The 115,343-nt window shown below is 56.4% G+C and carries 82 protein-coding genes, 1 tRNA gene and 1 riboswitch (2 of these 84 cut by a window edge); of the genes, 41 read left to right on the top strand and 42 right to left on the bottom strand.

Annotation, left to right across the window (positions count from 1 at the left end; genetic code table 11):
• Positions 1–807: the 3' portion of an NADH-quinone oxidoreductase subunit NuoN gene (gene nuoN / locus F3I20_RS00905; RefSeq protein WP_150010536.1), read on the top strand. 651 nt of this gene lie to the left of the window's left edge; the window shows 807 of its 1,458 coding nt (coding positions 652–1,458); its start codon lies off the left edge, out of view; the stop codon is at positions 805–807.
• 129 nt (positions 808–936) lie between these two features.
• Positions 937–1,395: a GNAT family N-acetyltransferase gene (locus F3I20_RS00900; RefSeq protein WP_150036981.1), complete on the top strand. Its 459-nt coding sequence runs from the start codon at positions 937–939 to the stop codon at positions 1,393–1,395.
• Between the two features lie 32 nt (positions 1,396–1,427).
• Here F3I20_RS00900 and F3I20_RS00895 read toward each other — a convergent pair whose 3' ends face one another.
• On the bottom strand, positions 1,428–3,086 hold the full coding sequence (locus F3I20_RS00895; RefSeq protein WP_150036982.1) for a glucan biosynthesis protein D: 1,659 nt from the start codon (positions 3,084–3,086) through the stop codon (positions 1,428–1,430).
• A gap of 335 nt (positions 3,087–3,421) precedes the next feature.
• Here F3I20_RS00895 and elaB point away from each other — a divergent pair, with 335 nt between their 5' ends.
• Complete coding sequence (gene elaB / locus F3I20_RS00890) at positions 3,422–3,733, top strand: stress response protein ElaB (RefSeq protein ID WP_010258091.1); 312 nt, start codon at positions 3,422–3,424, stop codon at positions 3,731–3,733.
• A 243-nt stretch (positions 3,734–3,976) separates the two neighbouring features.
• A complete protein-coding gene (locus F3I20_RS00885) occupies positions 3,977–5,173 on the top strand; it encodes a nicotinamide mononucleotide deamidase-related protein YfaY (protein ID WP_150036983.1) in 1,197 nt (398 codons plus the stop codon).
• Positions 5,174–5,445: 272 nt separating this feature from the next.
• On the opposite strand, the gene yfaE is transcribed toward F3I20_RS00885, so the two are convergent.
• The 4 genes from yfaE to ubiG all read right to left on the bottom strand — a co-directional run bounded on the left by yfaE (position 5,446) and on the right by ubiG (position 10,450).
• Positions 5,446–5,706, bottom strand: coding sequence for a class I ribonucleotide reductase maintenance protein YfaE (gene yfaE, locus F3I20_RS00880; RefSeq protein WP_150010528.1), 261 nt, complete (start codon positions 5,704–5,706; stop codon positions 5,446–5,448).
• A 2-nt stretch (positions 5,707–5,708) separates the two neighbouring features.
• Positions 5,709–6,839, bottom strand: coding sequence for a class Ia ribonucleoside-diphosphate reductase subunit beta (gene nrdB / locus F3I20_RS00875; RefSeq protein ID WP_150036984.1), 1,131 nt, complete (start codon positions 6,837–6,839; stop codon positions 5,709–5,711).
• A gap of 72 nt (positions 6,840–6,911) precedes the next feature.
• Entirely contained in the window at positions 6,912–9,197 is a 2,286-nt protein-coding gene (gene nrdA / locus F3I20_RS00870; protein ID WP_150010524.1) for a class 1a ribonucleoside-diphosphate reductase subunit alpha, read from the bottom strand.
• Between the two features lie 527 nt (positions 9,198–9,724).
• Positions 9,725–10,450, bottom strand: coding sequence for a bifunctional 2-polyprenyl-6-hydroxyphenol methylase/3-demethylubiquinol 3-O-methyltransferase UbiG (gene ubiG / locus F3I20_RS00865; RefSeq protein WP_150010522.1), 726 nt, complete (start codon positions 10,448–10,450; stop codon positions 9,725–9,727).
• A gap of 177 nt (positions 10,451–10,627) precedes the next feature.
• Here ubiG and gyrA point away from each other — a divergent pair, with 177 nt between their 5' ends.
• A complete protein-coding gene (gyrA, locus tag F3I20_RS00860) occupies positions 10,628–13,300 on the top strand; it encodes a DNA topoisomerase (ATP-hydrolyzing) subunit A (RefSeq protein WP_150010520.1) in 2,673 nt (890 codons plus the stop codon).
• A gap of 630 nt (positions 13,301–13,930) precedes the next feature.
• Positions 13,931–16,783 carry a two-component system sensor histidine kinase RcsC gene (gene rcsC, locus F3I20_RS00855; protein WP_150010518.1) on the top strand — a complete coding sequence of 951 codons (2,853 nt, stop codon included), beginning with the start codon at positions 13,931–13,933 and terminating at the stop codon, positions 16,781–16,783.
• 53 nt (positions 16,784–16,836) lie between these two features.
• Here the strand turns inward: rcsC and rcsB are convergent, their stop codons facing one another.
• The 3 genes from rcsB to F3I20_RS00840 are packed head-to-tail and all read right to left on the bottom strand — an operon-like array spanning position 16,837 to position 21,320.
• Positions 16,837–17,487, bottom strand: coding sequence for a response regulator transcription factor RcsB (gene rcsB, locus F3I20_RS00850; RefSeq protein ID WP_003854204.1), 651 nt, complete (start codon positions 17,485–17,487; stop codon positions 16,837–16,839).
• A 1-nt stretch (position 17,488) separates the two neighbouring features.
• The gene (gene rcsD / locus F3I20_RS00845; RefSeq protein WP_150036985.1) at positions 17,489–20,146 is read right to left on the bottom strand and encodes a phosphotransferase RcsD; all 2,658 of its coding nucleotides are present in this window, start codon (positions 20,144–20,146) and stop codon (positions 17,489–17,491) included.
• 19 nt (positions 20,147–20,165) lie between these two features.
• Positions 20,166–21,320, bottom strand: coding sequence for an MFS transporter (locus F3I20_RS00840; protein ID WP_150010514.1), 1,155 nt, complete (start codon positions 21,318–21,320; stop codon positions 20,166–20,168).
• A 729-nt stretch (positions 21,321–22,049) separates the two neighbouring features.
• On the opposite strand from F3I20_RS00840, the gene F3I20_RS00835 reads away from it, so the two are divergent.
• The 6 genes from F3I20_RS00835 to ompC all read left to right on the top strand — a co-directional run bounded on the left by F3I20_RS00835 (position 22,050) and on the right by ompC (position 49,013).
• Complete coding sequence (locus tag F3I20_RS00835) at positions 22,050–40,055, top strand: Ig-like domain-containing protein (RefSeq protein ID WP_150059902.1); 18,006 nt, start codon at positions 22,050–22,052, stop codon at positions 40,053–40,055.
• A gap of 344 nt (positions 40,056–40,399) precedes the next feature.
• A complete protein-coding gene (locus F3I20_RS00830) occupies positions 40,400–42,316 on the top strand; it encodes an Ig-like domain-containing protein (RefSeq protein WP_150036987.1) in 1,917 nt (638 codons plus the stop codon).
• Between the two features lie 303 nt (positions 42,317–42,619).
• Positions 42,620–43,975, top strand: a complete 1,356-nt coding sequence (locus F3I20_RS00825; protein WP_150010508.1) for a TolC family outer membrane protein — start codon at positions 42,620–42,622, stop codon at positions 43,973–43,975.
• A 16-nt stretch (positions 43,976–43,991) separates the two neighbouring features.
• The gene (locus F3I20_RS00820; protein ID WP_150036988.1) at positions 43,992–46,136 is read left to right on the top strand and encodes a type I secretion system permease/ATPase; all 2,145 of its coding nucleotides are present in this window, start codon (positions 43,992–43,994) and stop codon (positions 46,134–46,136) included.
• The gene (locus tag F3I20_RS00815; protein ID WP_150010504.1) at positions 46,133–47,302 is read left to right on the top strand and encodes a beta-barrel domain-containing protein; all 1,170 of its coding nucleotides are present in this window, start codon (positions 46,133–46,135) and stop codon (positions 47,300–47,302) included. Before F3I20_RS00820 ends, F3I20_RS00815 begins: the two co-directional genes overlap by 4 nt.
• 598 nt (positions 47,303–47,900) lie before the next feature.
• Positions 47,901–49,013, top strand: a complete 1,113-nt coding sequence (gene ompC, locus F3I20_RS00810) for a porin OmpC (protein ID WP_150010502.1) — start codon at positions 47,901–47,903, stop codon at positions 49,011–49,013.
• Positions 49,014–49,043: 30 nt separating this feature from the next.
• Here ompC and F3I20_RS00805 read toward each other — a convergent pair whose 3' ends face one another.
• Positions 49,044–49,238: a hypothetical protein gene (locus F3I20_RS00805; protein ID WP_150010500.1), complete on the bottom strand. Its 195-nt coding sequence runs from the start codon at positions 49,236–49,238 to the stop codon at positions 49,044–49,046.
• A gap of 432 nt (positions 49,239–49,670) precedes the next feature.
• Between F3I20_RS00805 and apbE the strand changes: the two genes are divergently transcribed.
• The 3 genes from apbE (at position 49,671) to F3I20_RS00790 (ending at position 53,106) form a co-directional block, all read left to right on the top strand.
• Positions 49,671–50,717: an FAD:protein FMN transferase ApbE gene (gene apbE, locus F3I20_RS00800; RefSeq protein WP_150010498.1), complete on the top strand. Its 1,047-nt coding sequence runs from the start codon at positions 49,671–49,673 to the stop codon at positions 50,715–50,717.
• Positions 50,717–51,358 (top strand): DNA oxidative demethylase AlkB, encoded by a 642-nt coding sequence (gene alkB / locus F3I20_RS00795; protein ID WP_150036989.1) that lies wholly within the window; start codon positions 50,717–50,719, stop codon positions 51,356–51,358. The genes apbE and alkB overlap by 1 nt, the downstream gene beginning before the upstream one ends.
• Before the next feature lie 95 nt (positions 51,359–51,453).
• Positions 51,454–53,106, top strand: coding sequence for a multidrug ABC transporter permease/ATP-binding protein (locus F3I20_RS00790; RefSeq protein ID WP_150010496.1), 1,653 nt, complete (start codon positions 51,454–51,456; stop codon positions 53,104–53,106).
• 155 nt (positions 53,107–53,261) lie between these two features.
• Here the strand turns inward: F3I20_RS00790 and F3I20_RS00785 are convergent, their stop codons facing one another.
• The 5 genes from F3I20_RS00785 to F3I20_RS00765 all read right to left on the bottom strand — a co-directional run bounded on the left by F3I20_RS00785 (position 53,262) and on the right by F3I20_RS00765 (position 56,848).
• Positions 53,262–53,978 carry a 4'-phosphopantetheinyl transferase family protein gene (locus F3I20_RS00785; RefSeq protein ID WP_150010494.1) on the bottom strand — a complete coding sequence of 239 codons (717 nt, stop codon included), beginning with the start codon at positions 53,976–53,978 and terminating at the stop codon, positions 53,262–53,264.
• A gap of 72 nt (positions 53,979–54,050) precedes the next feature.
• Positions 54,051–54,254 carry a hypothetical protein gene (locus tag F3I20_RS00780; RefSeq protein WP_150036990.1) on the bottom strand — a complete coding sequence of 68 codons (204 nt, stop codon included), beginning with the start codon at positions 54,252–54,254 and terminating at the stop codon, positions 54,051–54,053.
• Between the two features lie 439 nt (positions 54,255–54,693).
• Positions 54,694–54,770 (bottom strand) — tRNA-Pro (locus F3I20_RS00775).
• Positions 54,771–54,843: 73 nt separating this feature from the next.
• On the bottom strand, positions 54,844–56,598 hold the full coding sequence (gene yejM, locus F3I20_RS00770; RefSeq protein ID WP_150010492.1) for an LPS biosynthesis-modulating metalloenzyme YejM: 1,755 nt from the start codon (positions 56,596–56,598) through the stop codon (positions 54,844–54,846).
• Positions 56,599–56,620: 22 nt separating this feature from the next.
• Positions 56,621–56,848 carry a YejL family protein gene (locus tag F3I20_RS00765; protein ID WP_010248348.1) on the bottom strand — a complete coding sequence of 76 codons (228 nt, stop codon included), beginning with the start codon at positions 56,846–56,848 and terminating at the stop codon, positions 56,621–56,623.
• Positions 56,849–57,006: 158 nt separating this feature from the next.
• Between F3I20_RS00765 and yejK the strand changes: the two genes are divergently transcribed.
• The gene (gene yejK / locus F3I20_RS00760) at positions 57,007–58,011 is read left to right on the top strand and encodes a nucleoid-associated protein YejK (protein ID WP_150036991.1); all 1,005 of its coding nucleotides are present in this window, start codon (positions 57,007–57,009) and stop codon (positions 58,009–58,011) included.
• A 119-nt stretch (positions 58,012–58,130) separates the two neighbouring features.
• Here yejK and rplY read toward each other — a convergent pair whose 3' ends face one another.
• Together rplY and radD are read right to left on the bottom strand one after the other, a co-directional pair.
• Positions 58,131–58,415, bottom strand: a complete 285-nt coding sequence (gene rplY, locus F3I20_RS00755; RefSeq protein WP_098052785.1) for a 50S ribosomal protein L25 — start codon at positions 58,413–58,415, stop codon at positions 58,131–58,133.
• Between the two features lie 164 nt (positions 58,416–58,579).
• Positions 58,580–60,334: a DNA repair helicase RadD gene (radD, locus tag F3I20_RS00750; RefSeq protein WP_150036992.1), complete on the bottom strand. Its 1,755-nt coding sequence runs from the start codon at positions 60,332–60,334 to the stop codon at positions 58,580–58,582.
• A 155-nt stretch (positions 60,335–60,489) separates the two neighbouring features.
• Between radD and rsuA the strand changes: the two genes are divergently transcribed.
• The 3 genes from rsuA to F3I20_RS00735 all read left to right on the top strand — a co-directional run bounded on the left by rsuA (position 60,490) and on the right by F3I20_RS00735 (position 63,055).
• On the top strand, positions 60,490–61,209 hold the full coding sequence (gene rsuA, locus F3I20_RS00745; RefSeq protein WP_150036993.1) for a 16S rRNA pseudouridine(516) synthase RsuA: 720 nt from the start codon (positions 60,490–60,492) through the stop codon (positions 61,207–61,209).
• Positions 61,210–61,258: 49 nt separating this feature from the next.
• Positions 61,259–62,455 carry a Bcr/CflA family multidrug efflux MFS transporter gene (locus F3I20_RS00740; protein ID WP_150036994.1) on the top strand — a complete coding sequence of 399 codons (1,197 nt, stop codon included), beginning with the start codon at positions 61,259–61,261 and terminating at the stop codon, positions 62,453–62,455.
• A gap of 282 nt (positions 62,456–62,737) precedes the next feature.
• Positions 62,738–63,055: a YejG family protein gene (locus F3I20_RS00735; RefSeq protein ID WP_150010484.1), complete on the top strand. Its 318-nt coding sequence runs from the start codon at positions 62,738–62,740 to the stop codon at positions 63,053–63,055.
• On the opposite strand, the gene yejF is transcribed toward F3I20_RS00735, so the two are convergent.
• The 9 genes from yejF to yeiP all read right to left on the bottom strand — a co-directional run bounded on the left by yejF (position 63,042) and on the right by yeiP (position 73,865).
• Positions 63,042–64,646 carry a microcin C ABC transporter ATP-binding protein YejF gene (yejF, locus tag F3I20_RS00730; RefSeq protein ID WP_150036995.1) on the bottom strand — a complete coding sequence of 535 codons (1,605 nt, stop codon included), beginning with the start codon at positions 64,644–64,646 and terminating at the stop codon, positions 63,042–63,044. The genes F3I20_RS00735 and yejF overlap by 14 nt on opposite strands.
• Positions 64,647–65,669 (bottom strand): ABC transporter permease, encoded by a 1,023-nt coding sequence (locus F3I20_RS00725; protein WP_150036996.1) that lies wholly within the window; start codon positions 65,667–65,669, stop codon positions 64,647–64,649.
• On the bottom strand, positions 65,666–66,760 hold the full coding sequence (locus F3I20_RS00720; protein ID WP_150010478.1) for a microcin C ABC transporter permease YejB: 1,095 nt from the start codon (positions 66,758–66,760) through the stop codon (positions 65,666–65,668). The genes F3I20_RS00725 and F3I20_RS00720 overlap by 4 nt, the downstream gene beginning before the upstream one ends.
• Before the next feature lie 11 nt (positions 66,761–66,771).
• On the bottom strand, positions 66,772–68,580 hold the full coding sequence (locus tag F3I20_RS00715; RefSeq protein WP_150036997.1) for an extracellular solute-binding protein: 1,809 nt from the start codon (positions 68,578–68,580) through the stop codon (positions 66,772–66,774).
• A gap of 44 nt (positions 68,581–68,624) precedes the next feature.
• Positions 68,625–70,187, bottom strand: coding sequence for a cyclic di-3',5'-guanosine monophosphate phosphodiesterase PdeN (gene pdeN, locus F3I20_RS00710; protein ID WP_190286136.1), 1,563 nt, complete (start codon positions 70,185–70,187; stop codon positions 68,625–68,627).
• Positions 70,188–70,409: 222 nt separating this feature from the next.
• On the bottom strand, positions 70,410–70,985 hold the full coding sequence (mepS, locus tag F3I20_RS00705) for a bifunctional murein DD-endopeptidase/murein LD-carboxypeptidase (protein WP_013358530.1): 576 nt from the start codon (positions 70,983–70,985) through the stop codon (positions 70,410–70,412).
• 513 nt (positions 70,986–71,498) lie between these two features.
• Positions 71,499–72,206, bottom strand: a complete 708-nt coding sequence (locus tag F3I20_RS00700) for a phosphatase PAP2 family protein (protein ID WP_150010474.1) — start codon at positions 72,204–72,206, stop codon at positions 71,499–71,501.
• A 42-nt stretch (positions 72,207–72,248) separates the two neighbouring features.
• The gene (locus F3I20_RS00695) at positions 72,249–73,217 is read right to left on the bottom strand and encodes a CobW family GTP-binding protein (protein WP_150010472.1); all 969 of its coding nucleotides are present in this window, start codon (positions 73,215–73,217) and stop codon (positions 72,249–72,251) included.
• 75 nt (positions 73,218–73,292) lie between these two features.
• Positions 73,293–73,865, bottom strand: a complete 573-nt coding sequence (gene yeiP / locus F3I20_RS00690) for an elongation factor P-like protein YeiP (RefSeq protein WP_003854146.1) — start codon at positions 73,863–73,865, stop codon at positions 73,293–73,295.
• A 343-nt stretch (positions 73,866–74,208) separates the two neighbouring features.
• On the opposite strand from yeiP, the gene F3I20_RS00680 reads away from it, so the two are divergent.
• Entirely contained in the window at positions 74,209–74,463 is a 255-nt protein-coding gene (locus tag F3I20_RS00680; RefSeq protein WP_150010470.1) for a YkgJ family cysteine cluster protein, read from the top strand.
• A gap of 34 nt (positions 74,464–74,497) precedes the next feature.
• On the opposite strand, the gene F3I20_RS00675 is transcribed toward F3I20_RS00680, so the two are convergent.
• Together F3I20_RS00675 and vapB are read right to left on the bottom strand one after the other, a co-directional pair.
• Positions 74,498–74,914 (bottom strand): type II toxin-antitoxin system VapC family toxin, encoded by a 417-nt coding sequence (locus F3I20_RS00675; RefSeq protein WP_150010468.1) that lies wholly within the window; start codon positions 74,912–74,914, stop codon positions 74,498–74,500.
• Positions 74,911–75,141, bottom strand: a complete 231-nt coding sequence (gene vapB / locus F3I20_RS00670; protein WP_150010466.1) for a type II toxin-antitoxin system VapB family antitoxin — start codon at positions 75,139–75,141, stop codon at positions 74,911–74,913. Before vapB ends, F3I20_RS00675 begins: the two co-directional genes overlap by 4 nt.
• A 510-nt stretch (positions 75,142–75,651) precedes the next feature.
• Between vapB and fruB the strand changes: the two genes are divergently transcribed.
• From fruB to fruA, 3 genes are read left to right on the top strand one after another with little or no spacing between them, the layout of a single operon-like run.
• A complete protein-coding gene (gene fruB / locus F3I20_RS00665) occupies positions 75,652–76,782 on the top strand; it encodes a fused PTS fructose transporter subunit IIA/HPr protein (RefSeq protein ID WP_150010464.1) in 1,131 nt (376 codons plus the stop codon).
• Positions 76,779–77,717, top strand: a complete 939-nt coding sequence (gene fruK / locus F3I20_RS00660) for a 1-phosphofructokinase (RefSeq protein WP_150010462.1) — start codon at positions 76,779–76,781, stop codon at positions 77,715–77,717. Before fruB ends, fruK begins: the two co-directional genes overlap by 4 nt.
• A gap of 16 nt (positions 77,718–77,733) precedes the next feature.
• Positions 77,734–79,440, top strand: coding sequence for a PTS fructose transporter subunit IIBC (gene fruA / locus F3I20_RS00655; RefSeq protein ID WP_150036998.1), 1,707 nt, complete (start codon positions 77,734–77,736; stop codon positions 79,438–79,440).
• Between the two features lie 313 nt (positions 79,441–79,753).
• Here the strand turns inward: fruA and nfo are convergent, their stop codons facing one another.
• Entirely contained in the window at positions 79,754–80,599 is an 846-nt protein-coding gene (nfo, locus tag F3I20_RS00650; RefSeq protein WP_150010458.1) for a deoxyribonuclease IV, read from the bottom strand.
• A gap of 51 nt (positions 80,600–80,650) precedes the next feature.
• Positions 80,651–81,706, bottom strand: a complete 1,056-nt coding sequence (locus F3I20_RS00645) for a YeiH family protein (RefSeq protein WP_150010456.1) — start codon at positions 81,704–81,706, stop codon at positions 80,651–80,653.
• 106 nt (positions 81,707–81,812) lie between these two features.
• On the opposite strand from F3I20_RS00645, the gene F3I20_RS00640 reads away from it, so the two are divergent.
• The 5 genes from F3I20_RS00640 to F3I20_RS00620 all read left to right on the top strand — a co-directional run bounded on the left by F3I20_RS00640 (position 81,813) and on the right by F3I20_RS00620 (position 86,794).
• The gene (locus tag F3I20_RS00640) at positions 81,813–82,187 is read left to right on the top strand and encodes a YkvA family protein (protein ID WP_150010454.1); all 375 of its coding nucleotides are present in this window, start codon (positions 81,813–81,815) and stop codon (positions 82,185–82,187) included.
• A 9-nt stretch (positions 82,188–82,196) separates the two neighbouring features.
• Positions 82,197–83,063 (top strand): DNA-binding transcriptional regulator YeiE, encoded by an 867-nt coding sequence (gene yieE, locus F3I20_RS00635; RefSeq protein WP_150019231.1) that lies wholly within the window; start codon positions 82,197–82,199, stop codon positions 83,061–83,063.
• A 117-nt stretch (positions 83,064–83,180) separates the two neighbouring features.
• The gene (locus F3I20_RS00630; RefSeq protein WP_150036999.1) at positions 83,181–84,641 is read left to right on the top strand and encodes an amino acid permease; all 1,461 of its coding nucleotides are present in this window, start codon (positions 83,181–83,183) and stop codon (positions 84,639–84,641) included.
• A 288-nt stretch (positions 84,642–84,929) separates the two neighbouring features.
• On the top strand, positions 84,930–86,006 hold the full coding sequence (locus tag F3I20_RS00625) for a FecCD family ABC transporter permease (protein WP_150010448.1): 1,077 nt from the start codon (positions 84,930–84,932) through the stop codon (positions 86,004–86,006).
• A complete protein-coding gene (locus F3I20_RS00620) occupies positions 86,006–86,794 on the top strand; it encodes an ABC transporter ATP-binding protein (protein ID WP_150010654.1) in 789 nt (262 codons plus the stop codon). Before F3I20_RS00625 ends, F3I20_RS00620 begins: the two co-directional genes overlap by 1 nt.
• Positions 86,795–86,880: 86 nt before the next feature.
• On the opposite strand, the gene fghA is transcribed toward F3I20_RS00620, so the two are convergent.
• From fghA to ptrR, 3 genes are all read right to left on the bottom strand, one after another.
• A complete protein-coding gene (fghA, locus tag F3I20_RS00615; protein WP_150010446.1) occupies positions 86,881–87,723 on the bottom strand; it encodes an S-formylglutathione hydrolase in 843 nt (280 codons plus the stop codon).
• Positions 87,724–87,735: 12 nt separating this feature from the next.
• A complete protein-coding gene (locus F3I20_RS00610; RefSeq protein WP_150010444.1) occupies positions 87,736–88,860 on the bottom strand; it encodes an S-(hydroxymethyl)glutathione dehydrogenase/class III alcohol dehydrogenase in 1,125 nt (374 codons plus the stop codon).
• A 74-nt stretch (positions 88,861–88,934) separates the two neighbouring features.
• Positions 88,935–89,846: a putrescine utilization regulator PtrR gene (gene ptrR, locus F3I20_RS00605; protein WP_150010442.1), complete on the bottom strand. Its 912-nt coding sequence runs from the start codon at positions 89,844–89,846 to the stop codon at positions 88,935–88,937.
• Positions 89,847–89,963: 117 nt separating this feature from the next.
• Here ptrR and F3I20_RS00600 point away from each other — a divergent pair, with 117 nt between their 5' ends.
• From F3I20_RS00600 to F3I20_RS00565, 8 genes are all read left to right on the top strand, one after another.
• Entirely contained in the window at positions 89,964–91,091 is a 1,128-nt protein-coding gene (locus F3I20_RS00600; RefSeq protein WP_150010440.1) for a YbfB/YjiJ family MFS transporter, read from the top strand.
• 124 nt (positions 91,092–91,215) lie between these two features.
• A complete protein-coding gene (gene folE / locus F3I20_RS00595; RefSeq protein WP_013358511.1) occupies positions 91,216–91,881 on the top strand; it encodes a GTP cyclohydrolase I FolE in 666 nt (221 codons plus the stop codon).
• 50 nt (positions 91,882–91,931) lie between these two features.
• Positions 91,932–93,092, top strand: coding sequence for a DUF418 domain-containing protein YeiB (gene yeiB, locus F3I20_RS00590; protein WP_150010438.1), 1,161 nt, complete (start codon positions 91,932–91,934; stop codon positions 93,090–93,092).
• A 147-nt stretch (positions 93,093–93,239) separates the two neighbouring features.
• Positions 93,240–94,280, top strand: a complete 1,041-nt coding sequence (gene galS / locus F3I20_RS00585; protein ID WP_150059901.1) for an HTH-type transcriptional regulator GalS — start codon at positions 93,240–93,242, stop codon at positions 94,278–94,280.
• Positions 94,281–94,589: 309 nt separating this feature from the next.
• Positions 94,590–95,585 carry a galactose/glucose ABC transporter substrate-binding protein MglB gene (gene mglB / locus F3I20_RS00580; protein ID WP_150010434.1) on the top strand — a complete coding sequence of 332 codons (996 nt, stop codon included), beginning with the start codon at positions 94,590–94,592 and terminating at the stop codon, positions 95,583–95,585.
• Positions 95,586–95,653: 68 nt separating this feature from the next.
• The gene (gene mglA, locus F3I20_RS00575) at positions 95,654–97,174 is read left to right on the top strand and encodes a galactose/methyl galactoside ABC transporter ATP-binding protein MglA (protein WP_013358507.1); all 1,521 of its coding nucleotides are present in this window, start codon (positions 95,654–95,656) and stop codon (positions 97,172–97,174) included.
• A gap of 19 nt (positions 97,175–97,193) precedes the next feature.
• Positions 97,194–98,204 carry a galactose/methyl galactoside ABC transporter permease MglC gene (gene mglC, locus F3I20_RS00570; RefSeq protein ID WP_150010432.1) on the top strand — a complete coding sequence of 337 codons (1,011 nt, stop codon included), beginning with the start codon at positions 97,194–97,196 and terminating at the stop codon, positions 98,202–98,204.
• Positions 98,205–98,612: 408 nt separating this feature from the next.
• Positions 98,613–98,864, top strand: coding sequence for a hypothetical protein (locus F3I20_RS00565; RefSeq protein ID WP_150019232.1), 252 nt, complete (start codon positions 98,613–98,615; stop codon positions 98,862–98,864).
• A gap of 123 nt (positions 98,865–98,987) precedes the next feature.
• On the opposite strand, the gene sanA is transcribed toward F3I20_RS00565, so the two are convergent.
• The 6 genes from sanA to metG all read right to left on the bottom strand — a co-directional run bounded on the left by sanA (position 98,988) and on the right by metG (position 106,158).
• Positions 98,988–99,707: an outer membrane permeability protein SanA gene (sanA, locus tag F3I20_RS00560; RefSeq protein WP_150010428.1), complete on the bottom strand. Its 720-nt coding sequence runs from the start codon at positions 99,705–99,707 to the stop codon at positions 98,988–98,990.
• Positions 99,708–99,842: 135 nt separating this feature from the next.
• The gene (locus F3I20_RS00555; RefSeq protein WP_150037000.1) at positions 99,843–101,540 is read right to left on the bottom strand and encodes an NAD-dependent malic enzyme; all 1,698 of its coding nucleotides are present in this window, start codon (positions 101,538–101,540) and stop codon (positions 99,843–99,845) included.
• 269 nt (positions 101,541–101,809) lie between these two features.
• Entirely contained in the window at positions 101,810–102,700 is an 891-nt protein-coding gene (gene cdd / locus F3I20_RS00550; protein WP_150053158.1) for a cytidine deaminase, read from the bottom strand.
• A 119-nt stretch (positions 102,701–102,819) separates the two neighbouring features.
• Entirely contained in the window at positions 102,820–103,512 is a 693-nt protein-coding gene (locus F3I20_RS00545; protein WP_150010422.1) for a CidB/LrgB family autolysis modulator, read from the bottom strand.
• Positions 103,505–103,897 carry a CidA/LrgA family protein gene (locus F3I20_RS00540; RefSeq protein WP_150010420.1) on the bottom strand — a complete coding sequence of 131 codons (393 nt, stop codon included), beginning with the start codon at positions 103,895–103,897 and terminating at the stop codon, positions 103,505–103,507. The genes F3I20_RS00545 and F3I20_RS00540 overlap by 8 nt, the downstream gene beginning before the upstream one ends.
• A gap of 227 nt (positions 103,898–104,124) precedes the next feature.
• Entirely contained in the window at positions 104,125–106,158 is a 2,034-nt protein-coding gene (metG, locus tag F3I20_RS00535) for a methionine--tRNA ligase (RefSeq protein WP_150037001.1), read from the bottom strand.
• A 177-nt stretch (positions 106,159–106,335) separates the two neighbouring features.
• Here metG and apbC point away from each other — a divergent pair, with 177 nt between their 5' ends.
• Entirely contained in the window at positions 106,336–107,448 is a 1,113-nt protein-coding gene (gene apbC / locus F3I20_RS00530) for an iron-sulfur cluster carrier protein ApbC (protein ID WP_150037002.1), read from the top strand.
• Here apbC and F3I20_RS00525 read toward each other — a convergent pair.
• Entirely contained in the window at positions 107,445–107,900 is a 456-nt protein-coding gene (locus F3I20_RS00525; RefSeq protein WP_150037003.1) for a GNAT family N-acetyltransferase, read from the bottom strand. The genes apbC and F3I20_RS00525 overlap by 4 nt on opposite strands.
• Before the next feature lie 234 nt (positions 107,901–108,134).
• On the opposite strand from F3I20_RS00525, the gene ahpC reads away from it, so the two are divergent.
• Together ahpC and ahpF are read left to right on the top strand one after the other, a co-directional pair.
• Entirely contained in the window at positions 108,135–108,698 is a 564-nt protein-coding gene (gene ahpC, locus F3I20_RS00520) for an alkyl hydroperoxide reductase subunit C (RefSeq protein ID WP_013358496.1), read from the top strand.
• Positions 108,699–108,769: 71 nt separating this feature from the next.
• A complete protein-coding gene (gene ahpF / locus F3I20_RS00515; protein WP_150037004.1) occupies positions 108,770–110,338 on the top strand; it encodes an alkyl hydroperoxide reductase subunit F in 1,569 nt (522 codons plus the stop codon).
• Between the two features lie 54 nt (positions 110,339–110,392).
• Here ahpF and F3I20_RS00510 read toward each other — a convergent pair whose 3' ends face one another.
• Positions 110,393–111,352: an AEC family transporter gene (locus F3I20_RS00510; RefSeq protein ID WP_150037005.1), complete on the bottom strand. Its 960-nt coding sequence runs from the start codon at positions 111,350–111,352 to the stop codon at positions 110,393–110,395.
• Positions 111,353–111,944: 592 nt separating this feature from the next.
• A riboswitch (TPP riboswitch) is annotated at positions 111,945–112,041 on the top strand.
• A 34-nt stretch (positions 112,042–112,075) separates the two neighbouring features.
• On the opposite strand from F3I20_RS00510, the gene thiM reads away from it, so the two are divergent.
• Together thiM and thiD are read left to right on the top strand one after the other, a co-directional pair.
• Positions 112,076–112,873 (top strand): hydroxyethylthiazole kinase, encoded by a 798-nt coding sequence (gene thiM / locus F3I20_RS00500; RefSeq protein ID WP_150037006.1) that lies wholly within the window; start codon positions 112,076–112,078, stop codon positions 112,871–112,873.
• Positions 112,860–113,660, top strand: coding sequence for a bifunctional hydroxymethylpyrimidine kinase/phosphomethylpyrimidine kinase (gene thiD, locus F3I20_RS00495; RefSeq protein WP_150037007.1), 801 nt, complete (start codon positions 112,860–112,862; stop codon positions 113,658–113,660). Before thiM ends, thiD begins: the two co-directional genes overlap by 14 nt.
• Before the next feature lie 51 nt (positions 113,661–113,711).
• On the opposite strand, the gene F3I20_RS00490 is transcribed toward thiD, so the two are convergent.
• Both F3I20_RS00490 and F3I20_RS00485 read right to left on the bottom strand, forming a co-directional pair.
• Positions 113,712–114,398: a GntR family transcriptional regulator gene (locus F3I20_RS00490; RefSeq protein WP_150010403.1), complete on the bottom strand. Its 687-nt coding sequence runs from the start codon at positions 114,396–114,398 to the stop codon at positions 113,712–113,714.
• Between the two features lie 87 nt (positions 114,399–114,485).
• Positions 114,486–115,343, bottom strand: partial view of a mannitol dehydrogenase family protein gene (locus tag F3I20_RS00485; RefSeq protein ID WP_150037008.1) — the 3' portion only. 603 nt of this gene lie beyond the right edge of the window; the window shows 858 of its 1,461 coding nt (coding positions 604–1,461); its start codon lies beyond the right edge, outside the window — the gene reads right to left on this strand; its stop codon occupies positions 114,486–114,488.

Below are 115,343 nucleotides of genomic sequence, written 5' to 3'. Positions count from 1 at the left end.
CTCTCACTGGTTCCGTTCCACCTCTGGACGCCCGATGTTTATCAGGGTGCGCCTGCGCCAGTTTCAACCTTCCTGGCGACCGCCAGCAAGATTGCGATCTTCGGTGTCATCATGCGTCTGTTTATGTACGCGCCAGTGACCGACAGCGAAGCGGTGCGCACGGTGCTGGCCATGATCGCCTTCGTGTCGATTCTGTTCGGTAACCTGATGGCGATTTCGCAGAGCAACATTAAGCGTCTGCTGGGTTACTCCTCTATCGCCCATCTCGGTTATCTGCTGGTCGCGCTGATTGCGGTGAAAGATCATCAGCTGTCGCTGGAAACCTCGGGTGTTTACCTGGCGGGTTATCTGTTCAGCAGCCTGGGTGCCTTTGGTGTGGTGAGCCTGATGTCCAGCCCGTATCGTGGCCCGGATGCCGACTCGCTCTACTCCTATCGTGGTCTGTTCTGGCATCGTCCTATCCTGTCAGCGGTCATGACGGTGATGATGCTGTCGCTGGCGGGTATCCCGATGACGCTGGGCTTCATCGGTAAATTCTACGTTATCGCGTCGGGTGTGAGTGCTCACCTGTGGTGGCTGACTGGAGCCGTGGTCGCAGGCAGTGCGATTGGTCTCTACTACTATCTGCGCGTGACCGTAAGTCTCTACCTCAGCCCGCCGGAACTGCACACCCGTGACACCCCGGCAAACTGGGCGTTTACGGCCGGTGGTGTGGTCGTGCTGATCTCCGCCATCCTGGTGCTGCTGTTAGGGGTCTACCCGCAGCCGCTGATCAGACTGGTGCAGATGGCACAGCCGCTGATGTAAGCAGGTATCTGCAACTGATTAATCAGGCCTCCGGGCCTGATTTTTTTTGCCCTGAAGACGAGGTGACCCGCAGATGCTGGATGGCGACACCGTTCTGATGTAGCGTGTTTTAATTAGTAAGGAGAGACCATGAACATTGACTGGCAGGATAAACATCATAGCGAACTCACCACCCGGGAACTTTACAACTTACTGGCATTGCGCAATGCCGTGTTCGTCGTGGAACAGCAGTGTGTATATCAGGATGTGGATGGCAAAGATTTGCAGGCGGGAAACCGGCATCTGCTGGGCATAGCGGATGGTCAGTTAGTGGCCTATGCGCGACTTCTCTCGCCAGAGGATAAGACCAGCCCGGTAAAAATCGGACGGGTGATTGTGTTCGATCGGGTGCGTGGTGCGCGGCTGGGCAGCCGTCTGATGGAGAAGGCGATCAGCCGTTGTCAGTTGCACTGGCCAGGGCACGATCTGTTTCTCTCCGCTCAGGCACATCTGGAAAATTTTTACGGGCAGCATGGGTTTGTGGCGGTGGGAGAGAGCTACCTGGAAGATGGCATTCCGCACGTCGATATGCTGAAGAACGCGCCATAAAAAAGGCGAGGCCTGAGCCTCGCCTTTTTCCATCAACCCACCGTCATCTGACGGTCATCGACATATTTGCGCTGATCCGGCGCAGGCGGGAAATACTGATAGAGCCAGGTTTCGCTCAGTGTCTCCTCTTTAGTACGCAGGAACAGACGCATCTCCACCGGCTGGGTGGAATCACTGTTCGGATACCAGTCAAACAGGATGCGGTAACCCTTCAGCGGATCGACATACAGAATCTCAACCTGCTTCACGCTGCCGGATGAGACAGTAATAACCGGCTCAATGCCTTTCGGCGCGGCAGCCTGCAGATCACCACCAATAAAATCGATGGCGAAGCGACGGCACCAGGTTTCAGGGAAGTGCTCGCCAGGCGCCCAGCCTTCCGGGAAGCCACCGATACCGGTACGGGTGGCATCCACGCGTGCCAGACCACTTCGCACCGGCGGCAGACCACTCCAGTAGAGTTTGTAGGAGAAGTTCAGCTCGCTGCCCGCTTTGACCGGTTCCGCCGGTTGCCAGAAGCAGACGATGTTATCCAGCGTTTCACCCGTGGTTGGGATCTCCATCAGGTTGATTGCGCCTTTGCCCCACTTGCCGACCGGCTCAACCCACAGGCTCGGACGTTTGTCATACCAGCCAATCACATCCTGATAATCTTTGAAGTCGTGATTCAGCTGCAGCAGGCCAAAGCCACGCGGATTCTCATCTTCATAAGCATTGAACTGCAGACGCTGCGGATTATTCAGCGGGCGCGCAATCCATTCGCCTTTACCGGTCCACATCGCCAGACGATCGGAGTCGTGGATCTGCGGATGGTAGGTATTGCACATGCGACGTTCGTTGGTACCGCAGCTGAACATGCTGGTCATCGGTGAGATGCCGATCTGACGGATCTCTTTACGGGCAAACAGGTGATTTTCTACTTCCATCACCACGCGTTTCTCTTCGCAATGAATGATGAACTTGTAGGCACCGGTCAGGCTGGCACCATCCAGCAGGGCGTAACAGGTAAAGGTGGTATCTTCCGCTTTTGGCGTTTCAAACCAGAAGGCGGTGAAGTCCGGGAACTCTTCCTGACCGTTGCTGAAGGTGTTTATCGCCACGCCACGTGCCGAGAGACCGTACTGGTAGGTATCGTCAACTGCACGGAAGTAGCTTGCGCCGAGAAAAGAGACGATGTCGCGGCGGGCCAGCTCCGGCTTTTTAAAGGCGCGAAAACCGGCGAAGCCGAGGTCAGTTTTGCCCTCCAGCTGCTTTGTATCCACGTGGGCGTTATTGTAGTTGAACAGCTCGGGGCGGAAATGAATTTCGCGCGCCTCGCGGCTTGCGCCGTCAACAGAGAACATACGGATGCGACGCTTAAAGCCCATACCGACATGGAAGAACTGCACATCCAGCTGACGGTCGGGCAGGTTATTCCACAGTGAGTGGTTAGCGTCATACTGAATTTCGTTGTACGCCTGTGGGGTCAGTGTAGCCAGCGTCTCCGGCAGCGCGCCTGGCGCACCGCCCCAGGGTTTTTTCGCCAGCGCAGCCGCGTTTTTCTTCAGTACGTCAAAATCGAAGCGTACGGCGGTTCCGTCAGCAATGCCATCTTCTGCCCATGCGGATTGCGCAAACAGCGTTGACAGGCCGGTCATGCCGCTGACGGCGGAGAAGGCCATTGACGCTTTCATAAACATTCTTCGATTCATGCCAGAGATCATTCCTTAGCTGTTCGAGTGTGTCGTGACTGTCGTGCAAAATGCACTTTTATGGCCCGATAATCACAGGCAACAGAGGGGTACGACAGTAGGGTTACTGGAAAATTCAGTCCCGACAAAATTTATCAGATTAATCAAAGAAGCGAAGCGAAATTCGGCGGTTGCCGTGGTGTCTTACACTTCTTTGCGCAGCGAAACGGCGCACCGCCTGAGCTGAGCAACTTTAGCAGATGAAAAATCAGGTGATTCCTGGAGCAGGAAAACAGCAGAGCGCCAGATTATGACTATAGTTAATGAACTGCTTTGCAATTCACACGGAGGAAACGATGGTAAATCAGACAAATCAATTCGAAACGGGCCTCGATGACGATATTGCGTTACTGACTGAAACGCTGGAAGAAGTACTTAAGGCATCAGGCGATCCGGCCGATCAGAAGTACATTGAGCTTAAAAGCAAAGCCGAACAGGCGCTGAACGATGTGAAATCCCGTGTCAGCCAGGCGTCAGATAGTTACTACTATCGCGCTAAACAGGCGGCTTACCGCGCTGACGACTACGTGCATGAAAAACCGTGGCAGGGCGTGGGTATTGGCGCAACTGCTGGTCTGGTACTCGGTCTGCTGCTGGCGCGTCGTTAATCGCGACGCGCTGTTTGAGTTTAGCTGTCAACAGCCGTAAAAAAGCGGCGGGGAAAATCCCGCCGTTTTTATTGGTTTTTAACGTCTTTAACGCACCCACCTCACCTTAATCCTGCTTTGCCCTCACTATCTTTATAGGCAATATGCTGCCTCTGGTGCAATGGTCATAATCACTGGTGATGCCGATTGTGTTTCGCGAGCGGACTTCCTACAGTTAAGCAAACGTGAAAAGGAGAACCCGACGTGATTAGAGTAGAGATGCTATCGACCGGGGATGAGGTGCTGCATGGCCAAATCGTCGACACCAACGCAGCCTGGCTGGCAGATACGTTGTTCCAGCAGGGTTTACCGATGACCAGCCGTACCACGGTAGGGGATTCACTGGCGTCGCTAATCGCCACACTGCAGGCGCGCAGTCATGAGGCCGATGTGCTGATTGTCAATGGCGGCCTGGGGCCAACCAGTGACGATCTCAGTGCGCTGGCTGCGGCCCGTGCCTGTGGGGTTGAACTGGCGATGCAGCAGGAGTGGCTGGAACAGATGGAAGCCTGGTTCGCCAGTCGCGGGCGTATAATGGCGGCCAGCAATCGCAAACAGGCTGAAATTCCGGCGAATGCGGAGCTGATTGATAACCCGGTCGGAACCGCCTGTGGTTTTGCCCTGCAACTTAATCGCTGCTGGATGTTTTTCACGCCTGGCGTGCCGTCCGAATTTAAAGTGATGGTGGAGCAGCAGATCATTCCCCGCCTGAAAGCAAAATTCTCGCCACCCGAGCCGCCGGTTTGCCTGCGGCTGACGACCTTTGGTCGCGGTGAAAGTGATATTGCCGCTGAACTGGAGCCGCTGGCGTTGCCTGAAGGCGTGGTGATGGGGTATCGCTCATCGATGCCGATTATTGAGATCAAACTCACCGGCCCGGCCAGTCAGCGGGTGGCGATGGAGCAGGTATGGCAGCAGGTGCGTCTGCTGCTGGCAGAGTGCACTATTTTTGAAGGCACCGAAGGTCTGCCGGCCCTGCTGGCCCGCGAGCTGGAGCAGCGCGGTGAACAACTGGCGGTCAGCGAGCAATACACCGCCGGTCTGCTTTACTGGCAACTGGCCACCGCCAGCGTGCCGTTGCGGGGGGCTGATATTCTGCCACCGCAGCAGGAGACGCTGGAGCAGCAGGTGACGCGCACCCGCGATTTTGCCGCGCAGCAGCAGGCGACTCTTGCGCTCTCTGTTGGCAGTCTGGAGCAGGAAGAGATTTCGATAGCGCTGCATACGCCGGAGGGCAGTTTTGGTCAGCGCGTGAAGTTCAGCACCGGCCGCCATAACCTTGAAACGCGGCAGAAGGTGGTGGCGATGATGGGGATGAACATGCTGCGCCGCTGGTTGCACGGCAGCGAAGTCAGCACCGGTCACGGCTGGATTGATGTGGTTGAAACTGTCAGACAGTGAGAACAGGGAAAATAAAACGGGCACCTGAGGTGCCCGTTTTATTCTGACTGCTGGCCAGATTAGCCCTGATGGCTGACAGATCGAGCCTGCGCAGGGAACCCTGTCAGATCGGAAAGACGCAAGCAGCGTCATCCCTGACAGCTCGGCCCGCGCCGTCCATGGCGCGGGACGCTTTCCTTTATTGACCGGGTTCCCTGCGCTTTTGCTTAGCCATTGCGGTGAGTTTCACCCGCATTCAGGCAGCGTCGCAGTCAGAGAGATAGCTACCTCAGTTACAACTCAAGCTCAATCTCGCCTTTGGCCTTGCAGCAGCAGGGCAGGATCTCATCCTGCTGCACAAAGGCCAGCGGCTGCTGTGGGTAATGCACTTCGCCTTTCAGCAGTCGCATCCGGCAGGAGCCGCAATAGCCTTCACGGCACTGAAACTCCACGCAGAGATTATTGGCTTCCAGCAGCGTCAGCAGACTGGTGTGCTCGTCTGTGCATTCCAGCCGGGTGCCGGAACTGCGCAGAATAACAACGTCACGGCTCATGATTAAAGCTGGAAGTCATCGAAGTCGTTAGCGCCCACTTCAGAGTCAATCTGACCCACCAGATAAGAGCTCACTTCCACTTCCTGCGGCGCGACCTGAACGTTGTCAGACACCAGCCAGGAGTTGATCCATGGAATCGGGTTAGAGCGCGTCTGGAAGGGCAGGTCAAGACCCACCGCCTGCATACGGATATTGGTGATGTACTCAATGTACTGGCAGAGAATGTCTTTGTTCAGGCCAATCATTGAGCCGCCGCTGAACAGATAGTCTGCCCACTCTTTCTCCTGCTCGGCAGCTTTCTTAAACAGCTCGAAGCACTCTTCACGGCACTCTGCTGCAATCTCTTTCATTTCTGGATCGTCTTCACCGCTACGCAGCAGGTTCAGCATATGCTGGGTGCCGGTCAGATGCAGCGCTTCATCGCGGGCGATCAGCTTGATGATTTTGGCGTTACCTTCCATCAGCTCTCGCTCGGCAAAAGCGAAGGAACAGGCGAAGCTGACATAGAAACGGATTGCTTCCAGCGCATTGACGCTCATCAGACAGATGTAGAGCTGCTTCTTCAGCGCACGCAGGCTGACCACAACCTGCTTACCGTTGACCTGATGCGTGCCTTCGCCCAGCAGATGCCAGTAGTTAGTCATCTCGATCAGGTCATCGTAATAGCGTGAGATATCCTGGGCACGCGCCAGAATCTGCTCATTGGTAACGATATCGTCAAACACTACCGCCGGATCGTTAACGATGTTACGGATGATATGGGTGTATGAACGGGAGTGAATTGTCTCAGAGAACGCCCAGGTTTCAATCCAGGTTTCCAGCTCAGGAATTGAAATCAGCGGCAGCAGGGCAACGTTCGGGCTGCGACCCTGAATCGAATCCAGCAGCGTCTGGTATTTCAGGTTACTGATGAAGATATGCTTTTCGTGATCCGGCAGCGCCTGGTAGTCGATACGGTCGCGTGAGACATCCACCTCTTCCGGACGCCAGAAGAAGGAGAGCTGCTTTTCGATCAGCTTTTCAAAGATGTCATATTTCTGCTGGTCAAAGCGTGCCACGTTGACGGACTGACCGAAAAACATCGGCTCTTTCAGCTGATCATTTTTGTTCTGTGAGAAAGTAGAGTAAGCCATAAAAGTTGTCCAAAAGTAGACGAAGCCAGGCCTCGTGAAATGAATGAGGCGGGAGAGTCTCCCGCCTGACCATTAGATCTTACAGGCGCCGCTCTCGCAGCCATCATCCTGGATAGAAGGTGCCAGATCATCCTGCGCATCTTCCGCACCGTCACGGGTGTTCTGATAGTAGAGCGTCTTCACGCCGAACTTGTACGCCGTCAGCAGATCTTTCAGCAGCTGTTTCATCGGCACTTTGCCGTTGGCAAAGCGTGATGGATCGTAGTTGGTGTTGGACGAAATCGCCTGGTCGATGAATTTCTGCATCAGACCCACCAGTTGCAGATAGCCATCGTTGTTCGGCATTTCCCACAGCAGTTCGTACTGATCTTTCAGACGCTCATACTCCGGCACCACCTGACGCAGGATGCCATCTTTTGATGCTTTAATACTGATGTGGCCACGTGGTGGCTCAATGCCATTGGTGGCATTGGAGATCTGTGACGAGGTTTCAGACGGCATCAGCGCGGACAGGGTCGAGTTGCGCAGGCCATGCGTCTTGATCTCTTCACGCAGGCTCTCCCAGTCGAGATGCAGCGGTTCGTTGCTGATCGCGTCCAGGTCTTTCTTGTAGGTATCGATCGGCAGAATGCCCTGCGCATAGGTGGTTTCATTGAACCACGGGCAGGCACCTTGCTCTTTCGCCAGCTCGTTTGACGCTTTCAGCAGGTAGTACTGAATGGCTTCAAAGGTTTTGTGGGTCAGGCCATTAGCGCTGCCATCGGAGTAGCGCACACCGTGCTTCGCCAGATAGTAAGCGTAGTTGATGACGCCAATGCCCAGGGTACGACGACCCATGGCACCACGCTGTGCAGCCGGAATCGGGTAGTCCTGATAGTCGAGCAGGGCATCCAGCGCACGCACCGCCAGAGTAGCCAGCTCTTCCAGATCGTCGAGGCTTTCGATGGCACCAAGGTTGAACGCAGAGAGCGTACAGAGAGCGATCTCACCGTTTTCGTCGTTAACATCTTCCAGCGGTTTGGTCGGCAGGGCAATTTCCAGGCAGAGGTTAGACTGGCGAACCGGCGCGATGCGCGGATCAAACGGGCTGTGGGTGTTGCAGTGATCGACGTTCTGGATGTAGATACGGCCAGTTGAAGCACGTTCCTGCATCATCAATGAGAAGAGATCGACCGCTTTAACACGCTGCTGGCGGATGCTCTTATCCTGCTCATATTTGGTGTAAAGGCGCTCAAACTCATCCTGATCGGCGAAGAACGCGTCATACAGGCCTGGCACGTCAGACGGGCTGAACAGGGTGATCTCTTCGCCTTTCAGCAGGCGCTGGTACATCAGCTTGTTAAGCTGAACGCCATAGTCCATGTGACGCACGCGGTTGCCTTCAACACCACGGTTGTTTTTCAGCACCAGCAGGCTTTCGATTTCCAGATGCCACATCGGGTAGAACAGCGTCGCCGCGCCGCCACGTACGCCACCCTGAGAACAGGACTTCACTGCGGTCTGGAAATGCTTATAGAACGGGATACAGCCGGTGTGGAACGCTTCACCGCCGCGGATCGGGCTGCCCAGTGCACGGATGCGACCGGCGTTGATGCCGATACCGGCACGCTGAGAGACATATTTCACAATCGCACTGGAGGTGGCGTTGATGGAGTCCAGGCTGTCGCCGCACTCGATCAGTACACAGGAGCTGAACTGACGCGTCGGGGTACGTACGCCCGACATGATTGGCGTCGGCAGCGAGATTTTAAAAGTAGAGATCGCATCATAGAAACGCTTGATGTAATCCATACGCGTGTCGCGCGGGTAGCCAGAGAAGAGGCAGGCAGCGACCAGAATGTAGAGGAACTGCGCGCTCTCATAGATTTCACCTGAGACGCGGTTCTGGACCAGATATTTTCCCTCCAGCTGCTTCACTGCGGCATAGGAGAAGTTCATGTCACGCCAGTGGTCGAGAAACTCGTCCATCTGAGCAAACTCTTCCTGGCTGTAATCTTCAAGCAGGTGGCGATCATATTTGCCCAGGTCGACCATCTTAACGACCTGGTCATAAAGCTTCGGCGGCTCAAACTGACCATACGCTTTTTTACGCAGGTGGAAGATCGCCAGGCGGGCAGCCAGGTACTGATAGTCAGGGGCATCGCGAGAGATGAGGTCTGCTGCGGCCTTGATGATGGTCTCATGAATGTCAGAGGTTCTGATGCCATCATAGAACTGAATGTGGGAACGCAGCTCCACCTGTGAAACTGAGACGTTGTTCAGCCCTTCAGCTGCCCAGTCCAGCACACGGTGAATTTTGTCGAGATCAATGCGCTCCTGGCGGCCATCGCGTTTAGTAACGAGCAGACTCTGGTTCATGTCGCGTTTTTACCTTTGCGTGAGTATACAAAAATTAAAAGAAATCCCGATTTATGCACAGCATATTCATTGTGAATAATGTGTGGATAAACACTACATCTTGGGGGTGATGGGAAGTACCATAACTACATGGGGGCTTATTTTAGTATTTTACGGCCGCTTAACAAGAGCAAAAAATGATGGATAGAGGGGTTGTATTTTTGGCGAAAATTCTTAGGCCATGCCTTGTAAGGCCTGGCAACATGTCAACCAGATCACACTTTTTTTTCTAACTTTGATCGGACGCGTATTTCTTATTCAATCCTCTCTTTTCGGCCCTCTAGGGGAGGAAAAATAGCGAAAAGAGACTACCTCCCCGGCGCATTGCCAGATGGCGGGGGCTGAAAACGAAAGCAGAAGTGAGTGGGTGTGACGTAACCCACTGGCAGATAACACTATGCCTCTGTTGCGGTCGATTTCGGGGGGAGCAGGCGATGAAAAGTGGAAAGGTAAGAACAAGCCCGCCCTGATTCAGGCGGGCCGATTACTTATACGGTGCGGTGGGTGTGCACCATATAATTGACATCAGTACCCGGGGCCAGTTTGAAGCGGTTGGTCACCGGATTGTAGTGCAGTCCAATGATGTGACGTTCACGTAGCGTCGTTTCATCGACCCAGCCCAGCAATTCGGAAGGGCGGATGAATTTCTTCACGTCATGGGTGCCGCGCGGAACCATGCGCAGTACATATTCCGCGCCGAATACTGCCAGCAGCCAGGCTTTAGGATTGCGGTTCAGCGTCGAGAAAAAGACTTCGCCGCCGGGTTTGACCAGCTTCGCACAGGCGTGAACCACCGAGCGCGGATCCGGCACATGCTCCAGCATCTCCATGCAGGTCACCACATCATATTTTCCGGCGTGCTGCTCCGCATGCTCTTCTACGGTCTGCTGCACGTAGTCCAGCGTCACGCCGCTCTCCAGAGCATGCAGTCGCGCCACGGCCAGCGGTTCAGCGCCCATATCCAGGCCCGTCACCACTGCGCCTTCACGCGCCATACTTTCAGCTAAAATGCCGCCGCCGCATCCCACGTCGAGCACGGTTTTACCAAACAAACCGTTGCTGTGCTGCGCGATGTAGCCCAGGCGCAGCGGGTTGATGCGGTGCAGGGGTTTAAACTCACCCTCCAGATCCCACCAGCGCGAGGCAACCGCCTCAAACTTGGCAATTTCCTGCGCATCGACGTTCTGCTGATGATTCTGCGGTTGTGCATTCATTGAATCGTAACTCCTGACAAAATGTGCCCACAGTATAAACGCTTAACCGCAGTTGGCACACCTTTCAGGGGCAATGAAAAGCGGGGGAAATCGGTGGTTAACGTTCACCAGAGCATTGCAGTGTGATATACTTTCGCACCTTTAAAATCCGGGATTAAGTAGAGGGATAGCGGCTCCATGAGCGACCTTGCGAGAGAAATTACACCGGTCAATATCGAAGAAGAATTAAAGAATTCTTACCTCGGTTACGCCATGTCGGTCATCGTTGGCCGAGCTTTACCCGATGTGCGTGATGGCCTGAAGCCGGTTCACCGTCGCGTACTTTATGCGATGAGCGTACTGGGTAACGACTGGAACAAACCCTATAAAAAATCTGCCCGCGTCGTCGGTGACGTTATCGGTAAATATCACCCGCATGGTGATTCCGCCGTTTACGACACCATTGTACGTATGGCCCAGCCTTTCTCCCTGCGTTACATGCTGGTGGACGGACAAGGCAACTTCGGTTCCATCGATGGCGACTCCGCTGCAGCGATGCGTTATACCGAAATTCGCATGTCGAAAATCGCCCACGACCTGTTAGCTGACCTGGAAAAAGAGACCGTCGATTTCGTACCGAACTATGACGGCACTGAGCAGATCCCTGAAGTTCTGCCGACTAAAATCCCTAACCTGCTGGTGAACGGTTCATCCGGTATCGCCGTGGGTATGGCAACCAATATTCCGCCACATAACCTGCGTGAAGTGATTAACGGCTGCCTGGCGTACATTGAAGATGAGAACATCAGCATTGAAGCGCTGATGGAGCACATTCCGGGGCCTGATTTCCCGACCGCCGCCATTATCAATGGTCGCCGTGGCATCGAAGAAGCGTACCGCACCGGACGCGGCAAGATTTACATTCGCGCACGTGGCGAAGTGGAAGCCGATGCGAAAACAGGCCGCGAGACCATCATCATTCATGAGCTGCCGTATCAGGTGAACAAAGCACGCCTGATTGAGAAGATTGCGGAGCTGGTGAAAGAGAAGCGTGTTGAAGGCATCAGCGCACTGCGCGATGAGTCTGATAAAGACGGCATGCGCATCGTGATTGAGATCAAGCGTGATGCCGTCGGCGAAGTGGTCCTGAATAATCTCTATTCACTGACCCAGCTGCAGACCTCGTTTGGCATCAATATGGTGGCGCTGCATCAGGGCCAGCCGAAGATTATGGCGCTGAAGGAAATTCTGGATGCCTTCGTTCGCCATCGTCGTGAAGTCGTCACGCGTCGTACCATCTTTGAACTGCGTAAGGCCCGTGACCGCGCGCATATCCTGGAAGGTCTGGCGATTGCGCTGGCGAATATCGATCCGATTATTGAGCTGATTCGTCGTGCGCCAAATCCGGCAGAAGCGAAAGCGGGTCTGATTGCACAGGCGTGGGATCTGGGTAACGTGTCAGCGATGCTGGAGCGTGCAGGTGATGACGCCGCGCGCCCTGAGTGGCTGGATCCGCAGTACGGCATCCGTGATGGTCAGTACTATCTGACCGAGCAGCAAGCTCAGGCGATTCTGGATCTGCGTCTGCAGAAACTGACTGGCCTCGAGCACGAGAAGCTGCTGGATGAGTATAAGGCACTGCTGGAGCAGATCGCTGAGTTGCTGCACATTCTGTCGAGCGCCGAGCGTCTGATGGAAGTGATTCGCGAAGAGCTGGAGCTGATGCGCGATCAGTTTGGCGACGATCGTCGTACAGAGATCACCGCCAACACCGCCGATATCAATATCGAAGACCTGATCAATCAGGAAGATGTTGTGGTGACATTGTCGCATCAGGGCTATGTGAAGTATCAGCCGCTGACCGACTATGAAGCGCAGCGTCGTGGTGGTAAAGGCAAGTCAGCCGCACGTATCAAAGAAGAGGACTTCATTGATCGTCTGCTGGTAGCGAATACCCATGACACGATTCTTTGCTTCTCAAGCCGTGGTCGTCTCTACTGGATGAAGGTTTATCAACTGCCGGAAGCAAGTCGTGGCGCGCGTGGACGTCCAATCGTCAACCTGCTGCCGCTGGAAGCCAACGAGCGTATTACGGCGATTCTGCCGGTACGTGAGTATACCGAAGGCTTCAATATCTTTATGGCGACCGCGCTGGGTACTGTGAAGAAGACGGCGCTGAAAGAGTTCAGCCGTCCGCGTAGCGCCGGCATTATTGCCGTGAATCTGCGTGATGACGATGAGCTGATCGGTGTGGCGCTGACCAACGGTAATGACGAAGCGATGCTGTTCTCCGCTGCCGGTAAAGTGGTGCGCTTCGCAGAAACCGCCGTTCGTGCCATGGGTCGTACCGCTTCCGGCGTGCGCGGCATCAGGCTTGCTGAAGGCGATCGTGTGGTGTCGTTGATTGTGCCGCGTGAAGAGGGTGCCATTATGACCGTGACGCAGAATGGTTACGGTAAGCGGACTGCCAACAGCGAATACCCGACCAAGTCGCGTGCGACGCAGGGTGTTATTTCAATCAAAGTGACTGAACGTAATGGTCCGGTGATTGGCGCGGTTCAGGTTGTCGATGGCGACCAGATTATGATGATCACCGATGCCGGTACGCTGGTGCGTACTCGCGTTTCAGAAGTGAGCGTCGTGGGTCGTAATACCCAGGGTGTGATCCTGATTCGTACCGCAGAGGATGAGAACGTAGTCGCTCTGCAACGTGTTGCCGAGCCGGTTGAAGAAGAAGAGCTGGATTCAATCGACGGCAGCGTGGCGGAAGGCGAAGATGATATTGCGCCGGAAGCTGAGATTGACGATGAAGAGGTTGCACCGGAAGCGGATCTGGAAGACGAAGACGACGCGGCTGAAGACGAAGAGTAATTTGTCTGAGGTAAGCTGAGGTTCGTTGCAGAAACGGCAGGTCAGGGGAAACCCGGCCTGCCGTTTTTTTTGGGGCGCATCGGCGCTGGATTGCAGTGGCTGTGAGTTGGGGGCCGGGAGCCGGTTGCTGTGAGCCGGGAGCCGCCGAAAGACCCGCTATGCCCGACCGCAAAGGATTCCCGCATCCCTGCGGATCGGCCACGCCATCCGTGGCGTGGACGCTTTGCTCTCCGGGCTTAGCGGATCTTTCTTTTTGGGATTACTGCGTCGCTTAAAGTGGGGGCAGGGTTGGGGAGGCTGTGAGTCAGAAGCCGCCGAAAGACCTGCTATGCCCGATCGCAAAGGATTCCCGCCTCCCTGCGGATCGACCACGCCATCCCTGGCGTGGACGCTTTGCTCTTCGGGCATAGCAGGTCTTTCTTGTTTAAACAGCATTGTCGCTTTTAGTTCTTACGGGCAGGCCTGTACGCAAGCCTTCTTGTTCACTGATACTAGCTGCTTTCGCTATCCTGAAAGTTTCCCAAACTTTCCGCTAAGCCTGCGGCTGGCTGGCTTTTTTCGCCTGATAAAGCTAGTGTATGGGCATTAAAAATCGATGATGCGACTAACCTTGCCAACTGCGAGTTACCTTTGAAATATCCTGTCTCTTTCCGCACTACGCTTCGCATCTCGCGCTATCTTTTTCGCGCGCTGGCGCTGCTAATCTGGACGCTGGGTGCCGTTCTGACGGCGTTTTACATCATCAGCGTGCTGCACAATAAAGAGACGCAGGTCCGGCAGGAGTTCGCCAGCAACTACGGCACGATACAGTGGTATGTGCGCCATTCGGCGGACATGATGCGTGAGCTGAAATATATCACCGAAAACCGCTTATCCAACGCCAGCAGTGGTCTGGATGTGCTGACCGGCATGATGCCGGGCAAAACTACCCAACCGCAGTTTACGCCGCTGTTCTCGGATGGCGACTGCACCTCAATGAGCAATACCTGGCGCAATTCGCTCGATTCACTCAGCTACTACATCAATTACTGGAAAAGTAACTTCGCCTCATCGTATGAATTAAATCGGGTGTTCTTTATCGGTGGTGAGAGCCAGTGTCTGGCCGACTTTACCATTGGCAGCAGTAATGCCGATCGGGAACGCAGCCTGAAATCACTGCGTGAGAATGTGCTGCGCTATCGCAACAGCAGTGAGGAAGATCGCCGCAATCCGATGTACTGGATCAACAGCAGTGCTCAGCCTGGTGTCGGCACCTTCTATATGGTGGTGCCGGTTTACGTCGCTAACAAACTACAGGCGCTGCTGGGTGTTGAGCAGAATATCCGGCTGGATGAGTTTATTCAGCCGGGTAGCCTGCCGATTATTGCGTCCATTACCGACGAAAATTATCGTCCACTGCTTAACTCGCGGCGCGGCGGGCTGGGATTCTCGCTCGATAATCTGCCGGATGATAAAACCTGGTTTGGTTATCTGAATGGGTATCGTCAGCTGGTGCTCAAGAAACCGCTGCCGCCATCCGATCTCAACGTGGTGTGGTCGATACCCACCGACGTGATGGTGGATCAGCTCAAGCTGATGATTATTAATGCGCTGCTGCTCAATATTTTCAGCGCCGTGATCCTGTTTACCCTTGCATGGGTGTTTGAGCGACGGATGTTCCTGCCGGCGGAGGAGAATGCCCACCGGCTGGAAGAGCATGAGCAGTTCAACCGTAAGATTGTTGCTTCTGCGCCGGTCGGGATCTGTATTTTACGCACCAGCGACGGCACCAATATTCTGAGTAACGAACTGGCGCATAACTATCTGACATTGCTGACGCAGGAAGATCGTCTGAAGCTGAATGAGATAATTGGCGGGCAGCAGGTCAATTTTGTCGATGTGCTGACCGGCAGTAATACCAACCTGCAGATCAGCTTTGTGCATTCGCGCTATCGTAATGAGAACGTGGCGATTTGCGTACTGGTCGATGTTTCGGCGCGCGTACGAATGGAGCAGTCTCTGCAGGAGATGGCCCACGCGGCAGAGCAGGCCAGTCAGTCTAAATCGATGTTCCTGGCTACCGTCAGTCACGAACTGCGCACGCCGCTATATGGCATTATCGGTAATCTTGATCTGTTACAGACCAAAGAGCTGCCCAGCGGCATCGACTCGCTGGTGACGGCGATGAACAACTCCTCCAGCCTGCTGCTGAAGATAATCAGCGATATTCTCGACTTCTCGAAAATTGAGTCTGAGCAGCTGAAAATCGAACCGCGTCCGTTTGCCCCGCGCGAAATCGTGACCCACATCGTCGGCAACTATCTGTCGCTGGTGGTGAAGAAGCGGCTGACGCTCTACTGCTTCATCGAACATGACGTGCCGCAGGTGCTGGACGGCGATCCGCTTCGTCTGCAGCAGGTGATCTCGAACCTGCTGAATAACGCGATTAAGTTTACGCACACCGGCTGTATTATCCTGCATGCCTGGGTTGCTGAGGGCTATCTGGCCTTCCGCGTCCGCGATACCGGTGTCGGCATCCCTGCGAAAGAGCTGCCGCGCCTGTTTGATCCCTTCTTCCAGGTGGGAAATGGCGTGCAGCGTAATTTCCAGGGCACCGGGCTGGGACTGGCCATCTGTGAAAAGCTGATCAACATGATGGATGGTGACATTGAGGTCGACTCAGAGCCAGGCATGGGCAGCCAGTTCATTGTGCGTATTCCGATCTACAAAGGGCAGAAGCCGTTGCTGATGCTGCTTGAGGATTTACAGGATAAGAAAATCTGGCTGGCGATGCGCAACGACTATCTGGCGCAATTTATCACCCGTCAGATTCAGCAGCAGGGCATTGAGGTTGCGGAATATAACGGTAAGCCGGGTTACGACGATGTGGTGATGACCGATTACGAACTGGAAATTGACTTACCGCTGCGGGCGCTGATCACCTTTGACGGCTCGCATGTGGATATGCCGCGTGAACGTCAGCCGGGACGCTGGATCCACTCGACAGCCACGCTGCACGAGGTGCCGGCTCTGCTGGCGCGCATCTATCGTATTTCGCTGGGCCACGATGCGGCGGATGCATTGCTGCTGACTGCACCGGTCGAAGAGAAAGTGCATAACGATGACATCATGGTGCTGATTGTCGATGACCATCCCATTAACCGCATGCTGCTGTCGGAACAGCTTGGCACGCTGGGCTATCAGGTCAAAACCGCGCAGGATGGCGTGGATGCGCTTAACGTACTGAGTCGTCATGAAATCGACATCGTGCTGACTGACGTGAACATGCCAAACATGGATGGTTATCGCCTGACGCAGCGTTTACGTCAGCTGGGCCATCTCTTCCCGGTCGTCGGCGTGACGGCAAATGCGCTGGCGGAAGAGAAGCAGCGTTGTATGGATGCGGGTATGGATAACTGTCTGTCGAAACCGGTGACGCTGGATGTGCTGAAAGTGACGCTGGCAATCTATGCTGATCGGGTACGTAAAACGCGGCCGGGATAAAGCAGGATAGGGCAGAGAAGAGGCGGTGCAGCCTGCACCGCCTCAGACGTAACTTAGTCTCTTTCGACCTGACTCTGGCTGACAGACGACAGGTAGTTCAGCAGCGCGATATCGTTATCCACGCCCAGTTTCATCATTGCTGATTTCTTCTGGCTACTGATGGTTTTGATACTGCGGTTCAGTTTCTTGGCGATTTCGGTCACCAGGAAACCTTCTGCGAACAGACGCAGTACTTCGCTCTCTTTCGGTGACAGGCGTTTGTCGCCATAGCCACCTGCGCTGATCTTCTCCAGCAGCTTCGCAACGCTTTCCGGCGTATATTTCTTGCCTTTCTGCAGTGCAGCCAGTGCTTTTGGTAAATCGGTAGGCGCGCCCTGTTTCAGGACAATCCCTTCGATATCAAGATCCAGCACAGAACTCAGAATCGCCGGGTTATTGTTCATGGTCAGAACAATAATTGAGAGATCCGGATAGTGGCGTTTAATATATTTAATCAGCGTAATGCCATCGCCATACTTCTCACCTGGCATAGAGAGATCGGTGATCAGGACGTTAGCGTCTAGCTTAGACAGATTATTGATCAGTGCTGTTGAGTCTTCGAACTCACCTACAACGTTGACCCATTCAATTTGTTCCAGAGACTTTCGGATACCGAAAAGGACAATTGGATGGTCATCGGCAATAATTACGTTTAAGTTATTCATCTTATTGGTTACCTTGCTGCAGCAGTTGATTGACGTAAGCGTCAATATCACTGGTGGTATTTGTAATGTTTGAATCGTCACACGCTTTAATGTGGTGTTCTAACTCTTCACAAAGCTGTTTGCCGGGAGTCAGATTGAGCATGGCAAACACGCCCTTTAGGCGATGCGCTGTCTGAGCAAGCGAGGCGTAGTCCTTTTCCGCCGACTCAGTATACAGTCTCTTCACATCAACCGGTACTGTCTCCGTAAACAGCTGGAAATAGCCGCCGCTCATCAATGGCGTGGCCGCGTCGTCTTCCATGTCGTTATCCATCACATCATGCGACAGTTGTTTCTCAATCAGGGCCAGTAAGGCATCGAGCATCGCATTACTGAGATTGAAATTGACCCGATACTGCTGGTCGTTCAGTGCATGATGACCCAGTTCATCTTCCGCCAGCAGCAGTGCCCAGCCGCTAAGCTTTGTGGGGTCGTCGGTCACCAGCACATCGTGATCCTGACCGGAAATGCGCTCATCGGGAGTCAGACACCGCGCGCCCCAGTTTTCCAGATGGCGGCAGACGATTTTATGCACGTCCTCCACGGTGATCTCCACCAGCGCGGTCACACCATCCAGAATCTTTTCCTCTTCTTCTTGGTGCTTCTGCTCCAGCACCAGCGGCAGCTGCATGTTATAGCGCGTGCCGATATCCGCTTTTGCCACGATATCGAGACTGCCACCCATCTGCTTGCAGAGCTGCTTACACAGGAAGAACGCCATGCCGGAGGCCTGTCCGTAGCGATCCTGACTGGTATCGCCCAGGAACGGGAAGTCGACATTCGCCAGCTCATCCACTGTCAGGCCCGCTCCGGTGTCCACCAGTTCGATGATCACTCTATCGGCCTGTTTGTCCGCAGCCTTAACTTCCAGGGTGATTTTTCCCCAGCGGGTAGTGGTCAGAGCATAGTGCATCAGCGTGGTCAGCACTTTGCGCAGTGCGCGACGGTCGCCAAATCGCGTCTCGTCATTCGCCAGATGATTATTCACCACCAGCGACAGCCCTTTGCGACGCATCAGCGGCAGGCTTTCCAGTGCAATTTCGTCCAGCAGCTCCTGCAGGTTAAAGACGGTCGCATCCGGTGACCAGTCATGTGCCTCAAGCCGGTTGAGCAGCACGATATCATCCACCAGTCGCGCCAGACCCTGGCTCTCATCGAGCAGGTCCAGCACGGTCTCATCGGCATCACGCTGGCTGAGTTGCACCAGTTGCGTCACCATCTTCTCCAGAGGCTGATTCAGCGCATGGCCCAGATTGTGCAGCAGTTGCTGACGCATCTGATGGTTGCGATCCAGCACCTGCTGCGCTTTCTGCAGTTTCTTGTTCACCAGCAGCTCACGATCCTGATCACGCATCATAAACAGCTGAGTATGTGGCGACAGCACGCTACGGGCGTGGCGGATTTCATACACTTCGTTATTGATAGTGGCCTGCAGCACGCCCTGATGCTGGTCGGACATATTAATAATCTTCTGCAGATTGAGATGAGGCAAAAGATGTTCAGCAATCTTATTGCTCAGCAGGGTGCGGTTGCTGGCAAAGTCATACACCAGCAGACCCACTGGCAGACTGGCCACAATCTCTTCATTCAGTACCCGTAGCGAATCGAGTTCAGCGCTCTGATTCTCGCTGGGACGCAGCGACTGCTGGCGCAGCAGCACGATACCCGCCAGCGACAGCAGGAACAGCAGCAGGTTGATTAGCAGCGGCCAGAGCAGGTTGTGCAGGCTGTCGATAATCAGGCGGTTAATGGGCACCTGATAGACCAGTTGCAGCGACGTACTGGGCAGGGTGGCCGTAATCTCAATATTGGGATTAACCAGTGTGATGCGGGTGTTTTCCACCTCCTGCTGATCGGCTGTCGTGGCAGGCATTGAGCTGTCCTGACGCAGCTGGAAGTTTTCCAGCGGCATGTTCTGCGGAACAATATCGTTAACCGGCAGATCAAAGGCGACCACCGTGGCCAGATGGCCCGGCTGATTAAAGGTGGTGCGCAGCGTGAAATAGTGGTCGTTCTGGAAGGCGAGGTGGCGCAGCGGCGAGAAGCTCTCGCGTTCATCCAGCGCATTAGCCTGTTGCAGCATCTCCGCGCGGCGGCTATCGACCATTGAGCTGATAGCGCTCTCTTTATAGCGCGTCGCCATATCTTTCAGCGGCAGGGTCGAGATCATAATCAGGCTGTTGTCCTGACCATTTAAAAAGTACATCGACCAGGTGGGATTTTCTGCGCCCCACAGCGTGTCGAGATAGTTCGACATCCGCATGGTCATATCCAGCGTGCTGCTGTCGTGTGAGCCGAAAATCAGCGCCTCGGTTTTACGCCGGGTTTTTTCCAGGTAATAGACATCAGGACGCAGCCGCGTCTCCTGCAGATTGCTGCCGGGCGTTGCGCCTGCCGCACTGGTGGAGAGATTTTCATAGATCTGCCAGGTGGCAAAGCGGTAGGCGTCGATGCGCTTCTGCACGTCACGCGCCAGATCGTCCATCGCATAGCGTTTGCTGGTCAGCCAGGCATTGACCGAGTTGTGCACCATAAAGCCCAGCGCCAGCAGCAGCACCAGATTGAAAACCACAAAAAAGCGGGTGACATTGCCGGAGGTCAGTGGAAACTTATACAACATAGCGTGTCAGGTACCTGAATTATCGCGCAACTTTTCGCGCACTGGCGGCTACCGCTAACAGCAACAGCGCGATCATTAAAAATGCGCCGCTGAGGCTGATCCATTGCGAAATGAATCCGATTAAAGCCGGACCTGAGAGAATACCTGCATATCCCAGCGTTGTCATGGCAGAAATCGCCAGGTTCGCAGGCATATCCTGTTGATTCCCGGCAGCATTGAACAACATCGGCACCGTATTGGATAAACCAAAGCCCACCAGCAGGAATGCCAGCAGGGCGATCTCCGGCCACGGTAACCAGACAGCCAGCGTCATGCCCGCTGCGGCAGTCAGTGCGCCCGTCAGCATAACCGGATAGCGACCAAAACGCTGGATGATCTTATCGCCGCTAAAACGGCCCAGCGTCATCGCCACCGAAAAGACCGCATAGCCCAGACCGGCGTAAGCGGGTGACATCGCCGGATTCTGCAGCAACAGCAGCGCGCCCCAGTCCAGTACTGCCCCTTCCGCCAGGAACAGGATAAAGCAGAGCAGGCCAAGAAATGCGACCCAGCCGCGTGGGATCACCAGCCAGGGCTGATCGGGCTGATGCAGGCGCTGGCTCATTAACACCGGCAGTCGCCATAACAGCAGTAACAGCATCACGGCCATCACCACCAGGGTCGCGTGCAGCGGCGTAAATGAGCGACTCAGCAACAGGCTCACCGTACCCGCACCGAGAATCCCGCCCAGACTGAAGAAGCCATGAAAGCCGGACATCATCGGCTTATCAGCAGCCTGCTCAACCTGTACGGCCTGATAATTCATCGCGACATCCAGCATGCCCAGACCAGCACCAAACAGCATCAGCGCTGCTGCCATCACCAGATGAGAGTCAGCCGTGGCCAGCAGCGGCATCATAAGCAGTACTAACAGCGTGGAGAAGCCCATGACCCGACGGCAGCCAAAACGTGCCACCAGCGTGCCGGTCACCGGCATCGCGGCCAGCGAACCAATTCCCAGGCAAAGCAGTAACGCGCCTAAGGAGGCACCGCTGAGCTGCAGACGATCGCGGGCAAACGGCACCAGCGGTGCCCAGGCTGACATCCCTAAGCCATTAATCAGAAAGATAGTGCGCGTGCCCCAGTTCAGGCGGCTCTGATGCTTATGTTGTTGTGCAGCGTCCAGTGCAGTCATAGGTCAGATTCATCAAAGATAAAGCGGAAAAGTGTAGCACTGGCCGCGAGTTCAGTGGCCGTTGCGCCTCTTATCAAAGTGGTGCAGTAACATCGTTTAAATGGCAAAACCGGGAGTTTACCGACTTTTACTGCGCCGCGAATTTTTTCCAGAACTTTCCTGGTATGACCACCCCCTTCGTGGCGTGACTTAACTCAAATTTCAATACTGTTTTTCAACAACTTGCTGCTCAGCAGGACCAGCCATAAATGATGGCTGAATCGCATAATTAATAAATTTATTTTTATGGTCTCATGTTTTCTGAAGGGTGGTTTTTTAACCTTTTTGCATCATTTATGGAAACAGTCAGCAATAAATTGGCATGAAAAAACAAGGGCAAAGCACATTTTTTGAAAACTGAAATTCAGCCATGGCTAATGTAATTAAGATTAAATCATAATGAAATCTGTACATTGACGTTGATTTTTAGCGCGGTTACGCTAAAAATCATTCTGTCAGAACCGTTACGTTTCGCGTCAGTCTGTACAGCTAAATCTAACAATAATACCGCCACGCTTCGCTTTTTCAGGGGCGTGTGACGCAGTTTTGTTTTGCCGTTTCTATATACACCAGGTTGAGACGCCTTCTGTTGTTCAGAGGGTGAAACTATGTGTGAAGGCTAAAAGCATAAAATAATTTTATGTTTATAGATTCAGTATATTAGCCAATCTGGTGGAATAGAGGTTACAAATGGCAGAACTCACGCAAGGCCGTGTAGACATTATCTCGCGCGAAAACGGCACACTCCTCTCACAGACCGCTGGCGGTTCGTCACAATCCATTAACCTCACCGAACCCAGCGTTGTGCGCATCAGCGGCACGCGCGACATGGTGACGCAGTTCGAGCGCCAGGGTAACGATCTGGTGCTGAAAATGCGTGACGGCAGCACGGTACGCTATCAGAAATTCTTCCTCGACGACGCCGATGGTCAGCACAGCGAACTGGTGTTCGATGATGGGGTCAATCCACCGGAACATGCGCTCTTCCCGCAGACTGCCGAAGGTGCTGAACTCGCCTCCAGTTCGGTTACGCCCACCTATGAATCACTCGACAGCGTAGAGCCGCTGCTCCTGGCGGATAACACCAACACCTCAATGGGCGTGATTACAGCGGGCGGTCTGGGTGTGCTCGGCTTAGCCGGGCTGGCCGTGGGCATCGGCGGCGGCGGGGGGGGTGGTAACGGCGGCGGCAATGATGGCGGCACCGATCCCGGTACACCGGTTACGCCAGGGACGCCTGCCATCACTCTGAATACATTCGCTGGCGATGATGTACTGGATAACGCAGAAAAAGCCACCGATCAGGTGCTGAGCGGCACCACCAGCAATGTTGAAGCGGGACAGATTGTCACTGTTACGCTGGGCGGCCAGACCTACAACGCCACCGTAGGTGCGGACGGCAGCTGGAGCGTTACGATCCCGGCAGCGGCGCTGGCGGGACTTGCTGCTGGCACCACCACCATCGATGTCAGCGTCACTAACACAGCAGGCACGGCGGCCACCGGCAGCCTGCCGATAACCGTCACCGCCGCCGATCCTGGCACGCCTGCGACGCCAGCTATCAGCCTGAACCCGTTTGCGGGCGACAACCTGCTGGATAACAGCGAAAAAACCACGCCACAAACGGTATCCGGCTCCACCAGCAATGTTGAGGCAGGCCAGATTGTTACCGTCACGCTGGGTGGCCAGACCTACAATGGCACCGTGGGTGCGGATGGCAGCTGGAGCGTTGCGATTCCGGCTGCGGCGCTGGCAGGACTCGCGGCAGGCACCACCACCATCGGCGTCAGCGTCACTAATGCCGCAGGCACGGCGGCCACCGGCAGCCTGCCGATAACCGTCGCCGCTGCCGATCCCGGCACGCCTGCGACGCCGGTCATCAGCCTGAATCCGTTTGCGGGCGATAACCTGCTGGATAACAGCGAAAAAACCACGCCACAAACGCTGTCCGGCTCCACCGGCAATGTTGAGGCAGGTCAGATTGTTACCGTCACGCTGGGCGGTCAGAGCTACAGCGGCAGCGTAGCAGGCGACGGCAGCTGGAGCATCACCGTGCCTGCCGAGGCACTGAGCGCGCTGGCCTCCGGCACTACCACCGTCACGGCAACGGTCACTAATCAGGCGGGAACGGCCGCCAGCGGCAGCCTGACTCTTACCGTAGAGGCACCGCTGACGCAGCCGGGTACGCCGGTCATCACCATCGACCAGTTTGCCGGGGATGACATCCTCAGCAATGCTGAGAAAAGCGGTGAACAGCTGCTGAGCGGCTCGACCACCAACGTCGAAACCGGGCAGATTGTCACTATCACGCTGGGCGACCAGACCTATAGCGCGCTGGTTGATGCGCAGGGCAACTGGAGCATCACGTTGTTGCCTGCACAGCTGAATGCGCTGGCCGCCGGGACGGTTGCCATTTCGGCGGTCGTCACCAATCAGGCTGGCACTGAGGCCAGCGAAAACCGCGCCATCAGCGTCGATACGCCAGTGGTTACGGGCCCGCCAGCGGTCACAGTGGATGACTTTACCGGTGACAATCAACTGAGTAACGCGGAGAAAGCCGCCGACCAGACGGTGACCGGCAGCACCAGTAACATCGAACCCGGCCAGCTGGTGACGGTGACGCTGGGCGGTCAGACTTACAGCGGCAGCGTGGACGCGCAGGGCAACTGGAGCGTCACATTGCCATCAGCAGCCCTGAGCGCACTGGCGGCAGGTGAAACCACCCTGTCGGTTTCGGTCAGCAATGCTGCCGGCAACACCGTGACCGGCAGCCTGCCGATCAGCGTGGAAGCGCCAGTGACGCAGCCGGGTGAACCGACCGTGACCATCGGTCAGTTTGCCGGAGATGACATTCTCAGCAACGATGAAAAAGGGACGGCCCAGACACTCTCCGGCACGACCACCAATATCGAAGCGGGCCAGACGGTAACCGTCACCCTGGGGGGGCAGACTTACCTGGGCACTGTCGATGGCAGTGGAAACTGGAGTGTGATTATTCCGGCAGCCGCGCTGGGCAATCTGCCCGCTGGCTCGAATGCCATTGGCGTCACCGTCAGTAACGCCGCTGGCGTAACCACCAGCGAAACCCGCGATATTTCGGTGGATGCGCCGACAACAGAGCCAGGCGTACCGGCCCTGACCCTGAATGATTTCGCGGTCGATAACGCTTTGAGCAACGACGAAAAAGCGGTTGATCAGCTGGTCAGCGGCACCACCAGTAATGTTGAAGCCGGACAGCTGGTGACAGTTACCCTGGGCGGCCAGACTTACAGTGCCAGCGTGCAGGGTGATGGCAGCTGGAGCGTCACCGTTCCGTCAGCTGCGCTCAACGCGCTGGCAGCCGGCACGACCACACTCACCGTTTCGGTCAGTAATGCGGCGGGCGATACGGCAACTGCCGCGCAGCCGATCACCGTCGAAGCTCCGGCAACGCAGCCGGGTCAGGCCACTGTGACCATCGACGCCTTTGCCGGGGATGACATCCTCAGCAACAGCGAGAAAGCCAGCGACCAGTTGCTGAGCGGCACCACCACCAATATCGCTGAGGGGCAGCAGGTTACTGTCACGCTGAACGGAGAGACCTTTACCGCCACGGTTGGCGCAGATGGCAGCTGGAGCGTCACGATTCCGGCCAGCTCGCTGGCCGCGCTGACAGCAGGAAGTGCGACCCTGAACGTCACCGTTAACGATCAGATCGGCACGCCAGTCAGCGAAACCCGCGACTTCCTCGTAGAGGCATCGGGCACCGCGCCAGGCACGCCGACATTAACCATCAATGCCTTCGCTGATGACAACGTCCTGAGCAACGATGAGAAGCTGGACGCTCAGGCGGTCTCCGGCAGCACGACCAATGTCGAAGCGGGACAGATTGTCACGGTGACGCTGGGCGGCCAGAACTACAGTGGTACGGTCGGGGCCGATGGCAGCTGGAATATCGCTATCCCTGCCGATGCACTCGGTGCGCTGGCGGCGGGCGCGGCCTCGCTGGTCGTGACGGTCAGCAATGCGGCAGGCACCACCGTCAGCGATACGCTGGGAATTATCGTGGAACCACCGGTTACTGAGCCGGGCCAGCCGGTGATCACGATCGATCAGTTTGCCGGTGATGATGTCCTGAGTAACGATGAGAAAACCAGCGACCAGCTATTGAGCGGTACCACTACCAACGTTGAGGCGGGTCAGACTGTCACGGTCACGCTGGGCGATCAGACCTACAGCGCCACGGTTGGTGCGGATGGCAGCTGGAGCCTGAGCGTCCCTGCCAGCGCGCTGGCGGCCCTGGCGACGGGCAGTGCCACTATCGCGGCCACGGTCACCAGTCAGGCGGGTGTAACGGTAAGTGAAGATCGGGTGATCGCGGTGGAAGCGCCTGCGGAGCCGGGCACGCCGACAGTCACGATCGCCCTGTTTGCCGGTGATGATCTGGTGGATAACAGCGAGAAGGCCGTCGATCAGACGCTGTCCGGCAGCACCAGCAATGTGGAGGCGGGCCAGACGGTCACTATTACCCTGGGCGGTCAGAATTACAGTGCGCTGGTCAACCCGGACGGCAGCTGGAGCGCGCAGATCCCGTCTGCGGCGCTCAGTGCCCTGGCGGCAGGCACCACGGCCATCACGGTCAGCGTCACGTCGGTAGCCGGTGCCTTAGCCACCGATAGCCGTGACATCAACGTCGCGCCGGCAGCCGGTGAACCGGGTGTGATCTCTATCAGCGAGCCTGTCAGCGTTGATGGTTTCCTCAACCTGCAGGAGTTGAGCAGCGATCTGATCATCGGCGGCTCGGCGGTGGGCGTCAATCCGGGCCAGGCGGTGCAGCTTAACTTCAACGGCAACAATTACAGTGCGGTGGTGGGCAGTAACGGCTTCTGGAGCGTCACCGTTCCGACGGGCGATCTCAATGGTATCACCGACGGTGTGAAACTGATCTCCGTCACCGCAACCGACGCCAGTGGTGCGCTGCTGACCGACTCCGCTCAGTTGAATGTGGTCACCACCACACTGCCGCAAATCACGCTGAATGAAAGCGCGCTTACCGATGGCATTCTTAATCAGACCGAAGCGGACAGCGATCTGCTGATCGGTGGCAGCACCGGTAAAGCGGTGGCGGGCCAGTTGGTCGAAGTACAGCTCAACGGCAAAACCTACAGCACTACGGTCAATGACGACGGCAGCTGGAACCTGACGCTGCCTGCCGCGGATCTCGCCTTACTGCCGCAGGGCGCTAACGGCCTGACCATTACTGCGATTGATGAGGCGGGCAACCGCGTGGATGAGACGCTGAACTTCAGCGTCGACACGCTGCCACCGAACCTGATTGTGGCGGAAGTGGCAGGCGGCGATGGCATCCTTAACAGCACGGAAGTGGCGGCAGGCGTGCCGGTCAGCGGTTCAGGTGCGCTGCCGGGCGAACAGGTAACGGTCTCGCTGAACAACGTTATTTACAGCGCAACCGTGGATGAGCAGGGCAACTGGACGGTGGATCTGCCGCCAGCGGCGCTGCAGGCGCTGTCAGATGGCAGCAGCTATACGCTGGTGGTTACCCTGACCGACGCCAGCGGCAACATCGCGACCCAGGCGCAGACGCTGGCCGTCAGCACGCAGCCGCCGGTTGCCACCGTTACCGCACCGGGCGGGGATGGCGTTCTGACCAATAATGAACTCACTGAGCCGCTGCTGATCAGCGGTACCGGCACCGCGGGCGACAGTGTAGCGGTCGGGTTAAACGGTAAAACGTACGCGGCTATCGTGGACGAAAACGGTAACTGGCGTGCATCCGTCCCGGTTGCCGATCTTGCCACGCTGAGCAACCAGACTTATCCGGTCACCGTGACTGTGACCGATCCGGCTGGTAACAGCAGCACGCAGGATACCGATCTGCGGGTTGCTACCGAAGCGCCAGCTCTGACTCTGAACCCTCTGGACGCTGACGGCGTGATCAACATCAGTGACGCGCAGCAGCCGCTGATTGTCAGCGGAACCGGCGACGAAGGTGACATCATTCGCGTCACGCTGAATAACCTGACCTACAGCGCCGTAGTGGCGCAGGGTGGCAACTGGAGTGTAACCGTTCCGGCTGCCGACCTGGCGGGGGTGCCCAATGGTACTCAGGTGGTCTCGGTTGTCGCGACGGACGCGGATGGCAATACCACGCCAGCCAGCAGTTCACTGATTTTCGCGACCACGCCGCCACTGCTGGAGGTCTCGACGCCGGGCAGTGATGGTTATATCAACATCGCTGAACACACGCAGGATCTCACCATCGACGGGCGCGGGGGGACACAGGGCGACACGGTGGCCGTCACTTTCAATGGTGAGACTTACACCGCCACGGTTGACACCAATGGTGCATGGAGCGTGACGGTACCCGCCGCCATCATCAGTCAGCTGGGAGACGCTCTCTACCCGGTTGACGTGGTAATCAGCGACGCTTACGGCAACAGCTCCACCGTCGCCTCCAGTGTCACGGTGCTGGCGGCAACGTCACCGGCGCTGACCATTGATCCTGTGACCGGCGACAATCTGGTCGACAGTGCGGAACAGCTCACTGACATTCTGGTCACCGGTAGCGTCACTGGCGTACCGGCCGGTCAGCCGGTATTACTGACCATTAACGGTCAGTCTTACGACGGTGTAGTGCAGGCAAACGGAAGCTGGAGTGTGACGCTGCCCGCCGGATCGCTGGGTGCCGCAGGCGATAAAACCTTTACCGTGGCGATTACCGACGTGGCCGGAAATCCGGCGCTGCCTGCCGAGGGGCAGTTCACCGTGATCGCGACCAACGTGCCGTCGCTGTCGATTGCCCCGATCAGTGACGACAACGCACTCAACGTGCTGGATGCGCAGAGCGATCTGATCCTTAGCGGCGGTTCTGCAAACCTGCCGGTGAACAGCCCGATCAGCGTGACGCTGGTGCCTGGCGGCACGCTGTACACCACCACAACCGATGAAACCGGTAGCTGGACCCTGACCGTGCCAGCCGCCGACCTGGCGAACCTGGCGCAGGGTAACACTACCGTTACCGTCTCCTCAGGGGATGTACTGACCAGCCAGACGCTGCTGGTGGCAACGACGCCGCTGGCAGAACCCCAAATCAACACGCCTTTCACTGACGGCATTCTTAACACTGAGGAAGCCAGCACAGCGCAGACGCTGACCGGCTCCGTCCAGCCAGGCCAGGCCGTCAGCGTGACCCTGGGCGGCATCAGCTATCCGGCAACGGTAGCGGGAAATGGTGACTGGAGCGTCACGCTGCCGCCAGATGCGCTACAGGCACTGGCGCAGGGCAGCAATCCCGTTACCGTGACGGTGAGCGATGTCGCGGGTAACAGCACCAGCATCAGTGAACCGCTAACGGTGGATACCGGGGTACCGGTGCTGACCGTTAACCCGATTGCCACCGACGGCATTATCAATGCGGCTGAAACAGCGACCGATCTGATCGTCAGCGGCACCGTCGCCCCGGGCAACAGCGTCAGCCTTGTGCTGAATGGTGAGACCTACAGCGCCACGGTTGCCGCGGATGGCAGCTGGACCGCCACCGTGCCCGCTGCCGATCTGCAGCAGCTGACTGATGGCCGTTACGATCTTAACGTGACCGTGACCAGCATCAGTGGCAACGTTGCCACCACGCCATTGCCGGTCACCGTGGATACCACCGCACCCGACTTCAGCATTAATGCGCCCGCTGGCGATGGCGTGCTGAACATCGCTGAGCAGGCTGCTGGTTTCAGCTTCAGCGGCGCAGGCAGTGAAGGCGACCGCGTCAGTGTGACGCTGAATGGCGTCACCTACACCGGCACGGTTGATGCTGACGGAAACTGGGCGCTGGCCGTACCGCCTGCTGCGCTTGCCGGTCTGACCAACGGCAGCAGCTATCCGGTGGTGGTCACCGTCACCGACGCGGCGGGCAACAGCAGCAGCCAGAACAGTGCGCTGACGGTTGCCACCACGTCGCCTCCGCTGGTGGTCGCGCCGGTCAGCGGTGACAACGCGCTGAGCACCGCTGAACTGGCGGAGCCGCTGGTTGTCAGCGGCAGCGGTCAGAACGGCGACATTGTCACGGTCCAGCTTAATGACCAGCTCTACAGCACCACCGTCGGCGTGAATGGGCAGTGGACGCTGCAAATCGATGCTAATGATCTGGCGGCTCTGCCTCCGGGCACGAATCCGCTCACCGTTACTGAAATCAATGCTAACGGCAACCAGAGCAGCCAGGTGGTTGATCTGAATGTGGCAACTTCACCGGACGTGCAGCCTGTGCTGACCGTCGATAGCAGCACCTTTGCCGGTGACGGTATCGTCACGGCCGCCGAACAGTTACAGCCGATTACGGTGCGGGGCAGCAGCAGTAATGTTGAGGCAGGGCAGCAGGTGATCATCTCCCTGAATGGCACCGACTACAGTGGCGTGGTCGGGGCCAGCGGGAACTGGAGCATTACGCTGCCTGCGGGCGCACTGGCGGAACTGGGCGAGGGCAGTCAGACGCTGAACGTCAGCGTGATCAACGCCGTCGGCAACAGTGCCAGCAGTCCGCTTAACTTCAGCGTGGACAACACGCTGCCCTCGATCGCGCTGGCACCGATCAGCGACGACAACTACCTCAATGCCCAGGAGCTGGGCGGTACCGTTGTGGTCAGCGGCAGCACCAACGGCCTGCCTGATGGCAGCATTATTACCGTGCTTGCCAACGGCACCACAGCCAGCACCAGCGTGGCGGCCGATGGAAGCTGGAGCCTGACCTTACCGGCAGGCACCTTTAACGGCGCGTCCGATGGCGCGCAGACGATTACCGCCACAGCCAGCGACGGCAGCGGACAACAGCTTGCCACCAGCGATGCTACCCTGACGGTGGTGGCCAGCACACTGCCGGTGGCCACCCCAGGCGTGGCCTTTAATGACGGCATTCTCAACGGCGAGGAAGCCGTCAGCGGCGGCGTGATCACCGGTAACACCGGCGTGCCCGGTGACGGCCAGACGGTTATCGTCACGCTGGGCGGCACTAACTACAGCGGCACGGTCGACGCAGCGGGTAACTGGCAGGTCGCGGTTCCGCCAGCGGCGCTCTCTGCGCTGCCACAGGGCACCACGCCTTACACCGTAGTGGTCAGTGATGTGGCAGGCAACAGCAGCCAGGCTGACGGCAGCCTGGTGGTGGATACCCTGCCACCGGTACTGAACTTCATCACCCCATCCGATGGCATTATCAACGCCGCTGAGAGTCAGCAGCCGCTGACGCTGACCGGCAGCAGTGAAGCCAATGCACTGATTGTGGCCAGCTTCAACGGCACCAGCCTGAGCACCACAGCAGACGTCAACGGCAACTGGTCGCTGGATCTGCCCGCCACGGTTTATACCGGGCTGGGCAACGGCACCTATCCTCTGACCGTGACCGCCAGCGACGCAGCAGGCAATGCCACCACCACCAGCCGCGATCTGGCGCTGAAAGTAGAGGCGGGCACGCTGCCGACTCTGACGCTGGATGCCTTTGCCGGTAATAATGTGGTTGATGGTGCGGAACGCCTTACCGATCAACGTCTGACTGGCTCCACGTCCAACGTCGAAGCGGGCCAGCTGGTCACCGTGACCATTGATGGCACGGTCTACAGCGCCGCCGTGCAGGCGAGCGGAGCATGGAGCCTGATCGTGCCAGCCGGTGCGCTGGCGGCGATTGCGGATGGCAGCGCCAGTTTCACCGTGGCGGTCAGCGACGTGGCGGGCAACACCACCACCAGTAATCTCACCTTTGACATTAACAGCAATGCGTCTGGCCTGGCGATGGATGCCATCAGTCAGGACAACTATCTGAATGCGCAGGAGCTGGGTCAGCCGCTGATTGTCACAGGCACCTCGGCGAATGTGCCTGAAGGCAGTCTGGTCACGCTGCTGTTTAACAACATCAGCTACACCGCGCAGGTCTCGGCCAGTGGTCGCTGGAGTGTGATTGTTCCGGCTGAGTCACTGACAGCACTCGCCGACGGGGCTTATACCGTCACGGTCACCGCGACAGACAGCGGCGGGGCAACCCTGAGCAGCGAAGCCGCGCTCAGCGTGCTGGCGACACTGCCAGCACCGCAGATCGTCTCTGCTTTTGGCGATGGTCTGCTTAACAGCAGCGACATCACTACGTCACAAACTCTGAGCGGCACCACAGGTGTGACAGGGGACGGCCAGACGGTGAGCGTGGTTCTCAACGGCGTGACCTACAACGGCACCGTCGACAGCAATGGCAACTGGCAGATCAGCGTGCCTGCCTCTGCGCTGGTCGATCTGCCGGAAGAGACGCTTAACTACACCGTTAACGTACAGGATGCGGCGGGTAACTCGGGCAGCAGCCAGGGCAGCGTCACGGTCGATCTGACGCCACCGACCCTGTCGCTTGATCCGGTTGCGGGCGATAACAGCGTCAATATCGCCGAAAGCACCGCGCCGATTGTGCTCAGCGGCAGCAGTAATGCCGAAGCCGGTCAGCAGGTCACTCTTACCCTTAACAACCAGATCTGGACCACCACCGTGACCCAGGATGGCGACTGGAGCCTGACGCTGCCCGCGGGTGCCCTGGCAGGGATCCCGGCCGGTGCGTATACCCTGACCGTGACGGTCAGTGATGCGGCGGGCAATCCGGTTACGGAGACGCGTGAAATCACCGTCGCAACCGGTGCCCTGTCGGTCAGCATTAATACACCCTTTGGCGATGGCTATCTTAACCAGGCTGAAACGACGGTCAGTCAGACGCTGAGCGGCAGCACCGGCGTTGCGGGCGCGGGTCAGACCGTCAGCGTGACGCTGGGCGATAATGACTACCCTGCCGCAGTCGATGCGCAGGGCAACTGGACGCTGACCTTAACGCCAGCGCAGGTGCAGGCACTGGGTGAGGGTGTGACGACCCTGGTGGTCAACGCCAGCGATGCCGCCGGTAACAGCGGTTCGCTGACCAGCGCCGTCACGGTCGATCTCACACCGCCTCCGTTAAGCATTAACCCTATCGGCGGCGACAACATCATCAATTCAGTTGAGGTGCTGGAAGCTGTCGCTATCAGCGGAACAGCCTCTGTCGCGGATGCCGGACAGACGGTCACCGTCAGTTTCCAGAATACCGATTACACCACCCGGGTACTCTCTGATGGCACGTGGCAGGTGACCCTGCCTGCCGGTGTCGTGCAGGGGCTGGCGGATGGCAGCTATCCGGTCGATGTGACGATCAGAGATGCGGCGGGTAACCTGACCACGGCGACCCAGACGCTGACGCGTGATGCGGACAGCCTGAATCTGCCGACCCTGACCATCGGGGCAATCAGTGACGATAACTTCCTTAATCAGGCAGAGTCGTTGCAGGATCTAAGCATCGGCGGCACCAGCACTAATCTGGTGGAAGGCCAGCTGGTAACGGTAACGCTGAACGCCATTCAGTACAGCGGCACGGTGGCGGCGGATGGCAGCTGGACCGTGATCGTTCCGGCCGCCGATCTGGGCAATCTGCCGGATGGCGATCAGCTGCTGGTCGTCGTCTCAGCGGATACGTCTGGCAATCCGGCCAGCGCCAGCGCCAGCCTGGTCGTGCTGGCCAGCCCGCTGGTTCAGCCAACGCTGACGATGAACGTGGTGGCTGGTGATGATGTGATCAATGCCACCGAGGCGACCGCGGATGTGGCGGTCAGCGGCGGCAGCACCCTGCTGGCGGCAGGAACGCCGGTGACCGTATCGTTTAACGGTACTGACTACAGCACCACGATTGACGCTGACGGTAACTGGACGGTGACGGTACCGTCTGCGGCCTTCATCAATGTCGCGCCGGGCAGCACGCAAACCTTTACCGTCACCGCCATTGATGTCGCCGGTAACCCGGCGGTCGCCACGCAGGAGGTCAGTTTCAGCACCACACCGCCTGTGCTGGCGGATATTACGGTCAGCGCGGGTGACACCCTTAACCTGGCGGAGTCGCTGCAGGATCTCACCATCAACGGCACTACCACGGGCGGCCTGCCGGTGACGGTGACGCTGAATAACGTCAGCTACACCACCACGGCGGATGCGGACGGGAACTGGACCCTCACCATTCCCACAGCCGACGTGCAGCAGCTGGCAGACGGCCCTAATGCGATCACTGTTTCGGTCACCGACGCGGCGGGCAATATCACCACGGATACCACTACCTCACTGGATGTCGCGTTTAACACGCTGCCAGCGCTGACCCTGAATACGCCGTTTGGCGATTCGCTGCTCAATCTGGCAGAAACTCAAGGTGCGATAACGCTGAGTGGTGACAGTACCAACCTGCCGGAAGGCAGCGTCGTGAACATCACTGTCGGCGATCTGACTTTCACTACCACCACCGATGCCAGCGGTACCTGGACGCTGAATCTGGCTCCGCTTGCGCTGGATGCCCTCGACAATGGTGTGACGCAGGTCGTCGTCACCGCGGCAGATGCTGCCGGAAATCCGGCGCAGGCCACAGCTGACGTTGAGATACTCCAGACCCCACCAGTTTCCGCAAACTTCGCTGCAACACAGTTCGGCGATAACGTGATTAACATCAGTGAAGCGGGTTCCGTTCAGCTGGTCACGGGCACGTCTAATCCTGTTGCGGGCCAGACCCTCAGCGTCACAGTCGGCGATGACAACATCCCGCTGTCGGTAACGGTCGATGCCAGTGGCAACTGGACGGCCAGCCTGACGCCGGAGGTGATCGCCAGCCTGGGGGCCGGTGAACACACGCTGACCCTCACCACCACGGATCGGGCCGGTAACAGCATCACAGAGACGCAGACGTTTGTCTCAGCGATTACCCCGATTGCCTCGCCAACGCTCGATACGCCATTTACGGATGGCCGTCTTAACGCGGCGGAAGCGGCAACGGACGGGACGCTGACCGGTACGGTCAACAGTGATGATCCGGCTTCGGTGGCGGTGACCATCAATGGCACCGTCTATGCCGCGACGCTCACTGATGGCGGTACAGGCTGGTCACTGACTCTGCCGCCTGCCGTATTGCAGTCACTGCCGGATGGAACCCTGCCGGTGACGGTAACCGTTACCGACGAGAACGGCAACATCGGCTCCACCACCGGCACGCTGCTGGTGGCGGTCAACACGCTGCCGGATGTCACGCTGAATCTGCCGTTTGGTGATGGTGCGCTGAACGCGGCGGAAGCAGGCAGCGAACAGATCCTCAGCGGCACGACCGGCATTACGGGTGCAGGACAGACGGTATCGGTGCTGATCGCTGGCTTTAATGGCGACCAGCCGCTGGCCGCCACGGTGCTGAACGATGGCAGCTGGTCGCTGGCTCTGTCTCCGGCACAGTTAGCCACCTTCACCAGCGGCACGCATACCATTACCGTGACCGCTACCGACATTGCGGGTAACAGTGACGTGACGGCCCTGAGTGTGGTAACCGAAGTGGCTGTGCCTGTGCCAACCTTCAATACTGGCGCGTTTGGCGGCGATAACGTACTGAATATCAGTGAAGCCGCGGCAGGCGTCACCCTGACCGGCAGCACCGGCAGCGTGGGGGATAATCAGGCGGTCAGCATCACTGTTGATCTCAATGGCAGTCTTTATTCCGGCTCGGTGGATGGCAACGGCAACTGGACCGTTGATCTTCCTGGCAACGCGCTGAGTTCTCTGGGTAACGGGACGCAAATCCTGACGGTTAACGTCGTGGATGCGGCGGGTAACAGCGCATCGGCACAGCTGCCGTTCACCACCGATCTCAGCGCGCCGCTGCCTGCGGTTAATCCGGAATTCCTCGGCGGCTATGTGAATAGCGATGATGTTGCTACAGGTATTACGCTCGGCGGCACCACCGGTGAGGCGGGCGCGAATCAGACGGTGCAGTTAACGCTGGGCGGCACGACTTACCCTGCAACAGTGGATGCCAATGGCAACTGGACAGTGCCACTGACACAGGCGCAGCTTTCAGCGCTGCCGGATGCCACCTATCCGGTCACCGTGACGGCAACGGATGCGGCGGGCAACAGCACGACCATTAACAGTTCGCTGGTGCTCGATAAAACCCCGCCGGTGCTTAGCTTCACAGCCTTTACTGGCGATAACGCACTGAACTACGCCGAGAGCATTCAGCCGCAGATCCTCAGCGGCACCGCGACAGGCGCTGAGACCGGTGCCGTTGTCACGGTGTCGCTGAATACCACCACCCTCGGCACAGCAATCGTTGACGGTAACGGCAACTGGAGCGTGACGCTGACGCCAGAGCAGATGGCCACCTTTACGCCATCGACCACCCTCGCGCTGGCAGTGACCGATCTGGCAGGCAATACCGCAACCAGCAGTGTCCCGCTGACGGTGGATCTGACGCCACCGCCAGGTCCGCTGGTCACGCTGGGCACGGTGTCAGGCGACAACATCATCAGCACCCAGGATGTCGCGGGTGGCGTCGTCCTGAGCGGCACCTCGGCTAACCTCGGTGCAGGTGGGGTGGTAACGGTGGTGGTCAACGGTCAGACCTATGCCACTACGCTGGATGCAGCGGGCAACTGGTCAACGGCTGCGTTGCCGGTCACCGCCTTCGGCAATGCGGACGGCAGCGTCGCCATCACGGTAAATGCCACTGATGGCACGACCCCTGTCACCGTCAGCGGTAATGTGCTGGTTGATCTGACGCCACCGGCTCTGACGATTAATGCCTTTGCGGGTGATAATCAGGTCAATGGTAATAAAAGCGCCACCAGCCAGGCAATTAGCGGCACCGCCGATGTCGGTGAAGCAGGCCGTACGGTGGTTGTGACCTTCAACAACCAGACTTACAGCGCCGTAGTGCAAAGTGACGGCACCTGGTCCACCACCGTTCCTGCCAGCGCGATGCAGGCTCTGACCGATGGCAGCACGCCGGTGATCACCGCGCAGTTGGCGGATGTCGCCGGTAACGTGACGACCGTGACACAGCAGGTGACGGTAGATACTGCTGCGCCACTGGTGCAGGTTGACGCGCTGGCGGGTGATAACGTGCTTAACGCCGCTGATCTGGCCGTCAGTCAGGTGCTGACCGGCAGCGCGCAGGGCGCAGAAGGGCAGACCATCGGTCTCTATCTGGGCGATGCCGCGCCGATCGCCACCGCAACGGTGGGTGCCGACGGCCGCTGGAGCATCAATCTTGAACCGAATGTCCTGTCAGGACTCACTGACGGTGCGCTGGTGTTTGGCGTGCGGGTCAATGATTTAGCCGGTAACCAGACTGACGCCACGCTGACAGTCAACAAAGTGGTTAACAGTGCGCTGACGCTGGTGGTTGATTCGGTATTCGGCGACGGCACGCTCAGCGCGCTGGATACCACGGTGGCGCAGACCATCTCGGGAACCGCGACGTCGGCGGGCGTCGGGGCCACGGTATCCGTGGTACTGGGCGGCACCACGCTCTCTGCTTCTGTGGGACAGGATGGTAAATGGGCCATCGTGGTGCCCCCTGCGGTGCTGGATCTGGTCACCGACGGCAATCTTGCGGTTGACGTTACCCTGACGGATGCGGCAGGAAACACCCGCACCGTGGGTGAGACCGTCACGGCGATTGTCGATGCGGTGCCGGTGGTGGGCGCACTCACCGGACTGTTTGGCGGCGATAACCTGCTGAACATTGCGGAAGCGGCAGCCGGGCAGCTGGTAGGTGGCGTGATACAAAATGCGGCGGCAGGTTCACAGGTGACGGTGACCTTTGGCAGCAAGAGTTACAGCACAACGGTGCAGGCAGGCGGAGCGTGGAGTGTTAGCCTGCCGGGCAGCGATCTTACCTCACTGCTGGATGGCAATCTGACGCTGGGCGTCAGCGTCCGGGATGCGGCGGGTAATGTCGCCTCGAATAGTGCGACGATCGGCATCTTTACTCAGACACCATCCATCTCCCTGACCTCTCTGTTTGACGATGGCGTACTGAATCTGGCTGATATCGCCACGGGCCAGGTCATCAGCGGAGTGGTGAACAACGTTGCGCAGGGCAGTGTGGTGACGCTTTCAGTGGGCAACAGCCAGCTGACCGTGACCGTGGGTGCGGGCGGAGCCTTCAGCGCCACGGTGACGCCGGATATCCTGGGCACCCTGGCGCAGGGCAATCTGACGGTCGGCGCGTCAGTAACGGATGCAGCGGGGAATACCGCCAGCACCAGCGCCGGTATTCGCGTCGATACGCTGCTGCCAACCATCACGGTTAATCCACTGTTTGGTGACGGTCTGCTGAACGTGGCGGATGCGCTGGTAACGCAGGTGATTGGCGGCGTCGTCGGTGGTGCAGAAGCGGGATCGCGGGTTGTCGTATCGGTGGGATCACAGCAGTTTGTGACGGCAACCGATGCCAGCGGCAATTTTAACGTCTCACTGACGCCCGCGCTGTTGCAGGGGATTGCGGATGGCAATCTTACCGTTGGCGTCAGCGTCACCGACAGCGCCGGTAACACCAGCAGCACCACCGCCGGCGCGCTGGTGGGCATTCACAATCTGCCGAAGGTTACGCTCAATCCATTGTTTGGTGATGGCGTGCTGAACCTGGCGGAATCGCTGGTTACCCAGACCATCAGCGGCACGGTCTCCGGCGTGGCAGCGGGCAGCAGCGTCAGGCTGGCCATTGGCAACACAACGGCCACCGCGCTGGTCAACGCCGATGGCACGTTCTCGACTACCGTTTCGCCCGCTGTGCTCTCGACGCTGCTGAACGGTAACTTTACCGTCAGCGCGGCGGTCACCGATCCGGTCGGCAACGTCAGCAGCACCAGCGCAGGCGTATCACTGGGACTGGTGCAGCCAACCCTGACGGTGAATACGGTGTTCGGCGACGGGGTTCTGAGTGCCGCCGATCTGGCCTCGAACCAGACCCTGAGCGGAACCTCCAGCCTGTCGGCCGGTTCCACCGTCAGCGCCACGCTGAACGGCCTGACCTACACCACCAAAGTGGTGAGTGGCGGCAACTGGAGCATCAGCGTTCCGAAAGCGGATCTTGCCGCCATCACTGACGGCAGTAAAACCGTGACGGTGACCGGCACCGATGCCTACGGTAACGTGGCAAACAGCAGTGGAACACTGAGCGTTATCAGTCAGTCAACGCCTGTGGTCGCCATTACCTCACTGTTTGGTGACAATGCGCTGAGTGCAGCCGATGTCAAAACCGCGCAGACTATTTCAGGTACCGCCAGCAACGCCGAAGGATCAGTGATACGCGTTACGCTGGGTGGCCAGACTTACAGCACCACGGTGAGCAGCAACGGCAACTGGAGCCTCTCTGTACCGGCGGCCAATCTCGCTGCGATTGCGGATGGTCTGCAGACCGTGACGGCCAGCGTCATCAACGGCGCGGGCAGCACTGGTTCTACCTCGGCGTCACTGGGTGTTGTGAGTCACACCACGCCGACCGTCAGTGTGAACAGTTTCTTCGGTGGCGATGGTTATCTCAACATCGCGGAAGCCAATACGGCTGAAACCATCAGAGGAACCAGCACCAACGCGGCGGGCGGTACGGTTACGGTTAACGTGGCAGGCAATGTCCTTACCACGACCATCGGCGCGAATGGGGCATGGAGCATCAGCGTGCCGTCAGCGACGCTGAAAGGGATCGCAGATGGCAGTCATCCGCTGACCGTCACGGTGACGGACATTGGGGGCAATACCGCGACCAGCAGCAGCAGCTTTACTGCGCTGTCCCATAATCAGCCGGTGGTCGGGGTTGATCCCGTGCTCAGCATCGTGGGTTCTCTGCTTACCGGCCTGGTCGTGCAGGGGGGATCGCTGAATGCCGCTCAGGGATCGAAAGTCAGCGTGACGCTGCTGCTCTCCAACGGCAGCAACGGACCGACGCTGAACACCACCACCGATGCGCTGGGACGTTACGCGGTTAACTTCTCACCATCACTGCTGTCGGTGGGCGGCCTGCTGTTGTCGCTGAACACGCTGGCAAAAGTCTCCATCACTGACGTGGCCGGTAACAGCTATACCACCACCAATACCCTGTTGCTGGGTTCGCTGCTGCCGGTCACGCTGGCGGCCACCGAATCGGTGGCGCTCTTCTCGGTGGTGGATGACAGCGCTACCGTCGCCAGTACCAGTGTGGAAACGCAGCATAACAGCAGCATCAGCAGCGACGATAACAGCGCCCATGTAGCCGTGGCCTCGACGCTGATTACCGAAGCGGATGCGGTGACGCCGGTCAGCAGCAGTGAAACCGTGGTGGCCAGTGACACTGCTGTAGCGGCGGCACCGGCAGAGGAGGTGGGTTACACCATTGGCGGCGTCGTGATTACGCTGGCCGATGGCAGTACGGCAGAAGGTGCTTCGGTGACCGGCAGCAGCGGTGCGGACACTGTGACGGTCAGCGATCTTAACTTTACCCATATTGATGGCGGCGCAGGCACCGATACTCTGGTGCTGAATGGTGAGTATCTCAATCTGGATCTCACCGCGCTGGGCCTGAAAGTTGAACACGTTGAAGTGCTCGATTTGGGTAAAACCGGCACCAACTCTGTGAAACTCGATCTCAATGAGGCACTCACTATTACGGACAAACAGAGTGATGATTTGCTGATCAAAGGCGCAGATGGCAGTCAGGTCACACTGGCGAACAGCAACGGCGGTATCTGGGAAGTGACCGGCGAGCGCACGGTGGAGGGCAGAGTCTTTGAGATCTACCACAACTCGGCGCTAACCAGTGAAAACACCCTGGGTGATGTGCTGGTGCAGCAAAACCTGCAGGTCCATGTGGTGTAGTGACGACAGTTCTGCCTGGCCAGTCTGAGAAGCGGGTGCGTAAGCACCCGCTTTTTTTGTTTTAGTCACGTAATAATTTCACTTTCCAGATTATCGCCACTATTCATTAGCAGAATGAAAGATTAGGGTAAGCGCAGCAAACGGCGTTACGCCGTAAATCAACATTCTGGCTCCATTTGTCGCTTTTATTAGCGTCCTCTTTCTTTATCCCTGTTACCTGCGGGTAATCAGTTCCGACCAGCGGAAACGGGCAGCGTCAGCTGACCCACTCTCTATCGACAGCCTTAACGTCCGGTTTATCCGGGCCTTTTGGCCTACGTTTCTGTTCTGAACTGAGGTTACCTATGTCAACACGCGATACGCTTCGTTCCGTCCGGTTCGAATCCATTTTTCAGACGGCGGTGAGCGACTTTGCCGTCGCCGACAGCGCGCTGCCCGCCATTGCGCCAGTCTCAACGCAGAGTCTCACTCTTCCCGTTACCCCTTTCTCTGCGGCGTCACCGGATAGCAGCCCGCTCAACTACAGTGCCCTGGCGGTCAGCGCGGTTGAGAGCCCCCCTCCTGCTGCGCTACGCCCCTATGAATCGCTTGCTGGTGATGGCGTCATTGCTGCCTGGGAAGCACAAAAGCCGGTACATCTGCGCGGCCGGGCGGAAGGCGAAGCAGGCTCGACGGTCACACTGACGTTCAACGATCAGAGCTGGCACAGCACGGTGAATAAGTGGGGCTACTGGAACGCTTCGATGCCGGCTGAGGCGCTAAAAGGTGTGCCGGATGGTAATCACACTCTGACGCTGACCATTACCGATAAAGCGGGCCATAGCACCACTACCAACGTCGATTTTGGACTCTATGTTGATCGCACCATCAAACCGACCCTGACAGTGGACACGATCAGTGGCGACAACGCGGTGAATATTGCTGAGAGTATTTACGGCGTTGAAATCAGCGGCAGTGCAACGCATCTGCCTGCAGGGGCGGTGCTGAAATTATCGTTGGGTACGCAAACGACCACCGCCACCATGGGAAGTGATGGTAAGTGGTATGGCACGTTCCAGGAAAGCGATATGCAGGCGCTGCCGGATGGCGTCTACAGCCTCAACGTGACGGCGACCGATCCGAATGGTAAAACCGTAACCGACTATCACGACCTGACGCTGATTACCCACCTGAGCAGCCTGCCAAAAATTACCTTTGATAAGGTTACGTCGGACGACGTCATTAATCTGGCGGAAACTCAGCAGGATCTGTTGTTGAGCGGCACACTCTCTGCCGTGATGCCGGGCCATCGGCTGGTCATCACCGGTGCCAATCAGAAAGATTATGCAGCAACCCTGGACGAAGGCGGGCACTGGCAGGTGGTGATTCCGGCAGCAGAGGTGAACGCGTTTATCAACGTTGGTGAGATCCGCGCCTGGTCGATTGACGGGGCCAATAATTACACCGACGCCACGCATGAGCTGAATATTCACACCGGCTTTATTCCGGTTTACACCGAAATGGATCTGGGCGATGACATGACGCTTAACTATCAGGAGGCGCAGCACGATCTGAGCTTCTACGTTGAGGGGTGTAATTCCCTGGAGATCAACGGCAAAACCTATCAGCCTGATGCTCAGGGCATGGTGACGCTTACCTCCGGCGAGCTGATGGCGCTGCCGGATGGGCCGGTCGCCGCCACCTTCCATCGCTGGGATCAGTATGGCAACAGCGACACGCAGAACTGGGACGCCCTCTTTACCGTGGCCGTGCATCAGCGGCCAACTCTGACGCTGGACACTGCCTTTGATGACAACAAAATTGATGCTGCCGATGTGAACAGCTGGCATCTGATTCAGGGAAGCTCCAGCCATCTGCAACCGGGCAGCCTGGTAGAATTAACGCTGGGCGATCAGCACTACAGCGCCAGCGTAAAAGCAGATGGGGGTTGGGCGCTGACCATTCTGGCCGGACAGCTGGCACCGCTGGATGATGGTGAATACCAGATGACGGTCAGTGGCAAAGACAGTGCCGGGAATCTGGCCACGGCCAGCCAGACGGTACAGGTGGCATCGCATACCGAAACGGCCAGCCTGATGGCGGACAAGACGGTGGATAATCTGCTCGAAACCGTCACGCTGACTCAGCAGGCCGAGGCCGCGCACGTGGCGCACGCCTCTACGGCTTCTGCCGCTCCGCAGGAGAGTCATCTTTTCTCTGACGTTCCTTATACCCTTGCCGATCATCTGCTGCAGCATCCTGCGGCACAGCCGATAGTCTGACGCCGACACATTAGCAAAAGCACCGCCTTCCGGACAGGTCTGTTAAGCCTGTCTGGATTGGCACAGATTTATCTTATGGCTATTTTTCGTCCGTTCAGGAGAAATATTAAAGAATTCATCTGTTTTTAGCAGGAATATGCGCGGGATATGATCTAATAATGTTAAGGGTCGTTTAGCGTCCCGCTTGCGAATCATAAATAAAATAACGCAATAATGCTGTCTGGCGCTGAGATACACCCTTTTTGCTCGCTTTGTTCACCAGGAAAAACACCATGATGATAAGAACCCCTGCTGGTATGGATAATGAACAAAGCGCGATTAACTTTTTTGTTGTGCGCCCTGAGTGGCGTGGCAGTGCCCGCGGCTTTTGCCGCACCGTTACCTAAAGCCGAATTTAACTGGCGCGCCGCGCCAACCGAAGAACAGATTGCCAGCTTAACACTGCGCGACGCTATTCTCCGGGCCTTTGCCCGCAATCCGAAAATCTCGGAAGCGGCGGCACAGATCCACGTCGGTGAGGGTGATCTGGATGCCGCCCGCAGCGCCTGGTATCCGCAGATCTCACTGCAGGGTGCCGCGGGACGCTCTCACCAGACCGACTCCGCTGGCAGTCTGAACAATAATGGCTCCGGTGGTATCACGCTCAGTCAGCTCCTTTATGACTTTGGCCGCACCGGCAGCGCCATCGATGAACAGCATGCCCTGTCAGAGGCTTATCGTTTCGGCCTGTTCGATTCGATGACGACCGTGGCGGAAGATACGCTGCAGGCCTACCTCGAAGTTAAACGCTACCAGGCGCTGTCTGAAACGGCGCACACCAATATCGCCTCGCTGCAGCGGGTACGGGATATCGCAAAACTGCGCGCCGATGCCGGGCTCAATTCCCAGTCAGATGTTTTGCAGGCGGAAACCCGCATCGCCGCGATGCAGGCCACGCTGGAGCAATATCGCGCCCAGCTGCGTTCCGCCACCGCGCAACTGACCGTGCTGACCGGTGTCGTGCCCGCCACGCTGCCCGAACTGCCCCAGGCGCTGCTGAAACAGCAGATCACCCTCGACAAAATTGCCTATGAAAGCAGCGCTGCAGTACGCAGCGCGCAGTCTAAACAGGAGGCCGCCCGTGAGCGGGTGCGCCAGGCGCAGTCCGGCCACTGGCCGACCATCAAAGTGCAGGCAGGCCGGACCCGCTATGAAAACGATCGTTCGTCTTACTGGGATGATGAAGTGCAGCTGCAGGTGGAAGCGCCGCTTTATCAGGGCGGCATGGTGAATGCCAGAACCGAGTCAGCGGAGGGCGATCGTGAAGCAGCACAGGCTGCAGTTCAGCAGGCCAAACTCGCCATCAATCAGAATGCTTCCACCGCTTATGCCGACATGATTGGCGCGCAGCAGCGGCAGGCCGCCGGGGAAGTACAGCTGGCCAGCGCCGACCATACCCGTAATGTCTACGCCGATGAATATCGTCTGAGTAAGCGCAGCCTGAACGATCTGCTGAGCGTGGAACAGGATGTGTTTCAGGCGGACAGCTCACGTATCACCGCGCTTTATGACGGCTGGGATGCCACCGTGCGTTATGCCGCCGCGGTAGACAATCTGCTCGATATCATGGGTATCGATCGCCAGCAAAGCAGCGGCGATCTCCTTCCTTCGCTGCAATAGCGATAAGGCATTAATAATGAGTACATCAACCCTGAACACCGATAACTGGATTGCCGCCATGCTGCGCGTCGCCGCGCGATTCGGTAAACCTGCCGATGGCAAAACCCTGCGTCAGCAGATGCGCTGGTTTGAACATCTGCCGGTGTCGCAGCAGCTGGAGCGGCTCTCCGGGCTGCTGGGACTGCATCTGACCATGGTGCCGCAGAATAAACTGCGCTGGCGTCAGGAGATCACCCCGGTAGTGCTGGTGCTGGAAAATGCCAGCGTGGCGGTGCTGGAGAGCATTGATGCCGACGGCAGCGCGCGCTACTGGCTCAGTGAAGGCGGCGATGTGGTACGTGAAAGCGCCTTATCGGAACTGCTGGCACGTGCTCAGGGCGATGTCGGGGTGATCGGCGTGGCGGCGCGTGGCCGGGATGCGCGTATCGACGAATTCGTTCAGCCCTATGAGCCGCACTGGTTCTGGAAAAACTTTCGTGGCATGGGTCGCCGTATTACCGAGATCTCGCTGGCCTCGGTGATCAGCAATGTGCTGGCGCTGGCCGGTATTCTCTTTTCGATGCAGGTCTACGATCGGGTCATTCCGGCACAGTCGCAGTCCACGCTCTGGGTGCTGTTTGTCGGGGTGCTGATCGCCGCAGCCATTGAGTATCTGATTCGGCTGATGCGAACTCAGGTGTCAGACTTAATGGGCAAACGCATCGACCTCAAAGTCTCGGCCATGCTGTTTGCCCGGGCGATGAGCATCCGAAATGAGGCGCGGCCAAAATCGACCGGATCCTTTATCTCGCAGCTGCGTGAGATCGACCAGGTGCGCGAGTTGCTGACCTCAACCACGGTAGGTGCAGCAGCCGATCTGCCGTTTGTCATCCTGTTCCTGTTTATCATGTCGTTTGTGGGGGGCTGGCTGGTGCTGATTCCGCTGGCGGCGATCCCGCTGATCGTCATTCCCGGCCTGCTGGTCCAGATTCCGATGGCGAAGCTGGCCAAAGAGGGGCTGCGCGAGGGCGCGCTGCGCAATGCGGTGCTGGTGGAGACGATCGAAGGGATTGAGGATATTAAGGCGCTGCAGGCGGAACCCTATTTTCAGCGTCAGTGGGAACAGACCCACGAAGTCAGCGCTTCAATCAGCAATCAGCAGCGGTTATGGGGCGCACGTCTTACCGGCTGGGCGTCAACCGTGCAGCAGCTCACTTATGCCGGAATGCTGGTGTTTGGCGTCTATCTGGTGCTCGATTCGCAAATCACCACCGGTACGCTGGTCGCCTGTAGCCTGCTCTCATCCCGTACCATCGCCCCGTTAATGCAGCTGACGATGGTTTTCTCACGCTGGCAGCACGCCAAAATGGCGATGAAAGGGCTGGATGAGTTGCTGAAAAAGCCGCTCGACCAGCCTGAAGCCGCCACGCTGGCGCACTGTCCGACGCTTACCGGCCAGTACGATCTGCGCAATGTCCATTACAGCTATGACGAAGAGAATGAAAAGAATGTGCTCAACGTGCAGCAGATGCAGATTAAACCCGGCGAGAAGATTGCCATTCTGGGCAAAGTCGGGGCAGGGAAGTCGACGCTGCTGAAGATCCTCGCCGGTCAGGCGCAGGCCACTCAGGGCAAGGTGATTGTCGATGGCGTCGACATTGAGCGTATTGATCCTGTCGATTTACGCCGTCAGCTCGGCTGGCTGTCGCATGACTCCCGTCTCTTCTTTGGCACGTTGCGGCAGAACCTGATGCTGGGTAATCCCCACGCCAGCGAACAGGAGATGCTGCAGGCGCTGCGCATCAGCGGCGCGCTGTCGCTGGTCCAGCAGGATGCCGCCAGTCTGGATCGCATTATCAATGAAGGCGGACGCGGACTGTCAGGCGGGCAGCGTCAGATGGTGATGCTAAGCCGGATGATCCTGCGACAGCCGCAGGTCGTTCTGCTGGATGAACCTACGGCGGCCATGGATGAACAGCTGGAAGAGCATGTGATCCGTCAGCTACAGGGCTGGATCAGTGGCCGGACGCTGGTGCTGGTGACGCACCGTCCGGCGCTGCTGAAAATGGTTGACCGCATTGTGGTGATGGATAACGGCCGGATTGTGGCCGATGGTCCGCGTGACGAGATCCTGCGCCGTGCGACGACGCCAGCGACGCCTGGAAAAGGAGATGCCGCATGAGTCTGGTTATTGTTGATAAAGATCTTGCCCGTCATGAGCGCCGGACATCGGCAATTATCTGGCTCTGCACCGCCGCGCTGGCAATTTTTCTCATCTGGGCGCACTTCGCTATTCTGGATGAGGTGACCGTCGGCACTGGCAAGGTGACACCTTCCAGTCGCGCGCAGGTAATCGACAGCCTGGACGGCGGCATCGTCAAACAGCTGAATGTGCATGAGGGCGATATTGTTGAGAAAGGACAGGTGCTGGCGACGCTTGATCCGACGCGCTTCCAGTCCAACTTCGGCGAAGCGCAGGCCAAAGTGCGCACGCTGCGTGCCTCATCCGAAAGGCTTGAGGCGGAATTGTCAGGCACGCCGCTGACGTTCAGCGCCGAAACCCTGAAGGAGCCGAATCTGGTCACGCGCGAACGGCAGCTCTACGAGTCGCGTCGTCGTAATCTCACCGAAACCATCAGTAACCTGCAGCAGTCGCTGAGACTGGTACAGGATGAACTGCGGCTGACGGAACCGCTGGTGGCAAAGGGCGCGGCAGGGCAGGTCGAGGTGATTCGTCTGCGCCGTCAGGTCAGCGATCTGCGCGGTAAAATTGATGAAGCGCGTAACGACTATCTGGTGCGCGCCCATGAAGAGCAGGTGAAAAACAATGCCGAACTGGATGCACAACTGCAGGTTGCTGCGGGCAAAGAGGATCAGCTGACGCGTGCCACGCTCTACTCGCCGGTACGCGGCATCGTCAAAGATATTCAGGTCACCACGGTCGGCGGCGTACTGGAGCCAGGCGGTAAACTGATGGAGATCGTGCCGCTGGAGGATCAGTTGCTGATTGAGACGCGCATCAATCCACGTGATATCGCGTATATCCGTCCCGGTCTGCCCGCCACCGTAAAAGTGACCGCCTATGACTCTTCTATCTATGGTGACCTGTCCGGCGAAGTTGAAACGGTGTCGCCCGATACTCTGCAGGATGAGGTAAAACGCGATCAATATTACTATCGTGTTTACGTTCGTACCCAGAAAGCAGAGCTGACCAACCGTGCCGGACGAAAATTTCCGATTGTGCCGGGTATGGTGGCTAACGTAGAGATTAAAACCGGTCAGAAATCGGTCATGGACTATCTGATTAAGCCGCTGAATAAAGTCAAAGAATCGCTGCGCGAGCGCTGAAAATCAGCACCATCCCCACTATCCGCCTGCTTAATTACGGTGATAAATTAACATGGCGGATATTTCATCATTCTTGGTGCAAAGCGTGCGCAATTTAACACTCTGTGCGGAAGTGAGGCGGAGTTAATTTAACCCGCGTAAGAAAGTTTACGCAGATATAACGGAACGGTAAATTTCAGGCAAAAAAAAGCCGGACAATGTGTCCGGCGGGAAATAATAAGTTGTACATCTCATTCGGGGAGAATGAAGGTAATAATGGAATAAATGATGATAGCGGGGACTATTCTATTACCAGATCCCGCAAAAGTTTTATCATTCAGTGCTTCAGAAGGATATGATGCAACCTCTTGATAACAAACAATACAAATTGAGATTAACGATTCGTGCGCCGATTTTTATCGATCCGTGCTGGTTATTAGTTCCCCGATATTTACATTAAGAAATAACTGTTTCGATCTGTGAAACACTTTTGGAGATTTAGTAGCATTTTCATGGTGGATTATTGCCCGCTATAAAACAACAATGGCCTGCCGGCTGAATTTTTAATCATTCAGTTAGCAGTGGCAAATAATAAAGGCACATAACAGAGGGTAATAAAATGAAACGTCGCGTTCTCTCCCTGGTGATCCCTGCATTGCTGGTTGCAGCAGGATCAGCAAACGCAGCTGAAATCTATAATAAAGATGGCAACAAATTAGACCTCTTCGGTAAAGTTGACGGTCTGCACTACTTCTCTGATAACGACAGCTCTGACGGTGACCAATCCTACGTTCGCTTCGGCTTCAAAGGCGAAACCGAAATCAGCGATCAGCTGACCGGTTACGGCCAGTGGGAATATCAGGCCGCGCTGAACAACGCCGAGTCTCAGGGCACTGCCGACAGCTTCACCCGTGTCGGCTTTGCCGGCGTGAAATTTGGGGATGCGGGTTCGTTCGACTATGGTCGTAACTACGGCGTAGCCTACGACATCGGCGCATGGACCGACGTGCTGCCTGAGTTCGGTGGCGATACCTATGGCGCGGATAACTTCATGTATCAGCGCGGTAACGGCATGGCGACCTACCGCAACAATAACTTCTTTGGTCTGGTGGATGGCTGGAACTTTGCTGTCCAGTATCAGGGCAAGAATGGCAACAGCAGCGAATCACCAAATGGCCGCGATGTACTGGGCCAGAACGGCGACGGCTGGGGTCTGAGCACCACCTATGATCTGGGTCAGGGCTTCGGCATTGGTGCAGCGGCTTTCCAGTCTGACCGTACCAACGATCAGAACAGCGCAACGTCAGGTATTCTTGGCCGCGGCGATAAAGCGGAAGTGTACACAGGCGGTCTGAAATATGACGCGAACAACGTCTATCTGGCCGCAATGTACTCACGTTCATTTAACGCAACCCGCTTCGGCAGCAGCGACTCTGAAGCCTATGGCTATGCGGATAAAGCGGATAACTGGGAACTGGTTGCACAGTATCAGTTCGACTTCGGCCTGCGTCCATCCCTGGCCTATGTCACCTCACGCGGCACCGATGTTCAGAACTGGGGCAAACAGAATCTGAAAAAATATATCGATGTTGGCGCGACGTACTACTTCAACAAAAACATGTCTACCTATGTTGATTACCAGATCAACCTGCTGGACGACAACGCGTTCACCGACGCAGCCGGTATCAATACCGACGACGTGGTGGCACTGGGTCTGGTTTACCAGTTCTGAGTTATCAGCGTAAGTTGTCCGGGAGCGCAGTTACCGCTGCGCTCCTGCATCGCCTTCCGGGCTGAGCGCTTCAGCCTTTTGCCACTTCGTGGGTTCCGGTGCTGTCGTTACAGACGACACAACACTGCCAAATCGCGCACCTTCAAATGCGACACCTGCCAGCGTAAAGGCTGAAAAGCTCAGCCAGTGATGCCATGCCGACGGCCACTTCTGTGAATTTTTCATTCTGCACCTCTCAGAGATAAACACTGTTTCAACAGTGCAGAATTCATGCCAGCTTTACCGCTCTCATAGCCACTGACGGCGCGCCCGTTTTGGTACACTTGCCGCGCGCGTCAGAGAGGCATTGCCCCAATCAGGTGCAGCCAGGCCTGTTAATGGCGCGGTCGGGAGGGTGTCATATGACGATGACGACGCTGTTCGACCACTTTATAACTTCCATAAACAAACAGGCCCAGGGCCATAACGAGAATCGCATAAATCATCTGTAGCTCCTTACTTTGAAATAATGTTTATCGCCTGTCGGGAGGCGGGGTCAGGATAGATGACCGGTGAATGTTCTCGTGCTTCAGAAAAATATTCAACGCTATTTAAGCTAATTTACCCGAAGTTTATGCTTTGTAGCAGAGCTTAATAAAGTGTTACATGTGAGGAAAGATGCGTTATCAGATTAATCTGCTGCTTATAGCGATGTCAGCACTGATGTTAGCAGCCTGTGATAAGCCAGCGGCAACTACCGCACAGGTACTGGAAGGAAAAACGATGGGAACCGTCTGGCGTGTGAGCCTGGCGGGTGTGGCGATCGAACGTAAAGCGGAGCTGCAGCAGCGCATTCAACAGCAGCTGGACGCGGACGATGCTGAACTCTCAACCTGGAAAGCCGATTCCGTGCTATCGCGCTTCAACCAGAGCCGGGATCTGTCACCACAGCCGGTGAGTGAAAATATGGCGGATATTGTTACCACCTCTCTGCGAATTGGCCGTAAAACCGGTGGGGCGATGGATATCACTGTCGGGCCACTGGTTAACTTATGGGGTTTTGGCCCGGCCAAACAGCCTGGTCATACGCCGGATGCGGCACAGATCGCTGCTGCCCGGGCGCAGACCGGGTTACAGCATCTGCGGGTGGTGCAGGGTGCAGACGGGCAGTGGCTGCAGAAAGATCTGCCTGACCTTTATGTCGATCTCTCAACCGTGGGCGAGGGCTTCGCAACCGATCATCTGGCGCGGCTGATGGAGCAGCTCGGCATCAACAACTATCTGGTGTCGGTCGGGGGCGCAGTGCTGAGCCGTGGTCTGAATGCGCAGCAGCAGCCGTGGCGGGTAGCGATTCAGAAACCGACCGATCGCGAAAATGCGGTTCAGGCGCGCGTTGATTTGCAGGGACACGGTATCAGCACCTCCGGCAGCTATCGCAACTATTATGAACTGGACGGCAAGCGCATTTCTCATGTGATCGATCCCGTTACCGGGCGGCCCATTGAGCATAAACTGGTTTCCGCCACGGTGATCGCTACCACGGCACTGGAAGCCGACGGCTGGGATACCGGATTGATGGTACTCGGCACTGAAAAAGCCAAAGCGCTGGCGATAAAAGAGCATCTGGCGGTCTATCTGATCAGTAAGCAGGGCGATAAATTTGTCAGCTGGATGTCGCCGCAGTTTGCAGCCTTCCTGATCCCCGACAAATCCGGAGAACCCTGATGTTAGATCTTTTTAGTGAAGAGCAACCCTGGCAGGAGCCGCTGGCTGAAGGTGCCGTGATCCTGCGGCGTCGCGCGCGCGAAGATGCAGAAGCGCTTTATCAGCAGATCATGACCATTGCGGAACAGAACCCGTTTGCCCATCGCATTACGCCCGGCGGTCATCGCATGTCGGTGGCGATGACCAACTGCGGCGATTTTGGCTGGTCGGTGGATTCACGTGGCTACAATTATCAGCAGCAGGACAACCTGAACGGACGTCAATGGCCACCCATGCCGCCCCTGTTTCGTACTCTGGCACAGCAGGCGGCATCAGAGGCAGGGTTCTCTGACTTTAATCCGGATGCCTGCCTGCTTAATCGCTATGAACCGGGCGCGAAGCTGACGCTGCATCAGGATAAAGATGAGAAAGATCTGCGCCAGCCTATCGTTTCGGTGTCGCTGGGCTTGCCTGCGGTTTTCCAGTTTGGCGGCTTCGAGCGCGGTGACACAACTCAGCGTGTGCTGCTGGAACATGGTGATATTGTGGTATGGGGCGGGCCGTCGCGCCTGCGTTACCACGGCATTCTGCCGCTGAAGCCAGGCGTTCATCCGCTGGCCGGTCCATGGCGTTATAACCTGACGTTTCGCCGCGCCTTTTGACCCGTCACGCCGGTCATGGCGTGGTGAGAATAACTATTGCTATCATTTGGCATCCCTTTACACTGCAGGCTGTTTTTAGCTGATGGATTGCCTGCATGACGTTGTTAAGCGTTGTTTTTCGCCAGTTCCGCTGGCCTTTTATCGGGGTGATTGCGCTGACGTTGTTAAGCGCCGTGCTGGGTATCGGCATGATCGCCTTTATCAACCGCGAAATGATTGTTGCCATTAACACCTCCTTTGCGGTATTGCCGCAGTTTCTGTTGCAGCTGGTGGTGCTGATGGCGGTGACGCTGGCCTCGCAGCTGGCGCTGACGATGCTCGGCCATCAGTTTGTCTGGCGACTGCGCGGCGAATTTATTAAGCGTATCCTCGATTCCCGGGTTGAACGCATTGAGCAACTTGGCAGTGCGCAGTTGCTGGCAGGACTGACCAGCGATGTGCGGGCGATTACACTGGCCTTTGTGCGCCTGCCGGAGCTGTTTCAGGGCGTCATCATTACGCTTGGCTCGGCACTTTATCTCGCCTGGCTGTCGCCAAAAATGTTGCTGGTGACCAGTCTCTGGCTGGCTGTCACGCTGGTGGGCGGCTGGATGCTGGTTTCACGCGTCTATCAGCACATGGCAAAGCTGCGTGAAATCGAAGATAACCTCTATCGCGATTACCAGACGGTGATTGAAGGGCGCAAAGAGCTGCAGCTTAACCGCTCCCGTGCACAGCAGGTCTATGACACCGTGTATCAGGAGGATGCCCGCGCCTGGCGTCACCATATTGTACGCGCAGATACATACCATCTCAGTGCGGTTAACTGGTCAAATATCATGACCTTAGGCGCTATCGGCATGGTCTTTTTTATGGCCAACAGCCTGGGCTGGGCTAATACCGCCGTCGCCGCCACCTTTTCCCTGACGCTGTTGTTCTTACGCACGCCGCTGCTCTCGGCGGTGGGTGCGTTACCGACGTTGCTCAGCGCCCAGGTCGCTTTCCGTAAGCTCAACGCCTTTGACCTTGCGCCTTATCAGCCCGGCTTTCACGCGCCATCTGCTGTCTCTGACTGGCAGACACTGGAGCTGCGCGATGTCTCTTTTCACTATGGTGATAATGGCTTCCAGGTTGGACCAATTAACCTGACGCTGCGCCGCGGGGAACTGGTGTTTCTGATTGGCGGCAACGGCAGCGGGAAATCGACGCTGGCGATGCTGCTGACCGGGCTGTATCAGCCGCAGTCCGGCACGCTGCTGCTGGATGGTAAAACGATCACGGCAGACGAGCTGGATGTGTGGCGCAGTCAGTTTTCGGCGGTCTTTACCGACTTACATCTGTTTGACCGGTTAATCGGGCGGGACGGGGTTGCGGCCAATCCGGCGCTGGTGCAGCAGTGGCTGGAGCGGCTGAAGATGCAGGATAAGCTGAAGATTGAAGGCAACAAAGTGCTGAACCTGCGGCTATCTAAAGGGCAGAGTAAGCGACTGGCACTGCTGCTGGCGGTGGCGGAAGAGCGCGATGTGCTGTTACTGGATGAATGGGCGGCAGATCAGGATCCCCATTTTCGCCGCATCTTCTATCGCGAGCTGCTGCCGTGGTTGCAGCAGGCCGGTAAAACGGTGTTTGCCATCAGTCATGACGATCACTACTTCATTCATGCCGATCGGCTGCTGGAGATGCGCGAAGGCCAGTTAACGGAGCTGACCGGAAATGAGCGCGATCTCGCCACGCTCGACTCGGTAAAGCGCACCGACACCGGGCTTTGACGGCAGCTGGCAAAACTTAGCAGAAAAGCGCACTGGCGTGCTGCGCGTCAGACAGGCTACTTTAGCAATCAGCAGAAACGTCGGTTTCTGCCATCCTGAAACGTCTTCTTTCGTCTGTGTTTACCCCGGCTAAATATTCTTGTTTAGCCGGTTTTTTAAAGCCTATGCGAGACCAGGGTGATCACCTGAGTCTCCTGCCACATAAAGTCCGCTTCCAGTAACGTCCCCCTCGCAAAACGCTCACTGAAGTGCTGAGTCAGGCGCAACGTGGCACTTTGCTGCGCGAAATCTACGGACGTCAGTGCCGCATCCAGAAAGTCCATCGGCTGATGCAGTTGTGGCCATAGCGCTTTATATACGCTCTCTTTGAGCGAGAAGAGCAGGGTAGCGGCCGCACTGAAGGAGATGGGCAGTGTCTGCAACAGCTGCTGTTCCTGCTCATTCATCAACAGCGTTGCCGTTTCCTGCGCGGTGGTCTCCGACATGAGCTGCTCGACGTCGACCCCGATAGCACAGGGCTGACGGGTAGCCGCCACCACGACGATACCGGCGCTGTGAGACAGTGACGCCTGAATGCCAGCGGGCCAGCAGGGAGATCGGTCAGGCGCGTTGGTCAGAATGAAATCATCAATGCCCAGTTCTGCCATTACTGACCGGGCAAGCAATCGGCTGGCGAGATATTCCGCACGTCTTTTATTGACCGCCTGCTGCAGTCGGGCGGGCAGCGGAATACGCCATTCGACAGCCAGCGCGTCATGATATTTTTGTGGGTCAAAGTGACTCACTGCCAGCAAAGGATCGCTGTGGTTAAGATGACAGGAAAGGATAAAGCCGCCTGCAACAGGCGGCAGCGGCAGGTCAGGATAGCGCATGCGAAACCATCATCAGAACCTAAAAAGGCATTTAATCAGGCGCGATGGTCCAGGGCAAGCAGTCCGCCGCAATCAGTCGTTGGGAGGAATGGCAAAACCCTTGAGAGAAACAACGAAATGGTGGTGACCCCTGCTGATGCGTGCACCCCGGTCGCACCAGTGGCTCGCCAGACGAAAGAAATCGTCGCTGCCAATGTCATACGCCAGTTCCACTTTGCTAATGCCTGAATGAAGTAACGCTTCTGCATCTTTCAGGCTTTTCGCTTTGATCGCCATAAAAATTATCCGTCAATTTCTGGGAAGTTCAGAGTAGTTATTTTATGTGACATTTTTGTTTCACTTTGATGAAAAAGCGCAGCGGGCGACGACTTTTGTGAAGCGGGTCAGGCTTTTTTGCAAGAGATAACCTGCTGATTTCATGAGGAATGCTAACCCCGTTCGGGATTAATCTGAATGTGAAGCCATGAGACGTCGTAACAGAGAAAGGCCGCGTTAATCGCGGCCCTGTGGGTTACTTTTCGTCTGGCGGAGAAGGTTGCTTATCGCCGGACTCGGGTGCTTCTGTTGGATCGTCTTTTTCGATGAATGTCATGAACTCTCCTCTTGTTACCCACATGCTTTTAAGTATAGGTCGGATTATTGGACGTGCGAGGAAAGTTAAAGTCTGATGACAGAAACGAAAAAAGCAGCCTTTTGGGCTGCTTTTCGGGGAATTTGGTCGGCACGAGAGGATTTGAACCTCCGACCCCGGACACCCCATGACCGTGCGCTACCAGGCTGCGCTACGTGCCGAACACTGGAAGATAAGTCTACTGGTTATCGTCATGAATGCAAGATACCTGCAAACTATTTGCCTGATAATTAATCAGTTAGCGATAAACCGCTTCTCCTCGGTGAGTACCTGCAACAGCAATGCCAGCTCTGGCTTGTGATCTTTCAGCGCGTTGCCCTGGGCATCATAAGCGCGATAGCTGCCGTTGTTGTTAAGTACCAGCGTCACCTGCGGCGTGGTAATAACCAGTTTATTCTCTTCACTGCTGGCGACCCAGTCATGGCGGCGACGCGCTGCAAACAGATCTTCACCCTGCGAGTAATTCACCGGATTGGTGCGCACATGCAGCAGGCGCTGCATCAGCGTTGCCATCACATCCTGGTGATCAGAAAGGCGATCAACAGTCTGCGCGGGGGTATCAGGCCAGTGAATCACTAACGGCACCTGCAATGTCTGGCGGTTTCCGGCACTGTCAGGATTGCCGTCCAGCGCCAGACCACGCTGCGCGGTGATCACCACGACGGTGTTCTTCAGTAAATCACGTGCCTGCAGGCTGTTAAGTACCGCCTGAATCTGTTCATCAACAGCCGGAGCCTGACGCAGATAGCTGCGCTGACGGGCTTTAGCACTGTCGCCGGTCACATCAGGGCCGTTCAGGGCAATCCATGAGAACCAGGGTGCCTGCGAATCCTTCTGTTTCTCCAGCCAGTTCTGCCATTGCGCCACGGTGCTGGCGTTGGACTGACTGTTGGTTGCCGGCAGTGAATAATCGGTCAGTAGTGCCTGTCGATAGAGCGGCGGATTAAAGCCTTCGGAGGAGAACAGGCCAAACTGATAACCCTGGGTACTCAATGCACCCAGCAGAGCAGACGGCGTCCGGGAGGCCAGAATTCCGTTCATATAGCTGGAGGAGATACCGTAGAACAGGCCGAATAAGCCTTTCTCCGGCGTATCACCCGCGCTGTAGTGCTGCGTGAAACGCACGTTCTCGCTGGCAAACTGATTGAGTTGCGGTAGCGCTTTGGCCAGCGTGGCATTGTTCAGACCATCGACAGTCAGCACCAGCAGGTTATTGCGTGTCCCGGCGTCACGGAACGTAATGTCGCTCAGCGGATACTCCACCGCCAGCGCTTCCGGGTCGCCTTGCTGAATCAGCCGGCGTTGATATTCCTGCGCATCCAGCAAGCCGTGACGTTCCAGGAAGCGGCGAGCGGTCATCGGATAGGAGAGGGGCAGATTGGCACGCTGCATGGTAATCGGGCGATAGAAGTTGGCATCAGCCCAGATATACATCAGGTGACTGGCAAAGAAGGCGCTGATAAACAGCGCAGCCACAGGTTTACCAAATGAACGGCGATTGAGGCTGCGGAGCTTCTGCCAGCTCCAGGTCGCAAACAGCATCTCGACCAGGAAAATCAGTGGCACGCTGATAAACATCAGCTGCCAGTCACGCGCCATCTCGCTCTGGTCAGGGTTAATGACCAGCTCCCACACCACCGGATTAAGGTGCAGGTGGAAGCGGCTGAATACCGCACTGTCGACCATCACCAGCGTTAACCCGGCAGTAGCGACCACCGCAGATAACACCCGCATCAGCCGTTGCGACATCACCACAAAGGTCAGCGGGAAGATAATCAGCAGATAGGCGGCAAACACGACAAAACTGAAATGGCCAATCCAGCTGGTATAGGCGTAAATACGCCCCGCCAGCGAAGAAGGCCAGTCGGCGACCAACAGGTAGCGACTGCCTAAAATCAGCGCGAATAAGATATTAAACAGAGCAAACCAGTGCCCCCAACTGATCATCTGGGAGACTTTTTCGCGGTAGCGCTGCCGGTTGGTTACCATATTATGAAGTCAAATCAGCCAATTAATGAGCGTTGTCATCACGCACAGATGCCTGAAGGGCATCGGCGAAAGAGCGTGCCAGAGAACGACGTTGCGCCGGAGCGACATCGCTGTTAATTAAGTTGGTCACCATATTTCCCAGTACCATCAGGGAGAGGTCGGTGGGGGCTTTGTCCTTGTGCAGGATTTGGGCCATTTCCGCGAGGAGTTGTTCCACGCGTTCGTCACTGTAGCGTGATGATTGTGCCATATCGTCGTCTAAGCTCATTTCAAAAGGCGATATATTACCGGAACAGCGCACTTTTTACCGCAATTTTATCGAAAGTACCGCGTTCGCTTTCAGCATGGAGTTGAAAGCCGATGCTGGCGGTGTTTGAATACGCGCCTGTGCTAAAAGGAGAGTCTACCATGAGTCTGGATATCGACCAGATTGCCCTGCATCAGTTAATTAAACGCGATGAAAACCAGCTTGAACTGGCGCTGCGCGATTCGCTGTTGCCTGCCACCAACACGGTTAACGCGATGGTGGAGGAGTTACACCGGGTTTACAGCGCAAAAAGCAAAGCCTATGGCCTGTTCAATGCTGAGAGTGAACTGGCAGAAGCGCTGCGTAATTGTCGTAAGGGCAACGATGATTTTCTCGCTTTTAGCCGTGCCGCGACCGGTCGTCTGCGCGATGAGCTGGCAAAATACCCGTTTGCAGAAGGCGGCGTGGTGCTGTTTATTCACTATCGCTATCTGGCGGTGGAGTACCTGCTGATTGCGGTGCTGAACAGCCAGTCCAGCATGCGCGTCAATGAGCAGCTGGATATCAGCAGCACGCATTATCTTGATATCAATCATGCGGACATCGTCGCGCGTATCGACTTAACCGAATGGGAAACCAACCCGGAATCGACCCGTTACCTGACCTTCCTGCGCGGTCGCGTTGGCCGTAAGGTCGCTGACTTCTTTATGGACTTCCTCGGGGCCGAAGCGGGTTTAGACACCAAGGCGCAGAACCGCGGTCTGTTGCAGGCGGTCGACGACTATTGCAATGAATCGGAACTGGATAAGCAGGAGCGGCAGAATTACCGCCAGCAGGTCTACAGTTACTGCAACGAGCAGTTACAGGCGGGCGAGGAGATTGCGCTGGAAGATCTGTCGAGCGAACTGCCTCCGCTGGGCGAAAAAACCTTCCAGGCCTTTACCCAGGAGCAGGGCTACGAACTGGAAGAGAGCTTCCCGGCGGATCGCAGCACGCTGCGCCAGCTGACAAAGTTTGCCGGGAGCGGCGGAGGACTGACCCTGAATTTCGATGCGATGTTGCTGGGCGAACGCATTTTCTGGGATCCGGCCACGGACACCCTGACGATTAAAGGCACACCGCCTAATCTGCGCGATCAGCTCCAGCGCCGCACCAGCAGCAAATAAAAAAGCCGGGCTTAGCCTGGCTTTCATTTCCTGCCCTCGGCGATAATCTTCACCTGGCAGCGACAAAATAAAAGGGCCGGTTTCTCAACCGGCCCTTCTGTTTTCAACGTAATTCGCGATTAAGCGCGAACGAAGTCGATATGGAACAGTTTTGGCTTGAACGGGTGACGCTGAACAGCCTGAACTTTCACTTTCGTTTCTTTGCCGTCAACGGACAGGGTCAGCACTTCGTCGTAGAAACCTGGCTTAGCTTGCAGGTTCATTACGGAGTCGTGATCCAGATCGATGGCAACAGCCGCTTCAGAACCACCGTAGATGATGGCCGGGAAACGGTTTGCTGTACGCAGGCGGCGGCTCGCACCCTTACCCTGCTCTTTACGTTCTACTGCATTGATAGTGAACATTAATATATCTCTTTATTTAAATCCTGCTACAGGCGACCCAGTAACAGGCAGGTTATTCAATCCCGCTGATGCACATGCAAAAGCGGGCGGCAGTATAGCCGTTATGCCGGGTGGTAGCAAACGATATACCCGCCCGCCGGGTTCCGGATCGGCTGTGTCGTCCATTAACGCAGCTCATTGGCGCGGCGATAACGACCCTGGTAATCGAACATTTTCTCGCGGATTTGCCAGAACTGGCCTTTGGCACGCGCCACGACAAAGTCGGGATGACGCAGCAGGGGCTGCAACGCCAGCACGTCAGCGGCGGTCTGCCAGCCCAGCGGTACGCCGGGCGCGCGCTGATGCGGACGCATAAAGAGCTGTTCAAACGCTTTACGCTGGGCGGGTGTCTGCAGACGAAACCGTTCGCTGACGCTGGTGCCTTCCTCATCAAAATAGGTTGCCTTCAGCCATTCACCTTTGGCGTCGCGGCCCTGTTCCAGCGTCATACCGCCACAGCGCAGCACCAGTGCATCTTTCAGTTTCAGCGCCGCTTTAAGCATATCGTCCGGATCGACCAGAATTTTGTCGCACTGATGACAGCGCCGGGCGGCAATATCATTCTCTGCGCCACAGTCAGGACAGCTTTTAAAGCGGAAGCGGAAGTCACACTGTTCGCGCCCGCCCTCATCATCTTCCAGCACGCCCTGACAGCGTCGGCCAAAATGCTCAATCACCATGCCATCGGCGGTCGCCTTACCCCAGAAGGTATTGGCGAAACCGCAGGCGGGGCAGAAAACCTGAACCGGCTGATTGTCGCTGGCCCCTTTAGGCGCGCCGACTTCGGGCGTAAAGAGATCGTGCGGATTACCGGCATAATCCAGAATCAGACAATCGGTTTTACCGGGCGAGAGCCGCAGCCCGCGTCCGACAATCTGCTGGTAGAGGCTCACCGACTCGGTCGGGCGCAGGATCGCAATCAGATCCACGTGCGGGGCATCAAACCCGGTGGTCAGCACCGCCACGTTCACCAGGAATTTCAACTGCTGCGCTTTAAACGCCAGAATCAGGGCATCACGCTCGCGGGCTGGGGTTTCGGCGGAGACCAGTGCGCTGTTTTCAGGCAGCAGCAGCAGAATTTCCCGCGCATGCTCTATCGTTGAGGCGAAAATCATTACCCCCAGCCGATCTTCAGCGAACTCCACAATCTGACGGATGATATGGGGCGTCACGCGCTGCTGCTGCTTCAGTTCGCGATTCAGATCGGCTTCGCTGAACAGACCGTTAGACTGTGCCGTCAGGCGGCTGAAATCATACTGTACCACCGGCATATCCAGCCGCTCCGGCGGCACCAGGAACTGATGCTTGATCATATAGCGCAGCGGCAGTTCATAGATGCAGTCGCGGAACAGCGACTTTTCGTCGCCCCGCACCATGCCGTGATAGTGGAACTGATAAATCCAGCCTTTACCCAGTCGGAAGGGCGTGGCGGTCAGGCCGAGTAAACGTAGCTGCGGATTGTGCTGGCGCAGATGATTGAAGATCTGCTGATACTGGCTCTCTTTGTCATCGCCGATGCGGTGACACTCGTCGACGATCACCAAAGAAAAGGCGCTGTCAAACTGGTCGAGGTTGCGCGCCACCGACTGTACGCTGCCAAACACCACTTTGCGCTGGCTCTCTTTGCGCTGCAGGCCGGCGGCAAAGATATCCGCCTCCAGCCCGTAGGCCTGATATTTGCTGTGGTTTTGCGCCACCAGTTCTTTGACGTGCGCCAGCACCAGCACCCGGCCACGCGCCAGCCGTGCCAGCTCGGCAATCACCAGACTCTTTCCGGCACCGGTTGGCAGCACAATAACGGCAGGCTCCTGATGGCGACGGAAATGCGCCACGGTGGCATTCACCGCATCCTGTTGATAGGGGCGTAAGGTAAAAGACATGTTGCTCACTTTTATAAAACTGGGGGTAATTATGCCATGAAAGGGCGGTAAACGCGCTGTCAGGCTGGCGCGGATCACGTTATACTTCCCGCACATTTTCAACGGTTAACCAGGCCGTTTCAGATTCCCTCCGCAGTAACAGGCAAAACGAATTCATGCGACTCGACAAATTCATCTCTCAGCAACTGGAAATCAGCCGCGCTATCGCTCATCGCGAGATCCGTGGACAGCGTGTCACCGTCAACGGTGAAGTGGTGCGTGACACCGCGTTTAAACTGCTGCCCGATCACGAAGTCGCCTACGACGGCAACGTGCTGCAGATGCTCACCGGCCCACGCTACTTTATGCTGAACAAACCGCAGGGCTACGTCTGCTCTACCGACGATCCCGATCATCCGACTATTCTCTATTTCATCGAAGAGCCAATGTCATTCAAACTGCACGCGGCAGGGCGTCTTGATATTGACACCACCGGGCTGGTGCTGCTGACAGATGATGGCCAGTGGTCACACCGCATTACCTCGCCTCGTCATCATTGCGAGAAAACCTATCGCGTCACCCTGGAATCGCCGATCGGTGACGATACGGCCGCGCAGTTTATCGCGGGCGTACAGCTGCACAATGAGAAGAGCCTGACGAAACCGGCACAGCTGGAAGTGATTACCCCCACAGACGTGCGGCTGACCCTGAGCGAAGGCCGTTATCACCAGGTGAAACGGATGTTTGCAGCCGTCGGTAACCGGGTCATTGAGCTGCATCGCGAGCGTATCGGTGACATTGCGCTGGACGACGATCTGGAACCGGGCGAATACCGGGCGCTGACGGAAGACGAAATCGCCAGCATCGGTCTGCCAAAAGAGCTGCAGGCAAAATAACCGGGCGGGCCAGGTGGCCCGTACCTGATTCATTCGTGCAGGAGAGTGTGTGCGTAAGGAAAAGAATTCGCCAACAGGATTGGTGGTTATCCTTGGTCTGTTAGCGATGCTGATGCCATTGTCGATCGACATGTATCTGCCTGCGATGCCGCAGATAGCACGGGAATTTGGCGTTTCAGCCGGTAGCGTGCAGATGTCGCTGAACCTCTACATTCTTGGCTTCGCGATCGGCCAGATTATTTATGGGCCACTGGCAGACAGCTATGGACGTAAGCCGGTAATTGCACTCGGCACCCTGATCTTTGCCTGTGCCGCCGCGGCCTGTGCGTTGTCGCAGAGCATCGACCAGCTGATTCTGATGCGCTTCCTGCACGGGCTGTCGGCTGCCGCAGCCAGTGTGGTGATCAATGCTCTGATGCGTGACAGCTACTCGAAAGAGGACTTCTCCCGCATGATGTCCTTTGTCATGCTGATTACCACTATTGCGCCGCTGCTGGCCCCGATCATCGGCGGCTGGCTGCTGGTGCTCTGGAGCTGGCACGCTATCTTCTGGGCGCTCGCGGGTGCGGCACTGGTGACGACCGTGCTGGTCACCACGCAGATCCGTGAAACCCTGAAGCCGGAGCAGCGGCAGCGGTTTCACCTGCGCACCACGCTGGGCAATTTCGTGACGCTGTTTCGCCACAAACGAGCGTTCAGTTATATGCTGGCGAGCGGCTTCTCTTTTGCCGGGCTGTTTACCTTTCTCAATGCCGGCCCCTTTGTTTACATCGAGCTGAATCACGTTTCACCGCAAAACTTTGGCTACTACTTTGGCCTTAACGTGGTGTTTCTGTTTCTTCTGACGCTGGTTAACAGCCGCGCCGTGCGCCGCTTTGGTCCGGTGGCGATGTTCCGGCTGGGCCTGCTGATACAATTCTGCATGGGGATCTGGCTGCTGATTGTCAGCGCCTTCAGCCTCGGCTTCCTGCCGCTGGTGATGGGGATTGCGCTGTTTATCGGTTGCGTGTCGATGGTCTCATCAAATGCGATGGCGGTAATTCTGGATGAGTTTCCGCACATGGCCGGTACGGCTTCATCCCTGGCGGGCACGCTGCGTTTTGGCGTCGGTGCTTTTGTGGGGGCGTTGCTGTCACTGATAAGTTTTAACAGCGCCTGGCCGATGGTCGGCACTATCGCGCTCTGCGCGACAATCTCTCTGCTGCTCTTCTTCTACGCTTCACGTTCCCATACTGCGTCCCGCTAGCCGGGCGCAGGTTTTTTTCTCCGTAACAGCTGGCTCTGTTAGCCGCCTTTCTGGTTATGTTTCTTTATTGTGAAAATCTTTAGCTAAAAAAGTAATCATAATGCGTCTAAAATGATTGTTAACGGCGTGTGAACGCGGTACATATAGCCAGAAGTGCGATGCGAGTCGCAAAAAATACGCGCGGGCAGACGATTAACACGCGTCCGGACTCAGCGGTTGTCGGTCAGCTTTCAGCGTCGGTTGCTGTGTGTTGCGACATAACTCATTCGGGGAGAGTAAACGATGCTGCAACTTTCAATTGTGCATCGCCTGCCGCAGCGTTTCCGCTGGGCCAGCGATCGCCACAGTGCTATTGAGCCTGATGAAGCTCTGGATGAGCAGGAGTTCGTGGCGTTGCGTCTGATCAGCCACGATGGCATTCCGGCGTGGGAGATCCTGCAGCAGCTGAAAGAGGTGCTGGCAGAGATTCAGGTCGACTGTAAAGTGGCCGAATGTGAAGGGCAGCCCTGCCTGTTTATTCAGCGTCGCGACGAAAGCGCCACTAACTGCTGCCTGAAAAATCAGGGCGTGGCGATTGCGGAAACCTTTATCGCGGGTTGAGTTGCGCCGACTGCAGCAGCTCGCGGGTATAAACAGCCGTCGGTGACGCAAACAACGTTTCACACTCTCCCTGTTCCACTACCTCCCCCTGACGCAGCACGATAAGCTGGTGACACAGGGATCGAACCACATCGAGATCGTGACTGATAAACAGATAGCTGAGCTGACGCTGCTGCTGTAAGCGGCGCAATAGTGTCAGAATCTGTTTCTGCACCGTGCGATCCAGCGATGAGGTGGGCTCATCCAGTATCAGCAGCTCCGGCTCCAGAATCAGTGCGCGTGCGATAGCAATCCGCTGTCGCTGACCGCCAGAGAATTCGGCCGGATAACGATGGCGACTTTCGGCTTCCAGTCCCACTTCCTCCATCACCGCAATCACCCGCTGCGCCTGCTGCGCACTGGTCAGTTCGGGTTGATGCACCGCCAGACCTTCAGCAATAATCTGCTGCACCGTCATACGCGGATTGAGAGAAGAATTCGGGTCCTGAAACACCACCTGAATGCGCTGACGCAACGGCAGAAGTTGCCGGCGCGACAGCTGATGCAGCGGCTGGCTGTCAAACCAGACTTCGCCACGTGAGGCAATCAGCCGCAACAGTGCCAGGCCGGTGGTGCTTTTACCCGACCCGGACTCGCCCACCAGACCCAGACTTTCGCCGCGCCGCAGGCTGAAACTCAGCCCGGAAAGCACCTGCTTTTCACCGGTCTGCCGCCGGAACAGTCCGCGCCGCTGCGCAAAACTGACCTGAAGCTGTTCGACACGAAGAATGACCGGCGCGTCTGCGGGTAGCGGCAACGCTTTTCCTTCCGGCTCGGCGGCCAGCAACTGCTGGCTGTAAGGGTGTTGCGGCTGGTTCAGCAGAATCTGACCGCGATTCTGTTCCACGATGTGACCCTGACGCATCACGCTGACGTTGTCCGCCAGCTGACGCACGATATTCAGGTTATGGGTGATAAACAGCATGCCCATATTCAGCTCCCGCTGCAGTTCGCAAAGCAGCGCCAGAATCTGCGCCTGCACCGTCACATCCAGTGCAGTGGTCGGCTCATCGGCAATCAGCAACTGCGGCTCGGTCAGCAGCGCCATGGCGATCATTACCCGCTGGCGTTCCCCGCCGGAAAGCTGGTGGGGGAAATCGTTGAGCCGGGTGACAGGCTGACGGATACCGACCCGATCAAGCACGCTGAGAATCTCACCGCGTGCTGCCGGACGACGCAGCCCGCGATGCAGCGACAGCACTTCATACAGCTGCTTTTCCACGGTGTGCAGCGGATTCAGCGATACCATCGGCTCCTGAAAAATCATTGCGATCTGGTTACCGCGAATCGCACGCAGACGTTGCTCACGGGCGCGCAGCAGATCTTCACCGTTAAACAGAATCTCTCCGCGGGGATAAACCACCGCCGCTTCATGCAGCAGTCGCATTACCGACAGCGCCGTGACGCTTTTGCCGGAACCCGACTCGCCCACCAGCGCCAGCGTTTCGCCCGGGTCGATGTGTAGTGAAACGTCATCCACGACCTGGCGAAGCTGCTCGCCCTGACGAAAGGCGACCGAGAGATGATTGATGGCAAGCAGTGGTGTCGTCATTCAGGCTCCTTTGCCCGGATCAAAGGCGTCGCGCACCGCTTCGCCGATAAAAATCAGCAGCGACAGCAGGATCGCCAGGGTGAAAAAGCCCGCCAGGCCTAACCAGGGTGCCTGCAGGTTATTTTTGCCCTGCAGCAGCAACTCACCCAGCGAGGGCGAACCCAGCGGCAGACCAAAACCGAGAAAGTCGAGGGAGGTGAGCGTGGTGATCGATCCGCACAAAATAAAGGGCAGAAAGGTCAGGGTAGCCACCATCGCGTTAGGCAGCATGTGACGCAGCATAATCCGGCCATCGCTGACGCCCAGCGCCTGTGCTGCGCGGATGTAATCAAAGTTTCGGGTGCGCAAAAACTCAGCCCGGACCACGCTCACCAGGCTCATCCAGCCGAACGCGACGGTGACCAGCAGCAGCCACCAGAAACCGGGCTGAATGACGCTGGAGAGGAGGATCAGCAGAAACAGCGCAGGCATGCCGGACCAGACTTCAATCATCCGCTGCCCAATCAGATCAATTCTGCCGCCGAAATAACCCTGCACCGCGCCAACCACAATTCCGATGACGCTGGACAGGAGCGTCAGCAGTACGCCGAACAGCAGGGAGATGCGTGTGCCATAGAGCAGCCGTGCCAGTACGTCGCCACCGTTGGCGTCCGTACCGAGCCAGTTCTGTGCCGAGGGCGGAGAGGGGAAGGGCACATGGGTGGCAAAATTGATGGTGCTGTCGCTGAAGCGAATCGGTGCCCATAAAGCCCAGCCGTTCTGTGCAATGCGCTGCCGCAGCCAGGGATCCTGATAATCCGCCGCTGTCGCCAGTACGCCGCCATAGTCGGTTTCGCTGTAGTCAAACAGCAGCGGCACCGTCCAGCGCTGCTGATAATGCACCACCAGTGGCTTGTCATTGGCGATCAGTTCGGCACAGAGTGACAGCAGGAAAATGACCAGAAAAATCCACAGCGACCAGTAGCCGCGCCGGTTATGGCGAAAGCGCTGCCAGCGCTGGTGATTCAGTGGAGAGAGCGTCATGAGCGGCTCCCGAAATCGATGCGCGGATCGACCAGCGTATAGGTCAGATCGCTAAGGATATTCATCAGCAAACCGATTAGCGTGAAAATATAGAGCGTGCCAAACATCACCGGATAGTCACGTTGCAGCGTCGCGTCATAACCGAGCAGGCCGAGTCCGTTGAGTGAGAACATCACTTCGATCAGTACTGAACTGGTAAAGAACATGCTGATAAACGTGGCGGGAAAGCTGGCAATCACCAGCAGCATCGCATTGCGAAACACATGGTGATAAAGGATACGGCGCTCCGGCACCCCTTTGGCGCGCGCGGTGACGACATAGAGCTTGCGGATCTCATCCAGAAAGGCGTTTTTCGTCAGCATCGTCAGTGTGGCAAAGCCGCCAATCACCGTTGCCAGTACCGGCAGGGCGATATGCCAGAAGTAATCCAGCACTTTGCCATACCAGGGCAGGGTGTCGTGCTGTGCCGAGGTGAGTCCGCGTAGCGGGAACCAGTCGAGATAGCTGCCACCGGCAAACAGTACGATCAGCATGATGCCGAACAGAAAAGCCGGAATGGAGTAGCCAATGATAATAAACGCGCTGCTCCAGACATCAAAGACACTGCCGTTGCGCACCGCTTTGCGGATCCCCAGCGGGATCGACACCAGATAGATGATCAGGGTGCTCCATAATCCCAGACTGATCGAGACCGGCAGGCTCTCCTTAATCAGCCCGATTACCGAGGCACTGCGAAACAGGCTGTCGCCAAAGTCAAAACGCAGGTAGTTCCACAGCATCTCGCCGTAGCGCTGCCACAGCGGTTTATCGAAGCCGTAACGCTTTTTAATCTCCGCAATCACTTCGGGATCCAACCCGCGCGCGCCACGGTACTGATTATCAGCAGGATTAATATGACTGACGCTGGCGCGTGAACTGGCGCTCTCCGCACCGCTGCCGGGCAGGCCAGTTGTCTGACCAAACTCAATATTTGCCAGCGCCTGATCGACCGGTCCGCCGGGCGCGATTTGCACGATAAAGAAGTTGAGCGTGATGATTGCCCATAAGGTCGGGATAATCAGCAGCAATCTGCGCAGAAAGTATGCGGCCAACGGTCATCTCCTTAGCGTTTGCTGGCCGGCAGGCGTCCGGCTTTGTTTGTGTCGTACCACCAGTTTTCCAGCCCGTTGCTGTAGGCAGGCTTGCGGACAGGGTGAGAAAACTTATCCCAGTACGCCAGCCGCTGTTCAGCGTTGTACCACATCGGGATCATATACGCATTCCACAGCAGTACCCGATCCAGCGCCTGTGCCAGCGGCCGCAGTGCGGCAGGGTCGCCCTGATGCGCCACAATCTGTTTCACAAAGTGATCGACGATAGGATCTTTGACCCGCGCGGTATTCCACGACGAGGTGATGTAGTCGGAATGCCAGAGAATCTGCAGACTGGAGGTGGGGATCGGCATCGCCCCATAAACGGTGGCGATCATGTCATAGTCGCCTTCACGCAGGCGTCGCAGATACTGCGAGCTGTCGATCTGCCGCAGATCAAGCGTAATGCCGAGCCGTGCAAGGTTGTGCTGCAACGGTAACGCCCATTCGGTACTGGTGCCACCGCGCAGCAGCAGTTCGACCGTAAATGGCTGACCGGTTTTATCGTTAACCAGTCGGCGATGTTTAATCTGCCACCCCGCCTGTTTTAGCAGCTCAAACGCGCTTAACAGACTGGCGCGGTCATAGCCGCTGCCATCGGTTTTGTGTGGCAGGTAAGGCTGGCTGAACAGCGCAGGTGGCAGCTGCGCGCGCCAGGGTTCAAGCAGCGCCCGTTGCTGTGCATCCGGCACCCCGTGGGCAGCATACTCTGTATTCTGGAAATAGCTGCTGGCACGCTGCCAGGCACCGTAATAGAGCGCTTTGTTCATCCACTCGAAATCGAACATCAGTGACAACGCCTGGCGTACCCGGCGATCGTGGAACAGCGGTTTTTCATTGTTGAATGCCAGCCAGCGGGTATCGATAGCGGCTTCATTGGGCGTGGTTTCTTTTACGATGCTGCCATTGTCGAAATTGCGACCACGATAATGGGTCGCCCATTTCTTCGCTGATGTCTCTTCACGCCAGTCGTAAGCACCTGCTTTAAAGGCTTCGAACGCCACATTGTCGTCCAGATAGTAGTCATAGCGCATGCGATCAAAATTAAAGCGTCCACGATTCACCGGCAGATCGGCAGCCCAGTAATCTTTTACGCGGCTAAACTCAATAAACTGGCCCAGCTTCCAGCGCGTGATGCGATAAGGCCCGCTCGACAACGGTGGTGCGCTTAACGGCTCGTTGAACTTCTTATCGCGCCAGAACGACTCGGGGATAATCGGAAACGTCAGTAACCCAAGCAGCAGATCTTTATCCGGTTTCTTTGCCTCGATGCGGACCGTGATATCGTCCAGCGCCCTGACGGTCACGCCACGATAGGCGACGCGGAACTGAGGCACCCCTTCGGTCATAAACTTCTGAAAGGTGAACGCTACGTCGCGGGCGGTGACTGGCGTGCCGTCATGGTATCGGGCGTGCGGATTCAGGCGGATCTCAATCCAGGTAAAATCGCTGGCGTAGCGGGCTGATTCAGCAATCAGTGGATAATAACTGCCCGGTTCATCGTCTGAGCTGGTGTAAAGACCGTCATAAAGCGTGCCGGTGTTGATGCCCGGATTGCCGCGTGAGGCGTAGCGGTTGAAGTTGTCGTAAGTGCCCACCACCGCCAGCGTAATGCTGCCGCCTTTCGGCGCGCGGGGATCAGCGTAATCGTAATGGCTGAAGCCGGGCGGATATTTCGCTTCGCCAGCCTGTGTGAAGGCGAACGTTTGCAGGACTGTGGCAGCCAGCAGCGGGGCGCTGAACAGGCCGCACAGCAGCAGAAATCCCAAGCGAAATAACATGTTCTCTCCTGTTGGATGTCCGGCGCGATTAGGGTCACAGCGTCTCAGGCGTTATGACGCCGGAAATAGTCTATCAGCGTTTCCGGTCGCAGCGGACGGCTGTAAATATAACCCTGCAGATGGGTCACACCTCGATGGATCAGCCAGGCGGCCTGTTCACCGGTTTCTACCCCTTCCGCCACACTTTTCAGATTCAGCTTCTTTGCCAGCTGCAGCACGGTGTCCAGCACCGGCGAGGTCAGGGTTTCTGTGCCGATGCTCTGGACAAAGCCGCGATCAATTTTCAGGTAATCAAACGCATAACGTTCCAGATAGATCAGCGCACTGTGGCCGGTGCCAAAATCATCAATGGCAATGTTGATATGCTGCTGATGCAGCCAGTCAAACAGTTCTCCGACGTTTTCGTCGCGTACCATGGCCCGCTCGGTAATCTCGAACACGTAATTAAAATGAGCCGAAGGCATGGTATCAAGCCAGCGCAGTACATCCTGCCGGAAACCGCTGTCAGCCAGATGCAGCGGAGAGATGTTGAGGCTGAGGCAGGCATGACGGGGAATGGTATGACAGAGCTGGTGTGCGTCGCGGGAAACCAGCTGAAACAGATGTCGGGTCAGAGGAATAATCAGGTTCTGCGACTCAGCATACTGAATAAACACATCCGGCGGGATCGGGCCTTCAGTCGGATGGGTCCAGCGCAGTAACGCTTCCATGCCATAAGGCTGACCATCATGGGAGGTGACCAGCGGCTGATATTCAACGTGAAACTCGCCGCGCTTCATGCCCCGAATCAGCTCTTTCCCCGGACGCTGATAAACAGACAACAGCAGCCAGCAGCCGCCGGAAACCAGCAGTGACAGCAGCAGGCTGCACAGCAGGATATTCTGATAATCGCTGAACGCCAGAACAGAACCGAACAATACAAACTGCAGCGGATAGCCTGTCAGCGCCTGCTGGTACAGCGGCGGCGGCAGGTTTTTATTCGCCATCACGCCAGACTGCCAGCTGGTTAAGGCACTCTGCTGCGCCATCAGTGCCATACCGGTAATTTCCGGATGCCCGGAGATCTGTAACTGGTAGAAAGTCAGGCTGATATTCAGCGTCGCGAAGACACCTGACGGCTGGCTGCCAGGATTTTTAATCCACAGACCCAGCGCGGGTTTATTTGGCTGAAGCGGCGTGCCTGACATGAGCTGCAGATCAAAATCGCGTGAGGTATCACTCTGAGGCGAAATCACATTGATCGGCAGACTAAAACTGCCCGTGGCCGAGGAGCAAAAGGCATTGCCATTGTTAACCAGCAGGATGGCGCGCAGGTTACCGGCAAACGCGGCGCGTGAGGTCAGTTCACGATTAATGGTATGACAGGCAGTGTGGGTGAACGGAAGCAGGGGACTGAGGGTACTGTTGAGCAGGCTGGAAAGCGTTTGCTGTAATGCTGTGCGGCTGTTCTCCAGCAGTTGCTGATGCTGTCGTTCGCGCTTCTGCCAGGTCTGGTGAAGTGACAGTGCGGCAAACAGAAGAAAGAATACACCACCGGCCATCGCGCTACTCCATGCGATTCGGCGAGGATAGGTGGCATGGCGTCTTAGCGCCCCCGACAGTGGCATGAGGAACTTCCCCTGATCAAATTATTATTATGTTATTGCACACGACTGCTTCGGTTTAAGCGACCGAGAATATAACGACAGTGTCCGAAATGTCTCGTTATTAATCTGAAATACAATGCTTTTATCTTATAAAGCGGGTGGTGCTAAGAATAAGGCACGAAAAAAAACGCTGCGTAAGCAGCGTTTCATGTTCTCTGGCTGGGAGAAGATCGAAAGTGATAATCAGGTCGGGTTACGACTTAATACACGGCGTCCTTCACGGTAACGCTTCTTCCAGTAATCATCATTGAGACTGGAGATCATGACGCCACTGCTGGTGGAGGCATGAACGAAATTGTCGTTACCCAGATAAATACCTACATGACGACCTGTTGAGCCGGCACGGAACATCACCAGATCGCCAGGACGCAGTTTACTGCGGGTAATCTCTTTACCGGTGTCCTGCTGCTCAGAGGTCGAGCGTGGTAATTCTAAGCCAAACTGATCGCGGAAGGTGCGTTGTACAAAGGCGGAACAATCGATCCCGCGTTTGGTATCGCCACCGAGGCGATAGCGCACACCTTTCCAGACGGCGTATTGTTCCATGATGCGCGACTTAACGTCGACGTTACGCACCATTTCTTCAAACTCATCCTGAGACGCCTGAAGTAAAAAACCATTGTGGTTGTTAACTTCATGATTCTCGTTATTCGCGTTTTGACTGCTATGGGTACTGCTACAAGCTGAGAGGAGTGTGGCCAGCGCCAGTGCGGGCACAATCCGCAATATATATCTCAGTATTGGTTGAGACTTGACCATTATTCGGGTTTTCCTTCGATTTCCTTACGACAAAATTGTCGCCAGCCAGATGACAAAACAGGGAGATTAATAAGCGAAACAGCCTAAGACAAATCCTTAATGACTAAAATGTGTTAATGGACACATTTTAACGGTAAAAAATCCGAATTTTCTGCCGCTGTAGCCTCACTGCGACTGAGGTTAACTGATTACAGACGCCGTGGCGAGTGCTTTTGATCAATTTTATATAGGTTTTTTTGATGTGAAATCAAACCGTAACACACTGACTACAATAGCTACAATTGTGGTGAAATGATGATGAGAACAGGCAGTGAAAGGGGCGTCAATTCAGGGCATAGCCTCGGTTTTTAGCGTTTTCTTTATTGACAGAGGATATCGATGGCTATTTAACCTGCCAGCAGGGTCATAACCTTTTCTTTTCGTGATTTTAATTAGCAGGCTAATAGTGGTGGGCTGTTTTTTATAAGCGCGGACGGTTAAGACCAGGGCGATTAAATCGTCCGCGCTTAACATTTACGTCACGGGCTTATATTTACCCGGTAATTTGCGATAAAACCAGTTAACCAGCACGTCACTGGCCGGCGTTAATAACCACCAGCTCAGCCCCACTAAAATCACTGACATTGAACCGACAGCAATATCGGTAAACCAGTGTGCACCCGCCATGACGCGCGGCAGTGAAAATATCACCACAATAGCGGCCGCAATTAAAAAGCGGTTGAAACCAAAATACCGCCAGATAAAGCAGGCGAAAATAATCAGCATCATACCGTGGTCGCCAGGGAAGCTGTCTTTCGAGGCATCTTTAGCAGGGATACCGGTCAGTTCGCTGACGCGATGCACGTTCTCAAAGAACAGCGTCGGACTAGAGTGCTTCACCGGCAACAGATGACCCAGCTGATTGAGCACTACGGCGGTGAGCAGCATAGTGATACCAATAGCCAGCATCCGCCGCTGCGCCTGTGGCGTTTCACGTCGCCAGATCGACAGATAAAGCAAGCCCATTGCCAGCAATGACACCGCATCAAAACCGCGAAAATTGGTGATAGCAACGATCAGTGCGAACAGCGGATGGCTCACCATCTGATTATTAAAGCCATAGAAAATAGCCTTATCGATGCCGAACCAGAAACCATGTTCTGGCGGCAGGTACCACGAAAGAAAAAGCACTACGCCCAGTGCATTAAGTAGCAGGATAGTAATAAGGCGGGTTGCGCGCATAATCAGAACTCATTTAAAAAATAACCGCCGACAATACCTGTGTTAGCGTAAACGGCACTTCAACAACGTCGATTGTAGCCGATTCCAGTCAGCCTGCTGAGAATGAATGATCTCAATACGGCTATCGGGTGGCGGTGTAGCGAGGCTTTCACTCTGCAACGCTTTTGCCTGGCAGTTAATACGCATTGTGCCTTCTGGCGTGCGCATCACACCTTTAATACGATCGACCGCTGCCTGCCGCACCCATTCCAGCAGCGCACCGCTGTCGAACAGCGTAGCAGCATCAAAGAGCCAGCCGCAGGCGCTGTAACCCTGGCCGTGATTTAGTGCCCGACGCCAGCGCGCTTCGCCATCCAGACGTAACGCCGCCAGACCGCTGGTGGGGGTAGCCGGATGATGATGATGTGGCAGAGGGAGATCGCGGGGCTGATACGGCATATCAAGCAGGGAAAGGGGGACCTGACCAAATTCTGTCTGTATTAATGGACGCGGAGGCTGCATCTGCTGCTGCCAGTCGGCCAGGCGCTGACGGTCCGCCTCATCCCAGCAATCACGCTTGTTGGCGATAATCATATCGGCAGCAGCAAGCTGATCGCGGAAGTTTTCATTGGCAACGATGCGAGGATCGGCCAGCTGACGCGCATCCAGCAGCGTCAGGGTGGCATTGAGTTGCAACCACGCCTGATAAAATGGCGCGCTTAACATCTGCAACACCTGACGCGGATGACCCAGGCCGGTTGGCTCGATCAGCAGCCGATCGGGTTTGCTCCTGAGGAGCATATTCAGCCCGACCTGCATCGGCAGGCCATTAACGCAGCACAGGCAGCCGCCGGGGATCTCTTTCAGCGTGGCACCGCGATCGGCCAGCAGGGCGCCGTCGATCCCAATCTCACCAAATTCGTTTACCAGCACTGCCCACTTTTCCCCGGCGGGCCTGGCTGCCAGCAGATGGCAGAGCAGCGTGGTTTTGCCGCTCCCCAGAAAACCGGTAATCAGATTAACGCGTGTCATAGGGCGGACTCCTGCCAGAGAATAGCGTGATAATGTAATACTATAACATTATCACGATGAGCAGCAGGTCAGTGGTTAGTCTGCACGACCCATGTAGCGGCGTTCAGCGATATGGATACGGATGCGATCGCCGTTGCTAAGGTATTCCGGTACCTGAATAGAGAGGCCCGTGCTCATGCCGGCCGGTTTAGTTCGGGCGCTGGCAGAGGCACCTTTAATGCCGGGTGAGGTATCCACGATTTCCATGTCTACGGTTTGTGGCAGTTCCAGTGCCAGCACCTGACCTTCCATTGTCAGTACATGAATGCCAGGGATGCCGCCTTCAGGGATAAACAGCAGCTCTTCTTCAATCTGCTCCTGTTTAAAGGAGTAGGGGGTGTAATCCTCATCATCCATAAAGATGTATTCGTCACCATCTATATAAGAGAAGGTCACGCTGCGGCGGCTGAGCGAAATGGCATCAATGATCTCGTCGCCCTTAAAGCGCTCTTCAACTTTTAAACCGGTGCGGACATCGGTAAAGCGCATTTTATACAGGGTGGCGGCACCGCGTGCGCTGGGGCTCTGGACATCAATGTCCTTAACCAGCAGCAGTTTACCGTTGTGTGTGACGGCCATCCCTTTTTTGATTTCATTGGCTTTTGGCATTGCTGTTCTCGCTATCAAGAGAGTGAAGTGCGCGCAACGTTACTCGCGCCGGTGAAAACTGGCAATATCGCGGGTGCGAAATTTTGTGTCAGGCCGCAGCTTTCATGGTAATAAGCGCGGTGGACTGCTATTGTCGCCGCGACTTTCTCTGTCGGAGCACAGCATGCAATGCCGTAGCCCGTACGGTGCCTGTTGCACAGCGCCTTCGAGCTCTTCACCGATTCATGGCATGCCTGACGGTGAATGATTAAGTCAGAAAGTTATGAGGTGAGGAGCGCAGTGTCGATCCCTCTAAGGTTCTGTTACTGTCTGTTGTATTCTCAAGGTCGAGTGAGAGGTGTTAATGCAGTGTCGTATTGATTGTGGTGCATGCTGCATCGCGCCCTCAATCTCAAGCCCAATTCCTGGAATGCCACAGGGTAAACCGGCTAATGTCCGATGTATTCAGTTATCGGATGAAAATTTGTGCATGATTTTTGGTTCAGATTTAAGGCCGAAAGTATGCGGAAGTCTGCAACCCTCTACTGACATGTGTCTTACAGACCGCGCCTCAGCCATGACCTACCTGATTGAGCTTGAAGCCAGCACAAGCGCCTGAGAACCGGTCCACGGCTTAGACTGAATCCAGGCGCTTATTTGACCCAGTCTTCCAGCTGCAATCCGGGTACCCGTTGAAACTCGCGTGTGTTATTGGTCACCAGAATAGCCCTGGCCGCAATGGCATGCCCGGCAATCGCAGTGTCGTTAGGACCAATCGGCGTTCCGGCAGCAGCCAGCGCTGCTTTGATTTCAGTGGTTGCATCTACCGCTGCACGGTCCCATGAAAGTACAGTATCAAGCCGTGCGCAGAATGCATCTACCAAATGCATATGCCGCGGTGAAGCTTTCTTTCCAATCGCACCGAAACGCATTTCAGCATAAGTAATTGCAGAGACCACAATCCGGTGGTTACGTAGCACTGCCTGTTCCAGTCGCCGGATGACTTCTTCAGGCTGCTCACGCATAATAAATGAGCAGATATTAGTGTCGAGCATGTAAGTGTTGTTCACAGGTCAAAACGTCCCTCATCGCTGATAACGTCTTCACGCTCTGTCATGAAGTCAGAATCAGCTTTCTCAAGCTGGGTAAATGAACGCCATGTGGGTCTGACAGGACGCAGAATAATAGCATCTCCTTCCCTGATAATTTCCAGCTCGCTCACTCCCTCAAAGTCCATGTCGCGAGGCAGGCGAATGGCGCGATTATTGCCATTTTTGAATACAGAGACGATTCTCATGTTGGACGTTCCTCTTTAGAAATCTGGCCCGAACACAGGCGTCAGTAATAGCCTGGATGAACGTAGTGACTCAGTTTATGCCAACGCTCAGTGAATGTATAGGTCAGGCATATGTTGCTGCTGCGAATGTCATCACACAGGCCGGTACAAAAATACTTAGGCACACCGCCCATGCGGCAACTCCCGCCATCAGGCGATGACATATCTGCTGCAACCTGAAGCGGATACCGCGCCCTGAGACGCTGACGCTGCTGAAATTTCTGGCCCGGTAATCTTTGGTTTACAGCAGCCGCGTCAGCCTGTTCACTTTTTATTCCCCTTAACCACCCCGAAATGTGCGTAACGTCAAAAATCTGTTACGCCATTTGCGCATTTTCTTGCCTCCGGAAAGTAGCTGTACCACAATCCCTGAAACGTTTCAGCGGTGACTGCGCCACCTGTTTTCAACAGCATGGCGTAAAAAAATCCCCACTGGCTGAAACGATTCAATCTCAGCAAGCGAGGAGAATTATGTTCCAGCTCGAATTGCAGGCCATCCATACCGGAGCCAGCGCCCAGAACAAAGAAGAGGCCATTCGTCAGGTCGCTGCCGCGTTAACCGCTGCAGGCAATGTGACGGAAGGCTACGTCAACGGCATGCTGGCGCGCGAACAGCAGACATCCACTTTTCTTGGCAACGGCATCGCCATCCCTCATGGCACCACCGATACCCGCGATCTGGTGCTGAAAACCGGTGTTCAGGTGTTTCAGTTCCCGCAGGGCATTGCCTGGGGCGACGATCAGACCGCCTATGTCGCGATCGGGATTGCTGCTAAATCAGATGAACATCTGGCGCTGCTGCGTCAGCTGACGCACGTTCTGAGCGATGACTCCATTGCCGAACAGCTAAAAACCGCCTCTGCTGAAGATCTTCGTGCGTTACTGATGGGCGAGAAACAAGCCGCTGAATTCAGCTTCGACACTTCATTAATTACGCTGAACGTAGCCGCCAGCGATCTGATCACCCTCCAGGCGATGAACGCCGGTCGGCTGCAGTCCGCGGGCGTGGTGGATGCCAGCTATGTCGCAGACGTGGTCTCAACGACGCCGCTGAATCTGGGGCAGGGCATCTGGCTCAGCGACAGCAGCCTCGGCAACCTGCGCAGCGGCGTGGCTATCAGCCGCGCTGAACATGCCTTCGACCATCAGGGCGAACAAGCTTCACTGTTAATCAGCGTGTCGGCGACCGATGAGCGTCCGCTTGAAGTGCTGGGTTACCTCAGCGCATTACTGCAGCAGGGCAAAGCCGATCGTCTGCTGAAAGCCGATGCGGCAGGCGTCTACGCGCTGCTGACCAGCGAAGTCGATGAGCAGGCTGAGGTACTGACCGCCGAATACACCATCCGTAACGAACATGGTCTGCATGCCCGTCCGGGTACCGCACTGGTCAGCGTGATCAAGCAGTTCAACAGTGACATCACCGTGACCAACCTGGACGGCAGTGGTAAACCTGCCAATGGCCGCAGCCTGATGAAAGTGGTTGCGCTGGGCGTGAAGAAAGGCCATCGCCTGCGCTTCACCGCCAGCGGTGACGATGCACAGCAGGCGCTGAACGCCATTGAAGAAGCGATCACCAGCGGTCTGGGTGAGGGGGCATCATGAGCAGACGCGTCGCCACCATCACGCTGAATCCGGCGTATGACCTGGTGGGCTATACCCCTGAAATTGAACGCGGCGAAGTCAATCTGGTGAAAACTACCGGCCTGCATGCGGCGGGCAAGGGCATCAACGTCGCTAAGGTCCTGAAAGATCTGGGTATCGATGTCACTGTGGGTGGCTTCCTGGGTAAAGAGAATCAGGATGGGTTCCAGCAGCTGTTCAGCGAGCTGGGCATTGCTAACCGTTTCCAGGTGGTGCCGGGCCGTACCCGTATCAACGTTAAACTCACAGAACAGACCGGCGACGTGACCGATCTGAATTTCTCCGGTTTTCAGGTCACCGCTCAGGACTGGGATCGTTTTACCACCGACTCGCTGACCTGGCTGGGCCAGTTCGATATGGTCTGCGTCAGCGGTAGCCTGCCGGAAGGTGTCGATCACGATGCCTTTACCCGCTGGATGACCGAACTGCGCACTCATTGCCCTTGCATCATTTTTGACAGCAGCCGCGAGGCGCTGGTGGCAGGACTCAAAGCCGCACCGTGGCTGGTTAAACCTAACCGCCGTGAGCTGGAAATCTGGGCTGGTCGCAAACTGCCTGGTCTGCAGGATGTGATTGGCGCGGCGCACGAACTGCGCGAGCAGGGCATCGCCCATGTGGTGATTTCGCTGGGCGCAGAAGGCGCGCTGTGGGTCAACGCCTCCGGTGAATGGATTGCTAAACCGCCGGTGTGTGAAGTCGTCAGCACCGTGGGTGCCGGTGATTCCATGGTTGGCGGCCTGATTTATGGCCTGCTGATGCGCGAATCCAGCGAACACACGTTGCGTCTTGCGACGGCCGTGGCGGCGATGGCCGTCAGCCAGAGCAATGTCGGCGTTTCCGATCGTACTCAGTTGGCCGCAATGATGGCGCGCGTCGACTTACAACCCGTTAACTGACAGCAGGAGAGCGATAATGAAAACGCTGCTGATTAAAGACCCTGTACTGGGACTGGCTTCCGCTTATATGGCGCAACAACGTCTGGCTGCGGCCGCACCTGCTGCGGGCCTGACTCTGACTGATAACCCTGCCGACGCTGAAATGGCGATCGTGCTGGGCAAAAACGTGCCGGACGATGCGGCGCTGAACGGTAAAGCGGTCTGGCTGGGCGATATCCAGCTGGCCGTCCGCGAGCCGGACACTTTCCTGAACCGGGCGAAAGCCGAAGCCAAAATCTGGCAGACAACCGTTGCGGTGGCCACACCGGCTGGCGCACCTGCTGTGGCTCAGGCTGGCGCGCCGAAACGCGTGGTTGCTGTCACCGCCTGTCCGACCGGCGTGGCGCACACCTTTATGGCTGCCGAGGCGATTCAGGCCGAAGCGACCCGCCGCGGCTGGTGGGTGAAAGTTGAAACCCGCGGTTCCGTGGGTGCCGGTAATGCGATTACCCCGGAAGAGGTGGCGGCTGCCGATCTGGTGATCGTCGCTGCTGATATCGAAGTCGATCTGGCGAAATTTGCCGGTAAGCCGATGTACCGCACCTCAACCGGACTGGCGCTGAAGAAAACCGCCCAGGAACTGGATAAAGCGGTAGCAGAAGCGAAGCCGTATAAAGTGGCGGCTGCCGGACAGAGCACTAGCAGTGAAGAAGAGAAGAAAGGCGGCGCAGGGGCTTATCGTCACCTGTTGACCGGTGTTTCTTACATGCTGCCGATGGTGGTCGCGGGTGGTCTGAGCATCGCCCTGTCGTTCGCTTTTGGTATCACAGCCTTTAAAGAGCAGGGCACACTGGCTGCGGCGCTGATGCAAATCGGTGGGGGCAGCGCCTTTGCCCTGATGGTGCCGGTACTGGCGGGCTTTATCGCCTTCTCCATCGCTGACCGTCCGGGTCTGACGCCTGGTCTGATTGGCGGTATGATCGCCACCAGCATCAACGCGGGCTTCTTAGGAGGTATCATCGCAGGCTTTATTGCCGGTTATGCGGCGAAGCTGATCAGCGGCAAAGTTAAACTGCCGCAGAGTATGGAAGCGCTGAAACCGATACTGATTATTCCGCTGTTTGCCAGCCTGATCACCGGCCTGCTGATGATCTACGTGGTGGGTAAACCGGTTGCGGGCATCATGAATGGCCTGACGCACTGGCTGGCCAACATGGGTACGGCGAATGCGGTCCTGCTGGGTGCAATTCTGGGCGGCATGATGTGTACCGATATGGGGGGGCCGGTGAACAAGGTGGCTTACGCATTTGGCGTCGGCTTACTGAGCTCGCAGACGTATGCACCGATGGCCGCCATTATGGCCGCCGGTATGGTGCCACCGCTGGCGATGGGTCTGGCTACGCTGGTTGCCCGTCGTAAATTCAACAAAGGTCAGCAGGAAGGCGGTAAAGCGGCACTGGTTCTGGGTCTCTGCTTTATCTCTGAAGGTGCGATTCCGTTCGCTGCCCGTGACCCGATGCGCGTACTGCCTTGCTGCATCGTGGGCGGCGCGGTTACCGGCGCGATCTCCATGGCGATTGGCGCAAAACTGATGGCACCGCACGGTGGACTGTTTGTCCTGCTGATCCCTGGCGCAATTACGCCGGTTATCGGTTATCTGATGGCGATTATCATCGGTACCGCGATTGCAGGTCTGAGCTATGCGGTTCTGAAACGTCCGGAAGAGCAGCTGGCGAAAGCCTGATGTGCTGAAGTGCATAATCTGCTGAAGTAAAAATAACAGGGAGCCGGATGGCTCCCTGTTTGCTTTTGTGAGGTATAGGCTCAGGGAGCATAAGCCTTCCGTAAAGACGCAAAGGATGCCATCCTTGGCGGGCTCAGCGCGGGCGATTACGCAACTCATCCATGAGGTGCGCCCGTTGCCGGGCCAACGCGTTGCGTTGTTCAAAAACGCTTCCGGCATTTTTGTCCATGGCCCGCGATGCTTTACTCCAGGCGTATGCTCCCATCGCTTTAAACTTCTCAGCCGTTTGAAAGAGCCAACTGGCTCCCTTTTTCTATCCCTGCTGTTCGGCTTTCAGCCAGGCAATCTCATCTTTCCAGATATCGGGATTGATGGTTTCCAGAATCAGCGGGATACCATCAAACCGGGGATCTTTCATCAGCCAGCTAAACGCCGTTTTGCCGATATTCCCTTCACCCAGACTGTGATGGCGGTCAACGCGACTGTCGAAGGCGCTTTTGGCATCGTTCAGGTGCATGCCGCGCAGATAGTTAAAGCCGACAATGCGCTCAAACCCGGCAAAGGTCGCTTCGCAGTCCGCTTCGGTACGCAGGTCATAACCGCCTGCAAACGCATGGCAGGTATCAATACAGACGCCGACGCGTGACTTATCTTCGACATGCTCAATAATGGTGGCGAGATGCTCGAAGCGGAAACCCAGGTTACTGCCCTGACCGGCGGTATTTTCAATGACGGCGGTGACGTTCTGCGTCTGATCGAGAGCAATGTTAATCGACTCCGCAATCCGCTTCAGGCACGCTTCTTCATCAATCTGATGCAGATGGCTGCCAGGATGGAAGTTCAGCAGTGTCAGGCCGAGCTGATCACAACGTTGCAGTTCATCAATAAAGGCCGCGCGGGATTTCTCCAGCGCCTCTTCAACCGGATGGCCGAGATTAATCAGAAAACTGTCGTGCGGCAGGATTTGCTGCGGACTGAATTTGTACATCTCGCAGGCGGCGCGAAAAGCATCAATCACCTCGGTGGAAAGCGGGGCGGCTTTCCACTGACGCTGATTTTTAGTAAAGAGGGCGAAGGCGGTGGCTTCTATTTCATGGGCGCGGATTACGGCCTGATCCACACCACCTGCCGCACTCACGTGTGCGCCAATATATTTCATGCCTTTCTCCTGGGGCTATGCACGGGTGAAACGGCATGATACCCGATGCCGCTAGCCCATGAAATGTTGCACCAGCAGATTGAGGGTGCCGCCGCCCGCGATTAACCAGCCAAACACCAGCGCGCCCAGCAGCAGTGGTTTAACGCCTGCCTCACGCAATGCCCCGAAACGGGTGGTTAAGCCCAGCGCGGCCATCGCCATCGCCAGCAGCAGACCCGCCAGCTCATTCAGCGTGGCCACCAACGCCGCAGGCAACAGCTGCAGCGAGTTAAACAGCGCAACCGCGATAAACAGCAGCGCGAACCAGGGAAAGGTCACCGGCTGACGCGCCTGGCTCGCGTTGCGTTTGCCGCGTAACACCGCACTCAGGCAGAGCAGGAACGGTGCCAGCATCATCACCCGCAGCATTTTGGCAATCACGGCGCTGTTCTCAGCCTCCGGGCTGATACTGTGACCGGCGGCCACGACCTGCGCCACCTCATGGATGGTTGAGCCGGTGAACACCCCAAACTGCGCGGCACTCAGCCCCGGAAACAGGTGATGCGCCAGCGGCCACAGCAGCGGATAGATAAAGATAGCCAGCGTGCCGAACAGCACCACAGTCGCGATAGCCACCGCGACTTTCGACGGTGCGGCTTTCACTACCGGCTCAGTCGCCAGCACGGCCGCTGCCCCACAGATACTGCTGCCTGCGCCAATCAGCCAGACGGTATCACGATCCAGCTTCAGCAGCCGGATACCCAGCAGGCAGGTAACAAAAAAGGTGCTGCTCAGCGTCAGCGCATCAATCAGGATGCCGCTGAACCCGACGTCAGCGATCTGTTGTAAGGTAATGCGGAAGCCAAACAGGATGATCCCCAGTCGCAGCAGCTTCTGTTTAGCCAGCGCCACGCCACTGTCGCAACGCGAGGCAAGCGGGGTATAAATGCTATTGCCAGCCAGGATACCCAGCATAATTGCCAGGGTCAGTGAACCCAGCCCCAGCGTGGCAATCGCTGGTTGCTGCGCCAGCCAGCTGGCAGCCCCGGCAATCGCGGCAGTCAGCAGCAGACCGGGGAACCAGAGCGTAACGGGATGATGCGTTTTATGGATGCTCAGTTCGGTCATGGTGGTCACTCCTCGTGGTTGAGTCATGATCATGAGGGTGACTGGCTTAAAAGTGAAATTGATAATATATTTATAATTGACCAGAATAAACGATAAGGCGGCAATCATGATAGTTTCGCGTCTGCGCCGCTGGGCGACGCTAATCAAAAGAGATGTATTAGTGCTGTGGTTCGCCTTTCGCGATCCGCGCACGCCCTTGTGGAACAAACTGGGCACGCTGGGGCTGGTTGCTTATGGGGTCAGCCCGATCGATCTTATCCCGGATGTGATTCCGTTTGTTGGTCTGCTGGACGACGCGGTGATTATTCCCACGGGCGTCATGATTCTGCTGCGGCTGCTGCCACGAGAGGTGCGCATCAGCAGCAGCGAACGCGCACAGTCCCAGCGTTCGCGCGCCAAAAAGATTGCAGGCTGGCTGGTCGTGGTTGGGCTGATCTGGCTGGCATTAATCATTTACCTTGTCAGGCACTCACTGAGTTAAGAGGCGACGATGCACATTACGCTGCGGCAAATCGAAGTGTTTACCGAAGTGCTGAAAAGCGGTTCCACTACTCAGGCGTCGCAACTGCTGGCGCTGTCACAGTCGGCGGTCAGCGCGGCGCTGGCCGATCTGGAAAGTCAGCTCGGGGTGCAGTTGTTTGATCGGGTCGGCAAACGGCTGGTGCTGAATGAGCACGGGCGACTGCTCTATCCGCGTGCGGTCGGTCTGCTGGAGCAGGCGGGCGAAATTGAGCAGCTATTCAAAGAGGATAACGGCGCGATCCGCATCTTCGCCAGCAGCACCATTGGTAACTATCTGCTGCCGCGCATGATGGCGGCCTGGCGTCGTGACTTTCCCGGTCTGCCGCTGGAGCTGAGCGTCGGTAACAGTCAGGATGTGATTCAGGCGATTTCTGATTTCCGCGTGGATGTCGGCTTGATTGAAGGGCCGTGCCATATGACCGAGCTGGTCAGCGAACCCTGGCTGGAAGATGAGCTGGTGGTGTTTTCTGCGCCAGACGCCGCGATTCTGCAACAGCCGGTGACGCTAAAAACCCTGGCAGAAGCGCCGTGGATTCTGCGCGAACGCGGATCCGGTACCCGGGAAATCGTCGACTATCTGCTGCTGTCACACCTGCCGAGTTTTCAGCTGGGTATGGAGCTGGGCAACTCAGAAGCGATCAAGCATGCAGTGCGGCACGGCATGGGCATCAGCTGTCTTTCGCGCCGGGTGATTGCCGATCTGCTGGAGGCGGGGACGTTGACAGAACTGACGATTCCGTTGCCACGCCTGACCCGGACGCTCTATCGCATCCATCACCGACAGAAGCATATTTCAAAGGCACTGACGCGCTTTTTGTCCTATTGCCGTGAGTGACTGCTAATAATTCGGGTGCGATCATGAACTTAACTTATAACAGCATGGCATCAGCTATACAGAGGCGGTCTGGCTGATACAATCGCGCCTCATTTTTACCCAGCGTAGCGTTAACACATGCATAATGACTCAAAAACAACACAACAACCTGCATTACGACGTGCGTTAAAAGCCCGTCATCTGACGATGATCGCCATCGGCGGCTCTATCGGTACCGGCCTTTTTGTCGCCTCCGGCGCAACGATTGCTCAGGCTGGTCCCGGCGGGGCACTGCTCTCCTACATGCTGATCGGCCTGATGGTCTACTTCCTGATGACCAGTCTCGGTGAGCTGGCTGCTTTCATGCCCGTATCCGGCTCTTTCGCCACCTACGGCGCAAAATATGTCGAAGAGGGCTTTGGTTTCGCACTCGGCTGGAACTACTGGTACAACTGGGCGGTGACTATCGCTGTTGATCTGGTGGCGTCCCAGCTGGTGATGACCTACTGGTTCCCCGACACGCCAGGCTGGATCTGGAGCGCACTGTTCCTGGGACTGATATTCCTGCTCAATTACATCTCAGTAAAAGGCTTTGGCGAGGCGGAGTACTGGTTCTCGCTGATTAAAGTGGCCACCGTCATTATCTTTATCATCGTGGGTGTGCTGATGATCACCGGCATCATGCGCGGTGCAGAGCATGCGGGCTGGCAGAACTGGCAGGTGGGCGATGCGCCATTTGCGGGCGGCTTTGCGGCGATGATTGGCGTGGCGATGATTGTGGGATTCTCCTTCCAGGGCACCGAGTTGATCGGTATCGCGGCGGGCGAATCTGAAGACCCGGCAAAAAATATCCCCCGTGCCGTGCGGCAGATTTTCTGGCGTATCCTGCTGTTCTATGTGTTTGCCATCCTGATTATCAGCCTGATTCTGCCGTACACCGATCCGCAATTACTGCACAACGACATTGATGATATCAGCGTCAGCCCGTTCACTCTGGTGTTCCGCAACGCGGGTCTGCTCTCTGCGGCAGCGGTGATGAATGCAGTGATTCTGACGGCGGTGCTGTCTGCCGGTAACTCCGGTATGTATGCCTCAACGCGCATGCTGTACAACCTGGCCTCTGAAGGTAAAGCGCCGCGTATTTTCGCGAAGCTCTCAAAGGGCGGCGTGCCGCGCAATGCCTTGTGGGCGACAACTGTCGTGGCCGGGCTGTGCTTCCTGACCTCAAAATTTGGCAACCAGGAAGTTTATCTGTGGTTGCTGAATACCTCAGGCATGACCGGTTTTATCGCCTGGCTGGGTATTGCCATTAGTCACTATCGCTTCCGTCGGGGCTATGTCGCCCAGGGACGTGACCTGAACGATCTGCCTTACCGTTCCGGCTTCTTCCCGCTGGGTCCGATTTTCGCGTTTGTGCTCTGCCTGATCATCACACTGGGTCAGAACTATCAGGCCTTCCTCAACGACAGCATCGACTGGTACGGCGTAGCGGCAACCTACATTGGACTTCCGCTGTTCCTGATTATCTGGTTTGGTTACAGGCTGACGCACGGCAGCCGTTTCGTGAAGTACAGCGAGATGGCGTTCCCGGGTTCATAAAGAGTAGTTCTGTGCGCTGACTCCTGCGCACGGTGCCTGCCGCAGTTCTGGCAGGCCGCAGGAATCGTGAAGCGATGGGAGCCTGTGCCTGTAGCAAAGCATAGCCCGCCAGGGATGGCGGGTTTTGCGTCTTTGCGAAAGGCGCAGGCTCCCTGAGCCATTCTCCCGCCTGCAACACCCTTTTTTACCCTTTTTTCACGTCTCGCTTATCTTCACGAATTGATAATTATTATCACCTGCACTATTGTGGCTGCGTTTTCTGACGTGATAGCCACACAGGGTTCAAACATGACTACCGAAACTTCGCTGCTGGCGGGGGAAGAGACGCTTCACCACACCATGCAAAACTACCATCAGGTGCTGCGACGCCGCCTGATCTGGATTGGCGTATTACTGGTGGCCATTGTCGCCTCGCTGATCCTCGACTTTACCCTGGGTCCGGCCGGACTCTCCCTTGATACGCTGTGGAATACGCTGCTCAGCCCTGACAGCGTGGATGCCGGCACCCGCGTTATTGTCTGGGACATTCGTCTGCCCTATGCGCTGATGGCGCTGGTGGTAGGGCTGTCACTGGGCCTGGCAGGTGCAGAGATGCAGACCATCCTGAATAACCCGCTGGCCAGCCCGTTTACTCTCGGTGTTTCCTCGGCAGCGGCATTTGGTGCCGCGCTGGCGATCATTCTCGGCATCGGTATTCCCGGCATTCCCGACCAGTGGTTAATCTCTGCCAACGCCTTTGTCTTTGCGCTGTTCGCCGCGCTGATGCTGGATGCCGTGACCCGCTGGACACAGGTTTCATCGGCGGGCGTGGTACTGTTTGGTATCGCACTGGTCTTCACCTTTAACGCGCTGGTCTCAATGATGCAGTTCATCGCCAGCGAAGACACCCTGCAGGGTCTGGTGTTCTGGACCATGGGCAGCCTGGCGCGTGCTTCCTGGGAGAAGCTGGGCGTACTGACCGTCGCGCTGGCCATTCTGGTGCCGTTCTCAATGATGAGCAGCTGGAAGCTGACGGCGCTGCGTCTGGGTGAAGATCGTGCGGTGAGCTTTGGTATTGATGTACGTCGTCTGCGTCTGGCGACGCTGCTGCGCATCAGTATTCTCTCGGCGCTGGCCGTGGCCTTTGTCGGCCCTATCGGCTTTATCGGCCTGGTCGCGCCGCATATTGCCCGCATGATGTTTGGTGAAGATCATCGCTTTTATCTGCCAGCCAGTGCGCTGGTCGGTGCCCTGGTGCTGTCGCTGGCGTCAGTTGCCTCGAAAAACCTGCTTCCCGGCGTGATCATCCCGGTCGGCATCGTCACCTCACTGATTGGCGTGCCGTTCTTCCTGAGTATTATTCTGCGCCATCGGGGGACAGTATGATGGAACAGGGGCTGACGTTACGCGGCTTCAATGCCGGTTATCCCAAACATAAAGTCATTGAAAATCTCAATGTGGCACCGCTGCCACGCGGTGAGATCACCGTGCTGCTGGGACCGAATGGCTGTGGTAAATCGACACTGCTGCGTGCACTGGCCGGGCTGAATAAAGGTCAGGGTGAGATGTGGCTCAACGGTGAAGATCTGATGACCCAGCCGTTTGCCCGCCGCGCGAAGAACGTGGTCTATCTGCCGCAGTCATTGCCTGCGGGCGTGCATCTGCACGTGCTGGAGTCGATCATTGTGGCGCAGCGTGCCTCCGGCGGTCTGCACAGCGCCAGCAGCGAAGCCGAAATCATGCATCTGCTTGAACAACTGGGGATTGCGCATCTCGCGATGCGTTACCTTGATCAGCTCTCCGGCGGTCAGAAGCAGCTGGTCGGGCTGGCGCAGTCACTGATCCGTCGCCCTAAGCTGCTGCTGCTGGATGAACCGCTGAGCGCGCTGGATCTCAATTACCAGTTCCACGTGATGGATCTGGTTCGTCGCGAAACTGCCCAGCGCAACATCGTGACGGTAGTGGTGGTGCATGACATCAATATTGCACTGCGTCATGCGCAACACGCACTGATGCTGAAGCAGGGCGCACTGGTAGCGGAAGGGCAGCCGGATAAGGTGATTACGCCGGCTACGCTGGCAAAAGTGTATGGCGTGAATGGCCGTATCGAACACTGCTCACGCGGTATTCCGCAGGTAATGATCGACGGGCTGACCGGACCGGCACTGGTCTGAGAATCGGGCTGGCCTGGCTTTGAGCCAGCGTTCCCGCCCGTACAGCATGCAGAAAAATTCAGGGCCGCTATTGCGGCCCTGATGATTTACGCCAGCAGATGCTGTGCATGGAAGCGAAGATGATCTTCCACGAAGCTGGCGATAAAGAAGTAGCTATGGTCATAACCCGGCTGAATACGTAGCGTCAGCGGGAAACCGACTTCTCTGGCAATCTCTTCTAACCGTTCCGGTTGCAGCTGATCGGCCAGGAACTGATCGCTGTCGCCCTGGTCGATCAGGAGTGGCAGACGATGCGACACCTTTGCCATCAGATGACAGCTGTCATATTCCCGCCACGCCGCCTGGTCGTCGCCCAGATAGGCCTTAAACGCTTTCTGGCCCCATGGCACCTGCATAGGGTTCACAATCGGCGCAAAGGCAGACGCCGAAGCAAAGCGGTTACCCAGACGCAGCGCCAGCATCAACGCACCGTGACCGCCCATGGAGTGACCCATAATCGACTGACGTTCACTGACTTTGAAGTTATCCGCAATCAGGGCGGGCAACTCGCTGCTCAGATAGTCGAACATGCGGAAATGACGGGCCCAGGGTTGCTGAGTGGCATTGAGATAAAATCCCGCGCCCTGACCCAGATCGTAGCCCTCATCGTTGGCAACGCCTTCACCGCGCGGGCTGGTATCCGGCATAATCAGCACAAGACCCAGTTCCGCCGCCACGCGCTGCGCGCCCGCTTTGGTGGTGAAGTTCTCATCGTTGCAGGTCAGCCCGGCCAGAAACCAGACCACCGGCGGCGGCGCATCACCGTGCGGATCAGGCAGGTAGATGCTGAAGGTCATCGGGCAGTTCAGCACGGCCGACTGATGACGCCAGCGCTGCTGCCAGCCGCCAAAAATACGGTGTTCTTCCAGTAGCTCCAGAGTGGATGCCATAACGCCTCCTGATTACCTGTTAAAGTGCACGACCGAGCGAATCGATTTTCCTTCGTGCATCAAATCAAAGGCGTCGTTGATCTCTTCCAGCGGCATGGTGTGGGTGATGAAGTCGTTCAGGGCAAACTTACCATCAAGGTAATCCTGCACAATGCCCGGCAGCTGTGAACGGCCTTTCACGCCACCAAAGGCGGAACCGCGCCAGACGCGACCGGTTACCAGCTGGAACGGACGAGTAGCGATCTCTTCACCGGCACCGGCGACGCCGATAATCACAGACTCGCCCCAGCCTTTGTGACAGCACTCCAGCGCGGAACGCATTACGTTGACGTTACCGATACACTCAAACGAGAAATCCACGCCGCCGTCGGTCAGCTCGACGATCACATCCTGAATCGGCTTATCGTAATCTTTCGGGTTAATCAGATCGGTGGCACCCAGCTTGCGCGCCAGATCGAATTTGCTGGTGTTGAGGTCGATTGCGATGATGCGGCCGGCCTTCGCCATTTTCGCGCCGATGACCGCAGAAAGACCGATGCCGCCGAGACCGAAGATCGCCACGGTGTCGCCTTCTTTGACTTTAGCGGTGTTCATTACTGCGCCCATGCCGGTGGTGACGCCACAGCCCAGCAGGCAAACTTCTTCCAGTGGCGCTTCTTTACTGATTTTCGCCAGCGAGATTTCCGGGATCACGGTGTATTCAGAGAAGGTCGAGGTGCCCATATAGTGGAAGATCGGTTTGCCATCTTTGAAGAAGCGAGTGGTGCCGTCCGGCATCAGGCCTTTGCCCTGAGTGGCACGGATCGCCTGGCAGAGGTTAGTTTTGCCCGACAGGCAGAACTTACATTTGCCACACTCCGGGGTGTAAAGCGGAATGACATGGTCACCGACTTCCACACTGGTCACGCCTTCGCCCACGGCTTCCACGATACCGCCGCCTTCATGGCCGAGAATCGCCGGGAAAACGCCTTCCGGATCTTTGCCGGAGAGGGTATAAGCATCTGTATGACAGACACCGGTCGCGACGATGCGCACCAGCACTTCGCCTTTCTGCGGTGGCATCAAATCCACTTCTTCGATTTTCAGCGGTTCGCCAGCAGCCCAGGCAACAGCGGCACGGGTTTTGATCATGTTCATGCAATCCCTCTTCCAGTCAGATTTTGACGTGCGATGACGTCGTGTGGTTATGGTTTAAACATAGCGTGGAACGCTTATTCCGCCGCCTGTAATGGGTGGATCAGCTCATCGTTGAGCGGACGATCGTCAAACTGTTCAATAATCAGGTACTTCAGCGCTTCAACATTCGGAGTAAAAGCATCGCGTCGCCACATCAGCCAGGTGGCGGTATCGCGATAAGCCGCAGGTAAGGTATGCGCCTGCACCCGCGACCGATCCGCCATCTGTTTCAGCACCGAAGCCGGGATCATCGCGACACCCGCACCGCCCGCCACACAGGCCAGCATGGCGTGATAGGACTGAATCTCCATCACGTTGTCGGGCGCGGTCTGGCTGTCGCGATACCAGCTCTCCAGCTTCACCCGATAAGAGCAGCTGTTGCGGAAGGCAAACAGGGTGTCGTCCTGCACGTCGCGCGCCGTGGTGATTGGCCCATGATCCAGCCCGGTGATCAGCACCATCTCCTCGCGAAAGGCGATACAACCATTCAGATCGTCATGGGAAACCGGGCCATCCACCAGCGCGGCGGCCAGGGTGCCTTCGCGGACCCGATCGATGATTTCGCCCGAGGTGCCGGTAATCAGCGACAGCGCCACTTCAGGGAAGCGCTGGTGATAGGCGGCGAGCAGACCAGGCAGGCGGGTCGCTGCGGTGCTCTCCATGGAGCCCAGCGCAAAGTTGCCTGCCGGTTCACCGGTGCGGGTCATGCTCATCGCTTCTTCGCTTAATGCCAGAATACGCTGCGCATAATTCAGAAAATTATGGCCCATCGGTGACAGGCGAATGCGCTGCTTCTCACGAATAAAGAGATCCACACCTAATTCTTCTTCCAGCTGGCGCAATCGCGTGGTGAGATTAGAGGGAACGCGATGCAGCTGCTCAGCTGCGCGCGCCAGAGAACCCGTTTCGGCGACGGAACAGAACATACGCAGCTGAACTAAATCCATATCTTCTCTTCCTGTAAACAAGTTGGTCATGATTATTCACTTTCCGTGAGTTTAATCATCCTGCATGCTGTTAGCAAGTCACACGAGATCTCAGAGCAGGACAACAGGAGTTCAGCCATGGCGTTACGCGTCGCGCTCAGCGCGTTTTTAACCTTATTTGTGGCGATGGGCATCGGGCGATTCGCCTTTACGCCGCAGGTGCCGCTGATGATCCAGACGCACCAGCTGACGCTTACCAGTGCCAGCCTGGTCGCTGCGCTTAACTATCTTGGCTATCTGTGTGGCTCGTTTGATGCCATGCGTGCGCACCGGCGGGTCGAGCTGCGTTTGCAGGCGGGCGTGTGGGGCGCAGTCATCCTGACACTGCTCTCTGCACTGGCAACCGGACCGTGGCTGCACGGTGCGATACGCTTTCTGATTGGCTGGGCCAGTGGATGGGCGATGGTGCTGGTGGCGGCCTGGAGCAACGAACAGCTGCATCGGCATGGCCGGGCAGGGCTGTCGGCGGCCGTGTTTGCCGGGCCAGGCTGCGGCATCTTTGTCAGCGGCCTGCTGGGGGTGACGCTGCACCAGCTGCAGGTCCCCGCGGGGCTGGCCTGGGCCGCTTACGGTACGCTGGCACTGCTGCTGATTGCACTGATTACCCGTAACCTGCCGCGTCGGGGCGAGCTGCATCGCCCGGATCAGGCCCCGGAGCCGCTGGTGCTGGATCGCAACCTGAAACGTCTGGTGCTGAGTTACAGTCTGGCGGGTTTTGGTTATATCCTGCCCGCCACCTTTTTGTCGCAGATGGCCGCTACGCGTTTTCCTGACGGCATCTTCGCGCAGTTTGTCTGGCCGATATTTGGCGGTGCGGCGATGGTCGGCATCCTGCTGGGGATCCTGACGCGGCGCTGGGGGCACAGTCATGTCAGACTGGCGATAGTATTCTGGGCACAGGCACTCGGCGTTTTTGCTGCGGCACTGCTGCCGGGCTTTAGTGGTCTGCTGGCCGGGGCGCTGCTGGTCGGCGGCGGCTTCCTCAGCGTCGTGCAGCTGTCGCTGCTCTGCGCCCGCGAACTGGCCCCCAACCATCTGCGTTACATGGCCGGGTTGCTCACCACCGGCTATGCAGTCGGACAGCTGGTCGGTCCGCTGCTCTCTTTTCTCTCTACTGCCCTGTTACACCGGCTGGAGCCTGCCCTGTGGGTAGCCGGGGCCAGCCTGGTGTGGGCAGGCCTGCTTGTCTGGCGAAGATATGAGTGAAAAGCTTTCATCACCAATCTTATTGATTGCTGGATTCCCCGCAAAGAAAGTTTCACAATACGCGCCTGATTACAGGGCTCGCAGGCAAAAGCTTGCGGGCGCAACACCAGCCGGAGAAGAGTAGATGAGCACCCTAAGTCAGGAAGCTGCCCTGGTTCATGAAGCGCTGCTGGCGCGTGGACTGGAAACGCCGTTACGTGCACCGACGCGCGACATAGATAAAGAGACGCGTAAAAGCCTGATTGCCGGGCACATGACGGAAATCATGCAGCTGCTGAATCTGGATCTTGAAGATGACAGCCTGATGGAAACGCCACATCGCATCGCCAAAATGTATGTGGACGAGGTTTTTTCCGGTCTCGATTACGCCAACTTCCCGAAAATCACCGTCATTGAGAATAAAATGAAGGTTGATGAGATGGTGACCGTGCGTGATATCACCCTGACCAGCACCTGTGAACACCACTTTGTGATTATCGATGGCAAAGCCACCGTCGCCTATATTCCCAAGGAAAAGGTGATTGGGCTGTCGAAAATCAACCGCATCGTGCAGTTCTTCGCCCAGCGTCCGCAGGTGCAGGAGCGCCTGACGCAGCAGGTTCTGGTGGCCTTGCAGACGCTGCTGGGCACCAACAACGTTGCTGTCTCGATTGATGCGGTACATTACTGTGTGAAAGCGCGTGGCGTCAAAGATGCGACCAGCGCCACCACCACGACCTCTCTGGGCGGCCTGTTCAAGTCCAGTCAGAACACCCGCCAGGAATTTTTGCGCGCGGTACGCCATAGTTGAGTTAACGGCGGGCGCATAATGCTGCCCGCCTCAATGGGGCAGGGTGCCGCATGCAACGCTATCACGCGCTGGATTTCATTCGTGGATGTGCCATTCTCGGCATCCTGCTGCTCAATATTGTGGGCTTCGGCCTGCCTTCTGCTGCTTACCTGAATCCGGCCTGGCAGGGCAGTGTCAGTCTCTCCGACGTCTGGACCTGGGCACTCTCTGACGCCTTTGCTCAGCTCAAATTCCTCACCCTGTTTGCATTGTTGTTTGGCGCAGGTCTGCAAATGCAGCTGCCGCGCGGCAGTCGCTGGCTGACTGCCCGGCTTTCCATTCTGGTACTCATCGGTTTTCTGCATGGTGTCTTTCTCTGGGAAGGCGACATCCTGCTGGATTACGGCATCATCGGGCTGGTGGTCTGGCGGGTGCTACGTGATGTCCCATCAACCCGCAGCCTGATGCATACCGGCATTCTGCTTTATCTGGTGGGCTGCGGCGTGCTGCTGGTGTTTGGGTCGATCTCGGATCCCGAACCGACGCGATCCTGGCTGCCGGGTGCTGCCGATCTGCAATATGAGCAATACTGGAAACTGAGCGGCGGCTGGGAAGCGATACAGAACCGGCTGGATCATCTCTCATCAGGACTGATGGCGCTGGCGGCTCAGTATGGCTGGCAGCTGGCGGGCTTAATGATGATGGGTGGCGCACTGCTGCGCAGCGGCTGGCTGACAGGGGAATTTCCCCTCCGCCATTATCGTCAGGCAGCGGCCCTGCTGCTGACAATGGGCTTCTCCATTGCGGTAGCCGGTGTGGCCGCGCAATGGCTGTTACATTGGGAGTTCCGCTGGACGGCTTTTTACCTGCAGGCCCCGCGCGATCTTGCCAGCCCGCTGATTAGCCTGGGCTATGCCGCGCTCTGTCTGGCTTACTGGCCACAGATTTCTCAATGGCGCATCAGCCACGCCATGCAGTGCGTGGGCCGTATGGCGCTGACCAATTACCTGCTGCAAACGCTCATCTGCACCACGCTGTTCTATCGCTTTGGCTTCTACATGCATTTCACCCGGCTGGAACTGGTGCTGATGGTGCCTGCGGTGTGGCTCATCAATATCCTGTTTTCACTCATCTGGTTACATTTCTTCGCACAGGGTCCGCTGGAATGGTTGTGGCGGCGGCTTACGCTGCTCTCAGCCGGCAAATCACGCCTGACTGACAACGCCAGATAATGACCGCCATCACAAAGGTTACAGAATTGTATGTAACCGTTTTCATTGATGTGACGCAATTCACGCTGCACGCCTCCCGCCCCTGACAGAATAGCGCCGGTGTTCAACCCGGCGTGATGCCCTATTTTTCCTTTCTGGAACTGCTGCATGATAACTATTCGTGATGTTGCCCGTCAGGCTGGCGTGTCAGTGGCGACCGTGTCGCGCGTCCTTAATCAGAGCAGCGCCGTCACCTCTGATACCCGCGACGCCGTGTTACAGGCGGTTGAGGCGCTGGGCTATCGCCCCAACGCCAACGCCCAGGCGCTGGCGACGCAGGTCAGTGATACGATCGGGGTGGTGGTGATGGATGTTTCCGATCCCTTCTTCGGAGCGCTGGTTAAAGCAGTGGATACCGTGGCGCAGCGCGTGCACAAGCATGTGTTAATCAGCAACTCCTGGCATCAGGAAGAGAAAGAGCGTCATGCTATTGAGGTGCTGATCCGGCAGCGCTGCAGCGCCCTGGTGGTTCACGCGAAAACACTGCCAGACGCGGAGCTGGCGGACTTTATGCAGCACGTGCCTGGCATGGTGGTAATTAACCGTATCATCCCCGGATTCGAACACCGCAGCGTCAGCCTGGATAACGTCACCGGGGCGCTGATGGCCTCAAGAACCCTGTTGCAACAGGGGCATAGCCGCATTGGCTATCTCTGCTCCAGCCATCCCATCGAGGATGTTGCGCAGCGCCGTGAAGGGTGGATGCAGGCGATGGCAGAGCAGGGCATACGGCCGCAGGAGAGCTGGATCGCCAGCGCAGAGCCAGATATGCAGGGGGGCGAAGCGACAATGGTGGAACTGCTGGGGCGCAACCTCAACCTGACTGCGGTGTTTGCCTATAACGACGGCATGGCGGCTGGCGCACTCACTGCGCTGAAAGACAACGGCATTCAGGTACCACAGCATTTTTCTGTCATCGGCTTTGATGATATCCCGATTTCCCGTTACACCGATCCGCAATTAACCACTGTGCGCTATCCCATTGTTTCTATGGCAAAAATCGCCACTGAGCTGGCACTGCAGGGCGCAGCCGGACTGCTTGATGACACCGCAACGCACATCTTTATGCCAACCCTGGTGCGGCGTCATTCGGTGGCGCAGCGACAAAATGTGGAGTCCGTCACTAATTCAGGCGATTCAGGCATGTAACCGTTTTCAATCTGTGATTGTATTCACAGTTAATTAACATTGCCCTCACTATGATGGCAGCGTCTTACCGGACTGAAACATTATGTAACGCCAGTGTAACGGCATCAGTTGTGGTCTCAGTAGCCGGTTAAAGGGTTTATACCCTCTTCATGGAAGCGTTCTGGCACAGGGAAGTCAGGTTTTAGACGGTGTTTAACAGCTTAACATCTTCAGTAAGTTAGCCAACGCGCCGATCTGTTTTACCGATTGCGCTCCCGCACGTTTCGCGGCAGCGCTAAAAAGACCCTGCATAATAAAACCGGAGATACCATGAATAAGAAGGTTTTCACGCTTACAGCACTGGTTGCCAGCATGATGTTTGGTGCAACCGCTCACGCAGCTGACACCCGTATCGGCGTGACCATTTACAAATATGATGACAACTTCATGTCAATGGTGCGCAAAGATATCGAGAAAGAAGCGAAAACGATCGGTGGCGTACAGCTGCTGATGAATGACTCGCAGAACGACCAGTCCAAACAGAACGATCAGGTGGACGTGCTGATGGCAAAAGGCGTGAAAGCGCTGGCGATTAACCTGGTAGACCCGGCTGCTGCTGCAGTCGTGGTAGACAAAGCGCGTGCTAATGATGTGCCGGTTGTCTTCTTCAACAAAGAACCGAACGCTAAAGTTCTGGCCGGTTATGACAAAGCTTACTATGTCGGCACCGACTCCAAAGAGTCCGGAATCATCCAGGGTCAGCTGATCGAGAAGCACTGGAAAGCGACCCCAGCCTGGGATCTGAACAAAGATGGCACCATTCAGTTCGTCCTGCTGAAAGGCGAGCCAGGCCACCCAGATGCTGAAGCCCGTACTAAATATGTTATCGACACCCTGAACAAAGATGGTCTGAAGACGCAGCAGTTAGCGATGGATACGGCGATGTGGGATACCGCTCAGGCCAAAGATAAGATGGATGCGTGGCTGTCAGGCCCGAACGCGAAGAAAATTGAAGTTGTGATTGCCAACAACGATGCGATGGCGATGGGGGCCGTTGAAGCGCTGAAAGCGCACAACATGACTTCTATCCCGGTCTTCGGCGTCGATGCCCTGCCAGAAGCGATGGCACTGGTGAAATCTGGTGCACTGGCCGGTACTGTGCTGAACGATGCGGAAAACCAGGCGAAAGCGACGCTGGATATTGCCAACAACCTGGCGAATGGCAAAGCGGCAACCGACGGAACGAACTTTAAGATGGTCGATAAGATCGTCCGCGTTCCTTACGTGCCGGTTGATAAAGAAAATCTGTCTCAGTTCTCGAAATAAGATCGATTACGGGCGCGACTGCTGTCGCGCCTTTTTTATGTCACCACCGTTTTTTAGCCAGGTAAAATATGGCCAGTGATAACACGACCGCGCAGCGAGAATATTTGCTGGAAATGACGAATGTTTCAAAATCATTTCCCGGCGTTAAAGCGTTAGATAATGTGAATCTGAAAGTGCGGCCTCACTCTGTTCATGCATTAATGGGCGAGAACGGTGCCGGGAAATCCACCTTATTAAAATGCCTGTTTGGTATTTATAAAAAAGATACCGGCAGTATCCTGTTTCAGGGTAAAGAGATCGACTATAAAAGCTCTAAAGAGGCGCTGGAAAATGGCGTGTCGATGGTGCATCAGGAATTAAACCTGGTTCTGCAGCGTACCGTGATGGACAACATGTGGCTGGGGCGTTATCCGCGCAAAGGCTTCTTTGTCGATCAGGATAAGATGTACCAGGACACTAAGGCGATTTTTGACGAGCTGGATATCGATATCGATCCGCGCGACAAAGTTGCCAATCTTTCTGTGTCACAGATGCAGATGATTGAAATTGCTAAAGCGTTCTCCTACGACGCGAAAATTGTGATTATGGATGAGCCGACTTCCTCGTTAACCGAGAAAGAGGTGAATCACCTGTTCACGATTATTCGTAAGCTGAAAGATCGCGGCTGTGGCATTGTTTATATTTCGCACAAGATGGAAGAGATTTTCCAGCTGTGTGATGAGATCACGATTCTGCGTGATGGTCAGTGGATCACCTCTCAGCCGCTGGAAGGGCTGGATATGGATAAGATCATCGCCATGATGGTCGGCCGTTCACTGAACCAGCGTTTCCCTGACCGTACCAACGTGCCAGGCGAGACGATTCTTGAGGTGCGTAATCTGACGTCACTGCGTCAGCCATCTATTCGCGACATCTCATTTGATCTGCGTAAAGGGGAGATACTCGGCATTGCCGGGCTGGTGGGGGCGAAACGTACCGATATCGTCGAAACGCTGTTTGGCATTCGCGAAAAATCGGGCGGCACCATTAAACTGCATGGCAAACCGATTAACAATCACAGCGCCAATGAAGCCATTAACCACGGTTTTGCGCTGGTGACTGAAGAACGTCGTTCGACCGGTATTTATGCTTACCTGGATATTGGTTTTAACTCGCTTATTTCCAATATTAAAAAATATAAAAACAGTATGGGACTGCTGGATAATAAACGCATGAAGAGTGATACCCAATGGGTTATCGATTCAATGCGCGTTAAAACCCCAGGGCATCATACACAAATTGGTTCGCTTTCGGGCGGTAACCAGCAAAAAGTGATTATTGGCCGCTGGTTATTGACCCAGCCTGAAATCCTGATGCTTGATGAACCAACACGCGGTATTGATGTTGGTGCGAAATTCGAAATTTACCAGCTGATTGCTGAGCTGGCGAAAAGAGAAAAGGGCATCATTATTATCTCATCCGAAATGCCGGAGCTGTTAGGCATTACCGATCGTATTCTGGTAATGAGTAATGGTCTGGTAGCAGGCATAGTTGATACCAAAACGACCACGCAGAACGAAATATTGCGTTTAGCGTCATTACACCTTTAATGAAGCAAGGGCTGTTAACATGAAAGCGACTACAAAAAAGAATGCGCTAACCTGGTTAAAAGAGGGCGGCATTTATGTCGTTCTGCTGGTATTGCTGGCTATTATTATTTTCCAGGATCCGACATTTTTAAGTTTGATGAACCTGAGTAATATTCTGACCCAATCTTCGGTGCGCATTATTATTGCACTGGGTGTGGCGGGTCTGATTGTGACCCAGGGTACTGACCTGTCAGCCGGGCGTCAGGTTGGTCTGGCGGCGGTTGTGGCAGCGACGCTATTGCAGGCGATGGATAACGCGAACAAAGTCTTCCCGACGCTGGATACGGTGCCAATTCCGCTGGTTATCCTGACCGTTTGCATCATCGGCGGCGTAATTGGTCTGGTGAATGGTGTGATTATTGCTTATCTGAAGGTAACGCCATTTATCACCACGCTGGGCACTATGATTATCGTTTACGGTATCAACTCACTCTATTACGACTACGTGGGTGCTTCACCGATTGCTGGTTTTGACGCAGGGTTCTCGAAATTTACTCAGGGTTTCTTACGCTTTGGTGATTTTAAACTCTCGTTCATCACGTTCTATGCCGTCATTGCCATTATTTTCGTCTGGATTCTGTGGAACAAAACCCGCTTCGGTAAAAACATTTTTGCTATCGGCGGTAACCCGGAAGCGGCGAAAGTATCAGGCGTGAACGTGCCGTTGAACCTGATCATGATTTATGCCCTGTCGGGTGTGTTCTACGCCTTTGGCGGGATGCTGGAGGCGGGTCGTATCGGTTCTGCCACCAACAACCTTGGCTTTATGTATGAGCTGGATGCGATTGCGGCCTGTGTGGTCGGCGGCGTTTCCTTCGCCGGTGGTGTGGGTAGTGTGGCGGGTGTTGTCACCGGTGTGCTGATCTTCACCGTTATCAACTATGGTCTGACCTATATCGGCGTGAATCCTTACTGGCAGTACATCATTAAGGGCGGCATCATCATCTTCGCGGTGGCGCTGGATTCACTGAAATATTCTCGTAAGAAGTAAGTTTTATTCAACGCTAAGGAAGCGACCTTCGGGTCGCTTTTTTTATGGGGGTAATGCTGGGGTCGTCGCTTTAAGACGGAGTATGCGAAGGGAACACGGTCAGATCGGAAAGACGCTATCATCGATACTCTCGACCTGCTTAGTTTATAGGAAAGTGCTGGGGGCATTGCTGTTAGACAAAGTATGCGCAGGGAACAGGGTCAGATCGGAAAGACGCAAAAGCCGTCATCCATGACACGCTCGGCCCGCGCCGTCCTGGCGCGGGACGCTTTCCTCTTCTGACCCTGTTCCCTGCGCTTCAGGCTTATTTATTGCTGTTAGATTCGCCTAAGCCTCAGGGAATTCAAACAGACGACTCACCCACTTAAAACGATGGGAGCATACGCCTGTAGCAAAGCATCGCGGGCCATGGACAAAAACGCCGGGAGCGTTTTTGAACAACGCGAAGCGTTGGCACGTTTACGGGCGCACCTCAGGGATGAGGTGCGTACTAAAAACGCCGGGAGCGTTTTTGAACAACGCGAAGCATTGGCACGTTTACGGGCGCACCTCAGGGATGAGGTGCGTACTAAAAACGCCGGGAGCGTTTTTGAACAACGCGAAGCGTTGGCTCGTTTACGGGCGCACCTCAGGGATGAGGTGCGTAATCGCCCGCGCTGAGCCTGCCAGGGATGGCGTCTTTTGCGTCTTTGCGAAAGGCGTATGCTCCCTGAGACTTGTACCTTGCTGCCAGACTGCAGCTCAGCGCATATAACAGAGTTTCATTAAACCGCTGAACGTCAGCTATTTCCGCAGCTTCTGTTCCAGCTCCAGCAGCTGTTCCGGCGTCACAGCAGGATAACTCTGCGCATCATCCGGAACGGTTCGCACGGCGGGAATCGGCACCAGCGGGCCTAAGAAACGGGGTTCACGCTTAAGCAGGAAGAGATCCACCAGCGCACCCAGGCGGGCACCGACCTCACGGAAGCGCACGCTCAGCATGTTTTTCGGTGAGGGCACCGCATAACACTGCGCCTGAATGCCCAGCTGTAAGGCGATGAACAGCGCGCGCTCACAATGGAAGCGTTGCGTGATAATAATGAAATCGTTGGTATCGAACACTTTGCGGGTGCGAACAATCGAATCCAGCGTCCGGAATCCGGCATAATCGAGCACGATATCCGCCGGATCGACACCGGCTTTAATGAGATCGCGGCGCATCGTCATCGGCTCGTTATAGCTTTGCAGCGCGTTGTCACCGCTCAGCAGCAGATAATTCACCTTGCCGCTGTTATAGGCATTAAGTGCGCCCTGCATACGATAGAGGTAATACTGATTGATCACGCCGGTACGATAATATTTCGCCGTGCCCAGAACCACACCCACCTGACGATGCGGCAATGAAGCGACATTTTCGTAGATAAAAGGCGCAGTTTTCCAGCTGATCCAGCGATCAAGGCCGAGCGCCGTTGCCACCATCAGTAAGATGATGAAAAGCAGACCAATGAAAACGCGTTTCAGCATGCGCCTGGAGACTCGATGTCAGAATGTTGAGATGGGACAAGGCTACTTGAGCAGCCGCAGCGAAGCAAGTTACTGCCGGCTGGCTGTGCGCTTTTTGAACACTGCCGGACCACATCAGGTCCGGCAGGCTGAGGATTAAATCGAGGTACGGCGATAGTGACGATACTGCGGCAGCCAGAAGTTGTTGGCGATAGCCTGTGACAACACATCTTCTGAGGTCACCACGGCGACACCCGCCAGCTGAGCGGCTTTACCCACTTCCATCGCAATGATTTTCGACACGCCCTGAATATCTCTAATCTCAGGCAGTACCGGGCCTTCGCCTTCATTCACCAGCGGAGAGCAGTCGGCGAGCGCGCGGCTGGCGGTCATCAGCATCGTATCGGTAACGCGGCTGGCACCTGCGGCAATCACACCCAGACCAATGCCTGGGAAGATGTAGGAGTTGTTGCACTGCGCAATCGGGTAGGTTTTACCGTTCCAGCTCACCGGCGAGAATGGGCTGCCGGTTGCGACCAGCGCAGCACCATCAGTCCAGGCGATAATATCGGCTGGCGTCGCTTCCACGCGTGATGTCGGGTTCGACAGCGGCATTACAATAGGGCGCTTACAGTGCTTATGCATCTCGCGGATGATCTCTTCGGTGAACAGGCCTGGCTGGCCGGAAACACCAATCAGAATATCGGGCTGAGCATTACGCACCACATCCAGCAGCGAGATTGCATCATTGGTGACATCCCAGTGCTGCAGTCTTTCGCTCTTCTGCACCAGCTTGCTCTGAAAATCGAGCAGATTAGGCAGTTTGTCCGTCAGCAGACCAAAGCGATCCACCATCATCACCCGGCCACGTGCTTCTTCGTCGCTCAGGCCTTCTGATTTCATCTGCGCGATGATCTGTTCAGCGATACCACAGCCTGCAGAACCGGCACCCAGGAACACCACTTTCTGCTCGCACAGGCGGCTACCGGCTGCACGACTGGCGGCAATCAGCGTACCGACGGTTACGGCGGCGGTGCCCTGAATATCATCGTTAAAGCAGCAGACTTCATCGCGATAGCGGTTCAGCAGCGGCATGGCGTTCTTCTGGGCGAAATCTTCAAACTGCAACAGTACTTTCGGCCAGCGGCGCTTAACAGCCTGAATAAATTCGTTCACGAACGCGTCGTACTCTTCACCAGTAATGCGCGGATGACGCCAGCCCATATAGAGCGGATCGTTCAGCAACTGCTGGTTGTTGGTGCCAACATCCAGCACCACTGGCAGGGTGTAAGCGGGGCTGATGCCGCCACAGGCGGTATAGAGTGACAGCTTACCAATCGGAATACCCATCCCACCGATGCCCTGATCGCCCAGGCCCAGGATGCGCTCGCCATCGGTCACTACAATCACCTTCACATTCTGCTTGGTGGCGTTTTGCAGCATATCTTCGATGCGGTCGCGGTTAGGGTAGGAGATGAACACGCCACGCGCACGACGGTAGATTTCAGAGAAGTGTTCGCAGGCTGCGCCCACGGTCGGGGTGTAGATAATCGGCATCATCTCTTCGAGATGGTTGTCCAGCAGGCGGTAGAAGAGTGTTTCGTTGGTGTCCTGGATGTTACGCAGGTAGACATGCTTATCGTTATTGTTTTTGAAGTCCTGGAACTGACGCCAGGCACGCTGCGCCTGCTCTTCAATTGATTCCACCGCTTCTGGCAGCAGACCGTTGAGGTTGAATTCGTTACGTTCTTCGATGCTAAAGGCGCTGCCTTTGTTCAGAAGGGGAAATTCCAGCAAAATCGGGCCAGCATAAGGGATGTATAGCGGGCGTTTACTTTCGTAGTCGAGTTCCATGCGGTAATGCTCCGGTTGCAGTGTTGTCTGGCGTCACGCCGGAAAGGTAGCGCCAGTTTTCTTACCCGTTATAGCTCAGACTGCAGGTCCGGCAGCGGCAGGGTAACCGCTGCAAAAACAGTCACGACCGTGCTGCTATCCTGCAACCTGAATTATTCAGAGTAATTTGTAATGACGTGAATTCTGGCGCCAGATCCTATGAAATTTCCCGCAGAAGTACAGCGTTTGTTAATAAAAGCTCACAAAACTGTGGCCGCCCTGACAGCGGGTTATGCTTTGTACAGCGTTACCTGTAGCAGCTCACCGCAACCAAATGTCTCAAGCGTCGCCTGCGTGGCGGCGAACTGGCTTAACGTGGCATTTTCCACTTCGGCTAATACCGCTTTTTTTATCTGACGAACATCGCCGCCCTGCATGTTCAGCAGAACCAGTGCCGCCTGAAGCGGCGGGAAGCTCGGGTTAAATGCGGCATTTTCCGCATAGCGTCCGGCGACAATCGCGCCATCCGTGGTCAGCAGCGCAACACCCGCGTGGGACTGGCTATAGGGCGCGTGGCTGGCATTAGCGGCGGCAACCGCAGCCTGCACCAGGTCATCGCCCTCGGCCACATAGCCGTGATCCACCTCGTCCATCAGGAAGGTCGTAATGTCCAGATCGCGCGGACCAAAGGCATCCGGCAGATAATCGGCCAGGGTGCTGATTGCGCGTTGTGGCAGGCTGATGCGAATGTTGGTGCCGCTGTTCAGCTCGTTCATAAACTGTCGGCAGTGACCGCACGGCGTGTAGTTAACGGTGATGGTCTCGAGCTGGCGCTCTCCGCGCAGCCACGCATGGGTAATGGCGCTCTGCTCGGCGTGAACCGTCTGCTGCATCGGCGTACCGACAAATTCCATGTTAGCGCCAAAGTACCAGTTGCCGCTGACGCCGCGGGCTATCGCCCCAACGTTAAAATGTGACACGGTAGCAACGGCACAGGAGGCCGCGAGGGGCAGCAGCGCCAGCGCCAGCGCATCGGCCTCCATTTGTGTCTGTTGTTGCAGTGAGGTGACCTGGTCGGCACTGAGTACCGCATGAAAGTCAGGATCGTTCAACAGGGGAGCAAGTGCAGTTTGCAGCGTTGACGGCAATGCCTCAAAAGCAGAGAGGAAACGGGAATGCATGTGAGCCTCATTAAATTCAGCAGGCGATGTGCCAGTCACCGGTTTATATGTGATCCACATCGCTCTGACAATGTAACCTGTGTTGCATGTTTCAACTTTGCGAGATCTCTCGCAAACTTTCAGCTAAACCAGTGCATCAGCAGCGGAAAAATAAACGGTGCCAGCAGAGAGGTGATGATGCCGCAGATCACCAGCGCCAGTGAGCTGAATGCGCCTTCCTGATAGTCAAGTTCCGCGGCACGCGCCGTGCCTAGCGCATGCGACGCATTGCCAATTGCCAGTCCGCGCGCTGCTTTCGATTTCACGCCCAGCAGGTTCAGCACCGTGTGTCCGAATACCGCACCCAGTACACCGGCAATCAGCACGCAGATGGCGCTGATGGCGGGAATGCCGTGCAGCGAACCGGAGACGGCCATCGCGATGGGCGTTGTCACGGATTTAGGCACGATGGTGGCGGCAATGTCGGGTGTGGCACCCATCCACAGGGCAATGGCGGTGCCTGAGATCATGGCGGTCAGGCTGCCGATAAAGCAGACACCAATAATCGATTTCCAGCGGGCACGAATCTGATGCATCTGCTCATACAGCGGCAGTGCCAGCGCGACCACAGCCGGTTGCAGCAGCTGATTAAGAATCTGGCTGCCTGCGAAATAGCGCGAGTAAGGAAGCTGCAACAGCAGCAGTATCGGGATAATTATCCCCATGGAGACCAGCAGTGGATTAAGCAACGAGATTTTCAGTCGTAACGCCAGCTTACGCGCCAGAAAAAAAGCCGCCAGCGTCAGGGGCAGTGACCACCACATTTCACTCATCGGCTGACTCTCCGGCCGGACGGCGGCTGTGAAGCTGATGGGCGCTGACGCCGACAACAGAGAGCACCAGGAAGGTACTGACGACACAGGAGACAACAATCGGGCCAAACTGTGCGGTCAGAATATCGGTGTAGCTCATCACCCCGACGCTGATCGGCACAAACAGCAGCGCCATATAGCGAATCAGCAGATGGCAGCCCGGTTTCACCCAACTGACCGGCAGGATCTGCGATGCCAGCAGGGCGAACAGAATTAGCATCCCAATAATGCTGCCGGGCAGTTTAATGGGCAGCAGCGAGGCGATGCCGATTCCGGCATACAGGCAGAGATAAATGATGATAAAGGCGCGCAGATAGCGCCCGCAGACAGACAGCACGGTGAGCATGGCAGGCTCCTGTTTTTACTGAGCTTCATCATACGCATTAACCGCTTAGCGTGCTAGCGATCACATTTATGCCGCGGAGTAGCAGCAACGGGCAAAGGGATTCAGCAGAAGGAAGCGGGGCTGTAGCAGTGAGAATGTGAAGGGGGAAAATAACCCTTCGCGCCAGTGATACGGCGCGAAGGGTTCAGAATGGCACTGCGCTTAATCTGTTAAGCATCGACAGGCGATTACTTAACCGGCATACCCGGCACAGCACCGCTGTCGACGGAGAGGACAAACAGATCTTTGCCGCCCGGACCCGCTGACAGCACCATGCCTTCAGAGATACCGAAGCGCATCTTACGTGGTGCGAGGTTGGCGACGATGATGGTCATTTTACCGACCAGCACTGACGGATCAGGATAAGCGGCACGGATGCCGGAGAAGATCTGACGCTTTTCCCCGCCCAGGTCAAGTTGCAGACGCAGCAGCTTGTCCGAACCTTCCACCAGTTCCGCCTGCTCAATCAGCGCGACGCGCATATCGACTTTAGCGAAATCATCAATGGTGATGGTTTCACCGATCGGCGCATCGGCCAGCGGACCCGTGGCGGCCGGTGCACTGGCCGCAGCGGCATCCTCTTTCGAGGCCGCAATCAGTCCCTCAACCTTCGCCATCTCAATGCGGCTGTAGAGCGCTTTGAACGGCGCAACCTGATGATCCAGCAGCGGCTGCGCAATCGCATCCCAGCTCAGCTCGCACTTCAGGAAATCTTCGGCGCGTGCGCTCAGGGAAGGCAGCACCGGCTTCAGCCAGGTCATCAGAATGCGGAACAGGTTAATGCCCATTGAGCAGATCGCCTGCAGGTCGGCATCGCGGCCTTCCTGCTTCGCCACCACCCACGGAGCCTGCTCATCGACATAACGGTTCGCCAGGTCAGCCAGCGCCATGATTTCACGAATCGCACGGCTGAATTCACGGCTGGCCCAGGCGTCACCAATCTTCTCTGAGGCATCCACGAAGGTCTGATAGAGCGCCGGATCGGCCAGCTCAGCCGCCAGTTTGCCGTCAAAGCGTTTAGTGATGAAGCCCGCGTTACGTGACGCCAGGTTAACCACTTTGTTCACGATATCAGCATTCACGCGCTGGACGAAATCTTCCAGATTCAGGTCGATATCGTCGATGCGTGAAGAGAGTTTTGCCGCGTAGTAGTAACGCAGGCTATCGGCATCCAGATGCTGCAGCCAGGTGCTGGCCTTAATAAAGGTGCCGCGCGACTTCGACATCTTGGCACCGTTGACGGTGACATAGCCGTGTACAAACAGGTTGTTTGGCTTGCGGAAGTTGCTGCCTTCCAGCATCGCGGGCCAGAACAGGCTGTGGAAGTAGACGATATCTTTACCGATGAAGTGATACAGCTCGGTCGTCGAGTCTTTACGCCAGAATTCGTCGAAGTCGATGTCGCCGCGCTTGTCACACAGGTTCTTGAACGAGCCCATGTAGCCGATAGGCGCATCCAGCCAGACATAGAAATATTTGCCTGGCGCATCCGGGATTTCAAAGCCGAAATAAGGCGCATCGCGGGAGATATCCCACTGCTGCAGACCCGATTCAAACCACTCCTGCATTTTGTTCGCCACCTGATCCTGCAGCGCACCGGAGCGGGTCCAGGCCTGCAGCATGGCGCTGAAAGACGGCAGATCAAAGAAGAAGTGCTCGGAGTCGCGCAGGACTGGCGTCGCCCCGGACACCACAGATTTCGGGTCGATCAGCTCGGTCGGGCTGTAGGTCGCGCTGCAGACTTCACAGTTGTCGCCGTACTGATCAGGTGACTTACATTTCGGGCAGGTGCCTTTCACAAAACGGTCCGGCAGAAACATCCCTTTTTCCGGATCGTAAAGCTGCGAGATGGTGCGGTTCTTAATAAAACCGTTCTCTTTCAGACGGCCGTAAATCAGCGCAGACAGCTCACGGTTTTCGTCGCAGTGAGTCGAATGATAGTTGTCATAGCTGACACTGAAACCGGCAAAGTCGGCTTCATGCTCGCTTTTCATCTCTGCAATCATCTGCTCCGGTGCAATGCCTGACTGCTGAGCTTTCAGCATGATCGGTGTGCCGTGCGCATCGTCGGCGCAGATGAAGTAAACCTGATTGCCACGCATTCGCTGATAACGCACCCAAATGTCTGCCTGGATATGCTCGAGCATGTGGCCGAGATGGATTGATCCGTTCGCGTAAGGCAGTGCGCACGTTACCAGAATTTTTTTAGCGACTTGAGTCATAGTTTGCGTAGCTTTCTGTTGATTGAAAAAACGGGCTTAGATGGTAACTGAAGGCTTCTCCTGCGTAAACACAAGGGATTCACCCCTGCCAGTCGCCGCAGATCCACGAGCATCTGATATCATTGACCATACATTGCTGAAACACAGCGTAAGCACAGCAGAAATAAGGAGCAGGGGATGACAGTACAATCCCGGGAACCGCATACGCCAGAGGGCCTTCGCGCTATCGTGGCCGGCGTATTGAGAAGCTTTGAGCATCCGACTCTTAAGCAGAATCTCACCGCCCTGAAGGCGTTGCATCATGTGGCGCAGCTGGATGGAACGCTGCATGTGGAACTGCTGATGCCGTTTGCCTGGGCCAGCGGGTTCGACGACCTCAAAGAGCAGGTCAGCGCTGACCTGCTGCGTCAGACCGGCGCGAGTGCCATCGACTGGCGGCTCAGCCACGATATTGCCACCCTGAAGCGGGTGAAAAACCAGCCGGGTGTGAACGGCGTAAAAAACATTATTGCGGTCAGTTCCGGCAAAGGCGGCGTAGGAAAATCCAGCACCGCCGTAAACATGGCGCTTGCGCTGGCAGCCGAAGGTGCGCGTGTCGGCATTCTTGATGCCGATATCTATGGCCCGTCAGTGCCGAACATGCTCGGCACCCAGGATCAACGCCCGACATCGCCGGATGGCACCCATATGGCACCCATTATGGCGCACGGTCTGGCCACCAACTCCATCGGCTATCTGGTAACCGACGACAATGCGATGGTGTGGCGCGGGCCGATGGCCAGCAAAGCACTGATGCAACTGCTCAACGAAACGTTGTGGCCGGAGCTGGATTATCTGGTGCTGGATATGCCGCCCGGCACCGGTGACATTCAGCTGACGCTGGCGCAGAACGTGCCGGTAACCGGCGCACTGGTGGTGACCACACCGCAGGACATCGCCCTGATTGATGCCCGCAAAGGCCTGGTGATGTTTGAAAAGGTCAATGTGCCAGTGCTGGGCGTGGTGGAAAACATGAGCCTGCATATCTGCAGTCAGTGTGGTTACCACGAACCCATTTTCGGCACCGGCGGCGCGCAGAAACTGGTGGAGGATTACCAGACGCAGCTGCTGGCCCAGCTGCCGCTGCACATTGACCTGCGCGAAGATCTTGATGAAGGTGAACCGACGGTCATTCGCCGTCCCGACAGCGAGTTTACCGCGCTCTATCGCCAGCTGGCCGGACGCGTAGCGGCTCAGCTTTACTGGCAGGGCGACGTCATCCCTGGCGAGATCGCCTTCCGCGCGCTTTAAGCCCGACCCGACCCGCTGGCATAGTGTGAGGCCAGCGGGTAGTGCATCAACACGTAACCGCCGTGCTCGCCTTCACCCTGTGAAATCATTTTCCAGCCATGCTTCAGGTAAAACGCCTGTGCCGCTTTGTTCTTTTGCAGGCACTTCAGCGCGCCGGTTGACGTAAAACGTGCTTCAACGGCTTCCAGTAACGCGCTGCCCACGCCGCGTCCCTGCCACTCAGGATCGACATAAAGGCTGTGCAGGAAGTTGTCGTTCTCCAGTAGCCCGGCAAATCCGACGCGCTGTCCTTCAGCTTCGGCGACCAGCACGGTTTCGCCCAGAATCACGCCATCAAAATCTTCCAGCTGCCACTCGCTGCCGTCAAGCCAGCGCCAGTTGTGTCGTCGCGCCGCCAGAAACAGCGTGCGCAGGAAAGGACGATCGGCTTCCGTAAACGGACGAATTTCCACAGGTCAGCTCCCTTATAATCCGGTCTTACAAAACTAGCAGTGATTCGCGAAGACGGGCGAAAAGATAAAGCGGGTTAAATGTCACAAAAATCGCTGTACACTGCCTGCCGGGCCAGAGAGCATCAGGCTCTCAGCGTTTGATAGCTTTCGTTTATCAGATTGATAACGACCGCGTATTAGATGTTGGCCCGAAAATTATGTAACCTGCATCACATATTTTAACGGAGGCCACAGATGTCTATTATCAATACCAAAATCAAGCCGTTCAAAAACGCAGCATTCAAAAACGGCGAATTCATCGACGTAACCGAGAAAGACGTTGAAGGTAAATGGAGTGTGTTCTTCTTCTATCCAGCTGACTTCACCTTCGTCTGCCCGACCGAACTGGGCGACGTGGCTGACCATTACGAAGAATTCCAGAAACTGGGCGTAGATATCTACTCCGTTTCTACCGACACCCACTTTACCCACAAAGCCTGGCACGGTTCTTCAGACACCATCGCGAAAATTCAGTACGCGATGATCGGTGACCCGACTGGCGCGCTGACCCGTAACTTTGAAATCATGCGTGAAGACGAAGGTCTGGCTGACCGTGGTACGTTCATCGTTGACCCGGAAGGCGTTATCCAGGCCATCGAAATCACTGCTGAAGGCATTGGCCGTGACGCCTCTGACCTGCTGCGTAAAGTGAAAGCGGCTCAGTACGTGGCTTCTCACCCAGGTGAAGTGTGCCCGGCTAAATGGAAAGAAGGTGATGCAACACTGGCTCCGTCTCTGGACCTGGTTGGCAAAATCTAATTCCGCTTCGCCCTTTCGACCATTCTCCAATCGGGTGCTGCGGCACCCGATTTTTTGACCAGGATATCACTATGCTCGACACAAATTTGAAGACACAGCTCAAGGCTTACCTTGAGAAATTAACCAAACCTGTTGAGTTGATCGCCACCCTGGATGAGGGTGCAAAATCAACCGAGATCCGTGAACTGTTGGTTGATATCGCCGGCCTGTCTGACAAAGTCAGCTTCCGCGAAGAGAACGATCGTCAGGTGCGTAAGCCCTCATTTCTGATCACAAACCCAGGTTCGAACAGCGGCCCGCGTTTTGCCGGTTCTCCACTGGGTCACGAATTTACCTCACTGGTGCTGGCACTGTTACAGACCGGTGGGCATCCGTCGAAAGAAGCACAGAGCCTGCTGGATCAGATCGCGGCGCTGGACAGTGACTTCCATTTCGAAACGTACTATTCACTCTCATGCCATAACTGCCCTGACGTGGTTCAGGCGCTGAACCTGATGGCGGTGATTAACCCGCGCATCAGCCACACCGCTATCGACGGTGGCCTGTTCCAGAATGAGATTCAGGAACGCAATGTGATGGGCGTGCCAGCGGTTTACCTCAATGGTAAAGAGTTTGGTCAGGGCCGCATGAGCCTGGCGGAAATCGTCAGCAAAGTAGACACCAACGCCGATAAACGTGCGGCGGAAGAGCTGAACAAGCGTGATGCCTACGAAATCCTGATTATCGGCAGCGGCCCGGCGGGCGCAGCGGCAGCGGTTTACTCAGCACGTAAAGGTATCCGTACCGGTCTGCTGGGCGAGCGTTTTGGCGGCCAGGTGCTGGATACGGTGGATATCGAAAACTATATCTCCGTGCCGAAAACCGAAGGGGCAAAACTGGCAGGTGCACTGCGCGCACACGTTGATGATTACAATGTGGACGTCATCGAAAGCCAGAGCGCCATCAGACTGATTCCGGCTGCGAAAGAGGGCGGACTGCACGCCATCGAAACCGCCTCCGGTGCAGTATTAAAATCACGTAGTATCATTCTGGCGACCGGCGCACGCTGGCGCAACATGGGCGTCCCGGGCGAAGAAGAGTATCGCACCAAAGGCGTGACCTATTGCCCGCACTGCGATGGCCCGCTGTTCAAAGGCAAGCGCACGGCAGTGATCGGCGGCGGTAACTCCGGTGTTGAAGCGGCTATTGACCTGGCGGGTATCGTTGAACACGTTACGCTGCTGGAGTTTGCCGGTGAGATGCGTGCCGACCAGGTGCTGCAGGATAAACTGCGCAGCCTGAAGAACGTTGATGTGATCCTGAACGCGCAGACCACCGAAGTGAAAGGCGACGGCACCAAAGTGACCGGCCTGCACTATATCGACCGTACGACGCAGACCACCCACGAACTGCCGCTCTCCGGTATCTTCGTTCAGATTGGTCTGCTGCCGAACACCCCATGGCTGGAAGGCGCGGTTGAGCGCAACAAAATGGGTGAGATCATTATCGATGGTAAATGCGAAACCAGCCTGAAAGGCGTGTTCGCAGCGGGTGACTGCACCACCGTGCCGTACAAGCAGATCATCATCGCCAGCGGCGAAGGTGCCAAAGCCTCACTGAGCGCGTTTGACTATCTGATCCGTACTAAGTCTGCTGAATAACGTTTCGTCAGCCAGACAGTAGCCCTTCAGCATCCGTGCTGAGGGGCTTTTTTATTAGTATCCCGCCAGCGTCATCAGCATCATCCATACTGGCGTCGTGACCGCCGCAAACACTGTTGAAAACAGCATACTCGCCGCCGCCGGGCCAGGAATGACATTGAACTTCTGCGACATCAGATAGACGTTAACTCCGACTGCCATTGAGCCCAGCAATACCACCACTTTACTCTCCAGCGGCGGCAAGCCGGTAAGCCAGGCGATAGCCCATACCGTCATTGGCTGCAGTACCAGCTTCAGCAGGCAGATGGTATAGCTCTCTTTCAATCCGTCCCGCACCCGATAGTGCGCCAGGCTCATGCCCAGCGTGACCAGCGACAGGGGCGCGGCCAGTGAAGCCAGCATCTTTAACGGTTCCGCGGCAAGCATCGGCAAAGGACGTTGCAGAAAACTCCAGGCCGTTCCGCTGAGAATGCCGATGATGAGTGGATTCCTGACCACCCCAATCAGGGTACGCCAGACGCCTTCCAGCGAGAAGCTGCCCTGTTTCGCCCACTCGACCGAAACGGTGAGTAAGGTCCAGAGGATCAGGCTGTTAAACACCAGCACCAGCGCTACCGGGGGCAGGGCTTCTGGCCCGAGCAACACCGTGGCGACCGGAATCCCCAGCATCACGTTATTAGAAAAGATGCCGCCCAGCGCAAAGACCGAAGCCGCCACGCCATCCAGATTAAACAGCCTTGTTGCCAGCAACCGACCCACGATAAACACCAGCAGGCAACTGCCGAAGAAGGCCAGCAGCAGACGTGCATCCACCGGCGGGCTTTGCGAGAAGGTGCTCATCACCCGAAACAGCATGCAGGGCAGCGCAACGTTAAACACAAAGCGGTTCATCCCTTCACTGATGCTGGCGGGCCATTTTCCCAGGCGCGTCAGGCAGTATCCCAGCAGAATCAGGATAAACAGCGGAGCTGACAGATAAATTTGATGGCTAAGGCTTTCAAACAGCAGTGGCATAGAGAAAGTCTGGTCAGACGATGATTAGTGATCAGACTAACAAATTGCTAACTAACTGTTAACTATAACGGTGTCCGGATTGAGCGCAGCAGGGACGCTAGCCTAACCAGCGGCGTGCCTGCTGGTCACTGATATCGCGATAATAGACGCGATGAATGATTTCGCCGCAGCCCGCACAGTGTGCGGAAATACAGGTGGAAAGATAAGATCTGCCATTTGGCGCGATAGCACCCCAACGTTCAATAATAATATCCTGCCATCGATGGCGGTGAGGAATAAGCGCTAAAAATCGCATCATACATCCTGAATAGTATGAAGTTCTGCTTCCGGAGCTTTTAACTCCATGAAAGAAAATGTTTTTTACGATGATGCTGCGAGCAGGCTAATTATTATGGGGCGACCAGAGTCACTACAGGAAATATTACCCGTCAGGGTAATAAACAGGGCTACCTATAAAGAGGTATCCCGTTAACCCGCAGCATTAAGCCTTTTTTTGTAATGCTGAGAGTTGATCGGGATCATGTGAACTGTTTCAGTTCCGATTATTTTCCAGGCTTGCTTTAACGGTATTGCTTGCCTATGCTGCAAGCCGTAACACGACTCGGGGTGCCCTTCTTTGTGAAGGCTGAGAAATACCCGTATTACCTGATCTGGATAATGCCAGCGTAGGGAAGTCTGATGCCTGACCGCATTCGCCTTCTTGTTCGCCGGTTGGGAGCTACGATGACACATCAACCTCAACACCTTTCTGCCGCGCACTTCGCGCCCATTCTGCACACTTTCCGTCGTCAGTCACCGTTGGTGCACTGCATGACCAATGACGTGGTCCAGAACTTTACTGCCAATGTGTTACTCGCACTCAATGCCTCACCGGCAATGGTGATCGATGCTGGCGAAGCGGCAGAGTTCAGCCGCTTTGCCGATGCGTTGCTGATTAACGTCGGCACCTTAACCCGCGAGCGTCAGCAGGCGATGCAGGCTGCCGTCACCGCCGCCCGGGAGGCGGGCACACCCTGGACGCTCGATCCGGTGGCCGTCGGCGCGTTAACGCTGCGCAGCGACTTTTGTCAGCAGCTGCTCAGCCAGCAACCGGCGGTGATCCGCGGCAATGCGTCAGAGATTCTGGCGCTGGCGCAGCAGGCCAGCGGCGGGCGCGGTGTCGATACGCTGCTTCAGGCGGATGCAGCGCTCGATGCGGCACAGCAACTCGCAAAGACCTGTCACACGCTGGTCATTGTCACCGGCGAAGTGGACTATGCCACTGATGGTCAGCGAGTCATCGCCATAACCGGTGGAAGCCCGTTAATGACGCGCGTGGTCGGAACCGGCTGCGCACTTTCTGGTGTTGTGGCAGGATTCAGTGCTCTGCCAGGCGATAGGCTCATGAATGTGGCGGCGGCCTGTCAGATAATGGCCCTGGCAGGGGGAAAGGCGGCGGCGCAGGCAGCCGGACCGGGCAGCTTTGTCATGGCGTTTATTGATGCACTCTGGACGCTGGAGGTGGAGCATGAAGCGCATTAATGCTCTGACGATTGCCGGTACCGATCCCAGTGGCGGCGCGGGCATTCAGGCCGATCTGAAAACCTTTTCAGCTCTGGGTGCCTACGGTACCAGTGTGATTACCGCACTGGTGGCGCAGAACACGCAGGGCGTGCAGTCGGTTTATGGCATTGCGCCTGACTTTGTTGCCGACCAGCTCGATTCGGTACTGGATGATGTGCGTATCGACAGCGCAAAAATCGGCATGCTGTCTGAAACGGCCATTGTGGAACGGGTTGCAGCCCGGCTGAGGCGCGCTGAGATTCCGTTTGTCGTGCTGGATACGGTAATGGTCGCGAAAAGTGGTGATGCGCTGCTTTCGCCCGATGCCGTGGCCAGCGTACGGGAGCAGTTATTACCGCAGGTGTCGCTGATCACGCCAAATCTGCCGGAAGCGGCAGCGTTGCTGGATTGCGCTATTGCCACCGATGAGGCAGAGATGCGCGAGCAGGGGCGGGCATTGCTGGCACTCGGCTGTCAGGCCGTGCTGATGAAGGGCGGTCATCTGGCGGCGGCAGAGAGTCCGGACTGGCTGATTACTCACTCAGCGGAACAGCGATTCAGTACGCCACGGGTGCATACCCGCCATACCCATGGTACCGGCTGCACGCTGTCGGCCGCCTTAGCCGCGTTGCGTCCGCGTCATGCTGACTGGGCAGAGACAATTGAAGAAGCGAAAAACTGGCTGCAGCAGGCATTGTTACAGGCGGATTCGCTGGAGGTCGGGAAAGGCATCGGACCGGTGCACCATTTTCATCAGTGGTGGTGATGGCGAAGACCCGCATCGACCTTCAATCAGGCGGTGCGGGCAGTTTCAGGTTCAGGGCGCTTCAAACCAGGCGCTGTTACGCTCGGCAATCGGGGTAATAGAGAAGATCATCTCCTGCAGGTGACGACGCATTGCCGCTTCGCCAGCGTCGGCATCATGACGCTTCAAAGCGGCAAAAATCTCTTCATGCTGCTCAATCAGCTTCTCCGGTGGTGAGACTTCACTCAGTGTCAGAAACCGCACCCGGTCCATGGCCGCTTTTATGTTTTCTACCGTCTCCCAGGCCAGCTTGCAGTCAATGCTTTCAGCGATCAGACGATGAAACTCATCGTCTAATGTGAGGAAAGCCTGGCTGTCATGCCGCTCAGCAGCCATGCGCTGCAGCTGCAGATTATGTTCCAGCGCCATCAGTGCGGAATCATCAATCTCCAGCGCGGCACGACGTACTACCGACACCTCCACCGCCTCACGGATAAATCGGCCATCCGCGACACGTTTAGCGGAGATTTTGCGCACGAAGGTGCCGCGCTGCGGCAATACCTGTACCAGTCCGGCTTCAGCCAGCTTAATGAACGCTTCACGCACCGGCTGGCGTGAGACGTTGAAGCGTGCTGAGACCTCTTTTTCAGAGAGCAGCGAACCTGGCTGAATTGCGCAGGTAACAATATCTTTGCGCAGATAACGATAAATCTGCTGATTTACCGGTTCGCTGGTAGTAATGGTATAGGCGATCGACATGCAGCAATATCCATATTACGGCTGGCCGGGGCCAGCGCGATGGGAAAGTGTCAGTCTAATCAGCGCGCTGCGTCTGCGCCAGCGCTTTTAGCCGCGGTTGAGACACTGATGCACTGTCGCTCGTGCACCCTGGGTAGTGAGTTGCTGATACCAGGCCGTCAGCCGGGCGACCACGTCGCCATTCTGCGCCAGATCCTCGCCGAAGACTTCGCGGATGGCGAGCAATGCCCGCACGCGAGCCTCACCCTCTTCGCTGGCGGCAACACACTCTGCGAGCTGCGCTTTCATCGGATCGCGGATGTCGATCGGCTGACCCTGTTCATCGACGCCGCCGACATAGCGCATCCAGCCCGCTACGCCCAGCAGCAGCAGATCGCAGTCACTGCCGCGCTGCAGGTGCCAGCGCAGGCTGTCGAGCATACGCTGTGGCAGTTTCTGTGTGCCGTCAGTGGCAATCTGTCCTGTGCGATGTTTAATGGCGCGGTTTTCATAACGCGCAATCAGTGAATCGGCATAGGCATTAAGATCCACGCCCTGAGTGCGCAAAGTAGGAGCCTGCTCATCGATCATCAGTGAACGGGCAGCGGCACGGAAATGGGGATCGGCCATGCAGTCGCTGATGTACTCATAACCCGCCAGGAAGCCAAGGTACGCCAGGAAAGAGTGGCTGCCATTCAGCATGCGCAGTTTCATCTCTTCGTAGGGCAGGACATCGCTGACCAGTTCTGCGCCCGCGTTTTCCCACGCCGGACGACCATTGACGAAGTTATCTTCAATCACCCACTGGAAGAAGGGTTCCGCTTCAACCGCAACCGGATCGCTGGAACCCAGGCGTGCGCTCAGGGCCGCAAACGCCGCATCCGTCATTGCCGGAACGATGCGATCGACCATGGTTGAGGGGAAGGTAACGTGCTGCTGAATATACTCTGCCAGCGCCGGATCCTG

The organism is Candidatus Pantoea gossypiicola, from assembly GCF_008632075.1.
In the GTDB taxonomy this organism is placed as follows: Bacteria; Pseudomonadota; Gammaproteobacteria; order Enterobacterales; family Enterobacteriaceae; genus Pantoea; species Pantoea gossypiicola.
This window is presented reverse-complemented; position numbering and strand designations above follow the sequence as displayed.

Bases quoted from the DNA above. Each gene is read 5' to 3' on its own strand.
- F3I20_RS00565 (WP_150019232.1), top strand. From the start codon at position 98,613: ATGGACAAAAACGCCGGGAGCGTTTTTGAACAACGCGAAGCGTTGGCA.
- metG (WP_150037001.1), bottom strand. From the start codon at position 106,158: ATGACTCAAGTCGCTAAAAAAATTCTGGTAACGTGCGCACTGCCTTAC.
- yejF (WP_150036995.1), bottom strand. From the start codon at position 64,646: ATGACGACACCACTGCTTGCCATCAATCATCTCTCGGTCGCCTTTCGT.
- yeiP (WP_003854146.1), bottom strand. From the start codon at position 73,865: ATGCCAAAAGCCAATGAAATCAAAAAAGGGATGGCCGTCACACACAAC.
- nrdA (WP_150010524.1), bottom strand. From the start codon at position 9,197: ATGAACCAGAGTCTGCTCGTTACTAAACGCGATGGCCGCCAGGAGCGC.
- F3I20_RS00780 (WP_150036990.1), bottom strand. From the start codon at position 54,254: ATGGCGATCAAAGCGAAAAGCCTGAAAGATGCAGAAGCGTTACTTCAT.
- F3I20_RS00900 (WP_150036981.1), top strand. From the start codon at position 937: ATGAACATTGACTGGCAGGATAAACATCATAGCGAACTCACCACCCGG.
- F3I20_RS00545 (WP_150010422.1), bottom strand. From the start codon at position 103,512: ATGAGTGAAATGTGGTGGTCACTGCCCCTGACGCTGGCGGCTTTTTTT.
- F3I20_RS00895 (WP_150036982.1), bottom strand. From the start codon at position 3,086: ATGAATCGAAGAATGTTTATGAAAGCGTCAATGGCCTTCTCCGCCGTC.
- F3I20_RS00490 (WP_150010403.1), bottom strand. From the start codon at position 114,398: ATGTCGATCGCCTATACCATTACTACCAGCGAACCGGTAAATCAGCAG.
- F3I20_RS00805 (WP_150010500.1), bottom strand. From the start codon at position 49,238: ATGAAAAATTCACAGAAGTGGCCGTCGGCATGGCATCACTGGCTGAGC.
- F3I20_RS00600 (WP_150010440.1), top strand. From the start codon at position 89,964: ATGGCGTTACGCGTCGCGCTCAGCGCGTTTTTAACCTTATTTGTGGCG.
- rcsD (WP_150036985.1), bottom strand. From the start codon at position 20,146: ATGTTGTATAAGTTTCCACTGACCTCCGGCAATGTCACCCGCTTTTTT.
- F3I20_RS00785 (WP_150010494.1), bottom strand. From the start codon at position 53,978: ATGCGCTATCCTGACCTGCCGCTGCCGCCTGTTGCAGGCGGCTTTATC.
- apbE (WP_150010498.1), top strand. From the start codon at position 49,671: ATGCGTTATCAGATTAATCTGCTGCTTATAGCGATGTCAGCACTGATG.
- fruK (WP_150010462.1), top strand. From the start codon at position 76,779: ATGAGCAGACGCGTCGCCACCATCACGCTGAATCCGGCGTATGACCTG.
- mglC (WP_150010432.1), top strand. From the start codon at position 97,194: ATGAAAGCGACTACAAAAAAGAATGCGCTAACCTGGTTAAAAGAGGGC.
- F3I20_RS00540 (WP_150010420.1), bottom strand. From the start codon at position 103,897: ATGCTCACCGTGCTGTCTGTCTGCGGGCGCTATCTGCGCGCCTTTATC.
- sanA (WP_150010428.1), bottom strand. From the start codon at position 99,707: ATGCTGAAACGCGTTTTCATTGGTCTGCTTTTCATCATCTTACTGATG.
- apbC (WP_150037002.1), top strand. From the start codon at position 106,336: ATGACAGTACAATCCCGGGAACCGCATACGCCAGAGGGCCTTCGCGCT.
- F3I20_RS00640 (WP_150010454.1), top strand. From the start codon at position 81,813: ATGATAGTTTCGCGTCTGCGCCGCTGGGCGACGCTAATCAAAAGAGAT.
- F3I20_RS00630 (WP_150036999.1), top strand. From the start codon at position 83,181: ATGCATAATGACTCAAAAACAACACAACAACCTGCATTACGACGTGCG.
- pdeN (WP_190286136.1), bottom strand. From the start codon at position 70,187: ATGCCACTGTCGGGGGCGCTAAGACGCCATGCCACCTATCCTCGCCGA.
- F3I20_RS00620 (WP_150010654.1), top strand. From the start codon at position 86,006: ATGGAACAGGGGCTGACGTTACGCGGCTTCAATGCCGGTTATCCCAAA.
- rsuA (WP_150036993.1), top strand. From the start codon at position 60,490: ATGCGACTCGACAAATTCATCTCTCAGCAACTGGAAATCAGCCGCGCT.
- F3I20_RS00555 (WP_150037000.1), bottom strand. From the start codon at position 101,540: ATGGAACTCGACTACGAAAGTAAACGCCCGCTATACATCCCTTATGCT.
- F3I20_RS00820 (WP_150036988.1), top strand. From the start codon at position 43,992: ATGAGTACATCAACCCTGAACACCGATAACTGGATTGCCGCCATGCTG.
- ubiG (WP_150010522.1), bottom strand. From the start codon at position 10,450: ATGAATGCACAACCGCAGAATCATCAGCAGAACGTCGATGCGCAGGAA.
- fghA (WP_150010446.1), bottom strand. From the start codon at position 87,723: ATGGCATCCACTCTGGAGCTACTGGAAGAACACCGTATTTTTGGCGGC.
- yfaE (WP_150010528.1), bottom strand. From the start codon at position 5,706: ATGAGCCGTGACGTTGTTATTCTGCGCAGTTCCGGCACCCGGCTGGAA.
- yejM (WP_150010492.1), bottom strand. From the start codon at position 56,598: ATGGTAACCAACCGGCAGCGCTACCGCGAAAAAGTCTCCCAGATGATC.
- F3I20_RS00765 (WP_010248348.1), bottom strand. From the start codon at position 56,848: ATGGCACAATCATCACGCTACAGTGACGAACGCGTGGAACAACTCCTC.
- mepS (WP_013358530.1), bottom strand. From the start codon at position 70,985: ATGGTCAAGTCTCAACCAATACTGAGATATATATTGCGGATTGTGCCC.
- F3I20_RS00790 (WP_150010496.1), top strand. From the start codon at position 51,454: ATGACGTTGTTAAGCGTTGTTTTTCGCCAGTTCCGCTGGCCTTTTATC.
- radD (WP_150036992.1), bottom strand. From the start codon at position 60,334: ATGTCTTTTACCTTACGCCCCTATCAACAGGATGCGGTGAATGCCACC.
- F3I20_RS00610 (WP_150010444.1), bottom strand. From the start codon at position 88,860: ATGAACATGATCAAAACCCGTGCCGCTGTTGCCTGGGCTGCTGGCGAA.
- F3I20_RS00735 (WP_150010484.1), top strand. From the start codon at position 62,738: ATGCTGCAACTTTCAATTGTGCATCGCCTGCCGCAGCGTTTCCGCTGG.
- thiD (WP_150037007.1), top strand. From the start codon at position 112,860: ATGAAGCGCATTAATGCTCTGACGATTGCCGGTACCGATCCCAGTGGC.
- yieE (WP_150019231.1), top strand. From the start codon at position 82,197: ATGCACATTACGCTGCGGCAAATCGAAGTGTTTACCGAAGTGCTGAAA.
- F3I20_RS00695 (WP_150010472.1), bottom strand. From the start codon at position 73,217: ATGACACGCGTTAATCTGATTACCGGTTTTCTGGGGAGCGGCAAAACC.
- yeiB (WP_150010438.1), top strand. From the start codon at position 91,932: ATGCAACGCTATCACGCGCTGGATTTCATTCGTGGATGTGCCATTCTC.
- rplY (WP_098052785.1), bottom strand. From the start codon at position 58,415: ATGTTCACTATCAATGCAGTAGAACGTAAAGAGCAGGGTAAGGGTGCG.
- F3I20_RS00835 (WP_150059902.1), top strand. From the start codon at position 22,050: ATGGCAGAACTCACGCAAGGCCGTGTAGACATTATCTCGCGCGAAAAC.
- folE (WP_013358511.1), top strand. From the start codon at position 91,216: ATGAGCACCCTAAGTCAGGAAGCTGCCCTGGTTCATGAAGCGCTGCTG.
- ahpF (WP_150037004.1), top strand. From the start codon at position 108,770: ATGCTCGACACAAATTTGAAGACACAGCTCAAGGCTTACCTTGAGAAA.
- nfo (WP_150010458.1), bottom strand. From the start codon at position 80,599: ATGAAATATATTGGCGCACACGTGAGTGCGGCAGGTGGTGTGGATCAG.
- galS (WP_150059901.1), top strand. From the start codon at position 93,240: ATGATAACTATTCGTGATGTTGCCCGTCAGGCTGGCGTGTCAGTGGCG.
- ompC (WP_150010502.1), top strand. From the start codon at position 47,901: ATGAAACGTCGCGTTCTCTCCCTGGTGATCCCTGCATTGCTGGTTGCA.
- F3I20_RS00815 (WP_150010504.1), top strand. From the start codon at position 46,133: ATGAGTCTGGTTATTGTTGATAAAGATCTTGCCCGTCATGAGCGCCGG.
- mglB (WP_150010434.1), top strand. From the start codon at position 94,590: ATGAATAAGAAGGTTTTCACGCTTACAGCACTGGTTGCCAGCATGATG.
- F3I20_RS00830 (WP_150036987.1), top strand. From the start codon at position 40,400: ATGTCAACACGCGATACGCTTCGTTCCGTCCGGTTCGAATCCATTTTT.
- thiM (WP_150037006.1), top strand. From the start codon at position 112,076: ATGACACATCAACCTCAACACCTTTCTGCCGCGCACTTCGCGCCCATT.
- F3I20_RS00700 (WP_150010474.1), bottom strand. From the start codon at position 72,206: ATGCGCGCAACCCGCCTTATTACTATCCTGCTACTTAATGCACTGGGC.
- F3I20_RS00680 (WP_150010470.1), top strand. From the start codon at position 74,209: ATGCAGTGTCGTATTGATTGTGGTGCATGCTGCATCGCGCCCTCAATC.
- gyrA (WP_150010520.1), top strand. From the start codon at position 10,628: ATGAGCGACCTTGCGAGAGAAATTACACCGGTCAATATCGAAGAAGAA.
- fruB (WP_150010464.1), top strand. From the start codon at position 75,652: ATGTTCCAGCTCGAATTGCAGGCCATCCATACCGGAGCCAGCGCCCAG.
- ptrR (WP_150010442.1), bottom strand. From the start codon at position 89,846: ATGGATTTAGTTCAGCTGCGTATGTTCTGTTCCGTCGCCGAAACGGGT.
- F3I20_RS00725 (WP_150036996.1), bottom strand. From the start codon at position 65,669: ATGACGCTCTCTCCACTGAATCACCAGCGCTGGCAGCGCTTTCGCCAT.
- nrdB (WP_150036984.1), bottom strand. From the start codon at position 6,839: ATGGCTTACTCTACTTTCTCACAGAACAAAAATGATCAGCTGAAAGAG.
- cdd (WP_150053158.1), bottom strand. From the start codon at position 102,700: ATGCATTCCCGTTTCCTCTCTGCTTTTGAGGCATTGCCGTCAACGCTG.
- ahpC (WP_013358496.1), top strand. From the start codon at position 108,135: ATGTCTATTATCAATACCAAAATCAAGCCGTTCAAAAACGCAGCATTC.
- yejK (WP_150036991.1), top strand. From the start codon at position 57,007: ATGAGTCTGGATATCGACCAGATTGCCCTGCATCAGTTAATTAAACGC.
- F3I20_RS00715 (WP_150036997.1), bottom strand. From the start codon at position 68,580: ATGTTATTTCGCTTGGGATTTCTGCTGCTGTGCGGCCTGTTCAGCGCC.
- fruA (WP_150036998.1), top strand. From the start codon at position 77,734: ATGAAAACGCTGCTGATTAAAGACCCTGTACTGGGACTGGCTTCCGCT.
- alkB (WP_150036989.1), top strand. From the start codon at position 50,717: ATGTTAGATCTTTTTAGTGAAGAGCAACCCTGGCAGGAGCCGCTGGCT.
- F3I20_RS00645 (WP_150010456.1), bottom strand. From the start codon at position 81,706: ATGACCGAACTGAGCATCCATAAAACGCATCATCCCGTTACGCTCTGG.
- F3I20_RS00825 (WP_150010508.1), top strand. From the start codon at position 42,620: ATGAACAAAGCGCGATTAACTTTTTTGTTGTGCGCCCTGAGTGGCGTG.
- rcsB (WP_003854204.1), bottom strand. From the start codon at position 17,487: ATGAATAACTTAAACGTAATTATTGCCGATGACCATCCAATTGTCCTT.
- F3I20_RS00625 (WP_150010448.1), top strand. From the start codon at position 84,930: ATGACTACCGAAACTTCGCTGCTGGCGGGGGAAGAGACGCTTCACCAC.
- F3I20_RS00840 (WP_150010514.1), bottom strand. From the start codon at position 21,320: ATGACTGCACTGGACGCTGCACAACAACATAAGCATCAGAGCCGCCTG.
- F3I20_RS00510 (WP_150037005.1), bottom strand. From the start codon at position 111,352: ATGCCACTGCTGTTTGAAAGCCTTAGCCATCAAATTTATCTGTCAGCT.
- mglA (WP_013358507.1), top strand. From the start codon at position 95,654: ATGGCCAGTGATAACACGACCGCGCAGCGAGAATATTTGCTGGAAATG.
- elaB (WP_010258091.1), top strand. From the start codon at position 3,422: ATGGTAAATCAGACAAATCAATTCGAAACGGGCCTCGATGACGATATT.
- vapB (WP_150010466.1), bottom strand. From the start codon at position 75,141: ATGAGAATCGTCTCTGTATTCAAAAATGGCAATAATCGCGCCATTCGC.